Source organism: Acinetobacter sp. YH12095 (genome assembly GCF_013419245.1).
Taxonomy (GTDB): domain Bacteria; phylum Pseudomonadota; class Gammaproteobacteria; order Pseudomonadales; family Moraxellaceae; genus Acinetobacter; species Acinetobacter towneri.
Genome location: NZ_VPAL01000003.1, coordinates 57,672 through 173,014, shown reverse-complemented (window position 1 = coordinate 173,014; position 115,343 = coordinate 57,672). Strand labels below are relative to the sequence as shown.

The window sequence follows — 115,343 nt, the reverse complement described above, 5'->3', positions numbered from 1 at the left end:
TAGCTTCGCGGATGTCTGCTTTTACAATCGCTTCCACCGCTTGCGCAGCTTTTAAACTGCCCATGGTGACAATACCTTGATGAACAAAGGCACCGCCAGATTTTTTGGTGTCTTGAACTTCAAAAATACCTGTTTCGTTTTTGAATAGACCTGTATCGCCAATTTGACCACCGCTTTCTGCATAGAATGGGGTTTGGTTAAGTACGATTAAAGCTTCATCGCCTTCAACCACTTCATCGACTTGTTCGCCATCTTTATAAATAGCCACAATTTGACCCTGACCAGTTGTTGAGTCATAGCCATCAAATTGAGTTTCACCTTCAACTTTTACAATTGAGTTGTAGTCAACTGCAAATTTACCTGCATCGCGTGCACGTTGACGTTGCGCTGCCATTTCAACTTCAAAGCCTGCTTCGTCAATGGTCAAGTCGCGCTCACGTGCAATGTCTGCTGTTAAATCTGTTGGGAAGCCATAAGTGTCATATAGTTTAAATACTACTTCACCAGGAATGACTGAGCCTTTAAGCTGTGCCAATTCACCCTCAAGCAATTTCAAACCTTGCTCAAGCGTTTTGGCAAATTGTTCTTCTTCTTTTAGAAGTTGCGCTTCAATACGCGCTTGTTGTGCTGCAAGTTCAGGATAGGCCTGACCCATCACCTCAATTAAAGGCTGAAGCATTTTGTGGAAGAATGAACCTGTTGCGCCAAGCTTGTTGCCGTGACGTACTGCACGACGAATAATACGACGCAATACATAACCACGACCTTCATTCGATGGATTCACGCCATCGGCAATTAGGAAGCAGCAAGAACGAGCGTGGTCAGCAACTACTTTGAGTGAAGCAGGGTAGTCTACAGGCTTGCCAGTTTGCTGTGCAGTTACTTCAAGAGCAGTCGTGTCTAAACCAATGATTTCAGCAGCAGCTTTTAACAGGTTCTGGAACAGGTCGATTTCATAGTTTGAGTTCACGTGTTGCAGAACGGCAGAAATACGCTCAAGGCCCATACCTGTATCTACAGAAGGTGCTGGAAGAGGGTGTAATACGCCATCTGCAGTGCGGTTGAACTGCATGAATACGTTGTTCCAAATTTCAATGAAACGGTCGCCATCTTCTTCAGGCGTACCTGGTAAGCCACCCCAGATATGATCGCCATGATCATAGAAAATTTCAGAACAAGGGCCGCAAGGACCTGTATCACCCATTGCCCAGAAGTTGTCTGAAGCATATTGGCCACCTTTGTTATCGCCAATACGGATAATACGAGAAGCATCTAAACCAATTTCTTTGTTCCAGATGTCAAATGCTTCATCATCGGTGTGGTAAACCGTGGCATATAAACGGTCTTTTGGTAGAGCTAACCATTGTTCACTGGTTAAAAATTCCCAAGCAAATTTAATTGCATCACGTTTGAAATAATCACCAAACGAGAAGTTACCCAACATTTCAAAGAAAGTATGGTGACGTGCGGTATAACCCACATTGTCTAAATCGTTATGTTTACCGCCTGCACGCACACATTTTTGTGACGATACAGCACGTACATAATCACGTTTTTCTAACCCAAGGAAACAGTCTTTAAACTGGTTCATACCTGCATTGGTAAATAACAGGGTTGGGTCATTGGCGGGTACTAGAGAACTCGATGCGACACGTGTATGCCCTTGCGATTCAAAGTAACGCAAAAATGCTTCACGAATTTCAGCTGATGTCATAAAACGAGTACTCACAACCAAGTCACTCCATAATTTCCGATTGGGCTAAACGCAAGACAGTCTGACAAAAATAATTCTTTTGCTGTCATGCAGGCTTAAAATTTTAAAAACGCCAAATTATAACGGAAAAAGCCACTATCACCAATCATTTTAGTGTGAATAGATGACAATTCTGACGCAAACTTGGTTGCGATTACGCAGAATAAATCTTTGCAATAGAAGATGATGAACATTTACATTCAAAATAAGCGTTTACTGTAGGTCACGGAGTAGGCCGAACTGCCATAAAGTAGAATACAAAATTTAAGAAAACGTAAATGTAAGCTAGAAAGTCAAAGCTGATATTTTTGATTTGCCGAATTAAACAGCAAATTGCGTGAAAATTCGCAGAATTGATCTGATTTTTTTCAGTAAGGCCTCAAAATCTATTAACATAGTCTGTGCTTAAATTTTGATTTCATTATGAAAGGATCGGTCATGCAACGAGTGGCAATCAATGGCTTTGGTAGAATCGGGCGCAATGTGCTGCGGGCTTGGTTTGAAAATCCCAAAGACTTTCATTTTGAAATCGTCGCCATAAATGACATTGCCGATGTAGAAACCTTGGTTCATTTATTTAAATATGACAGTACCCATGGTCGTTTTAAAGGACAGGTGGAAATTAGCCTCGAAAATGAACAGATTTTTTTGAATATTTCTGCAGGTTTGGCGCAATTAAAAGTTCAGGTGTTGAATCAGGCTCAACCTGCACAGTTGCCGTGGCAAGCCTTAAATGTTGATGTGGTATTGGAATGTACAGGGTTGTTCCGTTCCCGCGAGGCGGCAACGCAGCATATTACTGCGGGCGCCAAACGTGTAATTATTGGTGCTGCACCATTCGATACTGTAGATGCTGCGATTGTTTATGGTGTCAATCATCACGAAGTCAAAAATACTGACCAAATTATTTCCAGTGTGTCTTGCACCACGCAGGCTTTAGTACCACTGGTTAAAATTATTGATGACGCTTTTGGAATTGATACCGCATTAATGACTGAAATTCATGCAGTCACAGCCGATCAAACTGTATTGGATCAGGCGCATCGCGATTTACGTCGTGCGCGTGCATCAGGACAAAATATTATTCCTACAACTTCTTCTGCCCTAGGTGCTTTAAAACAAGTCATGCCAAAAATGGCAGATCGGATTGATGGTTACTCGATTCGTGTGCCGACCATCAATGTTGCAGCCATTGATTTAACTTTTATTTCTCAGTCGCCAATTACGGTGCACAAATTGAATCAGGTGTTGTGTGCTTCGGCAGCGCATGATTATGCCGAAATTATGCAAGTGACCGATGAGCCTTTGGTATCGAGCGACTTTAACCATTCACCTTATTCTTTAATTGTCGATTTAAGTCAAACCATGGTCGTGGGTCATCAAGCCAAAGTTTTTGCGTGGTATGACAACGAGTGGGGTTATGCCAACCGTTTACTAGATTTGTGTGAATCTTTTAGTCAGCGGGCGGTGTAAGCGGCTACTTTTTAAGACATATACAAAGTGTGAAAAGCGTGTAATAGTGATGACAGATTTTACACTTCGTATTCACGGTTAATTCACTGATTGATATAACAAAGTTTGCATAGAAAATTTGAATAGAGTAGTGGCATGATGATTATTTTATTGTGGGGATTTATTTTTTTGCTGGCACTTGCTGTCATTTTTCTGATTTGGTTGCAATTTAAAAATCAGGCAGACAGCAGCAGCGACGTGCAGCATCAACAGCAAGTCGAGCAAAAAGTATTACATTTAGAAGAGCATCTAAAAAAGACGTTGGAGATTATGCAAGATTTGGCTAAAAAGATGCAGGTTCAGCAAGATGCGCTAGATAAAACCGTGCAAAAAACCGCACAGCTTGAAATGCAAAATGCTGAGTTGGTCAGTTTATTGGCAAAGGCGGTGAAATCAAATCAGGACTTTTAAATGATGGCTTTGAAAGATGTGGTGTATTCATATTTTTTACCGCATATTTCAGAAAAAGTCAGGTGCATGAGCAAAAGTATCATGCTAAACTAGGAGAAATCGGGTGTGCTCCCGATTTTTTTATGCGGATTCGTTCCGCGCAAACAAGAATTTAGGTTTACAACATGCCCATTTCAGAGACATGGTTATTACCTGATGGTGTAGCTGATGTATTACCAGAACAAGCGCAAGTGATTGAAAGCTTGCGTCGTAAGTCACTGGATTTCCTCGCATCTCGAGGTTATCAGTTGGTGTACACGCCATTCATAGAATACATTGAATCTCTATCTTCTCTTTCAGAATCGAATCAAGATTTAGACCTTGCCACATTTAAAGTGATCGACCAACTTTCAGGTCGTTTGCTGGGTGTTCGTGCCGATATGACACCACAAGTGGCACGTATTGATGCGCATGTACATCCTGTAGATGGCATTGCACGTTACTGCTATGCAGGTACGGTTTTACATACCAAACCACAAGGTTTTAATACCACACGTGCACCATTGCAATTGGGTGCAGAGTTATTTGGTTCAGACAGCATTGATGCCGATGTAGAAATGGTTGATCTGATGCTCAGCTTGCTAAAAGAAGCAGGTTTGGCAGAAGGTGTGCATTTAGACTTGGGTCATGTCGGCTTGTTCCGTAGCTTGGTTAAACAAGCAGAATTAAGCAAAGCCACTGAACGTCAATTGTCAGATTTATATCAGCGTAAAGCATTGCCTGAATTGGCAGAATTTACCCAAGATTTAAATTTCGGTTCAGATTTTTATGCTTTAGGTCGCTATGCCAGTGATTTAACCGCTTTGCAGGCTCATTTAAGTGCTGATGTGTTGGAAAATACCGAATTTAAGCAAGCGTTTGAAGCCGTGAAAGCAACACAAGCTGAAATTCAGGCACGTTGGCCAAACTTGCATATTGGTATTGATGTGGTTGAGCTGCGTTCTTATCACTATCACACAGGTTTAATGTATGCAGTGTATGCGCCAAATCGTGCTGCACCATTGGCACAAGGCGGTCGTTATGATGGCATTGGTCAGCATTTCGGACGTGCGCGCCCTGCAACAGGTTTCTCTTGTGACTTGTTTGTATTAAGTGCAGGTCGTTTTGAATCATCGTCTGTTGTTGTTGCGCCTAAAGGCTCACAACCTGATTTAATCGCGGCTATCCAAAACACACGTGCGCAAGGCTTTAGTGTAATTCAATTGTTGGGTAATGATGATTTAAACTCGGTTCCATACGCAACGCACCAATTGGTTCTTGCAAATGGTGAGTGGACAGTCGAAAAAATTTAATCGCCAAGGCATGTTTCATGTTACAGGTCTTGGTTTTCAATTTTAACAGCATGATGTAATGAGGCTATTATGGGCAAGAATGTTGTGGTACTTGGTACCCAATGGGGCGACGAAGGTAAAGGTAAGATCGTCGACCTGCTCACAGATCAGGCGGCGGCAGTCGTTCGTTATCAAGGCGGACACAACGCAGGCCATACTCTCGTGGTTGGTGGTAAGAAAACTGTATTACACCTCATTCCATCAGGTATTTTACGTGAAAACGTACTGTGCTTAATTGGTAATGGTGTAGTACTTTCTCCTGAAGCACTCATTAAAGAAATGGGTATTTTGGAACAAGAAGGCGTGCCAGTGAAAGAGCGTTTACGTATTTCACCAAACTGTCCGCTTATTTTGCCGAACCACATTGCACTTGACCAAGCACGTGAGAAAAAACGTGGTAATGCCAAAATTGGTACAACAGGTCGTGGTATTGGCCCAGCTTATGAAGACAAGGTTGCACGTCGTGCGATTCGTGTTGCTGACTTGGTTCGTGGCGGTGAAGCACTACGCGCTCAATTGACTGAATTATTGGACTATCACAACTTCCAATTGACACAATACTACGGTGTTGAAGCAGTTCAGTTAGATGAAGTTTTAGCGCTATGTGACCAATGGCGTGAAGTGATTGCACCATTAGTGGTTGATGTAACGACTGAAATTCATAATTACCGTAAAAACGGTGACAACATTATGTTTGAAGGTGCGCAAGGTTCATTACTTGATGTTGACCACGGTACTTATCCGTATGTGACTTCATCGAATACAACTGCGGGCGGTGTAAGCTCTGGTTCAGGCTTAGGTCCATTACATTTAGACTACGTTTTAGGGATTACCAAAGCTTATACCACACGTGTAGGTGCAGGCCCATTCCCAACTGAGTTGGTGTATGACGCAGCAAATGACGTAGGTGATGCGATTGGTAAACACTTAGGTACAGTGGGTCACGAGTTCGGTGCTTCTACAGGTCGTCAACGTCGTTGTGGTTGGTTTGATGCCGAAATTTTACGTCGTTCAGTCGATGTAAACTCACTGTCTGGTATCTGCTTGACCAAGTTAGACGTATTGGACGGTTTAGAAGAAATCAAAATCTGCGTAGGTTATGAAAATACCGATTCAGGTTGTGTAGGTTCTTCTGATGCGCTTGCATACGAAAACTTAAAGCCAATTTATGAAACAATGCCAGGTTGGTCTGAATCAACTGTGGGTGCGACCAGTGTAGAACAATTGCCTGAAAATGCAGTGAACTACATCAAACGTCTTGAGCAGTTAATTGAATGTCCAATCGACATTATTTCTACAGGTCCAGACCGCGCAGAAACTATCGTATTACGTCATCCATTTGATGCTTAAGTCGTTGTGCTTTAGCATAGCATTTAAGCTCTGATGATGTATTCAGCCCTGTCTAAATGATGGGGCTTTTTATTGCTGTTGTTTCAGTTTCAATAGCGACTCATTTTTGGAAACATTATAGATGATGCTGAGTGAGTTGTTTTTTCAAGACTAAAGTTGCAGATGACTGGCGCTGTGCAGAGCAGGGTGGCTTGTTACAATGGCTTTAGAAAATTAAATTTAATTAAGGTTATGCAGGATGCATAAAAATATTACCAGTACGATTTTTTATTCTTTATTGTTTGCGATGGGCGGCGCACCGACCATTGCCATGATGCTGATTTTATCGCAAAAGCATGATCCGAATATTATGTATCAGGCATTTATTGGTTTAAGCGTTATTTTTGCCTGTATTTTGGTGCCACTGATTCTGATTCAAAATGCTTACCTACTCTACAAACGCAAAAATCCAGAAATGGAAGAAAAAGTAGAAGTAGTGTCTAAAATTTACTTGGGTTTAAATGTTTTCTGTTTAGTATTTTGGTTGTGTTATCAATTTCTTTACTAGGGTAGTGATTGATCGCTCAGACATACAATCTGTACACAGCTTAGGCGTTGTTTACATAAATGATATGTTTATGAAGTGATTATAGATTTAAAGCCTTGAATTGATTTCATATAATTGATTGGTATGAAGATAGCTCGCAAGGCGGAGATTATTATAATGAACAAAAAACTGATGTTAAGTTTATGTGCCGCAGGCGCAATCACAGTTTCAGGGTGTACGACTGTTGCAGACATGGCGGGTGCAGATACTGCGACCTTAAATGCAACTGCAACCAAAAGCTATAATGAAATGGTGCAAGACGCACGCAATAAAAATCAGTTAGACACAAGCTCCACCACGTATAAACGTATCAATACTGTGTTTCAGCGTTTGATTCCACATGCCAATCAAATGAACCAAACAGGTCAGCCTTTCCAGTGGCAATTGGCGGTACTTAAGTCTGATCAAGTCAATGCTTTTGTCGCACCTGGTGGTAAAGTGGTGTTCTACACTGGTATTGTGAATAAACTGAATTTAACTGATGCTGAAATTGCCGCAATTATGGGGCATGAAATGGTGCATGCTTTAGAAGAACACGCGAAAAGTAAAATTGGTGCACAGGCTTTAACCAATATTGCCTTGAACGTAGGTTTAAGTGCGGCAGGCAATAACGTTGGTCAATTGGGTGCAGCAGCAGCGCAATTGGGTACCCAAATTGGGATTGGCTTGCCATATTCACGTAATTTGGAAAGTCGTGCCGATCAGGGTGGTTTAATGCTGATGGCGCGTGCAGGTTATAACCCACAAGCTGCAATTACCCTTTGGGAAAAAATGAACAAGCTTGAAGGTGGCGGCGGTGCGTCCTTCTTATCGACTCACCCATCGAACAGTCAGCGTATTGAAGCAATGCGTAAAAACTTGCCAGCAGCACAAGCGCTATATAACCAAAGTCGTCGTTAAGATGACCTCAGCCAGTTCAACTGGTTAAGATAAAACACAAAAAAGATGCGCATGGTTTTATGCGCATCTTTTTTTATGAAGACTTTTTGACTTTAAACAGCATAAAAATGATGAGTTATTGCTGAGTTCATATTTTTAATTTCATTTTAAAGCAGTGCTTAAAATAAAATTAGGGCGCTGGATTGGGTTGTTGACGATGAATGGCTTCAATGCCTTGTAAAATTTCATCTGATAAGGTGATGTCAAAGGCATCAATATTTTCTTTGAGTTGCGCCATATTCGTCGCGCCAATAATGGTACTTGTCACAAAAAATTGCTGCTTGATAAATGCCAGCGCCAGTTGCGTCAAACTCAAGCCGTGTTGTTCTGCAAGTTGGGCGTATTGCTCGGTTGCCCATTCGCTTTGTGGATTACTGTAACGGCTAAAACGTGAATATAGCGTGACACGTGCATTGGCAGGGCGTGCGCCATGACGGAATTTACCAGTTAAATAACCAAAAGCCAAAGGTGAGTAGGCGAGTAGTCCAACACCTTCATAATGGGCGATTTCAGACATGCCAATTTCATAAGTACGATTCAGCAGGTTATATGGATTTTGTACGCTGACAAATTTACTTAATCCTAATTGTTCTGCTAAGTGTAAAAACTTCATGGTGCCCCAAGGGGTTTCATTCGACAGACCTATATAGCGAATCCGTCCTTTTTGAATTTCTTGTTGCAACGCGGTTAAGGTTTCAGCAAGGTCGGTTACTTCTTGCGTATTTTGTGCTTCTTGGTTGCCATAACCAAGTTTGCCAAAAAAGTTGGTTGGGCGTTGTGGCCAGTGCAGTTGGTATAAGTCGATATAGTCGGTTTGCAGGCGTTTTAAATTGCCATCCAGTGCAGAATGAATATCCTCTGCGTTAAAGCGGGTTTTGCCGTCTCGAATATGACTGCCGCCTTGCGAAGGGCCTGCAATTTTAGAGGCTAAAAATAATTTGTCACGTCCGCCACGTTGCTGTAACCAATTGCCAATGATGGTTTCGGTTGCACCTTGAGTTTCTACTTTTGGTGGTACGGGATACATTTCTGCGGTATCCCAAAAATATAAGCCTCGTTCTAGCGCATAATCGAGTTGTTGAAAGGCTTCTTGCTGGGTATTTTGTTCACCAAATGTCATGGTGCCTAAACAGATTTCTGGAACTAGAATGCCTGTTTTTGCCAATGGTTTAAATTGCATATTGTCTCTCGCTCAAGATTATATGTATATATTGATGTTACAAGAGCTGAAACCATTTTGCGCCACTTGTGGCTGCGAAAATTGCTACTTCATTGTAGTGACAGCAATAATGGTATTTTGATAATTGAAAATGGTAAAAAGTTAACAGCTGGTAATAAAAAAGCAAATCCGAAGATTTGCTTTTTTAATGAGCATATAGATGGTTTACTCGTCATCAAAGTTGCCATCAGTGGATTCATTTTGCTCCAAAGAAGCATCAAAAATCAGAATGGCTTTACCATCAGTTTCAATCATGCCTTGTTCTTCAAGTGTTTTTAGAACACGCCCGACCATTTCACGTGAACAGCCGACAATACGACCAATTTCTTGGCGTGTAATACGAATTTGACGACCGTTTGGCAAAATCATGGCTTCTGGTTGCGCAGAAAGATCAATCAAGCAACGTGCAATACGACCAGACACATCTATAAAGGCAAGGTCAGTTACCTTACGTGTAGTATTTTTTAAACGACGTACCAGCTGTGCAAAAACGGCATAGCTTAAGTCAGGATATTGTTTGCTGAGTTCGTGGAAGTTTTCATAAGTAATTTCTGCAATTTCACAGACATCACGAGTACGAACTTCTGCAGTACGTTGTGGATTCGATTCAAACAGACCCATTTCCCCAAAAAAGTCGCCTGGATTCAAATATGCCACAACAATTTCGCGATCATCATCTTCGCGAAGAATAATTGATACTGAACCTTTTAAAATCAAATATAACGATTTAGATTCAGTCCCCGCATCAACAATAGTTGTCCGTTTTGGATAACGGTTGATGTATGCACGTTTTAATAATGCTTTGACTGAGTCAGGCAGTTGTCCAGGGGACAATGCATCAGTGCTCAGCTGTGAAAAGTTTGAAGTCATGCTAACGGTTCCGAAAATGGATAAATAATAGATCGCACAAGACCTAGTCTGAACTTGTCACACAGTAGAGATGAAATTCCTTATCAACTCAAGTTATGTTAGTGTACAAATACCCGTGTCAATTTATAGTTTTTTTTAGGTAGTTGCAATGCAAACAAGTGTTCAGTGGTTAGAGAACGTTGCTTTTGAAGCCAAATCGGAAAGTGGTCATTCTGTAGTGATGGATGGATCCGCAGAATATGGTGGTGAAAACCGTGGTCCACGTCCTATGGAGTTAATCTTAATGGGACTTGGTGGTTGTGCTTCATTCGATATTGTGACTATTTTAAAAAAATCACGCCAAGAAGTGACGCATGTTGAATGTCAGTTAACAGCAGAACGTGCCGATAGCATCCCTGCAGTGTTCACCAAAATTCATTTGCATTTTGTGGTCAAAGGCAAGGCTGTCAAGGAAAAGCAGGTTGCGAAGGCGGTTGAACTTTCAGCAGAAAAGTACTGTTCTGCCAGTAAAATGCTATCTGATGGTGGCGTCGAAATTAGCCATGATTTTGAAATTATTGAACAAGATTAAGCTTTGACTGATAGGTCATACAATGGTTGGTATATTTTGCCAATCATTGTAACTAAATATTTCAAATGGCATAAATAACAATCAAAAGCCTTTAATTGATTGATATGCAAGTGTATGTCAATGACTCAACTAAAATAAAAAATTACCAGACTAAACTTGAAATTTACTTTAATCAGTCCAATATTATTACTGAAATCTATCTGTTAATTTTAATTAAGATTTTGAAAAATATATAAAAAATTTAATTGAAATTTACGCCTGCGTTCCCATATATCCATCAAGTACACAATTTGTTGTGAGGAATAACAAGAATGCGTTTTGAAAAGTTTACCAACCGACTACAGCAAGCTTTATCCGATGCCCAATCTCTTGCGATAGGGAAAGATCATACTGCCATTGAAGGCATTCACTTATTGGCGACTTTGCTCGAAGAAGCTTCCAATGTCAGTTTATTACAACAAGCAGGCGCAAACCTACGTGATTTGCAAAGCAAATTACAGCAAGCGATTGCTGATGCACCGACTTTGGCCAATCCAACAGGCGATATCAACTTAAGTCCAGATGCGGTTAAAGCCTTGAATTTGGCTGACAGTTTTGCCCAAAAAGCAGGTGATGAGTTCTTGTCAACCGATTGGTTGATGCTGGGTTTGACCGAAGTGGGCGCGACCAAAACACTACTGAACAGTGTAGGCGTGACCTCAGATAGTTTGCGTAGCGTGATTGACAAAATTAGAGGGGATGAAAAAGTCATGAGCAATAATCACGAAGATCAACGTGACTCACTCAATAAATATACCATCGATTTAACCGAACGTGCGTTGGCGGGCAAGCTAGACCCTGTAATTGGTCGTGATGATGAAATTCGCCGTACCGTTCAGGTGTTGTCACGCCGTACCAAAAACAACCCAGTACTCATTGGTGAACCTGGTGTGGGTAAAACTGCGATTGTTGAAGGTTTGGCTCAGCGTATTGTGAATGGTGAAGTGCCTGAAAGTTTAAAAGGTAAACGTGTTTTATCTTTAGATTTGGGCTCATTGTTGGCAGGTGCGAAATATCGCGGTGAGTTTGAAGAACGCCTAAAAGCGGTCTTAAAAGACTTGGCGAAACAAGAAGGTGAAGTCATCTTATTTATTGATGAATTACACACACTTGTGGGTGCAGGTAAAGGCGATGGTGCCATGGATGCAGGCAATATGTTGAAACCTGCATTGGCGCGTGGCGAATTGCGCTGCGTCGGTGCCACTACTTTAGATGAGTATCGTCAATATATTGAAAAAGATGCGGCTTTAGAGCGTCGTTTCCAAAAAGTATTGGTCGATGAGCCAAGTGTAGAAGACACCATTGCAATTTTACGAGGTCTGAAAGAACGCTACGAAGTGCACCACGGGGTTAAAATTTTAGATTCGGCGATTATTGCCGCCGCTAAAATGTCGCACCGTTATATCACTGACCGTCAACTTCCCGACAAGGCAATTGATTTGGTGGATGAGGCAGCGTCACGGATTAAAATGGAGCTAGATTCTAAGCCTGAAGCCTTAGATAAATTAGAGCGCCGTTTAATTCAATTAAAACTGCAACTTGAAGCCGTGAAGAAAGATGAAGATGCAGGCAGCCGTGCTGAAGTTGCACATCTGGAAAAACAAATTATTGAAGTTCAAAATGAATACAATGATTTGGAAGAAGTTTGGAAAGCGGAAAAAACCTTGGTTGAAGGCACTAAGCAAATTCAGACTCAGCTTGATCAGGCACGTATGGCATTGCAAAAAGCGCAGCGTGAAAATGACTTGGCGGAAATGTCACGTTTACAATACGGTGTGATTCCTGAGTTGGAAAAACAACTGGCACAAGATGAGTTGGTTGAAGAGAAAGAAGAACCAAAATTATTGCGTAACAAAGTTACGGACAATGAAATTGCTGAAGTCGTGAGTGCTGCAACGGGCATTCCTGTATCGAAAATGCTGCAGGGTGAACGTGAAAAATTGCTACACATGGAAGATTTCTTGCATAACCGTGTGGTGGGGCAAGATGAAGCTGTGGTGGCGGTGTCGAATGCGGTACGTCGTTCACGCGCTGGTTTGTCTGATCCTAACCGTCCAAGTGGTTCGTTCCTGTTCCTTGGCCCAACAGGGGTAGGTAAAACAGAATTGACCAAAGCGTTAGCGAACTTCTTGTTTGACAGCGATGACGCCATGATTCGGATTGATATGTCTGAATTTATGGAAAAACACTCGGTCAGCCGTTTGGTCGGTGCGCCTCCAGGCTATGTCGGTTATGAAGAAGGTGGTGTATTAACCGAAGCAGTACGTCGTAAACCGTACAGTGTGGTGCTGTTTGATGAGGTGGAAAAAGCCCATCCAGACGTATTTAACATCTTGTTGCAGGTGTTGGATGACGGACGCCTAACCGACTCGCAAGGTCGCGTGGTGGACTTTAAGAACACTGTAATTGTGATGACTTCTAACTTGGGTTCACACGAAGTACGTGAATTGGGTGACAATCCAACACGTGAAGAAGTGCGTACCGTGGTCATGGCCGCAGTTTCACAACATTTCCGCCCTGAGTTTATTAACCGTATTGATGAGTTGGTGGTGTTCCATTCACTGGAAAAAGCACAAATTCGTGGCATTGCCGATATTCAATTGGATCGTTTACGTGCGCGTTTAAGCGAACGCGACTTGAGCTTGTCGATAGACGATACTGCATTTGATCAATTGATTGAAGCAGGTTTTGACCCAGTCTACGGTGCGCGTCCATTGAAACGTGCAATTCAGCAACAAGTGGAAAACACATTGGCGCAAAAAATCCTCGCAGGTGACTTTGTTGCAGGTGATACGATTTTAATTAAAGCTGAAAATGGTCATTTGCTGTTTGAAAAAATGAAACTCAGCTAATTGGCTATGTGTAAGCAACTTTTAAGAAACCCAGCTTCGGCTGGGTTTTTTATGACTGACAATTTAGGTCACATAAGTAAAATTTTTGGTAAAAAATGACAGCTATTTTTAATATTTTGTGATGAATATTATATTTAAGTGATTTATTTGCAAAACAATTATCTTTTTTAAAGAAGATTAATTATAATTTATTGTTCAATAAGAATAGATAAATTCTGAGCAGAATCTATGTCAAAAATAGTATGGGGTGGAATGGGGGTTGCAGTGTTGGCAGGAGCTGTCACTGCAGGAAATTTATATGCAGATAAGAGCCTGCGTGAGCATTATCAACAAAATTTAAATCCTGTACCCAATGTGAGCGTCCAATATACGGACTACGACATGGGGACTTTAACAGGTACTGCCAAATGGAAAATGACCATTATTGCAGACCCATGTAATGCTAAAGAAAAACTGGTGTTTCACGGACAAGATCAAATTCAGCGGACATGGAAAGGTTACCAAATTGATTCTAAAATGAATCTGGAACAAGGGCAGGGACAATTTTCCGAGTTCTTTCAGCAGCCTCTAAATGTGACAACGCAAGTGAATTGGTTGGGTGTATCGACCACGAAATTGAGCATACCTGCTATAGAGAAAAAAGAAGCAGGACTTGAAGCTAAATTTTCTCCTATGCAGATTGAGTTTCAGGCTAAACAAAGTCAGGGGCAGCAGAAAATTGTAAATATGAGTTTTGATGTGCCTCAATTGACGGTGCTGGATCAATTTGGACATCTTCAAGTAAATGGCATGCAGTTTAAAACCAATCAGGCTTTGAATGTGCAGTCTTTAGAGCCGGGCTATTTCCAATTCAGTATTGCAGAAATGCAGCGTCAAGACCCAAAAGCAGTGGGTTCAGGCAAAATGAAAGACTTCAGTTGGCGTATGGATACTCAACTGCATGAGCGCACGGTAGATATTCAATCGAAATTTAAAATTGCCGAGTTAGGTTTAAATAATGTGCCTGCCATGCAAGACCTGCAAGTGAATTGGGATGTTAAAAACTTGCAGCGCAGTAAAATGCAGACGTTTCTTGATATTGTGCAAAAACAAAACAACTCATGCCTAGAAGCGGAAAACTTTGAGAAAGAAGTTCAACAAGCCTTGTTGGCTGTGATTAATGAGGGCTTTCAGTTCGAATCCAAGAAGAATCAGTTGAAATTAGGCACAGGCAGTATTCGGGCAGATTTGGTTGGTAAAGTGATGCCAGGGCATCAAACCACTGTAGAAGGCTTAGCGAAAATGTTCCCAAGTTTATTGGAAATGCAAACCGATGTGAGTTTTAACAAGCAAGTGGTCAAAACCATTATGAATAATTATATGAATGCTGCAGGTAAAAGCATGTCTGATCAAGAGTTGGAACAGATACTCAGTGCGATGCAAAGCAATCAGCAAATTCAACGTGATGGTGATGAATTTAAACTGTCGATGCATTATCAATATGGTGAAAAGAAGTTTTTAACTGGTCAATAATCTAGATATTGATCTACGATAAAATAAAGCCTGTTCAAATGAACAGGCTTTGTTGTATTGCCATATCGTTTATTTAAACAGGCGGGTGCTGAATTTTCCAAGCACGGTGGATTTTGGTGTTGCGTTTGAAATCTTGCCCAATGGTTTCATGGCTAATTTCCTGCACATCAAACATGGCTTCAATTTCTTCATCCATTTCAAAACCACGGTAGTTGTTGGAGAAGTACAGCGTTCCGCCTGTGGTTAAGCGGTTCATGGCACGCTTAATTAAAGAAACGTGGTCGCGTTGTACGTCAAATGTTCCGTAGAACTTTTTAGAGTTTGAGAAAGTTGGTGGGTCAATAAAGATCAGATCATATTGTTCATGACCTTCTTTGAGCCATTCAAAACAATCACTGGCAAAGAATTGATGTTGTTCATCGGCATGGTCTACCGTTAAACCATTCAATACAAAGTTTTCTTTAGACCAATTCAAATAAGTATTGGATAAATCGACGCTGGTGGTACTTGCTGCACCGCCAAGCGCGGCATGTAAACTTGCAGTTGAGGTATAACTGTATAAATTCAGGAAGTGCTTGCCACGTGCTTCTTTGGCAATACGTAAACGCATTTGACGATGGTCAAGGAACAAGCCTGTATCTAGGTAGTCGGTGAGGTTAACCAAAATTTTAGCCTGACCTTCTTGCACAATAAAACGCTTCGAGGCGGTACTTTGTTTGGTGTACTGGTTTTTACCTTCCTGACGGGCACGGGTTTTAATAAATACCGCATCGCGCCCTAAACCTGTGACAGCGCGAATGGCTTGTAAGGCAAGGTTAAAACGCTTTTTGGCTTTTTCAGGATCAATTTTTTTCGGCGGCGCATATTCCTGCACGTGCAAACGGTCGCCGTATAAATCGACTGCGACATTAAAGTCAGGTAAGTCTGCATCGTATAAACGCAGGCAATGCACATTTTCTTTCACCGCCCATTTTTTCAGGCTCTGCATGTTTTTTTGCAAACGGTTGGTGAAATCTTCTGCGCCTTCAATGGGTTCAAACTGTTGCGGTTGCCAATCTGCTAAGAATGGGCGTGCGAATGTTGCAGGTTTGATCGTACCAAAACGGACATAAATTGGCAGTTTACCGTTCATCAAACGTAAAATTTGCGGGTCATTGAAAGCCAACACATCGGCTTGTTCAACTTGGGCTGCAATGACGGCTGCTTTTTGATTTGGGAAATGCTTTTGCAAGAGGGCAGACAGACCCAAATATAAGGCACGGTTCGAGGCTTTATCGCCCAAACGCTCACCATAAGGTGGGTTGGTTACAATAAAGGCCTTTTTACCTTCGGCTTGAAAGTCGGGCCAGTCAGCCAAAGTACGTTCTTCAATTTGAATCTGATCGAGCAGACTTTCAAAACCTGCTGCAATAATATTTTGCTTGGTGGCTTTGACTGCTTCCCAGTCGGCATCGAAAGCATAAAATTTTGGCAATGGTTGTTGTAATGCAGTTTGATGGCGTTCAGCCGCTTCTGCTTTAATGCTCATCCATAATTCATGGTCGTGACCTTGCCAACCGTTAAAACCGAAACGACGTACCAAACCTGGTGCACGGTCAGTCAGCATCATCAATGCTTCAATAATAAACGTACCCGAACCACACATTGGGTCTAAAATAATGTCGGGTTGAATTTGTTGTAATTGACCTTTTTGCAGAATCGCTGCGGCAAGGTTTTCTTTAATTGGGGCATCGGTCATAAAACGACGATAGCCGCGTTTATGCAGTGAATCGCCAGATAAATCTAGGCAGTATGTATGTTCTTTTTTACCTGCCAACACGTATAAGGTAATTTCAGGCTGTTTGATGTCAATGCTTGGACGTTTGCCCACTGCATCCATAAATGAATCGACCACACCATCTTTAACGCGCAAGGTCGCAAATTGGCTGTTCACTTTAATGTCACGCTCTATATGCAAACGCACTGCAAAAGTACTTTGTGGCGCAAAAATCAGTGACCAGTCAAAGCTCAGCGCACCTTCATAAAGCTCTTCGGCTACATCGCGCGCGTCGTGACTAAATTCAATTTCGTGTGTGTGAATTGGTGTAAGGACACGTGAGGCTAAACGTGACCACATGCAGACACGATAGGCATTTTCGAGTGTGCCTTTGAAAATTAAACGACCCGGTAAACGTTCGATATTTTGAATACCTAAACCTTGCATTTCTTCTTGCAATAAGGTTTCAAGTCCATCTGCACAGGTGACCCAATATGTAGAAAGACGGGGTTTCGAATTCATGAAAATTTCCAAAAGCAATTCAGCAATCGGCTATTTTACCGTATTTTGTGCTAGAAAACTTAGTGATTTAGCGTGAATCGTGCAGAATTTTAAAGGTCTAGGTTTGAAGAGCTTCAGGGCATTTTTTACTGTTTTTTTCTAAAAAGGCAATGAGGATGTAATGACATCTCTAAAAAATTTTGAGTGATTGTATTGCGGAAAAATAAAAACCTGAATATTCACATGATTGGTATGTATTTTGCTCATACATTGTTGTGATGGTGAACATTTTGCAGATGAGCATCAAACACTGCAAAACAACAATGAAGCGATAAGGGGAATATTTAAATGACCACGGCTACTTTAAACACGGCACAGGCTTTAACAGCAAATAACGAGATTTTTTCAGTTGCCACTTTAATTTATACGCGATTAAGACGGGTCAGTGGACGTGTGATTGATGTCATGTATCTGGTTGAAAATTCAGACTATGCACGTGCTGTGCTGCAATTGGCGCTCGCTACACACGATGAGGAATTGTGCCGTTATGCGCTGCGCTTAAACAGTATATTGGCTAACTTAATGGATGCTGATGCAGAAATAACGTCGCCACAGACTGAAGCGCAGCAATTAGATGCAGTAGAAAATATAGAAAATATAGATGACTTGACTGAACCTACAGCTGAAGAAATTTATCGGGCGCAGGTGTCCCATCATTATATAGGGGCATTGCGTTAAACGGTGAATTGTACAGACTATGCCTACATAGCCTGAAGGTTGCGTAGGCAGTTGTAGGCGAAGATTGACCCACCAGATGTTCATCAAGCTCATATAAAAATAATTGGCTAGCAGAGCAGTTAAATATAAATGCCATCCTTTCACATCGCTTTGTAGAGTATTAAGCATGAAAGAAAGTGTAGATGAGTCTGCATGACTTAATTTTTAAAATCATAAGTTTCTTTTGACTAAATCACGCCAAGTTACACTGCTTTGCCAAATCAATTTCTGTATAATGCGTTAACTTAACGTATAAGGAATCTCTCATGCATTTGGCGGCATTGCATACTCCGAGCCAGATTCAATTGAATAAAGATGGGCATTTAAAACACTTTTTAACCATCGAAGGTCTTTCCAAAGAAACCCTCACCCAAATTCTGGACACAGCACAGTCCTTTTTCAATGAACAAAACCAACTGATCACCAATAATTTGCTCGAAGGGCGCACGGTGATGAATTTGTTCTTCGAAAACTCTACTCGTACCCGCACCACATTTGAAGCCGCAGCCAAGCGTCTTTCTGCCAATGTACTCAATATTGATATTGCCCGTTCAAGTACCTCTAAAGGTGAAACTTTGCGTGACACTTTGTGGAACTTAGAGGCGATGGCTGCTGACATTTTTGTGGTGCGTCATTCATCTTCAGGTGCAGCACATTTTATTGCTAAAACGGTTTGCCCAAAGGTTGCCATTATTAATGCGGGTGATGGCCGTCATGCACATCCAACGCAAGCGATGTTGGATATGCTGACCATTCGCCGTGAAACCCAACGACCTTATGAAGAATTAAGTGTTGCGATTATTGGTGATATCAAACATTCACGCGTGGCGCGTTCCGATGTGGCTGCCTTGCAAACACTGGGCTGTAAAGACATTCGCGTGATTGCACCGAACACCTTGTTGCCCTACGGTTTTGATGAATATGGCGCAGGCGTGCGTTTATTTAACAAAATGGAAGAAGGCATTAAAGATTGCGACGTGATTATCACCCTGCGTATTCAAAATGAACGTATTGATTCGCCAGCACTTGCCTCACAAGCCGAATTCTACAAAATGTACGGTTTAAACAAAGAGCGTTTGGCGCTTGCAAAACCAAACTGTATTGTGATGCATCCTGGTCCAATGAACCGTGGTGTCGAAATTGATTCAAGCATTGCCGATGGGCCTCAATCGGTGATTTTAAATCAAGTAACCAACGGTATTGCGGTACGTATGGCGGTATTGGCCTTGGCGATGCAAGGTCAATTGCAAGAACAAGGTTTGATTGACGCGATTGCGGTATAAGGAAAAAGTCATGGCGATTGTAAAAATTGAAAATGTACGTGTGCTTGACCCAATCCAGCAAATTGACCGCGTACAAACGGTATATCTTGAAAATGGCAAGTTGGTTGCAGAAAGTGCAGATATTAGCGAAAGCATAGATGCCCAAGGTCAATGGCTCATGCCAACTATGGTCGATTTATGCGCACGTTTACGTGAACCTGGTCAGCAACAACATGGCACGCTCAAATCTGAAGGCAAGGCCGCACGTGAAAACGGAATTCTGCACTTATTTACGCCACCCGATTCTAAACCAATCGTGCAAGACAACGGTGCACTCATTCATGGTTTGGTCGAAAAAGCCATGTTGGATGGTGGCATTTATTTAGAAGTGATTGGTGCACAAACTCAAGGTTTAAACGGCAAGCAGCCTGCCAATATGGCGGGACTGAAAAAAGGCGGCTGTAGTGCAGTGTCCAATGCCAATGCACCTTTTGAAGATGATGATGTCGTGATTCGCACACTGGAATATGCTGCAGGTTTGGACATGACCGTGGTGTTCTATGCCGAAGAACCGCAAATTGCTAAAGATGGCTGTGTGCATGAAGGTTTTATTGCATCGCGTCAGGGCTTGCCTATGATTCCAACTTTGGCAGAAACCGTAGCGATTGCCAAATATTTGCTGATGATTGAAGCCACAGGTGTACGTGCGCATTTTGGCTTATTGTCTTGTGGTGCATCAGTTGAATTGATTCAACAAGCTAAAGCCAAAGGTTTACCTGTCACTTGTGATGTTGCGATGCATCAACTGCATTTAACCGATCAAATTATTGATGGTTTTAACTCGTTAGCGCATGTACGTCCGCCACTGCGCTCAGAGCAAGACAAAGCATTACTGCGTCAAGGTGTAAAAGATGGTGTGATTGATGCGATTTGTACTCATCATGAGCCGTTAAATAGCTCTGCAAAAATGGCACCATTTGCAGATACTTTGTCAGGTTTTACTGCATTTGATACTTATATTCCATTTGGGATTCAACTGATTCAGGAAGGTCTGTTCAGTCCATTGGAATGGGTAGAAAAAGTGACCCTTGCACCTGCACGTGTAGCAAAAATGCAAAGTCGTTGGGAACAGGAAGCGGGTTGGGTCTTGGTTGACCCAGAAGTAGAATGGACACTGAACAAAGAAACGATTGTGTCACAGGGCAAAAATACGCCTTTAATCAATCAAGTGGTCAAAGGCAAATCAGTACGCGTCTTTACTGCTTAATATGCTTTGATTGATATTTGATTTTCAACTTTAAATAAAAGTCAGCTTCGGCTGGCTTTTTTGTGACTCAATTGTTATTAATTGTTAATTTAGTTTATAATTATTTAAACAAAAGAGGGGTTATTAATGAAACTTAACAATAAAATACTTATTGCTTTTACATCCAGTTTGGCATTAACAGGTTGTGATAAACTATTTTCAAATCATGTTCAATGTGATGATGAGTCTGCTACATCATTGGTAACACAGGTGTTAAATGATAATTTGGAAAAATCTTTAGAACGCGAACTGAAATTGTTAATCAAAGATGGTTCGATTAAAGATTTAGATCCTGCAAAACTTAAATTATCTGCAAAAAATATCCAATTTAGTTTGGCAGATAGCAGAACGGATTTTATTGATCCGAATAGTCCTAAAACTTCATGCTCAATTGATTTAACAGTTACAGTTCCATCGGATTTAATAAAAAAATCTGATGAAGCAAGATCTAAAGTTGATGCTCTAAGTGTTGAAGCACAAGCAAATAATTTAGGTGTGAATTATGAAAATAATAAAATTAATTTAACTTTAGAATATGTTTTACAACCAACTGATAAAGGTGACAAGGTTTTAGCACAAATAAAAAATTCATCTGACATGCAAACTTTAGTTTCAGATACTTTGACTTATGCTTTCTTAAAACCACAAATTGAAAAGAATCAGGTCCAAAATTTGGAAACTACCAAAGCTAATATGCGAAGAAATAATACTGATTATTTAGCAAACGAAGCTGCTTTAGAAGCTGCAGAAGCCGCTAATGCAGCAGCGGATGAAGTGCTCGCAGAAAGTTATGAAGAATATTAATAATCTGTTTCTGTAATAAAGATAAATTGATAATAGGGTAATTATGAAATTTAAATTATTAGCACTAATCGGTAGTATGTTCTTTATATCTGGCTGTGATAAAGTACAATCAATTACAGGTAGCTCAGTTAAATGTGATAATGAAACTGCCAAACAGTTGGTTGTTGAAAGTTTTAGTAAAACAGTAGGTGATGTTGCAGCATTACGTGTTAAAGAGCTAGTTGATAGTGAAAATATCACAATTGATATGGGTAAATTAAGAAGCACCCTTCAGCAAATTACATTTAATGTGAATGACGTTCGTACAAATAACTCTGATCCGAATAGTAATAAGCAGTATTGTGTAACGGAATTTGTGGTTAAAATCCCAGATCAAATGATTAAAGATGCAGATGCAGCCAGAGCTATTTATGATGAAAATAATATTGCTCAGTCTGCGATTTTGTCTGATTTATCCTTTGAATCAAATCAATTGAAAAAAGAAATTGAATACTTAGTGCAACCAACAGATGACGGTAAAAAAGTTTATGTGACTTTAGAAAATCCAGATGCTCTTGCATATTTTGTCAGAGATATTGCTGTTGATTCTTTAGTCAAAACTGCACGACAAAATGCGGCTGAGGTTGCTAAACAAGAAGAAATAAAAAGGATAGCTGAAGAGTCAGCTGTCGCTGAAGAGTATCAATCAGTTTTATTGTCAGAAGCTCAATCAAATTTAGATAAAGCTAATGCGAATTTGAATTTAGTATGGAATGCTACCACCAAAGACGTACGTGATCAGCTGCTTGCTGAACAAAAAATTTGGTTAAAGAAGCGTGATTTAGAGTGCAAATTGGAAAGTTCAAATACAGAAAATCCAGAAGTTTTTCGTTTAAACTGTGAAACAAGTATGACCAACGAACGTACCAATGAATTACGCCAAAAAATTTATTATTTAGAACCTTGATTTCAAGTTTAAATAAAAGTCAGCTTCGGCTGGCTTTTTTATTGAATTCTTAAAAATCAAAAATAGAAAACCGAACAATAGAAAACTCTACATTCCGTTGATTTAAATTTCACAACAAAATCAAAACACCACAATTTATTACATTTGTTTAAATTTTAAGCATATATATTAAAAAACAACATGAAAACAAAGACAAAAAAAGAGGACATATATATGCAAACAGATTTGATAGACTTGCTCAAACAAAGCGTGTCATCCATTGTATTGGAAGGGGAAACTCAGCATTTGCTTGAAAAAAATCAGGCATTGAGTGGTTTTTATCCAATTTTATTGTCTATTTTAAATTCACGTCCTGAATTAATTGATAATTTGCATCGACAGCTTAACCCTCGTGTGGGTGATGTCTTTGGTTCAAACTTGTCTTTAAAACAGCAGTTTATGGATATGGTGAGTGGCACAGCACCACAAGCCGAAATTGAAAATACACTGAATCGTTCTATTGCACCTAGTCTAAACTTTCTTGAAAATCAGGCAGGGTCATCAGACCCAGTTGCGATTCAACATTTATTGCAAAATAATTTAGATTCAATTCAGGCAGCTTTGCCGCAGTGGGCAACAGCATTATTGGCTGCTTTGGGGGTAAATAATGCTGCGGGCCAAACCGTACATCAAGCACCTGAAGTCATTGTGACTGAGCCCGTAGAAGAACGCCGTTCGTGGTTATTGCCAATTTTAGCTTTAATTATTTTAATTGGTTTATTGGCATTTTTATTCCGTGCATGTAGTGACCGCAACCAAGCGCCTGCAACCACACAGACCCAAGTGGCAGCGAATCAGGCTGCAATGTTGCAAGTCAGTACAGGCAGTGATGGTAATTTGGTGACCTGTCAAATTTTGCTGAATAATCCAAGCTATATGGAAATTCTGCAGAATGAAGTGAAGCAAATTTTCAATCATCCAACAGGTTGTGGTGCAGAAAATTTTGCCAACTATCATTCGGAATTTATTGATCAGGACGTGATTCCAAGCGTTTTAAAAATGCTGAAAGGTGTACCGAATGTCAATTTAAACTGGGTGGGTAATCAACTGTCTATTCAAGCCGCGAACCCTGCCGATGCAGAGCGTTTAGCCAGTCAAATTCGTCCATTGGCTAAAAACATGACTGTAGTGACTCAGCAACCTGCAGAAACTACAGTAACCGATGTGAATCAGGCTGTAACCAGCAGTATTAGCAATGCCGAGCAGGCTTTGGCTGCAATTAATCCTGACAATATTCAAGCTTTGGATATTGCGACGGCACTCAATATGCAAATCATTAATTTTGATTCTGCATCGACTGAAATTCCAGCAGCCAATAAGTCTATTTTAGATCAGGCTGCGGTATTGATGCAGCGCGCGCCACAAGTGCAATTAACCGTGAAAGGGCATACCGATGCCGTAGGTGATGCCAATGCCAACAAAACTTTGTCACAACAACGTGCGCAAGCAGTGGTCGATTATTTAGTATCACGTGGTGTAAATCCGGGTCAATTGCAAGCCATTGGTTTTGGTTCAGAGCAGCCGATTGCGGCAAATGCAACGCCAGAAGGTCAATTTAAAAACCGCCGTATTGAGTTTGAAGTCTTGAATGTAGATACAGGCACGGTGCGTAGTGTGGAAGATGCTGGCGTGGTAGAGCAAAAGGCGCCTCAATCTTAAAATAGGTCTATTTTCTTGTAAGCCTTCACTTTGCAAAGTGAAGGCTTTTTTATTGTGGATCAATCCCGAAGTATTGTGCAAATATCGAAATTGAAAGTGATTTTTTAAATGATTTTTGGTTTAGTGGAATCGTTTTATAAATCAGTGATTTGTTGAGTAGATTGAATAAGTTGAGTGGGAAAGTATGAAAGTCAAAACAAACCCTCTCCCTTGTATTAGGTTTTAAAGCAGTGCATCAAAACTTGCAAAGGAGAGGGTTATTCACTCGAGATAAATTCATCAAGCTGCGACTTTTTGTAAGGCAACACCTGTGACTTTTTGAATTTCATCAAAACTGACATCGGGTGCAAGTTCAATCAACTTTACGCCTTGTGGAGTAATATCAAGCACGCCTAAGTCGGTAATGATACGATGCACCACCGCTTTACCTGTGAGTGGCAAACTGCACTGCGATACAATTTTAGGCGTACCATCTTTGGCACAATGTTCCATCAGCACTACAACTTTTTGTACGCCTGCAACCAAATCCATTGCACCGCCCATACCTTTAACTTTCTTGCCGGGAATCATCCAGTTGGCAAGATCGCCTTGTTCAGAAACTTCCATTGCCCCTAAAATAGCGATATTGACATGCCCGCCACGAATCATGGCAAAGGAATCTGCGCTAGAGAAAAAAGCCGCACCTTTACGCGCTGTCACAGTTTGTTTACCTGCATTGATCAGGTCGGCATCTACAGTTTCGGCAGTTGGGAACTCACCAATGCCAAGCAAGCCATTTTCGGACTGTAACCAGACATTGATATGTTCAGGAATATAATTGGCGACCAGTGTGGGTAAGCCAATGCCTAAATTGACATAAAAACCATCTTCTAATTCTTGTGCAGCGCGCTGCGCCATTTGATTACGCGTCCAAGCCATGTCTTAAGCCTCCGCCTTTAAAGTCATTTGTTCAATCCGTTTTTCTGGGCTTGCATTGAGGACAATGCGGTTCACATAAATACCAGCTAAGTGGATTTCGTCGGGGTCTAAATCGCCAATTTCAACGATTTGTTCAACTTCGGCAATGGTGATTTTGCCTGCCATAGCACAAACAGGATTAAAGTTTTGTGCTGTTTTACGGAAAATAAGATTACCCGCTTTATCTGCTTTGTAGGCTTTGACCAAAGCGACATCTGCAGTCAAAGATTCTTCTAAAATATAATCTTTGCCGTTAAATTCACGGACTTCTTTGCCTTCTGCAATGACAGTGCCTACACCTGTTTGGGTGAAAAATGCAGGAATACCTGCACCGCCTGCGCGTAGTTTTTCTGCCAGTGTGCCTTGCGGGGTGAGTTCAACTTCCAATTCACCGCTTAAAAACTGGCGTTCAAATTCTTTATTTTCGCCGACATAAGATGAAATCATTTTTTTGATTTGTTTGGTTTCAAGCAATAAGCCTAAACCAAAACCATCGACGCCAGCGTTATTAGAAATACAAGTCAGTTGTTTGACGCCTGTATCTTTTAACGCAGCAATCAAGGCTTCAGGAATACCGCATAAACCAAAACCGCCCACCGCCAAGGTATGCCCATCTTGAACCACGCCATTTAATGCAGCTTGTGCGCTGTCATATACTTTATTGGACATTTGTCACCTCTATTTATTCTCTGCACGGCATTCACTTGCCATGTTGTGTTGTTGTCATCCTTGTCGCTTATGTTCCAAAGTTATTGAGGATGAAATGGGTTTTAAGCACAAACCTTTTGCCAGTAGGCATTGGCATAGTGAGATGGATTATTGCGCTGTAAGACATTGCTGATGTTACGACTAGCTGTCATCAGCGGTTCTAACCGCACACCTGTTTCAAAACCCATCTTGGACAGTAAATAGTACAAGTCTTCGGTAGACACATTGCCCGATGCACCTTTGGCATACGGACAGCCACCCAAACCAGCAATGGATGAATCAAATACACGAATGCCTTGTAAGAGCGATTGATAAATATTGGCAATCGCCATGCCGTAAGTATTGTGAAAATGACCTGCTAAAACTTTGGCATCGACCTCTGCCAAACATGCATCCCAGACTTTTTGCACACGGTCAGGGGTTGCTGTACCAATGGTTTCACCCAAAGACACTTCATAGCAGCCCATGTCCAATAATTGCTGTGTGACTTTTGCGACTTGTTTCGGGTCAATTGCGCCTTCATAAGGACAGTCCACCATACAAGATACATAACCACGCACGCGAATGTTGTGCGCTTTGGCTTGACGCATGACATCGCTAAATTTTTCCAAACTTTCTTCAATTGAACAGTTGATATTTTTTCGGGTAAAGCTTTCAGAAGCGGCGGTAAACACGGCAACTTCTTTGCAACCCACCGCCAAAGCCGACTCAAAACCTTTTGAGTTTGGGGTCAGTAAACTGAATTGAATGTTTGGGTTTTGTGGCAGGCTGGCAAACAGCACATCGCTGTCTGCCATTTGCGGTACCCATTTGGCCGATACGCAAGAACCGACTTCAATGCTGCTTAAACCTGTTTGCATTAAATCCAAAATCAGGTTTTTACGATCTGCCAAAGTGAGTGGTGTTTTCTCATTTTGCAGACCATCTCGTGGGCCAACCTCTACAATTTTGACAAATTCAGTCATGCAACTTCCTCCGTCAAGGCTTCAAATTCAACCAGTTCATCGCCTGCTTTGACCTGATCGCCCGCTTGGAAGTACGAACTTGCCACAATGCCATCGAAAGGCGCACGAATTGAATATTCAATTTTCATGGCTTCCAGTGTCATCAGTACATCATCTTTTTTCACACGGGCATTGGCTGCCACCAAAACTTGGGTGATTACACCCGGCATTGGTGCAGTCAGATTGTTGGCATTGTCTTGTTGATCATCGCTGTTAAAGTTTGCTTGTACATAGCTAAACACATGACGCTGACCGTTTTGGAACAGGGTGATGCCTTGCGCATGTTGGTTAAATGCTATTTTTTGTTGCTGACCATTGATACAAACCTGTAGACGATGTGCATCCAAAAGCTCGCCTTGAACGCTCAGCGTTTGCCCATTGTAGTGAGCCTCAAAACCAGAAGTGCATGAGTTTAACTGGATTTTGAGTGTTTGGTCATTGCACTGTAATTGCACTGTGTGGGTGCTTTGCTGATTTAAGCGCCAGAAGTGGTCTTTTTGCCAAACCGCGTTGTTTGCCGCTTTGTTGTTTTGAATACGAGAAAGTACATCAATTAACGCAGCTGCAACGACAGTTTCTGTAGCGACTTCAGGTTTTGCGTTAAGTAAAAATGCTTCCTCACGTTGAATAAGCCCTGTATCCAAATTGGCATGTTTAAAGGAATCACACAGCACCAAACGATCCAAGAATGCAATGTTGTTGCCTAAACCATCGACGTGGAACTGACCTAAAGCATGGTGCATTTGCGTTAATGCTGCTTCACGGTTTTTACCCCAAACAATCAGTTTGGCAATCATTGGGTCGTAGTAGGTGCTGATTTCATCACCTTCGACAATCCCGCTATCGACACGTACGGCATCATTTTGCTCTGGATAATGCAGATAGCTGATTTGACCAATGGCAGGAATAAAGCCTTTTTCTGGTTCTTCGGCATACACACGCGCTTCAAGGGCATGACCATGAATTTGCAATTCATGTTGCTGTTTTGGCAATGGCTCACCAAAAGCAACTCGCAATTGCCACTCAACCAAGTCTTGCCCTGTAATCATTTCTGTGACGGGGTGTTCGACCTGCAAGCGGGTATTCATTTCCATGAAATAAGCAGTACCGTCTTGCTCGACAATAAACTCTACCGTACCTGCGCCCACGTAATTTACAGCACGTGCGGCATCAATTGCGGCTTGGCGCATAGTTTCGAGTTTATCTTCTGGCATTTTTGGTGCAGGTGCTTCTTCAAGCACTTTTTGGTGGCGACGTTGTACCGAGCAATCACGTTCAAACAAATGCACGTAGTTGCCGTGAGTATCGCCAAAAACCTGTACTTCAATATGACGTGGTTGAATCACATAGCGTTCAATCAGCACATCTTCATTACCAAAGCTAGAACGTGCTTCACTTTTACATGAAGCGAGTGAGCTGAGAAAGTCTTCACTGCGTTCTACTAAACGCATGCCTTTACCGCCACCGCCTGCACTGGCTTTAATGAGCACAGGATAACCAATGCTGTCGGCTTGTTGCTTTAAAAATGCCGCATCTTGATTGCTGCCGTGGTAGCCCGGAGTTAGTGGCACACCTGCTTTTTCCATCAAGGCTTTAGAGGTTGCTTTTAGACCCATCGCCAAAATGGCTTCAACTGGCGGGCCAATAAAAACAATATTGTTGTCTTTACAGGCAAGTGCGAATTGGTCATTTTCAGATAAGAAACCATAACCCGGGTGAATCGCTTGTGCACCTGTGCTTTTGGCTGCCTGAATAATACGTTCAACTTGCAAATAACTTTGTGCCGCAGGCGATTCACCAATATAAATGGCTTCGTCTGCCAGTTTAACGTGTTGTGATTGCGCATCGGCATCTGAATACACCGCGACAGTCGCAATCCCAAGTTTTTTTGCGGTACGAATTACACGGCAGGCAATTTCACCACGGTTGGCAATTAAAATCTTTTCAAACATCGTGCGATCCTTCTTTTATTCTGCCGTGGTCTTGATCCAAGCCGGGCTTTGTTTATTTAAAAAAGCATTTAAGCCATTTTTCGCCTCAGTTCCTTGGCGAACATGTGCAATATGCTGTGCAGTTTGTTGGAGTAAATCTTCGGTCAAAACTTGATGATTAACCATCTGAATCAGTTGTTTAGAAGCATGTTGCGCTTCTGGACCACCAAGCAATAAGGCTTGCACAATTTCATCAATTTTGCTGTCTAAGTCTTCGACTGAAGTGACTTCATGCGCTAAACCAATTTGCTGTGCCTGTTCTGCAGAAATACGCTCTGCCGTTAAAAAGTAACGTGATGCCTGACGTGCGCCAATCGCACGAATGACGTAAGGGCTAATGGTAGATGGTGCTAAACCTAAACGTACTTCAGAGGTCGCAAACTTGGCATCGGTGCTGGCAACGCAAATATCACAGGCAGCTGCCAAACCCATACCACCACCAAAGGCAATACCATGCACACGGGCAATAGTCGGTTGTTTTAACGTCGCTAAACTTTGCAGCATTTTTGCCAGTTTTAGGGCATCGGCTTGATTTTCTGCTGTAGAAGCTTGACCTGCCTGTTTCATCCAGTTCAAATCTGCACCTGCAGAAAAGCTTTTGCCGCGTCCTGCCAAAATCACCACTCGAATATCATCACGGCTATTCAGTGCCTGAAAGCAGGCGTGTAATTCTTCAATCACCTCTGTATTGAAAGCGTTATGCAATTCCGCACGATTAATCCAAACCGTAGCCACTTGGTTGTTCTGTTCGAGCTGTAAAAACTGATAATCCATTTTGTCACCTCTTACATGCGGAACACGCCAAATTTGGTCGGTTGGATGGGTGCATTGAGGGCAGCGGCTAAACTTAATGCCAAAACTTCACGCGACTGTGCTGGATCAATCACACCATCATCCCATAAGCGTGCAGACGCATAATATGGATGACCCTGACGTTCGTATTGTTCACGAATTGGCTGTTTGAACTGATCTTCTTCTTCTGCAGACCAGCTACCACCTTTGGCTTCAATCTGATCACGCTTTAAGGTAGACAATACGCTCGATGCTTGTTCGCCACCCATCACTGAAATACGTGAGTTTGGCCATGTCCACATAAAACGTGGTGAATAAGCACGACCACACATCCCGTAGTTACCTGCACCAAAAGAACCGCCAATCACCAAAGTCAGTTTAGGCACATTGGCTGTGGCAACCGCCATCACCAGTTTGGCACCATTTTTGGCAATGCCTTCATTTTCATATTGGCGTCCAACCATGAAGCCTGTGATATTTTGAATAAATAACAGGGGAATGTTACGTTGGGTGCATAGTTCAATAAAGTGTGCGCCTTTTTGTGCTGACTCGGAAAATAAAATACCGTTGTTGGCAATAATCCCGACAGGCATACCATATAGTTTGGCAAAACCTGTAATTAATGTGGTGCCAAAGCGCGCTTTAAATTCATCAAAACGTGAACCATCGACAATACGGGCAATCACTTCACGTACATCAAACGGTTTACGCGCGTCAGTCGGAACAATGCCATACAGTTCAGAGGCATCGAATAATGGTGCTTCTATATGCTCAGGCTGCGGGTTTGGCTTTTTATTTAAATTGGCAACGATGTTGCGGGCAATTGCCAAGGCATGTTCATCATTTTCTGCCAAATGATCGGCTACACCTGAAAGGCGAGTGTGTACATCGCCACCACCCAAGTCTTCGCTGCTAACCACTTCACCTGTTGCGGCTTTAACCAGCGGTGGGCCGCCCAAGAAAATTGTCCCCTGATTACGCACAATGATGGTTTCATCTGACATGGCAGGGACATACGCACCGCCTGCGGTACAACTTCCCATCACAACGGCAATTTGGGCAATGCCCATGCTCGACATACGCGCTTGGTTATAGAAAATGCGTCCGAAATGATCACGGTCTGGAAAGACTTCATCTTGTAGCGGCAAATATGCACCGCCAGAATCGACCAAATAAATACAAGTCAGGTGATTCTGTTCGGCAATTTCCTGTGCGCGTAAATGCTTTTTCACAGTCAGTGGATAGTACGTTCCACCTTTTACTGTGGCATCGTTGGCAATGATCATGCAGGTCACGCCATTCACTTGACCGACACCCGCCACTACACCCGCAGCAGGGACATCATCCTGATAGACCTGATAAGCGGCCAACTGACCAATTTCAATAAATGCAGTACCCGGATCGATCAGGTGGTCAATCCGTTCACGTGGCAGTAATTTGCCACGGTCTAAATGTTTTTGGCGTGCAGTTTCGCCACCACCCAAAGCAATTTTTTGGACTTTTTCTCTGAGGTCATCGACTAGGCTTTGCATCGCAGCTTGGTTGTTTTTAAACTCGTCGCTGCGAATATTAATTTTGCTCTGTAATTGATTCATGCCAACATCCTTGTCTATTCTTGTGATTTATTTTTAGGCAGTTTCGTTAAACAATTCACGGCCAATCAACATACGGCGAATTTCTGAAGTACCCGCACCAATTTCATAGAGTTTGGCATCACGCCATAAACGTCCTGCAGAGAACTCATTGATATAGCCATTACCGCCCAAGGTTTGAATGGTTTCACCTGCCATCCATGTGGCTTTTTCGGCAGCGTATAAAATGGCACTGGCTGCATCTTTACGTAAACTACGGCTGTGTTCAGCTTTGTCACATTCTGCGCCAACGGCATAGACCAGTGCTTTACATGCCAACCAAGTCGAATACATATCGGCAATTTTGCCTTGCATAAGCTGGAATTCACCCAATGCCTGACCAAACTGTTTACGCTCATGAATATAAGGAATCACGGTATCCATGCAGGCATCCATAATGCCTAGCGGCCCTGCACTTAAAACTGCACGTTCATAGTCCAGTCCACTCATTAGTACTTTTGTACCATTGCCCACACCGCCCAAGACGTTTTCTTTTGGTACTTCAACATTGTCAAAGAACAATGGATAGGTATTTGAGCCGCGCATCCCGAGTTTGTCTAAATGGCTGCCGTGGCTAAAACCTGACATGGTTTTTTCAATTAAGAAAGCAGTCATACCTTTGGCGCCTGCCTGTAAGTCAGTTTTGGCATACACCACCAAAACATCGGCATCACCGCCATTGGTAATCCACATTTTTGAGCCGTTGAGCAAGTAATGATCGCCTTTATCTTCAGCTTTCAGTTTCATGCTAACCACGTCTGAGCCTGCATTTGGTTCAGACATTGCCAAAGCGCCGACGTAATCGCCTGAAATCAGTTTTGGTAAATAGCGTTGCTTCTGTTCTTCTGTCCCATTTCGCTTAATTTGGTTCACACATAGGTTAGAATGAGCACCGTAAGACAAACCAATGGATGCTGATGCACGAGAAATTTCTTGCATGGCAATGATGTGAGCTAAATAGCCTAAGTTAGTGCCGCCGTATTCTTCACTCACGGTTAAGCCAAGTAAGCCCATATCGCCAAATTTTTTCCAAAGCTGGGCAGGGAATTCGTTATCACGATCAACCTGTTGAGCAATGGGTGCAATTTCCTTTGCACAAAAAGCAGCGATTGAATCGCGCAGGGCGATTAAGGTTTCATCTAAGCCGAAGTCTAAGCTTTGTAAAATCATGTGTTCATCCATCCTGTGGTTATATTTGTTGTTCCTAAAACAAGCATTGTTGTTGTGCTTAGGTTCTAACATACATCGAAAATTTAAAAAAGTGAACTAAAATTCACAAAATGATTTACAATTCATTTTATCTGGTTGAGAATAAGATATGAGTTATAAAAGATCATCATTGATGCAGGAACGTATGGAACAAAATCGCATGGCGATTTTAGATTCTGCTCGTGAACTTATTGCTCATGGGGGCTTTAAAGAAGCGTCTATCCAAGCCATTGCAGAACGCGCAGGCGTATCTACAGGTTTGGTGTATCGCTACTTTGAAAATAAAAGTCAGATTTTGATTGAAGTTTTATCGGATGCGATTCGTCGTGAGGTCGAAATTTTGGACCACATTGCGAAGTCAGATTTAAGTGCAAAACAAAAATTGCAAAAATCTGTCACCACTTTTGTGAAGCGTGCGATGAACAGCCCTCAATTGGCGTATTCGTTAATGTTCGAGCCTGTAGACCCAGAAATGGAACATGAGCGTTTTCGCAGTAAACAACTGATCAAACAGAGCATCAAGGAAATTTTGGCTGAAGGAAAAGTCAATGGTGAGTTTGATTTTGAAGATTTGAACACTGCTGCTTTAGGTGTGGTTGGCTCCATGACCTTTGTAGTGATTGAACCTTTAAACCCGTCTCGCAATGTGATGTTTGATCAAAATTATAAAGATTACTTTGTCAAACAAATTGCCGACTTTTGTGTAAATGCAGTGCGAAAACAGCAGGGAGGGTAGTAAAAACAACGCACAAAACAGGCAAAAAGTAATCGTCGTCATAATGGAAAACAGAATTACAAAGAATCAAGGAGATCGATTCAATGACACAAGTACGGTTAAGTTATGCCTATGGCACCAGTAATCAGCCTTTGTTAGGCATGACCATTGGTGAAAAGTTTGATCAGGCTTGCCAGCAATATGCAGATCAGGATGCTTTGGTAAGCGTGCATCAAAATGTGCGTCTGACCTATAAGCAACTACAGCAACAGGTCAATGCCTTTGCCTGTAGTTTGTTAAAACTCGGTTTTAAAAAAGGTGACCGCCTTGCCATTTGGTCTCCGAATTGTGTGGAATGGACGATCACTCAATTCGCAGCCTTTAAGGCAGGGGTGATTTTGGTGAATTTAAACCCAGCCTATAAAAGCAATGAACTGGAATTTGTGCTCAACAAAGTTTCCTGTAAAGGTTTGGTAATTGCATCGCAGTTTAAAAGTACCAACTATCAGGACATCTTAACGAAAATTGCCCCAGAGCTGTGTCAGGCAGACAATAAAGTCCTCAACGCCAAGCGTTTACCGCATTTAAAGCATGTGATTAAAATTGATGATCAAGCACATACAGGAATGCATCGTTTTCAGGATTTATTGACAGCTCCAACCACACACATGCTGAAAAAACTGCAACACATTGCTAGTGAGTTGCAGTTCGATGAAACCATTAATATTCAATTTACCTCAGGCACGACGGGCAATCCGAAAGGCACTATGCTGACCCACAACAACATTTTAAATAATGGTTACTTTGTAGGAGAAGCAATTCATTTAAGTCCACAAGACCGTGTTTGTATTTCCGTGCCGCTGTTTCACTGCTTTGGTATGGTGATGGGTAATTTAGCTTGTATCACACATGGTTCAACCATGGTCTATCCATCGGCAGTGTTTAACCCGCTCGATACCTTAAAAGCCATTCAGCAAGAAAAATGTACAGCTGCTTACGGCGTACCGACCATGTTTATTGCCATTTTAGAGCATGAACAGTTTGATGAATTTGATTTATCTAGCTTGCGTACAGGCATCATGGCAGGCAGTCCGTGTCCGCAAGAAATTATGCAACGCGTCATCGACCGTATGCACATGGCGCAAATCACCATTTGTTATGGCATGACCGAAACAGCGCCTGTGAGCGCACAAAGTTCGACTGAAGATTCGGTGGAGCGTCGAGTCAGTACGGTGGGGCGTGTACATCCACATCTGGAAGTAAAAATTGTCGATGAAGAAGGCAAAGTCGTGCCGCGCGGACAGTTAGGAGAATTGTGTGTGCGTGGTTATTCAGTCATGCTGGGTTACTGGGATGAACATGACAAAACCCAAGAAGTCATTGATGTTGCACGTTGGATGCACACAGGCGACATTGCAGAAATGGATGATGAAGGCTTTGTAAAAATCAAAGGTCGCATTAAAGATGTGGTGATTCGTGGCGGTGAAAACCTGTTCCCGAAAGAAATTGAAGATTTCTTATATACTCACGATGCGGTCTGCGATGTGCAAGTAATTGGCGTGCCAGATCATCGTTATGGTGAAGAACTATGTGCCTGTATTATTTTGCATGAACACCATGAATGTACCGAAGAGGCAATTCGCCAATACTGTGCAGAACACATTTCACACAATAAAGTCCCACGTTATGTGCGCTTCTTTAGTGAATTTCCAATGACCGCTTCAGGCAAGGCACAGAAATTTAAATTACGTGAATTTATGCGTGAAGAATTAAATTTAAAGGAAATTGCTTAAGGCATTATTTCAGCTATTTACTGCTGCAAGATCGACCTTTTAATTTTGTCAGCACACACCCTTTATTTCTCACGCAGAGATAAAGGGATACTCTATACAGGAATAATCACACTAAAAATATATCGCATGCTCGGCTTAATAAAAGATGGCACAAGTTTAAGCATGATGCGTGATAATCAAGGATGAAAATAATGACCGTACGCAATGATTGGACTCGAGAAGAAATTCAGCAGTTATATGAACAACCTTTTCTGGATTTAGTCTTTGAAGCACAGCGTGTGCATCGCCAACATTTTGCTGCCAATACCGTACAAGTCAGTACCTTATTGTCTATTAAAACAGGCAAATGCCCTGAAGACTGTAAATATTGCTCGCAATCTGCGCATTATGATTCACAGCTTGAAGCTGAAAAACGTATTGCAGTTGATAAAGTCATTCAGGAAGCCAAAGAAGCATTAGCCTCAGGCTCTTCACGTTTTTGTATGGGCGCTGCTTGGCGTAATCCGCATGAACGCGATATGCCGTATGTTCTGGAAATGGTGCGTGAAGTCAAAGCTCTGGGCTTAGAAACTTGCATGACTTTAGGGATGTTAAACCAATCGCAGGCAGAACGCTTAAAAGATGCAGGCTTAGATTATTACAACCATAACCTAGACACATCGCGTGAGTATTATCCTAATGTGATTAGTACCCGCTGTTTTGATGATCGCTTAAACACTTTGGATATTGTGCGTCAAACAGGTATGAAAGTATGTAGTGGCGGTATTGTCGGTTTAGGTGAAGATACCCAAGACCGTATTGGTTTATTACATGAATTAGCGACTTTACCGTTACATCCTGAATCTGTGCCGATCAATATGTTAGTTCCGATTGAAGGTACACCATTGGCTGAAGTAGAAAAACTGGATGTGATTGAGTGGATTCGTACCATTGCAGTTGCACGTATTATCATGCCAAACAGCTATATTCGTTTATCTGCAGGGCGTGAATCATTATCTGATTCAGATCAGGCGTTGGCATTTATGGCAGGTGCGAACTCGTTATTCTCAGGTGAAAAACTTTTGACCACACCAAACGCAGGCGAAGGCAAAGACAAACAATTGTTCCAAAAATTAGGCTTAGTGCCTGAACGTGCCAAGCCAACCGTTTCGGAATTGTCGGTAGATGTAATGGCTGTGGCTTAAGCAGATCTTGAAAAAGACTCAGATATTTAATGTCAGTAAATTAAAGAAGAATCATGTGATATGGCAAAAGATTTTCACAGTGCAACTGTGGTTGCAGGCTATGACAGTCATATTCGGAAACTCATTCCCGGATATGAATTGGTACATCAACACATCAATGCAATTTTAAGTAGTCATTTGCCCGAAACAGCACAAGTTTTAGTGGTGGGGTGTGGCACAGGCTATGAGTTGCAGTATTTACTGCAGCAACATCCACAGTGGCAATTTACGGCCATCGACCCATCTTTAAGCATGTTACAGCAGGCAGAAAAAAACATTCAGTCTGTGGCAGGGCATGAGCGAGTACGTTTTATACAGGCAGATACCCACCAATTTGCCCAACAAGCGCAGGTTGAAAATTTGCAGTTTGATGCGGCATTGGCGATTTTGGTGGCGCATTTTGTGCCAGTCGCAGAAAAAACATTATTTTTTCAAGATATTTACCAAACATTAAAACCTACAGCGATTTTATTAAGCTATGATCTGATGCAGCAGACTGAAAATATAGAACTGCGCTGGATGCAGAATTTGGCTTTGGATTGTGGTTTAACTACGACTCAAGCGGAAAAAATGCTTGCACGACTGGCCGATGATTTTCATTTAATTATGGCAGATGCGCAGGCAGCATTGCTTACTCAAGTGGGTTTTCGTCAGTGTAAAACATATTGTCAACTTATGAATTATTATGGTTTTTTTGCAGAGAAGTAGTTGATCAATAACATTATTTAGTCAGTAATCTTTGTAGTAAAAGTATCCGCACAAGAAAAGTTAGATCAGGGAAAGAGAAAAAATGTCAGCATATTACACTTTACTCAAACGTGAACAACATGCCGATGGTGGCTGTACTGCGCACTATCGTTGCAACATTCATGCACAAGGCGCGTGGAATCCGCATGAACAACACATGGCACCTGCAACGGGTATTTTGTGTGCAGAACTTGAGCAATTTATGCCGCGTGATGATATGCGAATTGGTCGGGTCGGTTTAGATATTTTTGGCTTAATTGCCTTTGGTGAATTTAGTATCACCACCCGTATGATTCGACCGGGTAAAACCATTGAGCTGATTGAAGCGGAAATGTGTGCTGAAGGAAAAACCTGTATTGTGGCGCGTGCATGGAAAATGAAAACCTCAGATACACGCGCAATTGCAGGATTGGAAGATTTACCGATAGAAAACCCTGAATATTTGCCCGATTGGGATGGCATGCGTTGTTGGCCTGGCGGCTATATTCAAAGCATTGAAACCCGTGCGCATTTAGATCGTCGTGCAGGTAAGGGCATCGTTTGGTTAAGAAACCAATTGGATATGGTTGAAAATCAAAACACATCCAGTTTTGTGCGTTTATTGGGGATGGTGGATACCGCCAATGGCGTAGTGCCACGCTTAGACCCGAATGCGGGCTGGGGTTTTCCAAATTTAGATTTGCAAATGCATTTACACCGTTTACCGCAAGGCGAATGGCTAGGCTTGGAAGTAACACAACAATATGGTGAAGATGGAATTGGCTTAACGAGTGCAGTTTTGCATGATACTCAAGGGCCATTTGGACGTAGTGAGCAGATTTTAACTTTGCGTCAATTCTAAATCTATTCAATATCAAACAAAAAACATCAGGACGAATTGCTTCGTCCTTTTTTTATTGGCATGCTGTGTGCAGATTATTTCATCTTATTTTATCTGAAAATATTATGCGAATTAGTTTGATTGGTGCAGGGCGCGTTGCACATCATTTGGCTCATGTTTTAAACGCACAGCATCAAATTGTGCAAATTTATAGCCGCAGTCTGGACAAGGCACAGCAGTTGGCTGCACAGGTTGGCGCAGAAGCAATTGCAGAAGTAGAACAATTTCATTCAGACCTGGATTTAGTAATTATCGCAGTGAGTGATCAGGCCATTGGACAGGTGATTCAGGAAGTTCATCGTGACTTAAATCATGTGTTGATTGTGCATACCTCTGGCAGTACTAAATTAGATGTATTGCAACAGCATCATGTACGTTCAGGGGTATTTTATCCCTTGCAAACCTTTAGTTTAGAGCGTGAAATTGATTGGTCAGAAACGCCTTTATTTATAGAAGCTGCATTTGCTGAAGATCAGCAGCTTTTAATGACTTTGGCAAATAGCCTAAGCAAAAGGGTTTATGCCTATACTTCAGCACAGCGTTTGAGTTTGCATTTGGCTGCGGTATTTGCCTGTAATTTTAGTAATTATTGTTATGACATGGCCAAGCAAGTGGTCGATGCTCAGAAAGTAGATTTCAGTCTGCTGTATCCTCTTATTTTGGAAACTGCGCATAAAGCGACCCAGAATGATCCGCGTCAAATGCAAACAGGGCCTGCTATGCGGGGTGATCACAATATTTTAAAAATGCATCAGGACTTATTGGTAGCAGGGCAGCAACATGCACTTGCCGAAGTTTATGCGCTAATGAGCCAACAGATTTTAACGCGGCATCAATCTTAGTCATTTGATACGATAACACGAGTTCAAATAAAAAATGCTTCCTTGTGGAAGCATTTTTTCTAGCAGAAATTAGTTAATTTTCTTGAAGATAAAATCATTAATCTTATGACCTGCTTCAATTCCGCGGCGTTCAAACTTGGTTTGTGGACGCCATTCAGGGCGAGGGTAGCTATTGCCTTTACCCGCCAAGTTTTCTAAACGTGGACGGTTGTCCAATACATCCAGCATCCATTCTGCATACGGTTCCCAGTCGGTTGCTGCATGGAACGTACCACCTAACACTAATTTTTGCTCTACCAATTCCATGCGTTCATGAGCAACAAAACGGCGTTTGAAGTGACGTTTTTTCTGCCATGGGTCTGGGAAATATAACTGCACCGTATCAATGCTATTGTCTGGCATTTCACGCAGTACTTGAATTGCATCGGCATCTAAGACACGTAAGTTGCTTAAACCTGCTGTACCTGCTTCATAAACGCACTGTGCAATCCCTGGAATATGGACTTCAATCCCGACAAAGTTACGTTCAGGATTGGCCTGCGCCATAAGTACCAAAGAACGCCCCATCCCAAAACCAATTTCTACTGTAAGCGGGTGTTCAGGGTGTTCAAAATGTTGACGTAAATCGCCAACAGGATATTCCAAAATTAAGTCGCCGTATTGTTCCAAGGCGCTACGTTGTGACGTATTCAATGGTGAAGAACGGCGCATGAACGTTACAATTTCACGATGCTCGTTGAGGTTGTCCAGCTCGACAACGTGCTGGTCTAATTGATCGTTCGACATAATTTTGGCAAATCTAATAAATTCGAATGCGGTATTTTAAGTCCTGAGCCATTGAAGTCAAATTTTTTCGCTGTTTTTCGCAGCGCCGTGCAAGATTGCGATACATCTGCATCTTTTGAGCATAAAAAATGCCGAATCATTAAGATTCAGCATTTAACATCATCAACGGTATTTTAATACAATAATTACGAATGGGTACTGTATTGATCAATTAAGGTATGACTGGCCTCATTCAATCCAATAATATGCACTTTAATTTGTTGGGCTTTAAATTTGTTCACCACGCTATTCAGCATATTTACAGAGGTAATATCCCAAATATGCGCATGCGTTAAGTCGATGGTGACATTGCTAATATCTTCTGAAAAATCAAAAAACTGATAAAACTTTTCTGAACTGCTAAAGAAAATTTGCCCTGAAATCACATATTGGCGGGTATGTTCGCCTAATAAAAATGAGCTGACTTTAACTTCACTTTCCAGTTTATTCACCAAAAATAAAGCAGAAAGCAGTACGCCAACAAAAACACCCAAAGCAAGGTTATGGGTAGCTAACACCACAATCACCACAGCTAACATGACTATATTGCTTTGTTTCGGATGCTTTTTAAAATTACGGATGGAATCCCAGTTAAAAGTCGTGAATGACACCATAATCATAATCGCAACCAAGGCTGCTATAGGAATATATGCCAACCAATCTTTGAGAAAAACCACCAAGCACAGCAAAAATACGCCTGCTGTAAGTGTAGAGAGACGTGTACGCGCCCCAGAACTGACGTTGATAATAGATTGCCCAATCATGGCACAGCCTGCCATACCGCCCATAAAGCCACTCACAATATTGGCATACCCCTGACCACGACATTCCTGATGCCGATCTGCTTCTGTGCCTGTGGCTTCATTGACAATCGTAGTGGTCATCATGGTTTCGAGTAAACCGACTGTGGCTAAGGTCATGGCATAAGGAAAAATAATAAATAAAGTTTCAAAATTCAGTGGAATGTCAGGCACTAGAAAAATAGGCAGCGTGTCGGGAAATTGTCCCAAATCGCTTACGGTACGCATATCTGCACCAAGTAATAAAGCAACCACACTCAGCACAATAATGCAGACCAAAGGCGAGGGAATGCTTTTACCAATTTTAGGAATGTATGGAAACAGATAGACTACCGCTAAACCTAATCCTACAAATAAATAGCCTAAGCCATCCATTTTCGATAATTCAGGCAGTTGCGCCACAAAAATTAAAATCGCCAAGGCATTTACAAAGCCATAAACTACCGATTGCGAAACAAAACGCATCAGTTTGGCAACTTTAAAATAGCCTGCTATAACCTGAATCAGCCCTGTGAGTACTGTTGCAGCCAATAAATATTGCAAACCATGTTCTTTGACGAGGGTAATCATCAGTAATGCCATAGCGCCTGTCGCGGCAGAAATCATGGCAGTACGCCCACCAAAAAAAGAAATCGTGACCGCAATACAGAACGATGCATATAAGCCGACTTGCGGATCGACGCCTGCTATAGCCGAAAAGGCAATTGATTCAGGAATTAATGCCAAACCCACCACTAAACCTGCCAAAACATCGGTGCGGATATTGGAAAACCATTCTTCTTTTTTCAGGCTAATCACAATCTCAATTTCATGAAACTTTAAAGGGCTGTATGTTAAAACATCTAGAGATAAAAAAGCAGGCAAAACAGACTTGAAAAAGCCTGTCTTTTGCAGGATAGTCAAAGCGTAAGGGCTTTTTAAGACATTTACGCTTTTTTGCAATTTATAGGTTCAATCACTTGCAAGTTTGTGACAAGCGATTTACAACAGAGATAGTTATATAACAAGGATCAAATATGAAGCTTTATTATTCACCTGGCGCATGCTCTTTGGCAGCACATATTATTTTAAATGAAGTGAATGTCGATTTTGATATTGAGCGTGTAGATTTAAAAACCCATAAAACAGAAAAGGGTGCCGATTATTATGAAATTAACCCTAAAGGTTATGTACCTGCTTTAGAAATTAACCCAGGTTTAATTTTGACGGAAAACGTAGCGCTATTGCCATTTTTAGCGCAGCAAGACCCTAAACAGGATTTAATTCCGCCATCTGGTTTAGGTCGTGCTAAAGTATTGGAATGGTTGGGTTATTTAAACTCTGAATTACATGACGCTTACTCAGTATTTTTTGGCGCGCCTTTAGATGCAGAAGCCAAAGAAAAAGCCTATGCAGAAATTGATCGCTTGTTGACTTATATTGATCAAGCGATTGCATCATCAGACCATGAATATTTGGTGGATGATAACTTTGGTCCAGCCGATGCGTATTTGTTTGTTATCACTAATTGGTCAAACTATATTGAGCATGATTTAACTCCGTATAGCCATGTGGTTGAAATCCGTAATAAAGTTGCTGCGCGTCAGTCGGTACAAATTGCTATGCGTGATGAAGGCTTGATTCCTTAATCGGCTTTTACTTGCCAGAATCAGATAATAAAAAAGACGTTGAGTTAACACTTAACGTCTTTTTATTTGAGTTGTCGGACTTGGAAAAGACCCTAATGATTATTTAAAGAAATAACCCGTTTCAGGTGAGCTGGCATTCGCCATACGCTTACGTGGCATACGTCCTGCCAAATAAGCTTCACGTCCTGCTTCTACTGCTTTACGCATCGCAGATGCCATTAGCACTGGGTTTTGTGCTGCTGCAATTGCAGTATTCATCAGCACACCATCGCAACCTAATTCCATTGCAATCGCAGCATCACTGGCAGTACCCACACCTGCATCTACCAATACAGGTACTTTGGCATTTTCTTTAATAATCGAAATGGTATGCGGGTTAAGAATACCTAAGCCTGAACCAATTAAACTACCTAATGGCATAATTGCCACGCAGCCCATACTTTCCAATTCTTGCGCCACAATCGGGTCATCGGAAGTGTAGACCATGATCTCAAAACCATCGTCAATTAGCGTGCGCGCAGCTTTTAAAGTTTCGGTGATATTTGGGTAGAGGGTTTTTTCATCGCCCAAAACTTCTAGTTTGACGAGGTTGTGACCATCTAGCAATTCACGCGCCAACATGCAGGTGCGCACGGCACTGTTGGCATCAAAACAGCCTGCTGTATTTGGCAAAATGGTGTATTTTTCTGGTGGAATTACGGAAAGTAAGTTTGGCTGATCTGGATGTTGCCCAATGTTTACACGACGAATGGCAACCGTAACAATTTCTGCGCCACTGGCTTGAATCGCCAAATCTGTTTCGGTTAAATCTTTGTATTTGCCCGTACCCACCAATAAACGTGAATTAAAGGTACGTGAACCGATTTTAAAGGTATCTTGCATGGGTGCTCCGAGTTTAGCCGCCACCAACGGCATGAATAATTTCAATGCGGTCTTGATCGCAAATAGGGGTTTCGGCAAGTTTGCTTTTGGCAATAATTTTTTCGTTTTGCTCCACAGCAAAACGTTTGCCTTCTAAATCTAATGCCTGAATCAGTTGTAACAGGGTCGTGTGAGTGGTCTGTTGTGCTTCGCCATTCAGATAAATTTGCATGACCGAGAATCCATCTTCAAAATTACAAAATATAATTGAGCTTTATTTGGCATATTTCATGGCTTGCCACGCTAAGCTTAGCCAGCCTGCAATCATGAGTGCTCCACCAATTGGGGTAATCATGCCCAAGCCACGGGCTAAATCCAATGCCATGATATACAGTGAACCGCAGAAAAATAAAATACCCAGTTGAATCAGAATAAAACTGGCTTTAATAGGAAGTTGTGGAATTACTTTGGCCAATATGCCCAATGCTAAAAGTCCAAGGGCATGATAGAAAAAATAATCTGTTGCAGTTTGCCACCAAAGCAATTGCGCTTCAGTTGCACGGGCCTTTAAGCCATGTGCACCAAATGCACCGAGCATGACTGCTATAGCTAAATTCAGGGCAGAAATTGCAATCCACATACGCAAATTGACCTATTTAATTTTGCGCTTAACCTTAGCACATTTTTAGGGGCGGGAAAATCTGAGATTTGCCTGCCTGTATGTAGCTGTACCAATTAAAGACAATAAAAAAGGGCAGTTTGCCCAATTTTATTTTTCGATGTGTCTGCATCAATTTGGAGAATGTCAGTTTAGTTTGATGACATCGCCACTTTAATTTTTTCCATGGCATTTTTTTCGAGCTGACGAATACGTTCTGCCGAAACATTATATTCTGCTGCCAATTCATGCAGGGTCGATTTATCATCATCTAACCAGCGACGCTGCAAAATATTACGTGAACGATCATCCAACTGCTCCATAGCTTCATGTAGGGCAGAAGTGCTTTGTTCTTCGTAGTCTTCGTTTTCGACTAAACGTGCAGGGTCGTAACGGTTATCTTCCAAATACAATGCAGGTGCAACATAAGTTGAACCTTCATCGTCATCATCGCCTTGTGCTTCAAAAGCCGCATCATAAGCGGTTAAACGACCTTCCATTTCCAAGACTTGTTCTGCAGTCACATTTAAGTCATTGGCAATAGATTGTGCTTCTTCGAGCGTCAGTTTTTTGCTAGATTTTTTGAGACTACGCAAATTAAAGAACAATTTACGCTGTGCTTTGGTGGTGGCAATTTTAACAATACGCCAGTTACGAATAACATATTCGTGAATTTCAGCTTTAATCCAATGCACGGCAAATGACACCAAACGCACGCCCATATTCGGGTCAAAGCGTTTCACGGCTTTCATTAAGCCCAAGTTGCCTTCCTGAATTAAATCGCCCTGCGGTAAACCATAGCCCGCATAACTTCGTGCAATATGCACCACAAAACGTAAATGCGACATGACCAACATTTTGGCCGCGTCTAAATCTTGATCGTAATAATAACGCTCGGCTAACTCTTTTTCTTGTTCAGCCGTTAAAATAGGAATTTGGTTAACAGTACTAATATAAGCCCCGAGGTTTACCCCTGGTGCAGATAATGACAGGGGCATCAACTGATTGCTGCTGTCACTCATGAGATCTCCTTATAGGATTGGGTAGGTAAAATAACCGATGTCTTTATCTTAATGCCAATATTCTACTTAAATAAGTAAAATTGGTGTAGATATGTAAATCTTTATAGCAATAAGCGGCGAATATTAAGTCATTAAAACAAATGAACAATCAAACAGATATGCTTATTACGATGCTTTTGGCTTGGCAACATCAATCACATAATGAAACTCTGTTGCCGAAATCTGACTTGCTTCACAGCTATATTGATGTAACTGACAATAACGCGCCACATCTTGCTGGCTATGCGGATCAGATGACTTCAATAAAAACCGTGCAGAATCTGATTGTTTAAGGGCACGTTTTAGCATCAATAAAGGCATAGGACAAGGTTGTCCCATGGCATCAATCACTATGATAGGTTGTTCAGCATCACACAGCATTGAAGTAAAAATTCGCCTTAAAAAACAGAATGATCATACTAGCAAATTCGCTCACAAATCCCAAATAAATTTCATCTGAAGCATCGGGGCTATTCATTGCGCGGCTTACTGCGCATAAGGGCAAGAGAATTGGCTTATTTTGTGAGATATTTGCAATAAAATTTATAGATCAAAATTGTGCTAAGTCACTTAACAGAAATAAAAAATTTCCATTTGTTCAAATCGTTTCAAACTGAACAAGATAAATCAAAAAAAATCTATTAATTGTCATAAACCCGTGTTAAGCTCGATGCGTATTTAGGATTTTAGATAGACAATCGTTGTTTGTCGCCCTATTACAAATGGATGTAACCGGGATTTTGTTAATAGTTATACAGAATGATTACAAGCTTAGAAATAAAAATATTTTTAAACTTTGTTTGCTCTGCTGTTTGCAACACCGGGTGGTCCTTCTTTTTAATCAATGAGGATTAACTTATGACAGCTCGTGAACAAGGCGTAGTTAAATGGTTCAACGACACTAAAGGCTTTGGCTTTATCCAACGCAATGGCGGCGACGATGTATTCGTTCACTTCCGTGCGATCCAAGGTGACGGCCACCGTTCACTTCGTGACGGCCAACGTGTTGAATTCAGCGTAGTAAAAGGCCAAAAAGGCTTCCAAGCTGAAGAAGTACAGCCATTAGACTAATCACTCGATTATTCTAAAAAAACGCTCCAATCCTGATTGGGGCGTTTTTTATTTGTATTTCTGTTTATAATAGGTCAGTTTTTTGTCTGTATAAGTTCGAGCACATATTTATGTCATCTGGTTTTGAAACCTTAAATTTACATCCGCAATTGAAACAGGCTATTGATGCTTTGGGTTTCAAGGAAATGACGCCAATTCAGCAAAAGGTTTTAAAATTTACTTTGGCTGGACATGATGCCATTGGTCGTGCGCAAACAGGTACAGGAAAAACTGCTGCCTTTTTAATTAGTGTGATCAACGATTTATTGAATAACCCAATTCAAGGACAGCGTTATCGTGGTGAACCACGTGCATTGGTTTTGGCACCTACACGCGAATTAGCTTTGCAAATCGAAAGTGATGCAAAAGACTTAACCAAATTTACCGACTTAAATGTGGTGACTTTGTTGGGTGGTGTAGATTTTGATAAGCAAAAGTCACAACTCAATAAAAACTTTGTCGATATTATTGTTGCGACACCAGGGCGCTTGATTGATTTTGTAGAACAAAAAGAAGTTTGGCTCGATCAAATTGAATTTTTAGTGATTGATGAAGCAGACCGCTTGTTGGATATGGGCTTTATTCCATCGGTAAAACGTATTGTGCGTTATTCACCGCGTAAGGAACAGCGTCAGACGTTAATGTTCTCGGCAACTTTTAGTTATGATGTGTTGAACTTGGCTCAACAGTGGTTATTTGAACCTGTTACAGTCGAAATTGAACCTGAAAAGAAAACCAATGCCGATGTTGAGCAACGGGTATATATGGTTGCCAAAACCGATAAATACAAATTGCTTGAAGAAATTTTACGTGATGAGCCGATTGAAAAAGTCATGATTTTTGCCAATCGGCGTGATCAGGTGCGTAAGCTTTATGATCATTTAAAGCGTGATGGCTATAAAGTGGTGATGTTGTCAGGTGAAATTGCCCAAGACAAACGCTTAAAAATGCTGGATCAGTTTAAAAATGGCAAACATAACATCATGATTGCAACAGACGTTGCAGGGCGTGGTATTCATGTCGATGGTGTTTCGCATGTGGTGAATTTCACTTTGCCTGAACAGTCAGATGATTATGTGCACCGTATTGGTCGTACAGGTCGTGCAGGTACACGTGGTGTGAGTATTAGCTTCTTGTCGGAAGATGATGCGTTCTATTTACCAGAAATTGAAAAAGCCATTGGTCAAAAATTGCCATTAACACGTTTAGATGGTTATTGCTAATTACTCATTTAAGCTATTTTTTAGTTTAAATCCTGCTGTTCTTAGTTTAAAAGTCGCTCTCAGTGGAGCGACTTTTTTGTATTTGCTTCTTATGTCGTGCTGTAATAATTTACTTTGCCTGACATCTAAAGGTCAGCACAGTTTGATAATCATCATCACGGGCAATATCAGTATTACGTCCCGCAATTGTACCTAAAACAGTTGCTGCCGCCTGAATCATTTGTCCCGTTTGCTCATCGACTACACCTTTGAGTGCGCCGTTATAAGATGTTTTTTCATCAACCAAGACTGGAGCGGCACGAGTACCACAGGTTTTATTGGCAGCTGTAATTGCATTATTTTTGGCAATAATATTACTTTTACCTAAACCTGTGACTTCATATAGGTTGTTTTCTTTTTGAATGGCAAGAGAATTATTTGGCGTGGTGGCACATGCGGTTAAAAGTGCAAAAACGGCAAGGCTAGAAAAGGCGACTATTTTTTTCATATCTACCTCGGGGCTAAAACGCTGTAGCGCGTATTGTTTGTTGATGATATTTCAATTCAAATGTGTAGAGATTGAAAATAACAATTTGATCTAGTTGAACATAATCTGGATGGTTTTAGATGTAGACACTGTATAGGCTGTGTTGATAATTCGTCATTCATTTATACACATCAAACCCAATCCATAATGTATTTTCATGCTCTTAAACTATAGATGAATGCGTCAAAGCATCATTGTTTAGATGTGCTGAGCAGGTTCATCTTAAAAGTGCAGACATATAGACCCTAATCAGAATCTTGCAAATAAGCATACGGAAATAGCGCAATTTTTTGAGTTTATGCTAATCTTAACCGAGCTTTTTGAAATAGTTATATAAGTCAATGACGGATACAGCGGTAGAAATCGTTCATCAAAATATTCATCAACGTCAGTCTACGGGGCAGTTAGTTGAACCTGCACCAAATACTGAGCAGCTAGAAATGGCTTTTCAGGCAGCTTTAACCGCACCAGATCATCATCGTTTAAAACCTACGCGCTTTGTGGTGATTACTGCCGAGCAACGTGCAGCATTTGGTGAGTTACTTTCTCAAGCCTTGGCAGACATGGGCGAAACCGATGCGGTTCAGTTGGAGCGAGTGAAACAGCATCCATTTCGTGCGCCACTTTTAGTGTTGGCGTTAACACAATTTCAGGATCATCCAAAAGTGCCATGTTTTGAGCAGACTTTAAGTACAGGTGCTGCGGTACAGAACTTTTTATTGTCTTTGCAGGCGCAGGGTTTTGCCAGTATGTGGCGTAGTGGGGCAGTCGTTGAGTCGAACTTGCTGAAACAAGCTTTAAACTTAAATGCAGATGATTTAATTTCAGGCATTATTTATGTGGGAACAGCGGCTAAAGCCATTCCTGCACGCGCTGAGTTGAATACGCAAGCTTATGTTCGTTATTGGAACGCATAAGTCTTTATTTTTAGGATATAACAATAATGTCAGAGTTAAATTTTGCCGATTTGGTTGAACCTGTTGCAATAGATCGAAAAACTGCGTTACGCATTACAGTGCTAGGTGGTGGCAGTTTTGGTACAGCAATGGCCAATACAGCAGTGCGTAATGGCTGCGACACGATGATTTGGATTCGTGATGAAGCGACTGCCAAAGAAATTAATGAAACGCATATTAATCGACGTTATTTGCCAGATTTTCAGTTGGAGCAGGGTTTAAGAGCCGTTTCAGATTTGGAAACTGCAGTTCGTGACCGTGACATTATTTTAGTGGCTATTCCAAGTCATTCTTTCCGTGATGTGTTGCGTCAAATTAAACCTTTTATTAGCGCACAAGCAGTGGTGTCTTTAACCAAGGGTATTGAAGCCAAAACCTTTAGTTTTATGAGCGATATTATCCGTGAAGAATTGCCAGAAGTGCCGTATGGTGTATTGTCTGGCCCGAACCTTGCCAAAGAAATTGTGGCGGGGCAGCCTGCAGGTACGGTTATTGCCAGTCATTCTGAATTGGTGCGTTATGCGGTGCAGCAAGCTTTACACAGTGCGTTATTCCGTGTTTTTGCCAGCGATGATGTGAATGGTGTGGAATTAGGCGGTGCGCTGAAAAATATTTATGCTGTGGCGATGGGCATGGCAGCCGCTTATAACGTGGGTGAAAATACCAAGAGTATGATTTTAACCCGTGCATTGGCAGAAATGAGTCGTTTTGCGGTTAAGCTTGGTGCAAATCCATTGACCTTCTTAGGGTTGTCTGGTGTCGGTGACTTATTTGCAACGTGTAGCAGTCCATTGAGTCGTAACTATCAAGTGGGTTATGCATTGGGCAAAGGCAAAACTTTGGAACAAGCCACAGAAGAATTGGGGCAAACAGCCGAAGGGATTAATACCATCGTGCAAGTGCGGGCGCGCTCGAATGAATTAGATGTGTATATGCCAATCACTTGTGCGCTTTATGAAGTGATTTTTGAAGGTGCGCCGCCTATGAATATTGCACTGTCTTTAATGAAAAATGGACATCGCAGTGATGTGGAATTTGTCTTGCCGCATCATCAAGTTTAGTTTTACATCCATAAAACTGCGCCACAGTAGGTAAAAACTTGCGTGGAATATGACAGTTTGGTGAACTGAATTGTCATATTCTCAGGTTATACTGAGCGCATAATTTGAGTTAAATTGACACAACTTAATGTGTATCATCCTATAAGGAAATTCTATGCAACTGACTCTTGTTCGTCATGGTGAAGCCGCTCCTGCGATTATGGGCAATGATCATCAGCGTCCATTGACTGAGCGTGGTCATATACAAGCACAAGAAACGGCAGATTATTTAAAAAATATCATTCAGCCCGATGTGTTTGTAGTCAGTCCTTTACTGCGTGCACAAGAAACTTTGGCACATTTGCAGCAATATTTTAAAGATGTGCCTGTGGTGGTCTGCAATACCATTAAACCTGAAGATGATGCAAAAGTTGCTGTGGAATGGTTGTCACAATTGCCGTATGAGTCAATTGCAGTGGTGTGTCACATGAATGTAGTGGCGCACATGGCAGAGATTTTGACTTCAGAATCATTCCATCCCTATCATTTGGCAGAAGCACGGATTTATGAGCAGGCAGTAATTGCTGCGGGGCTTTCAACCCAAATCAAAAGTTTTATTCCAAACGCATAAAATAAATGTATAAAGTTAAATATAATTCAACGGTAGAACGATAATAATGCTGTATTTATGGATGCCAGAAGCCAATGGGGTTTGGCAATGGTCAAATGGGGAATACTGGACACAGGCAGATAGTCTTGATGCCTTGATTCAGGCATTGCAGGCTTTTCAAGGAAAAGATGCTGTGGTGTTTTTCCCAAGCCGTGATGTGCAAATTATGCAACAAACTTTACCTAAAGCCCAATATAAACAATTGGGTACCGATGGTGTGAAGTATTTATTAGAAGAATATACCGTATTGCCAATTGATGCGATGCAGGTGGCTCATCATTTTCAGCCACCTGAGCAAATAACCGTGTTGGGAGTTGCTAAGCATAGTATTGAAACCTATTTGCATGTATTAAGTTTGTTGCCAGTTAAAATCAGTGCATTGTTACCTGACTTTTTAATCTTGCCGCAACCTGATGTAGGGCAAACGGTGATTGGAAATATTTGCGGACGCTTGTTGGTACGTGAAAGTGAATTTTTAGGTTATTCAGTTGATGATCTGGCGCTTTATCTAGATTATCAAACTGCAGAACGAAACTATAAAATCACCAACTTTAGTGCAGAACAAATGCAAAGTATTGAAGCATTTGCAACACAAGAACAATTAGAAAGCTTTCATTATGTAGTACCTGCATTAGTGAAAGCCAAACAGCATCCATTCAATATGCTGCCAAAATCCAAGCAAGACACGGGTGTTTCAGGTTATTGGAAAGCCTGTGCAGCAGTATTTCTTGGGATTTTAATTGTACAGTTTAGCTATGATGCACTGCGTTGGAGCAAACTTAAAAAAGTAGCAGATCAAACAGCGGTTCAAGCCATAGAACAATATCAATATTGGTTTGGTGCAAATAGTCGTATTACCGAACAAAATATTCAAAGCCAGTTTGAAAGTCAGGTACGCATGAGTAAAAATGCAGATACTCAAGCGCTGCAATTGCTCAGTCGTGTTGGCCCTGTGTTGATGCAAAATCAAATTGTGGCCAATCGTGTGAGTTTTGATGCCAATATGTTGAACATGGAATTGAATGCCAACTCGGCAGCGACCTTACAAGCGCTCACTCAGCAATTGAATCAGCAGGGTTTTAAGGTCGAGCTGGGTAATATTCAGCCGAGCGCGTCAGGTGCAGTAGGATTGGTGAAAATACAATAATGAAAGCCATGGAAAAAATGTCAACTTGGTTCGATCAACGTATTGAACTGATACAAGATTATCTAGATCGTTTAAATACACGTGAACGTGTTTTGGTGGTATTTACCACAATCTTTGTGATCGTTGCTGCTGTGGGTTCTGCGTTGTGGTATATGCATGCCGCAGCCGAAAAACAGCAAAAACGGGTAAATGACCTTAAAGATTTGGTGGTGGTGATGCAAAGTCATGCAGTCACCATGAAACCTGCCAATGATGCACAACTCAGTGCAGCCGATAAAATTCAGCGTGTGGCTCAGCAACAGGGTTTATCGGTTGCTTCGCAGCAAAGTGGTGACAAGATGCTACTGGTGGCGAGTCATGCCAATTATGCTGTGTTGGCAAATTTTTTAACCCAATTGGCGCAAATGGGTTTAAGTATCGAAAAAATGGAATTAATTTCTGAAGCAGGGCAGATTAAATTAACAGCGACAGTCCAGTAAAGGTTAAAAATAAAGTCCGAAACTCGGAAAATAAACCCATGTCAAGCATAGCGTTTTGACTGGGCTAAGCCTATAATATGGCGACTTAGAAAGCAGTAGACTTTTGCAGATATGTTGTATTCTCTAGCCCGCCCGTTGTTATTTTCTTTAGCACCAGAGCGTGCACATGAGCTGACACTATCACTATTGAAATCGAGCCATAAAATGGGCTTGATGCGTCAAAAGACTGTAGCGAAACCTGTGACGTGTATGGGAATTGAATTCCCTAATCCAGTAGGTTTGGCAGCAGGTCTAGACAAAAATGGTGCATATATTGATGCCTTGGCTGGTTTAGGCTTTGGGTTTATTGAAATTGGCACCATTACGCCACGTCCTCAAGCGGGCAATCCGCATCCACGTTTATTCCGTATTCCACAGGCCAAAGCCATTATTAACCGTATGGGTTTTAATAATGATGGGGTCGATCAGCTGATTGAAAACGTCAAAGCGGCAAAATTTAAAGGTATTTTAGGGATTAATATTGGTAAAAATGCCGATACGCCTGTTGAAAATGCGGTAGATGATTATCTGATTTGTCTAGAAAAAGTCTATAACTATGCCTCTTATATTACTGTAAATATTTCATCACCCAATACCAAAAATTTGCGCAGTTTGCAAAGTGGTGATGCGCTGACTGAATTATTGCAAACCCTCAAACAGCGTCAGTTGGAGTTGGCAGAAGAACATCAACATTATGTGCCGTTGGTCTTAAAAGTTGCTCCAGATTTAGACCCTGAAGATATTCAGTTTATTGCCAAGCAATTATTGCAATTCAAAATTGATGGCCTGATTGTGACCAATACCACTTTGTCGCGTGAAGGCGTAGAAAACTTGCCGCATGGCGATGAAGCTGGTGGTTTATCGGGCGCGCCTGTGTTTGAAAAAAGTACTGCATGTTTGGCAGCATTTTCAGCAGCACTGAAAGGTGAAATTCCTTTAATTGGTGTCGGTGGCATTTTGTCGGGCGAACAAGCGGTTGCCAAAAAAAATGCAGGTGCAAGCTTGGTTCAGGTGTATAGTGGTTTAATCTATGCAGGTCCTGAGTTGGTTCAAGATTGTGTGAACGCCTTATAACTTATGAATACCATTGATATCGTTATTCTGATTCTCTTGCTTATTGGAGGGTTGAACGGTTTGCGACAAGGATTTATTAAAGCCTTTGCGAACTTGGTAGGATGGATTTTTGCCCTAATTGTTGCGGCAAAATATGCAGTTGTCCTAGCACCTTCGATGACAGCACTCAGTAGCGATCCTGTGGTACAAAAAATTGCAGCCTTTGCATTTATTGTCTTGGTGATTGTGGTACTGACCTGGATTGTAACCGCTGTTTTAAATGGTGTTTTAAAGAGCTTGAAACTTGGCCCATTAAATCGTTTGGCAGGCGGTGCATTTGGTACCTTGAAAGGCTTACTCATTGTTCTTATTACCATTCAAGGCATTGGTCCTTGGGTCGAAAGCTCGCCTTATTGGAAACAGTCTAAATTTGTGCAAACTTTATTGCCGTATGCACCGTGGGCAACAGAACTCTCCAAAGACGCTGCCAATGAGGCTTTACAGCACATCAAGTCGAAAGATGCCGCGTCATCTTCCGACATCGCATCTGACGCAAAAGAAAACCGCTCTGGCGCAGATGGCTCAACGAATAATCCTTTTTATTAATCCCTAGCTGGTCTGCGAGGTTGCTATGTGTGGAGTTGTTGGTATAGCTGGTAAATCACCTGTTAACCAAATGTTGTTTGATGCATTAACGATGTTACAACATCGTGGACAGGATGCAGCTGGGATCGTAACTTGCCACAATGGACGTTTGTTCTTGCGTAAAGATAACGGTATGGTGCGTGATGTATTCCATACGCGTCACATGCGTGCGTTGCAAGGTAATTATGGTATTGGGCACGTGCGTTATCCAACTGCAGGTTCATCTAGCAGTGCCGAAGCGCAGCCATTTTATGTGAACTCGCCGTACGGGATTACTTTGGCTCACAATGGCAATTTGACAAATGCCGAAGAAATTCACGAAGATCTGTTTAAAACAGATTTACGTCACATGAACACCGATTCTGATTCAGAAGTGTTATTGAACGTATTTGCACATGAATTGCAAAAACGTGGCAAATTAAACCCAACGCCTGAAGATATTTTTCATGTAATCAGCCGTGTGCATGAGCGCTGCAAAGGTGCTTATGGCGTTGTTGCAATGATTACAGGTCAAGGATTGGTTGGCTTCCGCGACCCGAATGGTATCCGTCCATTGATTTACGGTTCACGTGAAACTGAACAGGGCATGGAATATATTATTGCATCAGAATCTGTGGCAATTACTGCACTTGGCTTTAAAGTTGAACGTGATATTGCGCCGGGTGAAGCGATCTTTATTAATGACGCAGGTGAATTATTTACCCAGCAATGTGCCGCTAAACCTGAATATCGCCCATGTATTTTTGAATATGTATATTTTGCTCGTCCAGATGCGACCATTGATGGTATTTCAGTGTATAAAGCGCGTTTGAAAATGGGTGAAAAACTGGCGCATAAAATTACCCAAGAGTGGGGCGAGCAACACGATATTGATGTCGTTATTCCAATTCCAGATACATCACGTACATCAGCTTTAGAATTGGCAAATACTTTAGGGGTTAAATTCCGTGAAGGTTTTATGAAAAACCGCTATATCGGACGTACCTTTATTATGCCAGGTCAGCAATTGCGTAAAAAATCAGTGCGCCAAAAACTGAACCCTGTAGAGCTTGAGTTTAAAGGCAAAAATGTACTGTTGGTGGATGACTCGATTGTCCGTGGTACGACCTGTAACGAAATTATTCAAATGGCACGTGATGCTGGGGCGAAAAAAGTATTCTTTGCTTCTGCAGCGCCAATGGTGAAATATCCAAACGTGTATGGTATTGATATGCCAGCCAAAGATGAATTAATCGCGTCTAACCGTAATGTCGAAGAAATTCGTGAAATTATTGGTGCAGACCGTTTAATTTTCCAAGATTTAGAAGATTTAAAACAAGCCGTTCGTACCCATAAAGTACCGCATTTAACTGAATTCGATTGTTCAGTATTTGATGGCGTGTATGTAGCTGGCGGAATTGACGAAGCTTATCTGAATGATCTTGAGCAAAAGCGCAACGACTTGGCTAAAAAAGGCAAAGATGGTTATATTGATGTCAATATTGATGCCGCGTCAGTAGACTTAACTGGTGTAAAAGAGAGTTAATTTTTTTCTGATCAGCTCAGTGAGAAAAGCGGGAAATTCCCGCTTTTTTCATTTATGATGGTGGCTCAAATACAATGTAATTCAGGATGTTTACATTGAGGTCTGTGAGTAGTTACTTGATTAAAAACAAAAATATGATTTGGTCTGCAATTTTATGTTTGGTTGCAGTCGCTTTGACCCTGTTTATCTTAAACACAGTTTTGGGTCTGTTGGTCTATTATGTCGATTCAAGCCAATCCATCTATTGGCACAGTCTAAGCCCATACTGGATTACGGTCTTGGTGCTGATTATGACAGTATCCGTCATTTTGGAATTTTACGTTTTTCGCTCAGGTGGTCATTCTTTGGCAAAACAATTGGGTGCGCGTCGTTTAACCCAGTTCGAAAGTACCCCAGAAGAAAGTACCGCACTTAAACTGACCGAACAATTGGCCGATACCTTTCAAATCCCAGCGCCTACTGTATATGTATTGCCCGATGAAATTGGGGTAAATGCCCTCACTGCAGGCTTTAGTCATAAAGATATTGTGATTATTTTGACTTGGGGTGCTTTGCAAAACTTGGATGAGCAAGAGCTTTATGGATTGCTCAGCCATGAGTTTAACCATATTTTAAGTGGTGAAACCATTGATAATACTAAACTTAAAATCCTCTACAGTAGTCTAACCACGTTTAGTAAGTGGGGCAGTAGCATCGCCAAACTTGGTTTTGGACAACATCGTGATGCGCCGCCACATAAGTTAGCGACTTTTTTTGTTGCTGTAGGTGGTGGTATCTGGTTGTTTGGTAGCTTGGGCGTGTTGATTACCCGCTTAATTAAATATATTAGTCTAAGCGGACGTACCTTTAAAAATGATTTAAAAACCAAACGTTTGATTCAAAATAATGCCAATATTCAAACTTTGCTGCGAATTTATGTGCATCATGCAGGGTCGCAAATTCATAGTGAATATTCAGAATCTATTTCCCACATGTGCTTTGCTAACTCGCTCAGTCCGCAAAGCTGGATGAATATTCATCCAAGTATTGAAGCCCGTATTTTTGAGCTTGATCCAACCTTGGTGCAAGACTTACAACTCGAAAATTTGAAGCGTTTACGCAATCAGCCTTTGTTTAGCCTATTTCGCTCGTTAGAAGAAATGAATGCTGAATATTATGCGCCGTGGAGCTCGCCGCAACCTTTGCCTTTGCTGCGCTTGTCGCCGATTAGCTTTGCAATTAATGATGCAATTAAGCCACTCAAGCCTGAAATTCGCAATAACATGCCGCGTCCAGAGCTAATTCAGCGTGCCTTACAAACGGCAACGGGTTCGCGTGAGGTGATTGTCGCTATTTTGATGATTCGCCAATATCGTGAATTTATTCCTGCTGAAGCAGAAGTGAGTCGTGCAATTGTAGATGCTTTATTACATTTGGATGGGCGAGTACATATCTCGATTTTCCATGAAGCGTGTAAAAATATTGGTGGTATGCCGCTGAGTATCGCACGGCAGTTTCTAACCAAATTGGCAAAAATCATTCAGGAAGATGGCGAGATTGGTTTGTTGGATGCCTTGCTGCTTGAACGAATCAAGTTTGAATTAAACTTACTGCCTTTACATACACCTGCAGCGTTACACGAAGTTAAACCGCAAATTGTACGTTTAATCGATGCTTTATTGCATGTGCAGCAAATTAATAGTGTTAATCAGTTAGATGTACGTGAACGTATTTTAGAACGTGTTTTAACTGCAGATGAATTGATTGATTATGAAGAAATTTCAGATGAACCGATTGATTTATCAGAAATTTTAAATGATATGGCAGGTTTGCTGCTGCGTGATCGACTGATGGTGTTAGGCATTGCTGAAATTTGTTTGTGGAATGACCGTATTATCACCCAAGATGAATTGGATGTTTTGGAGTTGCTCTATTGGCGTTTAGGTTTTAAAACCGAAGAAATTGTCGAGCAAATGCAAAAACAAAACAGTTTGATGATTGTGTGACACTGATTGACTAGGTGTGTTTAAAGCAGATTTTGAAAAAATACGAATAGGTCAGATTGGGTGAAAGAAAGCACAGCATTGTGCAGCCTTTCTAGGTAGAATAGGTGCTATCTTGCATGTTGTTCTGTGATAAATACGTGCAGCGAAAAATTAGATGGGTGATGATAAACATGATGGGGCATCAGCGTGACATTTTAGCCAGTTTGGGAATCGATATTTGGGTTTCCAGAATGGCTGTGTCTCAAACTTTGCCACAATCATCGGTTTGGCGCGAACAAGCTGCACCTGAAATACACAGCGAAATTATTGTTCCTGCTGCAGTACCTCAACAATTAAAACAACAACAGCCGATTATTCACGAAAAGCCTAAGCAAGAACCATCTCCGCAACATACGACAGTTGAAGCGGCCGCGCCAGAAGTTGTTCCTGAAGCGCGTGTCATGCTGCAAATTGAAGCATTTAGTATTGAAGCTTTGCAGTTGCCACATTGTGTCATTTTGGTAGAAAGCACTACCTTGAGTCAGGAACAGCAACAATTGTGGCGTAATATTCAACATGCGCTACAGGCCGAATATCACGTATTGCAATGGCCTTTTGCTTTAGAAGTATTACAAGACGGCATCGGGGTAGAAAATTATGTGCAAGGTTTTGTTGATGTCTTGAGCACAGATAAAAACATGCTGATTTTAGGTCAATTACCACATTTTAAATCTGAACAATGTTTGCATTTAGCCAGCTTGCAAGAGATGTTAGATCAACCGCTGTTGAAAAAAAGTCTGTGGGATGCGATACAAATCACATCGTTATAGCCTAAAGCCTAAGTCAATTCAGATATTTAAAACTCTACATATACAAGCAATTGTAGACACGAAACAGGGATAATCATGCGTAAAAAAGTGGTAGTGTTTAGTCAAATTGATGCAGAAATTTTAAGTAAGCTAGAGCAAGATTATCAGGTGGTGCAGGTCAGCCCGAAGTTGGGTGACGTGAATCAACAGTTGCTTGAGCATGTGCAAGATGCGGATGGCATGATTGGTGCAGGGCGCTTGCTTAATCAAAGCAACTTACATACTGCGACTAAACTCAAAGTGATTTCGAGTGTAAGTGTCGGTTACGACAACTATGATGTAGATTATTTAACCCAACAAAAGATTAGTCTTTGCCATACACCGCATGTCTTGACTGAAACCACAGCAGATTTAGCCTTTACTTTATTGATGAGTGCAGCACGACAAGTGCCATATTTAGATCGGTGGACTAAACAAGGGCAATGGAAACGTACCGTGGGTGCAGCACAGTTTGGACAGGATATTTATGGTAAAACCATTGGTATTGTAGGTTTGGGGCATATTGGTGCGGCTATCGCACGGCGTGCATTTCATGGTTTTAATATGAATGTGGTGTACCACAATCGTCGTGAAAAAATGGAAGTGGCGAAGGCATTTAATGCAGAATATTTAAGTCTGGATGAATTGCTGCAACAGTCTGATTTTGTGGTACTGGCAGTCGATTTAAATGCAGACTCTAAAGCCTTAATTGGTCAGCGTGAACTTGATTTAATGCAGTCACATGCAATTTTGGTCAATATTTCGCGTGGTTCAGTCATTGATGAGCAGGCACTTATTCAGACCTTACAAGCAGGCAAAATTTTTGCCGCAGCTTTGGATGTCTATGACAAAGAACCACTGCAAGAATCACCATTATTTGAGTTAGATAATGTCGTGACTTTGCCGCACATTGGTTCAGCAACTGCAGCAACTCGTCGACAAATGGCAAACTTAGCCTATAAAAATTTAGTTGATGCGCTGGAAGGACGTCGCCCGCAATATGTTGTTAATCCTGCTTGTTATACGTCTTAAAGTTAAAGATGATTTGGTAAAAATTGATAACACATCATTGCAAATGCGTTCATTTTTCAATGTTATAGTGAATCATTATGCAAAATATGTATTTGAGATCATCCATTGAAACATCTATTACTGATCTGCGGTTTGAGTTTTGCCAGTATTGCGACAACCCAAAGTGCCAATCTAACCACCACACCACAATTTAATGTGCCTGAAATAGGCAGTGGTGTGGGATTAATTGATCAGCAAAAAGAACGCAGTATTGGTGAAAAAGTCTATCGGGAAGTGCAGCGTAAAATGCCTGTCACGCAAAACCCGTGGCTGGAAGATCAATTAATCAATACGTTTTCGCATCTACTCAGCCAAACTCAATTGGGGCAACCCATTGGGCTACTCATTATCAATGATCCACAAATTAATGCTTTTGCTGTGCCGGGTGGTTTATTTGCGTTAAACACAGGTCTTATTAATTCTGCCCGTAATATGGATGAAGTTGCGGGCGTGATGGCGCATGAAATTGCGCATGTGTCGCAACGTCATTACAGTCGCTCTCAAGAGGCATTTAAAGGACAGGGTTTGTTGGCACTCGCTGGGGTTGTGGTTGGGGCATTGGTTGCCTCACAAGCCGATGGTGATGCAGGCGCAGCGGTGATGATGGGTTCTCAAGCCGCTTTAATGGATCAGCAATTGACTTATAGCCGTAATCAGGAACGTGAAGCAGACCGTATTGGCATGCAATATATGTATAGCGCAGGCTATAACCCACAAAGCATGGCAGACTTTTTTGAGGTGATGCACCGTACTACGAGTCGAGTGAGCTTCTTACCTGACTTTTGGTTTACCCATCCCTTAACCACAGAGCGGATGAGTGAGGCGCGTTTACGTGCCAATCAATTGCCACCAGTGCCAACCTCGCTGCGTGATGAAGACTTTGAGATTTTAAAGTTATATAGTTTGGTGGTTTCGCAGCAGGCGACAGAACAGCAGCTTAAAGCATTTGCAACCCGTAACCATTTTGCGGCGAATTTGGCTTTGGCTTATTTTTATAGCCAGCAAGGCGATTTTGTTTTGGCGCAACAAAGTATAGATCAGGCCAAAAGTCACAATCGTTTACATAATTTATTGATACTTATTCAAACTGACATTTATTTAGGGCAAAATAAAATTGATTTAGCGCTCAAAACAATTGGTTCACCTGCGCGAATTATGCCTGAAAATCGTGCGCTGAATTATAAATGGGCCGAGGTTTTGATTCGTCAAAATCAAACTACGCAAGCAGAAAGTATTTTGAAGGATTTCTTGCAAAAAAATCCACGTGATTTATCGGCATGGAATTTAATGCAGCAAGCGGCAAATGTAGACCGAAGCTCTGCATTACGCACGGTAAATGTGTTACGGTATCGTGCAGAAGTACAGTATTGGTCAGGTTGGGAAGAAGAGGCAATTAAATCATTACTGCACGCGCAGCGTTTAGCCAAAGACAATCAGGCGATGTCGGCAAATATAAAAAACCGTGTGACTGAAATGCAAAGAGAACGACAGTTAAAAATATAAGTCGGGCGTACATACGGTGGCATAACAATAAAGAAAGGGAGTTTAAGAATGATTGAGGGACAATGTTTATGTGGTGCGGTGTATTACCGTTACCATGCCGAAATTGAAAAAACAATATTATGTTTTTGCCAGCATTGCCGTCGTGCGCAAGGCGGTATTATGGGATGGAATAGTCCAGTGGCACGCGAACATTTTGAAGTGGTGCGTGGCTTAAAATATCTAAAAGAATATTTTCATAGTCCCAATAAAGCACGGGTATTTTGTCAGGAGTGTGGCAGCCCGATTTATTCTTATCGGCTAGATTTACCCGATATTATTCGCTTACGCTTAGGGACAGTGACTCAAGGCAAAGTTCCCGAACCATGTGAGCAAGCATTTGCGCAATACAAACCCAACTTTTTGGCAATTGAGTCGTGTGAATAGTTATTCACCGAATATACAATGCTAAAATAGAACTTGAGTTGAAACGACCCTGACTTGAAAATGAAAAAATATATTTATTTATGCCTTACTTTGGGGATGACCTTGCAAAATGTCTATGCTGCGAGTGCAGAGCAGTATGTGTTGGCTGTTGAAGAAATTAATGCGCAATATAAACAAGATACCCGACAGTTTTTACGAGGCTTAAACCCACAACAGCAGGGTTTTAATCCGCAGCAACAGCAGCAGTTTTGCGGCATTGTTAGTCGTTATGTTGATCGTTTATATCAGGCAGCAGATGAAAACCGTGCCTATTTGGATCGTCGTTATCAGAATATTAATAAACAGGACGTGATTCAGCAGGTCAGCACATCTAAAGAAATGCAATTACTGAAAAAATATCAAGTGAACTGCGATTTAAAGTAAAAAGTTAAAGCAGAAGTGTCTAAGGGTGAATAGATAATCTATCTCATCCTAGGTTTAGCATTTTACTTAATAGCATTAGATAGAAAGATTAAAGCGGGCTTAATCTGACATTTAAATCAGTGTTCGGAGAAGCACAAATTTGGGGTGAGCTAATTAGCTTAATTTGGCTTTAATTTTGGCAGATACTTGAGCAGGATCGGCGCGCCCGGCTATGAGCGGACGCAGAGAGTTCATCACCTTACCCATATCTTTCATGCTAGTAGCTTGTTGCGCTTCAATGGTTTGCGCAATCATGGAATCAAGTTCTTCCTCAGTCATAGCTTCTGGTAGAAACTGAGATAACACCTCAATTTCGGCTTGTTCCTTACTAGCTAAATCTTCTCGGCCAGCGCCTTCAAAGGCTTTAACCGATTCTTTACGTTGTTTAATTTGCTTTTCAATGACCGCAAGAACCTGAGCATCGTCAAGCTCTTTGCGCTCATCGACTTCGATTTGCTTAATTGCCGCCTGTAGACTACGAATTACCGTTAACTTATCCATTTCTTTGGCGCGCATTGTCGCTTTCAAAACGTCAGTAATTTGGTTTTTTAAAGTCGTCATCATTTAATCCAGACAGGCAATCACAAATTAATTAGTAAAGGCGAGTAGTACGTACTGATTCACGCGCCAATTTCTTTTGGTAGCGTTTAACAGCAGCAGCTTTTTTGCGCTTACGTTCTTGAGTTGGTTTTTCGTAGAATTCACGCTTACGTACGTCAGCTAAAACACCTGCTTTTTCGCAAGAACGTTTGAAACGACGGATAGCTACGTCTACTGGTTCGCCTTCTTTCAATTTAACTTGTGGCATGAAGAATCCTCATTAAGTTATGGATAAGATCTGGGCGAAATTGCCCACGATCACAAGTGAAGGTCAGTATTTTACTCATTTACATCTCATATCACAAGTCTATAATAGGTTTCGCAATAGAATTGATACAGGTTATAGGCAATTTAATGATCGTTTTAGGCTTAGAAACATCTTGTGATGAAACAGGACTTGCACTGTATGACAGCGAGTTAGGTTTGCGCGGGCAAGTACTGTATAGCCAAATTAAATTGCATGCAGAGTATGGTGGTGTGGTACCCGAACTGGCTTCACGTGACCATGTGCGCAAACTTATTCCTTTAATCAATCAATTGCTTGAGCAGAGCCAAGTCAAAAAATCTGAAATTGATGCAGTGGCTTATACCCGTGGGCCGGGGCTAATGGGCGCACTCATGACAGGCGCATTATTTGGACGAACTTTAGCTTTTGCCTTAAATAAACCTGCAATTGGGGTGCATCACATGGAAGGGCACATGCTTGCACCATTATTGTCTGCGACACCGCCAGAATTTCCGTTTGTCGCTTTATTGGTTTCGGGTGGACATACACAGCTCATGGCAGCTTATGGCATTGGCCAATATGAATTGTTAGGCGAGTCGATTGATGATGCTGCAGGCGAGGCTTTTGACAAAGTTGCCAAAATGATGGGTTTACCGTATCCGGGTGGGCCAAATATCGCCAAACTAGCTGAACAAGGCGATGCCAAAGCTTTTGAATTTCCACGTCCAATGTTGCACCAAGGCTTAGAATTTTCATTTAGCGGTTTAAAAACTGCGGTTTCAGTACAAATGAAAAAGTTAGGTGATGAAAACCGTGATGCCGATATTGCGGCAAGTTTCCAAGAAGCGATTGTTGATACTTTGGTGAAAAAATCGGTAAAAGCTTTAAAACAAACAGGTTTAAAACGCTTGGTGATCGCGGGTGGGGTGAGTGCAAATACTCGGTTACGTGAGCGTTTAGAAGCAGATTTAGCTAAAATTCGTGCAACGGTTTATTATGCAGAACCTGCATTGTGCACCGACAATGGTGCAATGATTGCTTTTGCGGGCTATCAGCGTTTAAAAGCAGGGCAGCAAGATGGTTTATCGGTTACGACTACACCACGTTGGCCAATGACGGAGCTTACCAATCCAACTGCGGGTTAAGTTGTTCGTAGCATAAAATCAATCAGAGGCAATAATCTGCCTCTGACTTTATATGCTAAATTTTTACATTAATATTAGAAACGAATACTTAAGACTTAGCGAACTGCGTCCATTAAACCTTTGGTAAGATCTTTCATCATGCCTTGCATCACAGCATTCCCTGCATTTGTACAGTTTTCTAATTTTTTACCTTCTAGTGATTTACCTTGATTGGCCATTTCTTCGCACTTCTGCAAAACTTTTTTAGCTTCATCTAAGTTCTCGGCATAATACTCTTGCGTTTTCACTTGTGTACATGCTGTAAGCGTTGTAATTAAACTTACTGTAATTAACAAATTTTTAAATTTAAACATTATTTTTTAACCGTTGTTTGTTTTAAAGAGATTGCATCTTAAGCGAATAATGGGTTCATAAAATAATACAATGGACTAAAGTTGATCTTATTAAGTAAAATTAAATAATTGCAATATAAATATTTTTAATTTTTTGAAGTTTTATAGTCATATTCTATCCCAAACTTTATTTCACGTATTGGTTTCAAATAGAACTGCTTTATTTTTTTTGTGCACTCATCCTACAATTTATAGAAATCCATAAAGTAGCTGACAGCAGTATTTAAATCTGTGAATCCTGTCCAATTGTTGTGTTTGCAACTTTAAACTATGATTTTTGGTAGATATTTAATATAAAACCAATTGAGATAAACATGCGATTTAAAAATACATTTTGCATTATTTGTGTGATGGGGATGATGGTATTGACCGCTTGCGAGGGCGCTGAGTCAATACAGCAAAATATAAATAGTACAGAAAATCAGCCGAGTTCAGTGACAGCCCAACAGGTCGAAGTACCGACTCGTTTGACTACTGCAGCAACTCATCCTTCGGCTATCACACCTGAAGCGACAGCACCGCAAGAAGTATATGTAGGAGAGCCGACTGTGGCAGAAATGCAGGCGCATGGCGAAGAATTTTATAAAGACACATTGGCACGGATTGCTGCAGAACAAGGTCAGTAGTCGCTCAGTCATTTAGCGCGTTTAAATAGAGTGGGTTGCTGACTATCTTCTATATGCAAACAACCCATTAAAATATTTAAAGTGCTTTAAGTTGCTGCGAGCCAATCCAGTGTTTAGAAAATTGATAGGCAGCACGCCCTGAACGCTGTCCACGTGCCTGACACCATCTTAATGCTTCTGCACGTACTTCGGCAGTCATTGGCATTTCGGCTTTGTGTAAATAATGCTCCACAATTTCTAAATATAGATTTTGATCCATTGGATAAAACGACAGCCATAGACCAAAGCGATCAGACAGTGAAATTTTCTCTTCAATTGCTTCTTGAGGATGCAACTCAGTATATTGCGGTACATCTACACGAGTGACAGGTGTATTTTCATGCATAAATTCAGGTAATAGATGACGTCTGTTACTGGTTGCATAAATAATAAAATTACTGGAACCTGATTGTAATGAACCATCTAAAACACTTTTTAAACTACGATAATTTTCATCTTCTGCGTTAAAAGCTAAATCATCACAGTAGACAATAAATTTTTCAGGACGATGCTGAATGATTTTTTGAATTTCTGGCAATTCAGACAAATCATCGCGTTCAATTTCAATTAAACGTAATCCTTGATTGGCATACTCGGTCAATAGGGCACGTACAATAGATGATTTTCCCGTACCGCGTGAGCCTGTAAGTAACACATCATTGGCAGGTAAGCCATTTAAAAACTGCAAGGTGTTTTGAATGACTTTTTCTTTTTGCTTTTCGATGCCTTTTAAATCATCTAAATCAATTTTTCTTGGTTGTTGAATCGCTATCAATTGTCGATCTTGCCATTTGAATGCGATGGCGGAAAAGTCGGTTTCTTGTTTTAAAGCAGGTAAACTTTGCTGTAGTTGTTGGAGTACATGAGAAAGTGATAATAAGATGTTGTCGGGTAAATCTAGGTTTGCCATGATAATTCAGCTTAAAAAATGCAGATCAGATTGCTACACTTTAAGACTAGCGCAATTGACCTAGATTTGACAATCAAAGTGTGAATCGAGTCATTGACGCGTATTACAATTTTTTAGATATTGTTGTGTATAGTAGGCATAGGCAAGCGTAGTGCTGCGAATAAACCAACGGATTGAGGAATGCTATGTTATTTAAAGATTTCACCGAAGATGTTAATCCGCATCAAGCCTATCGCATAAAAAAACTCAAGCGCCAAATTCAAAATGCCGAATCGTATGAAGAATGGAAAAGTATTGCCATTCGTATAGATGAAGAAACTGGTGCGCAAGAATGGAAATATGACAACAGTTCGCCATATTTTGATGCGGAAATTATCTCGCATCGTTTAAATTTATTACGCCGTTATCGCACCACCGAACGCAGTCACGATTTAATTTATATTTTGCGTGAAGGTTTAACTTTTGACATCGCCAATATTGCCCATCCGATGTTGTTTACTGCAACCTATGTGGGTACTAAAAAAATTATTGAAGATTATGTGGATGAAGTCAGTAAAAGTTTGGCTTTTGTCGCTTCAGATGAATGTCAGGCTTTAACCAAAGTAGAAAAAATAGAGTTTTTTCAGCAATGCCAAACTGCATACGGACAACCTGCCTTGATGTTCTCTGGTGGGGCAACGCTAGGTTTGTTTCATACTGGTGTTTGTAAGGCCTTACTTGAACAGGATTTAATGCCTAAAGTGCTGTCGGGTTCGAGCGCGGGTGCAATAATGACTGCAATGCTAGGCATCGCAAAACCTGAAGAAGTACAGCATATTTTGGGTGGTGAGTCATTTTTCCACGAAGCATTTCAGTTTAGACAAATGCGCGAAATTCTTAAAGGCAATGGTGGAATTGCCGATGTGCATTATTTAAAAAAATTCCTGATCAAAAACTTGGGCGATACCACGTTTGAAGAAGCTTTTCAAAAATCAGGTTTGCATATTAATGTGGCGGTTGCGCCTTATGATGCATCGCAAGACTCACGCATTATGAACAGCTTCACTGCGCCAGATTTGTTGGTTTGGAGTGCGGTGTTGGCCTCGTGTGCTGTGCCAATTTTATTTCCACCAGTACGTTTAACCAACAAGCGTTATGATGGCGAACACACTCCATATATGGGTAAAACCCGTTGGGTGGATGGCAGTGTGCGTAGCGATTTCCCACAGGAAAAAATGGCACGTTTGTATAATATTAACTACACCATCGCCAGTCAGGTCAATCCACATGTAGTGCCTTTTATGCAGGATGATATTAAGCGTTATCGTAAAGATATGCTGAGTTGGCCAGAACGGATTATTCGTCGTCAGGGCAAAGTCATTAGTCGTGGGGTAATGGATTTTGTACGTGAGCGCGCAGGAGCTGTACCGCCAGTGCGTCGTTTGCTAGATCATGGCTATGGCATTGTCGATCAACGCTATTATGGTGATGTGAATATTGTAGGAAGCTATAACCTGCGTCATTACAGCTATATGTTGCAAAACCCGAAACCACATTTATTTAAAATTTTACAGCGTGAAGGCGAGCGTGCGACTTGGCCGAAAATTTCATCGATTGAAACGCATGCACGTGTCGGTAAAACTTTGCAACATTGCTTAGAATTATTAAATGCACCTCAAATAGAGGTATCCACCGAAGTCGCAGCAGAAATGCGCACTGGCGCAAGTGTTGTTTAATGTTTTAAATTTGGATGTTCAACAGTTAGATACTGCGCAGTTCGAGCTGCGCAGTAAAGCGCAAAGTTTGCAATATGGTCGGCATATCTATCGTTTTGAACATCAAGGGCAGTTTTATTGGCTGAAAGCCCAACAACAAGGTGTTCATGCGACAGTAGAGCAGGGTTTTGCACAAGAATGGAACTTTTATAAACAGTACGCGCAATCATCATATTTATCTTTTTTATTGCCATGTGAATTGATGGATGCTGCACCCATTCATATTCAGTCGCAGGGTAATTCACATGACATTTCATCGCATTATTCACAGGTCTATTCACGTGCTTTAATTTTACCTGAAGCGCAAGCTGTTTTTGTGATGGGTAATTTACCTGAATATACAGAAGCGATTAAACACATATTTTTGCGTGTCTTTGAAGCAGTGGAAGCATTACATCAATTAGGTTGGATTCATGCCGACTTAAAAGCTGAACATATTGTGCAGTTAGATGGGCAAATCAAACTGTTAGATTTTGAGCAAGCACAGCAAGTTGCAGATATTCAATGTCAGGGGATGACCGCCACACCACGTTATATGGCGCCAGAATTATTTCACGGACAGCCTAAAACTGCACAAAGTGATATTTATGCGTTAGGCATTATTTTTTATGAGTGGTTAACGCAACAACGCTTACAGGCAAAGAGTTACCACGATTGGGCATATTTGCACTGTCAAAGATTGCATATTCAACTTCCCATACATCTACAAGCATTTTTACCACTGCTGAATCACATGTTGGCAAAGTCTTATTCGCAGCGTGCAACGAGTATTGCAGAGTTGAAATTATGGCTTAGTGGCTGAATATGCTTAAGAAAAAATCAAAAAATAGTTTTTTGTTTTTTATTTAAACAGTCATTGTGCTTTTTTATAAAAAAGGCTTGTCATCAGGAAGTGATCTCTATAATATACACAGCCATCGGGGACGTGGCGAAATTGGTAGACGCACTGGATTTAGGTTCCAGCGCCGCGAGGTGTGAGAGTTCGAGTCTCTCCGTCCCCACCACTTAAATATCAAGTCAGCTTGATTTTAAGTTACAGAGGATTGGTGTAATGGTAGCATGACGGTCTCCAAAACCGTTCGTCAAGGTTCGAATCCTTGATCCTCTGCCAAATTAAAATCCAACAACTCAGTTGGTACCCGATGTTGGGGACGTGGCGAAATTGGTAGACGCACTGGATTTAGGTTCCAGCGCCGCGAGGTGTGAGAGTTCGAGTCTCTCCGTCCCCACCATACATTAAAGAGCAAGGCAATGACCTTGCTTTTTTATTGCCTGTTATTTTAGCTTTAAATCATTGCATCTCTTTGACAAGGCTTAGATGTATTTTAAGATTTAAAGTTCAGTATAAAAAAAAGCCCATAAACAGGTTATGGGCAAGATCATCTTTAAGTGTTGATGAAATACGATTTGAATTTTTATTTTTGCATCCTATCAAGTTCAACCGTTATCGCATACTTATCTATATTGTATAAGTACTTATGCTTTTAAATGGTCTTCAAATTCCTCGCCTAATTTCATTGCTAAAGCATTACCAGAAAGCTCGCAAGTGACCAAACCATATTCTTTTTGAAAGCTAAATGTGAAACCGTGACCATCCGCCAAATTTTTGACTGAATAACCTAATTTTTCTAACCAAATACGAAACGCAATTAAATTTTTTGCTTTAACAACTTTTTTCACGAGAGAACTCCTATCCATTTATTTAATTATTAATAGGGATATTTCTTGAATTTTTAAAGGGCAGAAATGTATTTCTTTAACATTTTTTTCATTGATTTTTAGAAATCTAAAGTCCTTTTAAGCAATTAGAATATTTTAAAAGAATTATTTATTTGTAAATTATTGATATTTATTATTTTAACTGAGGTGGCGTAATTAATTTTAAGGTCTTAGATATATTGCCAAAAGATGACTTAGAAATATTTTGTTAATGATTTTTAGTTTTAGGCTGTATTTATTTTCAGCATGAACATATGGGGATTATCCATTTTTTATGCCAAGCTTTAATTTAATGCAATGGAGATCAGTATGGAGCATGTCGGTACCAAATAGACATTAGCTTATACTATGGTTGAGTTTGAAGGTTTGGAAAATAGACATGATTGCACAAACAATCCAACAGCAGGTTGAGCACATAGTGAAGCAGATGCAAAATCAAGGGCTAGAGCCTGTTGCCGTGATGCTTGGGCATGAAGATTGGTTGCTATTTTCTTCACAATCCAATGTGGCTTATACGCCTTTTGGCAGTGCACGCCGTTATCAGCCCGCATTGTCCAATTTGCTTTTGGTGCGGGTCGATGAAATGAATGCTGTGCGTGTGGTGACACAAACTCAATTAGATGAGTTTGCTGCTAGTAATCAAATTTTATAAGCCGAGAAAATATGAAATATCATGCACTTTCTTATCCAAATTTCAATTTAAAAGTTGTCTTTGAGTTCACGTAATTTCTGAAATTCTTCGACACTTTCGGCTCTTAAAAATGGATTGGTTTCCAGTTCTAGTTCGATGCTGCTTGGCAAAGTGGGTTGATTAAGCATGCGTAAACTTTCAATTTGTTGATAACGCTCTTGAATGGCAACATTGTCGGGTTCTACATGCAGTGCAAATTGTGCATTCGCCAATGTATATTCATGGGTGCAATATACTCGGGTACGCGGAGGCAGCGCTGCCAAGCGGTTTAAAGATTGATACATTTGCAAATATGTACCTTCAAAAACACGCCCACAGCCCATCGCAAATAAAGTGTCGCCACAGAACAATACATCCAACGCATCTATAAAATACACAATATGCCCCAAGGTATGTCCCGGAACGGCAATAACATCGACCTGTAAATCATGAAAATTGATATGGTCTTGGTTTTGTAAAGGATGCGTGATAAACGGAATTTTGCTCAATTCTTCACGTGGCCCATAAACAGGTAAATTACGTTCTGCAATGAGTTCAGGCACACCGCCAATATGGTCTTGATGCCAATGCGTCAACCAAATTTGCGCGATCTCTAAACCATGATTTTGGCAAAAACCTTCAACAGGTTTGGCATCAGTTGGGTCAACCACCACCACTTGTTTGCTGGCACAATGTTCAAGCAACCAAATATAGTTTTGTGATGGTTTCTGCGCATCAATAAGATGAACTTGGTAGTGCATGCTCAGTTCCTGAAACTTAATCGCTTGTGGCTATTACAGCATGCTTTTGCGGGCGTGTAAAAGTGTATCCCCAAGTGTCTGAGTATCGCTTTGCTATGTGACCACTTGATGATGAACAAGAGATGTAAAGATAAAATAGAAATAAAAATCAAATCCATAAAAAATGCCGTGTTTAACACGGCATTTTACAACAGAGATTCGGTGAAGTCTTAGCGGATTTTTGCCAAGAAACGACCTAAACGTGTCATTGCTTCACGTAATTCATTTTCTGCTGGCAAGAACACCACACGGAAATGATCAGGCGTTGGCCAGTTAAAACCTGTACCTTGAACCAACAAAACTTTTTCTGCTTTGAGTAAATCGAGCATTAACTTTTCGTCATCTTCAATTGGATAGACGTTTGGATCAAGTTTCGGGAAGCAATACATTGCACCCTCAGGTTTGACACAAGACACGCCAGGAATGTCGTTCAGCATTTCCCATGCAATGTTACGTTGTTCGTATAAACGACCACCCGGACGAATCAAGTCATTGATAGACTGATAACCACCCAATGCTGTTTGAATCGCGTACTGCGCCTGATGGTTGGCACACAAGCGCATAGACGCCAACATGTCTAAACCTTCAATGTAGTCTGCAGCGCGTGATTTATCGCCTGTAATCGCCATCCAGCCTGAACGGAAGCCCGCAATGCGATACGATTTAGACAAGCCATTAAATGAGATACAGAGTTGATCACCCGCTAAAGCTGCAACCGCAACATGCTCAATGCCGTCATAAATAATTTTGTCGTAAATCTCATCAGCAAATAAAATTAAGTCATATTTTTTTGCCAATGCTACAATTTGTTCCAACACATGACGTGGATAAACCGCACCCGTTGGGTTATTCGGGTTAATAATGACAATACCGCGCGTATTTGGCGTGATTTTGCTTTCCATATCGGCAATGTCTGGATACCAAAAGTTTTCTTCATCACATTTGTAGTGAATAGCAGTACCGCCCGATAAATTCACTGCCGCAGTCCAAAGCGGGTAGTCAGGCATTGGTACCAGCATTTCATCGCCATCGTCCAACAAGCCTTGCATCGCCATAACAATCAGTTCAGACACGCCGTTGCCAATATACACATCATTGACATGCATATCGAAAATGCCTTTTTGCTGATAGTACTGACAAATCGCTTTACGCGCAGGGAAAATCCCTTTGGAGTCGGTATAACCAATCGCATTAGGCAAGTTCAATGCGACATCATTAATAATTTCCTGTGGCGCTTCAAAACCGAATGGGGCAGGGTTGCCAATATTCAGTTTAATAATTTTATGACCGGCCTCTTCCATTTCATTGGCCGCTCGTAACACAGGTCCGCGAATGTCGTAGCATACATGCTCAAGTTTTGATGATTTTTTTATTTCGCGCGGAGTCGTGTTACCTAGTACGGACATAGTTCCATCCAATGATTAGAAGATAAATAAATTATAGATTACTGAAATATCACAATCTATGCTGAAATTTAGCTAGATATTTTGCAAGGTCTAGCGTAAAAATGGAAGTACTGAAGCATGACACTGAATGTCAAAGATTTAAAGGAGTTAGTGATGGGAAAACTCAATAAAACAGACCGAGAATGGCAAAGAGAGTTATCACCAGAGGAATTTCGGATTACACGTCAAAAAGGCACGGAGCCTGCTTTTACGGGGAGATATTGGAATACTAAACAAGAGGGGATTTATACCTGTCGTTGTTGCGGTACAGCGCTATTCTCATCTGAAACAAAATATGACAGCGGTAGCGGTTGGCCAAGTTTCTATCGTCCAATCCAGCCTGGGGTGATTGAAGAACATCAGGATGGTTCGCACGGCATGCAGCGTACTGAGATTGTTTGTCATCATTGTGACGCACATTTAGGGCATGTTTTTGATGATGGTCCACAGCCAACAGGATTGCGCTATTGTGTCAATTCGGCTTCTTTAGAACTCAAAACACAAGAAAAAAATGATGAGGGAAATTATCCATGACCAACATTTATCAGTTTGAAGCTGAGTTGTTAGATGGACAAAATAAAGCCTTTAGCGATTATGAAGGGAAGGTTTTGTTGATTGTAAATACAGCCAGCAAGTGTGGTTTTACGCCTCAATTTGCGGGTTTGGAAAAGTTATACCAACAATATAAAGACCAAGGTCTGGAAGTTTTGGGCTTTCCGTGCAATCAGTTTGGTGGGCAAGATCCAGGCTCCAATGAGCAAATTGGGAGCTTCTGCCAAAAAAACTATGGTGTCAGTTTTCCAATGTTTAGCAAAATTGATGTGAAAGGTCCTGAAGCACATGCGATTTTCCGTTACCTGACCAATAACAGTAAAGGTATTTTGGGCAACGGAATTAAATGGAATTTCACCAAGTTTTTAATTGGCAAAGATGGCAAGGTGTTGAACCGTTTTGCTCCGACCACAAAACCTGAAGATTTGCAGGCGGAAATTGAAAAGGCTTTACGATAAAGGCTTGCGCTTGTGCAAGTAAGATAATTAAGGCGATCAGATGATCGCCTTAAATTTAATTGAAATCATTAACTTATAAAATCGCTTTAAGACGTTGAATTACTTGTTCACATTGCGCCAAATCTGCAACCAAAGCTAAGCGAACATGGTTTTCACCCGGGTTACCTTGTACGGTTTCACGAGATAAATACCGACCTGGCAGCACTTTAATATGGGCTTTTTCCATCAATATTTTGGCAAAATTTTCATCATGGTCGACTTTGAGCCAGTAATAAAAACCTGCATCTGGTTTTTTTAATGGCAGTAAATGCCCAAGTTCCGTTTGGAATAATTCAAACTTGGCGCGATATTGTTGACGATTATCTTCAACGTGCTGTTCATCATCCCAAGCTGCAATAGATGCCAATTGATGTTGAACAGGCATTGCCGCACCATGATAGGTACGATATTGCAAATAAGGTTTTAATAAGTTGGCATCGCCCGCAACAAAGCCTGAACGCATGCCGGGTAAGTTTGAGCGTTTAGACAAAGAATGGAATACGATGCAGTTTTTGTAGTCATCGCGTCCAAGTTCGGCACAGACTTCCAGTAAACCTGTAGGAGCTTGGTCAAACCATAATTCCGAATAACATTCATCAGATGCAATGACAAAATTATATTGATCTGACAAAGCTATTAGCTTTTTAAATTGTTCTTTTGAAAGGACAGCACCCGTTGGATTTCCTGGTGTGCAGACAAATAATAAAGCGGTTTTTTCCCAGACTTCTGCAGGTACGGCATCAAAATCACCCAAGTAATTATTGTCTTCGGTGCAATTGATGAAATAAGGTTGGGCACCTGCCAATAAAGTTGCCCCTTCATAAATTTGATAAAACGGATTGGGCATCACTACATAGGGTGCATCTTCACGTCGAATCAAGGCTTGTACAAAGGAAAAAATCGCTTCACGTGTACCTGAAACGGGGAGAACTTGAGTGTCTGGGTTAACTTGTTTTAAATGAAAGCGTTGTGTCAGCCAATGGGCAATGCTGTGACGTAATTCAGGCAGACCTTTGCTGTTCGGATAAGTCGATAAATGCTGAAAATTATCAATAATGGCTTGTTTGACAAATTTAGGTGCAGGATGTTTAGGTTCACCAATAGACAGTGGAATTAACGGCAAATTTGCAGGTTGTACGTCCTGAAATAGTTTGTTTAGCTTTTCAAAAGGGTAAGGATGTAATAAGGACAAACTTGAGTTCATGGATGTTCCGTAAATTGAAGTTAATGTTGACCACAGACCTGATTAGAGGCCTCATCTAAAGCAGCTTTGAGCTGGATGGCAAAGGTATCTGCTTCAGACTTTGTCATTGGGTTGCCATCTTTTTTGGTGACGAAGAAAATATCTTCGGCACGTTCGCCCAGGGTGGCAATTTTGGCGGAGTGAATATCTAAGCCTTGCATCATAAACAAGCCGCCAATTTTGGCGAGTAACCCGGGATGATCTAGTGTGGCAATTTCGACCATGTTTTGATTCAGCGCTGCATTGAAAGTCACTTCTACTGTATTTTCAATGTCAAAATGACGTAATTGACGCGGAATGCGGCGTTGCATCAGACCCGGATATTTATCTGACTGGCTCAAGGCATTCACTAAAGCCTCAATCACCATTTCTTCACGTTCAGGGTCTGTTAAGAGTGTGCCAAAACGGTCTAAGACCACGTAAGTATCCAAACTAAAGGCTTTGGTCGCAGTAATAATTCGTGCATCCTGAACGTCAAGGTTCATGCGGTCTAAAATAGCGACAGTTGTGGCAAATAGGTTGGGTTGGTCTTGCGTGTAAATAAAGATTTGTACTGCGTCTTGTGCTGATTTTCGGTGCGCGCGCATGAGCACTAATGGTGCAGGATTATCGCCATGCTCCAAAATCGCGCGGGTATGCCATGCAATTTCATCGGCAGATTCTTTAATAAAGTATTCATCGCCCAGTTCTTGCCAGACTTTTTCAACAGCACTGAGTTCAAAATCTTTAACCAGTAACTCGCTTGCCGCAAATTTGGTGTCTTCAATCAGCATTTGATAATCGACGGGACGCCCAAGTCCTGAGCGAATGACATCACGCGCTTGCGTATAAAGTTGGCGCATTAAGGATGCACGCCATGAGTTCCAGAGTGTTGGATTAGTCGCATTAATATCAGCAACCGTTAAGGTATAGAGATAATCTAAATGCTCCATATCTCCCATTTTTTCGGCAAATTCCTTGACCACATCGGGGTCAGAAATATCTTTTTTCTGTGCTGTGACTGACATCAACAAGTGATTTTTGACTAACCATGCCACAAGGTTACATTCACGTTCAGTAAATCCGTGTTTACGGCAAAACTCAATCGCATCTACCGCACCAAGTTCACTGTGATCACCACGACGACCTTTAGCAATATCATGGAAAATCGCAGCCAAATAAATAATGTCACGACGGGCTAAACGCTGAAATACCGAACTGACCACAGGAAAATCTTTCGCGAATTCAGGTTCTTTGAAGCGGCTTAAATTGCGGAGTAATAGTAAAATGTGCGCATCGACTGTATAAATATGGAATAAGTCGTATTGCATTAAACCTGTAATTTGACCAAAAGCGGGGATGTAATTGCCCAATACACCTAAGCGTTTCATAGTCACCAAGGTATTATACAAGCGGTGCGGTGAGCGCAAAATTGCCATAAACAGCGCTTGATGCGTTGGATCATCACGGAAACTTTGGTCAATACGCTTGGCTGCAAGTGTCAGCAGGCGCAGTGTTCGTGCGCGAATTCCTTCAATTTCAGGACGATTGGCCAATAAATAGAAAATTTCTAAAATTGCGCTTGGTTTTTCTGAGAAAATTTTGTGGTGCTGCACGGCAAGTTTGCCATCGACCAGTTTAAAATTTTCATTAATTTCTTCAATGTTACGTTCATAATTAGGCAAACGCGGGGTAATGACCGACTCATTAAAATAGGCCAGCAACATTTCATTTAAAGTGGAAACTTGCTGTGCAGAGCGATAATAACGCTTCATAAATTGTTCAATCGGGTAATTTTGCGGTTTACCTTCTTCTCGAACATAGCCAAAAGTTGCTGCAATATCTCGTTGATAATCAAACAATAAACGGTTTTCATCACGTTTGGTTAAACGATGGAGATGATGACGGATTTCCCATAAAAAGCTTTCGGCTTCTTCAAGTACACCCAATTCAAATTCTGAAATAAAACCTAAATGCACCAAGTCGTAAATACGATTGACGCGAAAATGGCGTTTGGCAATCCAGCCAATTTGGTTGATGTCACGAATACCGCCCGGAGCATTTTTAATATCAGGTTCTAAATTACTTTCGGTGTCATTGTGCTGCGCGTAACGCTTGCTTTGCTCCTCCATTTTGGCATCAAAAAAGGTTTTATCTGTCCAAGTTTGCGAAACAATACGACGCGGCCATTTGGCAAGCTGCTGATTTCCTGTAATTAAACGCGCTTCAATCAAGGCAGTTGCAACAGTTAAATCACTGGTTGCCTGAATCACACAGTCTTGAATAGTCCGCACGCTGGTGGCAGGTTTGAAGTTGCCAACATCCCATAAAGACGAAATAAAGGTCGAAATAAGTTGTTCTTGTTCTGATGTGATTGCATCTTCCGACAACACCATAATATCGACATCGGAATAGGGCAGCATTTCTTTACGCCCATAGCCGCCCACTGCAAATAGGCTCAAATCGGTTTTGTCTAATTCAGCATGTTGCCATAAGAAAGTGAGCGCTTCATCAATCAGGTTAGAACGCGCCAAAATCACTTCACGAATGGATTGTCCATTTTCAAAACATTGTTGTAGCTGATTTTCGACATCGGTGCGCCATTGGTTAATGGCCTGAATGTCATGGTTGCTTTTTACATAATTCAGCAAGGGTAATGTAATGATCATGGACAATTCCGTTATGCAATGACGAGCTTAATTTTGATTTTCGTTTAAATGTACGCGAACAGTGTCCGCAGTCTGCTGAGCTAGCTCACGCGCTTGCTCTGTGGTTTCTGCTCGTGCAGTGGCAACGCCCATACGACGACGCTCAAAACCTTCAGGTTTGCCAAATAAACGTAAATCTGTATCGGGATGTGCTAATGCAAGATTCAGGCCAGAAAATGAAAGATTCGTTGCATCGACACCTGCATAAATCACCGCACTGGCTGCAACGCTATGGCGTGTGGTATTGACAGGTAAGCCTAAAATCGCGCGGGCATGTAATTCAAATTCACTTTGGAATTGTGAAGCCAATGTCACCAAACCTGTGTCGTGTGGACGTGGAGAGACTTCACTGAACCAGACTTTATCGCCTTTCACAAACAGCTCTACACCAAAAATACCGCAACCACCTAAGGCAGTAGTCACTTTGTGTGCAATTCGTTTGGCTTCAGTCAAGGCAGCATCACTCATGGCTTGAGGTTGCCAGCTTTCTACATAGTCGCCTGCATCTTGACGGTGACCAATTGGGTCGCAATATGAAGTTTCGATCGCACCAGTTTCTGGGTTTTTAGCACGTACGGTTAATAAGGTAATTTCAAAATCGAAGTCAATTTGTGATTCAACAATCACAGTGCCTTGATTGACGCGCCCGCCAGTCTGGGCATATTCCCAAGCTGCATCAACTTCATCAAAGCAGGTGACACGCGATTGTCCCTTGCCTGAAGATGACATCACAGGCTTCACAAAGTTTGGATAACCAATGTCATCACATGCAGCGCGGAAAGATTCGAGAGAATTGGCAAAGCGATAAGCGGATGTCGGCAAACCTAATTCTTCTGCAGCCAAACGACGAATGCCTTCACGGTTCATGGTCAAATTTACCGCTTTGGCAGATGGAATCACTGTTGCAATATTTTGCGCTTCAATTTCAAGTAAAACTGATGTCGCAATGGCCTCAATTTCAGGCACAATTAAATTGGGTTGAATTTTTTCAATCAGTTGTTTTAATTCTGTGGCATCTGCCATGTTTAAAGTATAAGCATAATGTGCGACTTGCATGGCTGGCGCATGGTCGTAGCGATCGGCGGCATGTACTTCTACGCCTAAGCGTTGCAGTGAAATTACCACCTCTTTACCGAGTTCCCCTGAACCCAATAGCAAAACTTTAAAAGCAGAAGATTGAAGGGGAGTACCAATGGTCACGCTCATGTGAATCGTCCTTGCTAAAGTGGGCTTTTAGCATAGCAGAACTGTTCCATGAGTTAAGCCCTGTTTGCAACAAAATCATGATTTTGTCATCTACTTATATTGCATTCAGTGCTTTAAAGCAGTTAAGGCTGAATCCTGAAATAGATCATTTGGACGATTCAACCTCTAAATTTCAGCAACATTAGAACGAAAATGGCACATAGGTATAAATTAAACCATAGGTGATGGCTGCGGTAAGCGTGGCAGGGACGATTTTCTTAAACTTAAAATACAAACCTGTGAGTACTAAAAAGCCAATTAACATCGCAAAACTTTTATTGGGTGTTTCAAGCAAAGGTGGCAAGGTTGCAACCACAAGCATAGAGCTAATTGCAGCAATACCAATACTGCCTAAAGCGATTTTAAGCCATAAAGCACCACGTTGCTGTGAGCCTTGTTGAAACTTTTGAATCACAAAAAATGGCCCAAAACGTGAGGCGAAGTTTGCGATACCGACTATAATACCGACCAAAATAATTTCTAAACTCATGATTTTGATCCTGTATGTTCAGGGTCGGGTTGTTTTAAAACATAGTGTTTAAATAATCCCGCCAAAATACCTGAAGAAATCCCAATAAAAATTGCAGCAGATAAGTCAATAAAATAACAAGCTACGGCAGATACTAGAATGGTGATTCCCACGACAAAGGTGTGTTTCTTTTCAAATGCTGCCAATAAGAAGCTAAGGAATAAAGCGGGCAGTAAAAAGTCGAGCGCCGCTTGCAAAAACTGTGGCATTTTAGTGACTTGATCGGCAAATAATCCGCCTAATAAAGAGCCTAATGCCCAAGACAACCAACTAAATAAACTCAGTCCAAGCATCCATGATTCAGACCATTCCTGACGGCGCTGTGACAGTTTAATCATGCCTGAGGCAAAAACCTCATCGGTCAGACCCCATGACCAAATTGCAGTTTTTTTTAGGTTTAAACGATCTTGAATCAGGTTTTGTAAGGCCGGGCCGTAAAGTAAATGTCGAATATCCAAGGCGATTACCGTTAATGCGGTCATCCAGATTGAAGTTCCACTGCCCAATAAGGCAACGACTAAAAATTGACTCGCCCCTGCATACATCGAGCAAGATAAAAATAAGGCTTCCCATGCACTAAAGCCGAATTGAGTTGCAGAAACACCAAAAGCAAAAGAAACAGGCAGATAGGTGAAAATAATCGCCTGACTATCTTTTGCACCTTGCCAAAAACTTGCTGCGGGCGCAGTTTGAATATTGTGTACGGACACGACACACCTTGTGGGAGAAAGTTGAACGATGGGTCAAATGAAGATTGTGTATTATACTTGAATTCATTAGCATGATGCCGAATTGTTTGTATGGGCGAACCGATATGTTGAAATTGAAAACACCTGTAATCCTGCTTGCTTCAATGTTATGCAGTAGCCTGTTATTGCAAGCGTGTAGCAATGACAACAACCCGCAAAAAACAGTAGAAATTAAGCCTGCGCCAAAACTCACCAATGATGCGACTGTGTATGCGCAAGCCGCGTGGGAATTAATGAATGAAGTTGAGCCGTACGTGTATCGTAAACAGCGTAACTTAATTGAAGATAAAGTCCGCAAACCTGCCCGTAAATTAAGTACCGACTGGCGTATTAATGTCAAAATGACCGACTCTGTAACGGAAGGGAAATATGCGCTGTGTCGTAAGGCCTTGACCAGTTTGGAAATTTGGGCACGTGCGACGATTGACAGTTCAAGCAGTCTTGCACAAAAACAAGCCGATTATGAACGTGATAAAAAACAATGTGCCGATGCTTTGGCGCATCCTGAATTGGGTAATACCGACCCGAAACAAAAGGGCAATGTGGTGCAGTCTTAGTTGAGATTATTTTGCATTGATGTGATGCAGAATCGCCTATAAAAAAACCTCGATGCTTACATCGAGGTTTTTTTATTGAATCAATGCTCGGCTGTAAGCATTGTTCTAAAACTAAACATAAAAACAATTAAACATTAAAACGGAAGTGTAAAACATCACCGTCTTGTACGATATAAGTTTTACCTTCCAAGCGCCATTTACCTGCTTCTTTTGCACCTGCTTCGCCGTTGTATTGTACGAAATCCTCATAAGCAATACATTCTGCGCGGATAAAGCCTTTTTCAAAGTCAGTGTGAATTACGCCTGCTGCTTGTGGTGCAGTTGCACCTACTTTCACTGTCCACGCGCGGACTTCTTGTACGCCTGCAGTAAAGTAAGTTTGCAGACCTAACAGCGCATAACCTGCACGAATCACTACGTTCAGCCCTGGTTCTTCCATACCAAGAGCTTCTAGGAATTCTGCACGGTCTTCATCTTCAAGTAATGAAATTTCGGCTTCAATTTGGTTGCATAAAGGCACCACAATCGCATTTTCTTCTGCAGCAAGTTTTTTGACTGCATCTAAGTGCGGGTTATTTTCAAAGCCATCTTCTGCCACGTTCGCAATATACATGGTTGGTTTTAAGGTTAATAAACCAAAACCACGAACCAATTTGCGTTCATCGTCATCTAAATTGGCTGCACGTGCAGGCTTGCCATCATCCAGTAAAGGTTGGATTTTTTCTAAAACGGCTTTGGTCGCTACGGCTTCTTTATCGCCACCTTTGGCAGATTTTGCTAAGCGTGTAATGGCTTTACTTACCGTTTCTAAATCGGCCAAAGCAAGTTCGGTATTGATGGTTGCAATGTCATCTAATGGGTCAATTTTACCATTTACGTGAATGACGTTTTCATCTTCAAAGCAACGAACTACATGCGCAATCGCATCGGTTTCACGAATGTTGGCAAGGAATTGGTTACCTAAACCTTCACCTTTAGATGCACCTGCAACCAAACCTGCAATATCCACAAATTCCATCGTGGTGGGTAATACACGTTGCGGATTTACGATTTCCGCCAATTTGTCCAAACGTGAATCTGGCACAGGTACAATGCCTGTATTTGGCTCAATGGTACAGAACGGGAAGTTTTCCGCTGCAATTGCAGCTTTGGTTAAAGCATTAAAAAGCGTAGATTTACCAACGTTTGGCAGGCCCACAATACCACAATTAAAACCCATGAATAACTCACAACGTGTTATTTAAAAATTAGGCACGATTTTACATGAAAGGGCAGATAAAGTCAGGTCATCGGACAGATGTTTCTCCAATCTAGCGTGCTTGATGCTGTACGTTGAATTTCTTTTCGGAATTGATTTTGAATTGCTGACTGTTTCGCCTGAATTTTGAATAAAAAGTACATTGTAATTATAAGAGGCTATGACTAAAGTATGACAAGCACAGTATTGATACTGCTTTGGATATCAAAATTTTAAATATGGAGATTTTATGCGCATCTTATACCAGTTTCCTTTGTCTCATTTTTGTGAGAAAGCTCGCTGGTTATTGGATCATAAAGAGTTAGATTATGATGCGCAAAACTTAATTCCAGGTGTGCATCGCGCTTTTGCCCAATTAAAAACAGGGCAAAATAAATTACCTATTTTACGTGATCAAGACCGCTGGATAGCAGATTCGACTCAAATTGCTTTATATCTAGATGATATTTACCCCGAACATGCCTTGTTACGCAGTGATGCCGAACAATATAAACATGCGTTGGCCATAAATACTTTGGCTGATGAATTGGGGCAGCATGTGCGTCGATGGGGGTTGGCGCATGCATTATCTGAAAGTGAAGAACCTTTGGAAATTTTAATTGGCGAAAAAGGCTATTTGCGTCAATTTTCTAAATATTCCAAGCCAATTATTAAAGCCTTGGTGTCTAAGGGCTATCAGCTCGATCAAGATAAAGTTGCAGAATCCAAACAGCGGATGGATGAATTAATTGTCATTTTAAATCAGCATTTGATTGATAATTACGGGCGTTATTTTGTGGGTGAGCGTTTAGGTTTAGCCGATATTTCAGTGTGTTCGATGCTTGCACCTATTTTGGAAATTTCTGGAACGCCGTGGGAAAAAGAACATGATGAAGTGATTTCTGAAGAATTTAAAGATTATAAAAAATATTTGCTGGATTTACCTTTAGGGCAATATGTTTCTCGTATTTATCAAACTGAGCGTAATGCACGTGTAGATTGGCGCGGTATTTAAATGTTATCGCCTCAGATAAAATACGCGCAATCTGCGCGTATTTTTTGGATACTGATGTATAAAAACCTAAAACCAAGGATTAGAACAAAGAATTTAAGTTATTCAAATCAAAAGTCTGTACCAAACTTGGCAGGGTAGCTAAATCAAATTGAGTGTCTGATGTGCCACCAGTTAAATTGCCAAATGCATCGCCTAATGCAGGGACTAAGCTATCAATATTGATCTCTGAACTGGTTGTAGATGACGCACCTTGCAGTAAGTCGCTGATGTTAAAATCTGAACCAGAAATTAAGTTGTCAAAACCATCACTCAAGCCATCTAAGCTGAAACCACCAGTTGTATCTCCAGTCAGATTATTTAATAAACCACCTAGATCAAAGTCACTTGCAAGCTGACCTTCAGGATTAAGCAACGCAAGAATTGGTTCTAGAGCAGCGATATCTAGACCACCTAAATCACCACCGATGTTACCGCCAATTAAGCCGCTTGCCAGTTGCGCAATTTGTGCAATATCAAGATCGCCATTGCCTTGCATTAAACCGCCTACTAATTCAGCAATGACCGCGATATCCATACCGCCTAAACCGCCACCGATATTGCTGCCAATCAAGCCGCTTGCCAGTTGAGCAATTTGCGCAATATCAAGATCGCCATTGCCTTGGATTAAACCGCCTACAAGTTCAGCAATCACTGCGATATCTAGACCGCCTAAACCTCCACCGATGTTGCCACCAATCAAGCCACTAACCAGTTGAGCAATTTGAGCAATATCAAGATTACCCGTATTACCACCGATTAACCCACTCACTAATTGGGTGAGTTTCGTAATATCTAAATCACCTGCATTGCTGTCAATCATGCCGCTGAGTAAATTGGTGATGGAAGCAATATCGAAGCTACCGCCATTGGATTGTGTCAGTTTGCTAATTAAACTGGTGATATCTAAGTTGGTATTCGAGCTTGAAAATTGGCTGATTAGATTGGTTAGGCTAGAACTATCTAAGCTGCTGCCAGAGAGTAAACTTTTTAATAAAGAATCTAGGGTAGGGGTGGTCGAGGTCGAACTAGTCAGGCTGCCAAGCAAACCAGAAAAGGTATTGCTTAAAGAGCCACCACTTAAGAGTCCATCGAATAAAGAGCTGGTCTGAGTTTCAACGGTAAATACAGAGCTAATTTTATTTTCAGCAAGCTTAGAGATTTAAAAGCCATGACGACTCCTTGTATTTTTATTGGTTTTGTTGTGCTGCATTGTGCTTATTGTCGAGCGCATCTGTTTTAATACATTTCTATACACTTGTAAAAGATAGACGGTCGGGATTGTGAAAATGTATGAGTAGATTCGTTGTTTTGTTGAGTTTTTTAAATTTAAAAATTTGAAAATCAATAAATTAGAAAGCTGTTCCGTTTGTCTGTTAAGTTGTTCAAAACGATAAGCGGTGATCTGTTGAATCATAAACATTTTGCTTTAATAATGGAAAATAATTTTCGATAAAGATGCTTAGTCTGCAAAATAATTTAAGTATAATGGCAGCATGAGTTTAAATTTTATCAGATTAGATTGAGTGCTTGAAAATGGAATTAGATCGCTACGATAAGCATATTTTAGAAATTTTAAGCAATGAAGATGTCAATTTGAATGAACTTTCCGAGCGGGTTAATCTGTCGGTAAGTTCGGTGCATCGCCGTATTAAAAGTCTGATCGATCATAAAATTATTTCAGGTTTAAAGCGTGAAATTAATTATCAAAAACTGGGCTTTAGTTTGCATGTGTTGTTGCAGGTGTCTTTGAGCAAACACGATACCGATATTTTTGCCAAATTTTTGGATGAATTGGAAAGCATTCCTGAAGTGATACGTGCATTTTTGGTGACAGGACAGACTGCAGATTTTATTGTAGAGGTTGTGGCACGAGATATGGAAAATTACAGCGAAATTTTATTAAAACGGATTGGTAAAATTGAGCATGTGGCAGGTTTGCATTCTAGCTTTGTGATTAAAGAATATGATGTTTTAAACTGTCATGGTTTATTAAATAAAGTTTAATTTATTAGAATCTTAGAATTATTTTGACTGGATCTATAAAAAAACGCACGAGAACGTGCGTTTTTAGGAATTGCAGTTAGACCGATTATGCGTCTAATTGTGCTAAAACTTCATCAGAGAATTCAACGTTGGTATATACGTTTTGAACATCATCTAAATCTTCAAGCATATCAATCATTTTCATAATTTTTTTCGCTTGATCGATGTCTGTAATTTCTGCTTTGGTCGATGGACTCATAACCACTTCAGCATTGTCAGATTTCAAACCTGCTGCTGTTAGCGCATCTTGAACTATACCAAAAGCTTCTGGCGTAGTAATAACCAAAATGCCATCTTCAGACACTTCAATATCTTCTGCGCCAGCTTCTAAAGCCACTTCCATCACTTGATCTTCTAAAGATGAATCTTCAAATGAAATTTCACCACGTTTGGTGAATAGGAATGCTACAGAACCATTGGTGCCTAAGTTACCGTCAGTTTTAGAGAAACAGTGACGTACATCTGGCACGGTGCGGTTTAAGTTGTCTGTCATGGTTTCTACAATAACCGCAACACCACCTACACCATAACCTTCATAGGTTACTTCTTTAAGATCGTCGTTATCTTCACCGCCTGCACCACGCTGGATGGCACGGTTAATGACGTCACGTGTCATGTTAACTGAAAGTGCTTTTTCCACAACAGCACGTAAACGAGGGTTACTTGCCGCATCTGGACCGCCGAGCTTTGCAGCAGTTGTTAATTCACGAATAAATTTGGTAAACAACTTACCACGACTAGCATCTTGTTTGGCTTTACGATGCTTAATGTTGGCCCACTTGGAATGACCCGCCATGCGAACTATGCTCCTTACAGATTGGCAGTATGCCTATCAAAATTGCGCCCATTCTAACATAAGCCCTTTTTTTAGATAAAGGGCAGAGTTTTAGGTTTTTTAAGTGTTGCTTTGAGTTGTTTTTGGCTCAGGAATGACAATATCTAAGCCCACTTGTTCTTTATATAATTGTTGGATAAGTGCCATATCGTGATCTAAATCTGTCGGATAGATTTTGCCAAAAATCCCACCTTGTTTGGTTTGTGAGTTGGCATACATTAAAACGATAGGCACATTGGCTGCTTTGGCAATATGCCAAAAACCTGTACGAATTGGCTTGCGGGCTTCACCTGTTTTTGCGCGAGTTGCTTCGGGTGCGATGACCAAATTGAAATGTTCATTTTGATCAAAAAGTTCGACCATTTGCGACACAATATCTTTGTTAGATTTACGGTCTACTGGAATACCGCCGACTTTTTCTAAAATAGGTTTAAGTGGCCCTTTAAAAAGCTCTTTTTTGATTAAAGTATGGATTTTAATATCATAAATTTGGAACAGAGCAAGCGAGAGGATTGCATCCATCATTGAGGTGTGTTCAAAACCGACGATCACTTGTTTGTTTTCGAGGACGTTGGGTTCTACCTGATATTGCCATCCTGCAAGTTTGAATGCGGACTCGCCTATAAATTTTTTCAACATAGATTTAACAGCTGATGAATCTGGAAATGCATAATTTCTGCTTGTTTTATATAAGAGTCAACAGAAAATTGTTTGAAATATAGCAATCTCAAGTGATGCAGTTGATATAGCGTTATATCTTTTATTGGTTTTAACTCTAAATACTTTGTTTTTAATATTAAAAATATATGAATTGAGAGAAATTAAGTCTTAAATTGAGCAAAAATGCACTATTCAAATGATTTGTAAATCATTAGACTTTGGTCGTAATTAGCTATGATTCTATTCATCATTTCACTATTCCACGCATCATGGAAGGATACTAAAGTGGCTTATTTGACGACTTTTCTTGTGGCATTGACTGTGTTGTTATTGGTCTTGGTATGGTCAATGTTTGAGTTGTTTTTAGAAGTGCGTAAAGAGAAGCGTTTAAAGTTGCATCGGGCAATGTTTCGGAAAGTGAAGGTGTAGTTTTTATATTTCAATAATAATCAAATTCGTCTGCTGACTATCTATACAGCAATTTCTGAAAATGGCTTGTGTTTTTAAAAAATCTTCGCTAGTATTCTTTGCGCTTGAACTTGTTGAAATATAACAAATTCAATTATAGGGCCTATAGCTCAGTCGGTTAGAGCAGCGGACTCATAATCCGTTGGTCGACAGTTCAAGTCTGTCTGGGCCCACCATATAAAACAACCACTTACGTGCACTAATCGTAAGTGGTTTTTTATTTTAAGCTTTATGTAAGCAATTGAAATGTAGTCTGTGAGCAGCTAAAAAAGATCATCTGTTTCAAATTTCTTTTGTGATTCTACTTTTTCCTCGCCAACAATGTCGCAAAACGCTGTTTAATTCGATTACCATCTGCATCTTTACGGTGCAATTCACCGACATTTTCATTGTATTTCACAATATCCCAATCAGCATAATAAGCACTTAACTCACCCGCTTTAAAACTAAAAGGGAAGTCCTGTTGCACAGGGTAATCTTCAGTATTCATCGCGCAAACAATTAAGTTAAAGCCTTGAGGTTTGGTCGCTTGCTGCATATGCTGAATAAGAGGAGGGATAGTTTCAGGCGCCAAAAACATCATTACTACGATACAGTTGATGAAGTCATATTCACCAGTAATAGTGGCATCCTGATTGAAATCCCGAACAGCAGTTTGAATAGATGAAATCTGTTCTGCAGCAATAATTTCATTTAATTTTTGGATACTCACTGGGTTCACATCCCAAGCATCCACCTGAAAACCGTTTTGGCTCAAATACAGCGCATTTCGGCCTGTACCACAGCCAACATCCAAAGCCTTACCCACGGTTAACTGTGGAAGTGCCATTAAAATTTCAGAATGTGTTGGGCTTAATTTATATTTTTTAACAAAATAATCTTGAGGCAAACAATAAAAACTAAGCTGGCACTCAATATCATCACTGGCAGATACAATTTTATGCCACGCTTGCGGTTCAATAAATGGTGGTTGATTTTCCACGGAAAAAATATGCTCAGATTGTACTTCACCAGATTCATGCAGCATCGAAAAATGCAATTCGCCTTTTAAAATAGTCAACTTCGCCCATGTGCCGACTTGGGTATTGTGTTGTTTTTTAAACCCTTGTGGAATTGAGTCATGATTCCAAATAGGAAGTTGTTTATAACAGATCAATTCTTGTTGCATCATAAACTCCAGTTATACCGATTCTGATGGGGTAAAGCTTCACAGTAATGTAGTGTCTTGTGTAGATTAGAAAATATCATCTTCATTTCAGCATAACATTGCAGACCTGTTTCAGCCATCTTCTGAATTTTATCCATCTCATTAAAATCAAAATTATTTAAATGATGTAGATGGTTAAAATACCAAACTGAAAAATATTCACCTCAAATTGCATGATTTTCATGTCTATTCAGTTGTGAATGTTTTACCATAAGCTGTTTAAATTCATTGAATTATCCCGTGTTTATTCAAGCCAATCAGTACGTTACTCCAACACAGCAGCATGATTATCCTGAATGGCATCGTGGGCGTGAGCGTTATGCGCTTTGGTATTTAACTGTTCAACATCCAGCTTTAGAATGCTATTTACAACAATTAAAACAGCAATTTTCAGATGTGTTATTTCGCCCAAACACACGTCAGTTTCATATCACCTTATATATTTGTGGGTTTTATGCTGCATCAAAGCATTGGGAAGATGACTTTCTCGAGTCACAATTTCAACAACAAGTTCAAGCCTTACAGCAGTTGCAACTCAAGCCTTTTCAACTGAAAGTGGGCGGCATCAATAGCTTTAACAGTGCTTTATTTGTAGAAGTGCAAGATCAATCACAGCAATTGGCGCGTATACGTCAGGCACTTGGCGCAGGTGGGGCTGAAATCGCAGCCTTGCAGTATCATCCACATATTACTTTGGGTTTATATCAAACAGCGTGTTCAACCAATTTGATTTTGCAGCGTATTCAAAATCTCCCCGTGCAATATTTCGATTTAGATATCCATCATTTAAATTTTGGTTATTATCAGGCGCACACTTTACAAGGTCAGCTATTTAGCACGCATCAATTTCCTTTGGAGCACATGTGATTCAACTTATTTTGGGCGGTGCGCGTTCGGGTAAAAGCCGTATGGCTGAGCAAACCGCGCAGCAACTTGGCAAATCCGTCATTTATGTAGCAACTGCACAAGCGGGCGATGCAGAAATGCAGGCGCGGATTCAGCATCATCAACAACAGCGTCCGCAGACTTGGCAATTGTGCGAAGAGCCTTTGTATTTGGCGGAGCAGTTAAAGATGCTGGATCATCCGAATGCTGTGATTTTAGTAGATTGTCTGACCTTGTGGATGAGTAATTTGTTGATGCAATCTGCAGAAAGCTTTGCCGAACAACAAATTTCAGCATTGCTCGAAGTTTTACCTCAGTTGCAAGCCGATATTATTTTAGTGAGCAATGAAACAGGTTTGGGCGTTGTACCGATGGGCGAAATAACCCGAAAATTTGTCGATGAAACAGGGCGATTACATCAGCAATTGGGACAAATTGCAGACAAAGTGCAGTTCTGTGTCGCAGGTTTTCCAATGCTTTTAAAAGGAGAGAAGAAATGACTTGGTGGTTTGCAGCGTGTCAAAAGCCAAATGAACAGATGAAACAACAGGCAATTGCACGACAACTTCAATTGACCAAACCAACAGGTTCATTGGCAGCATTGGAAAATATTGCGATTCAACTGGCGGCTTTGCAAGGAACAACGCAGCCGAATATTGAACGTCCGTGGATATGTATTTTCGCAGGCGATCATGGCGTGATGGAAGAAAATATTTCCGCCTATCCCCAAGCCGTGACTCGGCAAATGCTACAAAATTTTGCCACAGGTGGGGCATGTATCAGCGTCATCGCCCGACAATATCAGGCGCATTTACAAGTGGTGGATTGCGGCTCGGTCGGGGAGGCGTATGAATATGCAGGAGTAGAGCGGCATTGTATTCGTGCAGGCACAGCGAATTTTGCTAAAACCCGCGCCATGACTGAACAAGCGTGTGCAGATGCGATGGCACTTGGACGTCAAAGTGTGGAAGATGCCATCGCACAGCAGGCCTCGATTTATGTCGCAGGTGAAATGGGTATTGGAAATACCTGTTCGGCATCAGCCTTGTCTTGCTTTTTATTACAAGAACCTGCTGAAGCCTTGACTGGCATAGGCACAGGAATTGACACTGCACAATTGCAACATAAAAAACAGGTGATTGATGCTGCTTTAGCTCTACATCAGAACTATGTGCAAGATGATGCTTTTAAAGCCTTATGTGCAGTTGGTGGATTGGAGGTCGCTGCAATGGTGGGCGCGTATATTCGCTGTGCGCAGTTGGGCTTGCCGATGGTGGTGGATGGTTTTATCAGCAGTGCTGCTGCATTAGTTGCAGTGCGTTTAAATCCTCAAGTCCGAGAATGGATGTTGTTTGGGCATCAATCGGCTGAATATGGACATCGTCGCTTATTAGAAGCATTAGGTGCACAAGCCTTGCTGCATCTAAATTTACGCTTAGGTGAGGGCAGCGGTGCGGGCGCGGCATTGGGCATTATCCAACTGGCCTGTGCCTTGCATAATCAAATGGCGACTTTTGCCGAAGCTGCGGTTATTGGTGAGAAAGTATCTTTATGATCATGCTAGACCTATTAAGACATGGCGAAACAGAATTGGGTCATACTTTGCGTGGCTCAACCGATGATGCTTTGACTTTAAAAGGTTGGCAAGACATGCAGCAGACTTTAAACACGGCAATAGCTACAGGACAGCGATGGGATGTTGTGGCAAGTTCACCTTTACAGCGTTGTCTGCAGGTTGCTCAGACCTTTGCGCAAGCACAGCAATTGCCACTGTATATTGATGCACAATTTCAGGAAATGCATTTTGGTGCATGGGAAGCTATTTCCACTCAAACCTTATATGAACAATACCCTGAAGATTTAGCTAAATTTTGGATGACACCGACCCAATTTAGTCCGCCACAAGCAGAATCTTTGCTAAATTTTCAGCAGCGCGTTTTGCAAGGTCTGTCCGATCTCAACCAATATTTACAACAACTCGAGCAACAACCTAAACGTGTGTTATTGGTCACGCATGGCGGGGTAATTAAATTGCTCAAAGTATTGGCGCAGAAACAACCTTTAGACGATATTTTAAAAATGTCTGCAGCGTTGGGGCAATTGAGTTCATTCCAGTTACATCCCAATGGCAACATTTGCATGCAGGGGCAAACATGACACCTTTTTGGATTGCCTTGCAATTCCTGAGCACTTTTCCTGTTTCTTTAAAACAGATGCCAACTGCAGCGCAAAATGCACAATCACTGCTGTTTTATCCGCTCGTTGGCTTACTAATTGGAGCTGCGCTGTGGGGGATGGCGCATTTATTGCAATTCTTGCCTTTGGTTCTGAGTAGCAGCTTAATTTTAGTGCTCTGGATTTGGCTGACAGGTGGTTTACATTTAGATGGACTGGCTGATACTGCCGATGCATGGGTCGGCGGTTTTGGTGATCCTGAACGTAGCTTAAACATCATGAAAGACCCAAGCAGCGGCCCGATTGGAGTATTGAGCTTACTGATCTGCTGTTTATTAAAATGGTCTGCGTTGTATGTATTGCTCGAACAACAGTATTTGGCATTTTTGCTGTTTGTACCCGTATTGGGACGATTAAGCGCTTTGGTTTTATTTTTAAGCACGCCTTATTTACGTGCCAATGGTTTAGGCACTGCTATTCAGGCACATTTGCCTAAAACAGGCACAAAAATTGTGATCGCATTGACCTTGCTTGCAGGAGTGCTTTGGGGATGGGTGGGTTTGGTGACCGTTCTGACTTTTATCCTTAGCACCTTGTATTTGCGATATAAATTTATGCAGCGTTTAGGTGGAATTACGGGCGATACCGTTGGTGCGAGTATTGAAATAACAGAAAGCATGATGTTATTGGCTATTGCGATTCTTTGGTTTTTAATAAATTAGCTTTTGAGCAGTTTTTCTTGTTTCAAGTGCGCTGAAAATTGAAATAATATAAGCGAATGAATTTACAGCTATTTATGCACTCAATTTCAGCAAGTATGCAGATGAATTTGTCATTTGTCGGAAAGTTCCTAAATTAGATTTGCTATTTTTTTTAAATATGATAATAGTAGTTTATGTCAATCAGCCTTGATGGCATTTGTATCTCAGGATGAGATCACAAACGTGATGTATAAAAATCAAAAGGAATGTCATTTATGATCAAACTGTTAAAGCAAATTTTCTGTATCCATATTTATGAATATGACGCAATGGAAGAAATCGGGGCGCATTTAGAGTGTCGTAAGTGTGGGGATTCTAAGACACAATAATGTTAAGTATTGAATCTGTATTAAAACCAAGTGAGTCTTTATGACTCACTTTTTTATTTTAGGCTAATAGCCTGAATATTTTGCTTAGTCTTGACTGCATGTATAGATTAGACTGCACTTATCCATCTTCAAAACTACATATATCATTCCCACCTCTTTTGGTGGGGAGACTTCTCATGCTGTACGAAGTTTGATTTATACAAGTGCACAATTAAATTTTCTATCCTCCGCACACTTTATCCCACAAGGTATTCCGCTTAAAATTCTGTATCTAGAAATATTGAACTGACCGTATTTATGGCTAAAAACTTTCAAGAAAAAACGTATATTGTAGATGACAATCTAGCAGATACTTTGACGTGGTTGCTGCATCATCAGGACTGTTATGATCGGTTTTATTATGATGCGATTCAGCAACAACTGACGGTAGAACATGCCAACGGGGTAGATATTATTAAAACAGGGCAGTATTTAAATGCCAGTTACGGAATTTTAATCACCTCTTAAAAGCATTGCCGCATAAACTTATTTTGCTGCATAAAAAACAAAGTCCCTTTGCGGGACTTTGTACATTTGGATGGATGCTAAAACTTTAAGCCATTGCCATCGCATCTACCGACAATTCAGAAACCGTTGGTTTAGCACGTTCAGGCACTAAGCCTAACTTTTGGAACAATTGTTTGTCTTTGCCTTCGCCTGCGTTTGGTGTAGTTAAAAGTTTTTCACCTGAGAATAACGAGTTCGCACCTGCCATAAATGCCAATGCCTGATCTGAATCAGACAACGATTCACGCCCTGCAGACAAACGAATATAGCTGTTTGGCATGATAATACGTGCAACTGCAATAGTACGAATCCATTCAATCACATCTAGCTTTTCGACTTCAGCCAGTGGTGTACCTTCAATCGGAACTAACATATTGATTGGCACAGATTCAGGGTGTAACGGTAAAGTCGCCAATTCATGTAACAAACCAATACGGTCTTGGGTATCTTCACCTAAACCGACAATACCGCCACTACACACTTTCATACCTGTTTGACGCACAATATCCAAAGTATTTAAGCGGTCATCAAAGCTACGAGTACTAATGACATTCGGATAATATTCACGCGATGTGTCTAGGTTGTGGTTGTAATAATCCAAACCTGCATCTTTTAAGCGTTCTGCCTGCGATTGGTTTAACATCCCTAAAGTCATGCAAGTTTCTAAGCCTAGAGCTTTGACTTCACGCACCATTTCTAAAACATACGGCATATCACGTTCATGCGGATTACGCCAAGCAGCGCCCATACAAAAACGTGAAGAGCCTGAGGCTAATGCTTCTTTGGCTTCCTGAATGACTTTATCAACTGCAATACGTTTTTCAGCTTCAAGCTGTGAATCATAATGCGCAGATTGCGAGCAATATTTGCAGTCCTCAGGGCATTTGCCTGTTTTAATAGACAATAAGGTACTGACTTGTACGGTATTGGCAGCAAAATGTTGGCGATGCACACGCTGTGCTTCAAAGACTAAATCCAGAAAAGGTTGTTCATATAACTGCTGAATTTCTTCTCGAGTCCAATCATTGCGTACTGACATAAGTAAAAGTCCATCATCCCTATTATTCATAGTCTGTATCATACACAAATAGTTTGAATCAGAAAGGCATAATCTCCCAATTTCGTGGCAAATATTCGACAGAATAGAATTAAAATCATGCAGTCTATTTAGTTGCAAACTTGAGCAATTTTTCTGATATTTCGCTGCAAAATTAAATTTTATGGATTATTATTTTTGCAATGAATTGGTCACTAAAATTCAGTTAACTGCATAAATTGGCAAGTAACCTGCAGCCAAAATATCGTACCATTTGGGTGGTAGTTTTTGTTTAAATTTTAGGCTGTTTAAGCAATTGTTCCTGAATGGCCCAATCAATATGGATTTGCACAATCTCATCATGCTGTGTTCGCGTTTGCTGCAAAATTTGTAAAATCTGTGCTGAAAATGGGGCATTTCCAAGCCCGATTGCAATATTACGCATAAAACTTTTATAGCCTGTACGACGTAATGGACTACCTTCGGTTTTGGCTAAAAATGTGCTTTCATCCCATTGCCATAAATCTAGCAAGCTGACCTGATCTAAGGCATGTCGGGGATGAAAATCCTCCACCGTGGTGACTTGAGCAAAGCTATTCCACGGGCAAATCAGTTGGCAATCATCACAACCAAACACCCGATTACCAATGCCACGACGTAATTCTTCAGGAATGATACCCTGATATTCAATGGTCAAATAAGCAATACATTTACGCGCATCTAACATATAAGGTTCAACAATGGCTTGCGTTGGGCAAATGTCGATGCAGGCTGTGCAAGAGCCGCAATGCGATGTTGCAGGTGGATCAAAAGGCAAATCTAGTGAAGTAAACAGCTCACCCAATACAAAAAAAGACCCAGATTTTTTATGAATTAGTAATGTGTGTTTGCCTGTCCAACCCATGCCTGCACTTTCTGCAAGCGACTTTTCAAAAATTGGGGCTGAGTCGGCAAAGGGGCGTGATTCAAACTCGCCCACTTTTTCACGAATACGTGTCGCAAGGGTTTTTAGGCGTCCGCGCATGACTTTGTGATAATCGCGTCCACGTGCATAACGGGCTATAATTGCAGAGTTAGGTGCATCGGGAATATGTCGTGGACGTGGTGTTTCCACCAAATAATTCATGCGCACACAAATAATGCTTTTGGTATTCGGGACTAATAGTGTGGGATTGGCGCGCTTGTCTAAATTTTCTTCCAGAAACTTCATATCCCCATGATAGCCACGTTTTAAATATTCCTGAAAACGTGCTAATTCTGCTTGAGCATCTGGTTTGGCAATGACACAATCAGCAAAACCAAGCGCCAAAGCTTGAGCTTTAATCCACGCTTTCAAGGCGGCTGGATCGTCTTGATGCAGAGAAATATGTGCTGAAGTGGTGGATGTTGCCATAACAAAATAGAAGGGAAGAAAATGCCGCAGCAAGTGTACCATAGCCCTGTTTATCATAGTCAAAGTATTCAAGCGTGGGAGCAGCGCTGGTTTGCCCGTCAAAATAGTTCTTACGGTTTAATGCAGCAAGTGGCGTGGACACTGCATTTACAAATTCGCAAAATTTTTGCAAAACAGCCATCTACAATACAAAAAATTGCTGTGTGTTGTGGACAAGGCAATAACGCAGGCGATGGCTATTTAACTGCAAAATATTTAAAACAAGCAGGTTTTCAAGTCGATATTTATGCCGCAACACGCGGTTCATCGGCAGATTTACATCAGGCTTTTTTAGAAGCTCAGACAGAACAAGTCAATATAATTCAAGGTTTTGCATTTCAACAAAGTTATGACTGCTATATTGATGCATTATTTGGTATTGGTTTAGATCGTCCTTTAAATGATGAGTGGCAGTCGCTTATTCACGCAATGAATCAACAAGCGGGTTTAAAAATTGCGGTTGATATTCCAAGCGGTTTAAATGCCAACACGGGGCAGCCATTGCCATGTGCAATTAAAGCCGATTACACCTTTACAGCTTTGGGTTTGAAAGCAGGGTTATTTACAGGGCAGGCACAGGAATATACTGGACTGGTCGATGTGCTGGATTTGATTCCAGCCGATGCAGAACTCAAAGCGTTGGCCCAACTCACACCACATTTGATTCAATTACCCGCACGGCAGGCTTTTGGACACAAAGGCAGTTATGGGCATGTGTTGATTGTGGGCGGACATGCGCAAATGGGTGGTGCGGTGATGATGGCTGCAGAAGCCGCATCAAGCGCAGGTGCAGGGAAAGTGACTGTGGTCTGTCATGCCAAACATCATGTGGCGATATTAAGCCGTGCGCCGAATTTAATGTTGCGGGATATAGACGCACTGACAGGCGCAGAAATTCAGCACTTAATTTCACAGGTCGATGCCGTAAGTTTAGGGATGGGTTTAGGACGTGATGCTTGGGCAGAACAGCATTATGCAGACTGGTTTGCTGCACTAAATCAGTCCGAGGTAGAAGTGGTTTACGATGCCGATGCCTTATGGTTTTTGGCGAAGCAAGCGCATTCATCGCATCATCCAGCCCAACTAAAACCGAACAGTTATGCCACACCACATTCAGGTGAGGCTGCGACCTTGCTCAATACTACGGTTGCAGCCATTGAAGCAGACCGTATTGCCGCGATTCAGCAATTGCAGCAACGCTATGCAGGCGATTGGGTGTTAAAAGGTTCAGGTAGTTTGACTTTGCAAGCTGCATCTACAGAACCGCAAGCAAGTTCATTGTGGATTTGTACCGCAGGCAATCCTGGTATGGGTACAGGTGGTATGGGCGATGTGTTGGCAGGCATGATTGCCAGTTTAAAAGCCCAGTTTCATCATAAAATTCAATTGCATGAAATTGTCATGTTACATGCCTTGGCGGGGGATGTATTGGCACAGCAGGGCATGCGCGGTTTACAGGCACAGCACATGAGCCAAGCGATTTATCAGGTTGTGAATCGGTAAAATATAAGCGATGGCGATGCTGATTTAGCGACGTCTGGAGCTTGAACGACTACGTCCGCGTGCCATACCACCCAAGGCATTGAGCACAGCCAATTTGGTCATACTGCCCGATGCATGAGCATGGCAAATTGCAGCAGCCAAAGCATCGGCAGCATCTTGTTGTGGTTTGATGGATAGATTTAATAATTTCATGACCATCATTTGTACTTGTTCTTTATCGGCAGCGCCATAACCCACGACAGATTGTTTAATTTGACGAGCGGTATATTCCGCCACTTGTAAATCTAAATTTACCAAAGCGGCAATCGCTGCCCCGCGAGCCTGTCCCAATTTTAAGGCAGAGTCTGGGTTTTGCGCCATAAACACTTGTTCAACTGCTGCTTCAGTCGGGCCGTGAAATTTCACAATCCGTTCAATCCCTGCAAAAATCCGTTTTAAGCGTTCGGGCATTTCACTGGTTTCGGTGCGAATGGTTCCTGCATCTACAAAACGTAATTTAGCGCCATCACGTTCAATAATGCCGTAGCCCGTTAGACGAGAACCAGGGTCGATTCCAATAATAAGTGACATGCCAAGCCTTAAAAAATTACATCAAGTTGAATTATAGGAGTTTAAATCTCTTTTGTGTGGAGTAATTTCAAAACATTCGGTCAGTAAGCTGCCGTTTAAACAATTAGCATGTATCCTTTGCCATATTTTCAATTTTGGACTTCATTTTATTTTAAGTTTTGAGGCGTATATTTTATATACGGTAGCAAATGAGAGCGGCAATGAAGTGGATTAATAGGCTAAAACAGTGGGCGAAGCAAATTAAACGAGATGTTTATGCGGTGTGGTTTGCAGCACGTGATCCTGAAACACCGTTTATGGCAAAGCTTTTGGCATTGTTGGTCGCTGCTTATGCTATTTCTCCCATTGATTTAATTCCAGACTTTATACCTGTTTTGGGTTATTTGGATGATTTGATTTTAGTGCCATTGGGCATCATGTTGGTATTGCGTTTAGTACCTGCAGAGGTAATGCAGCGCTGTCGTTTACAAGCCGATGCGATCAGTCAAAAACCGAGCAGTTATATTGCAGCATCAGTTTTTATTGCGTTGTGGTTATTATTGGCTTATGCCGCATATTTTTATCTTTATCGTTTAAATATATAGACGTATTAAGTCTGTTATTGGGTGATGATGAAAATATTAATGACAGACTTAACCTTTAAAAATACAATAATGCCCATATTGAAACAACAGCGAATCAAAAAAGCTTGATCCCGATGAAGCACTTGGTTACTGCATTTTATTTATTTTGTTGAGATTAGATTAATTTTCATGAAATTATTTCTTATTGTTCTAATTGGCTTAGTTCTTGAAGTCTTCGTCTGGATTGGTGTGGGCGACCTAGTGGGGAGCATGTGGTACGTGTTCTTTTGGTTTGTCGCTGCTTTCTTCATTGGTTTGAACCTGATTCGTAAATATTCTGCAGGCGTGATGCCACAAATGCAGCAAATGCAAATGGGGCAGATGAGTGCCGATCCTGCGCTGAGTAATAATTTACCTAAAATTTTTGCGGGTTTTTTATTGATGATTCCAGGATTAATCAGCGATGTTTTGGCATTGCTGGTGATGATTCCTGCCGTACAAAATGCCTTTAAAGCGGCAATGATGAAAGCCATGATGAAACGTCAGCAAGCCATGATGGATCAAATGATGGGTGGCATGATGGGCGATATGAATGGCATGGGCGGAGCAGGTCAAAACCCGTTTGCAGATTTAATGCGCCAAATGCAAGACATGCAAAATCAGCAGGGCGGTGGTCGTGATTCCAGTATTATTGATGGTGAAGCACGTGAAATTACCCCCGATGCGAAAAAAATTGAAATGAAAGATGTCAATCCACCTAAATAATATGGGTGATGCTTGAGATCAAACCGAATCGTGCTGATTCGGTTTTTTTATGGGTATTTTTTGGTGAATATGCACGTGAGTGTTTAAACATTGAGGTGTGCATTTAAAGCCTTATTTATTCTCCTACCGCACAAGGTATAATCGGATTTTCAATTCTCCTGATGTATTTATGTCTTTGTTATTCACCATTTGTGCGCTGCATTTTGTGGCACAGCTTAGTCCAGGACCAGATGTTTTATTAATTGCCAAAAGTGCAGCCAGCAATACCCGCCGTAATACCTTGCAGATTATTGCGGGTATTTCATCAGGGATTGTGGTGTGGGTGGTGCTGACCTTATTAGGTTTTACGGTTTTGGTGCAGCAATTTCCCTGGATTCAGCAAGTCTTAATGCTGATTGGCGGTTTATTTCTTGCCAAAATGGGATGGGGCATGTTGTCGGGCGGTTGGCATAGTTGGCAGCAGCGCAAACAGTTTGATGATACTCAAGTGCAAATTCCAGCCGCAAAAAACTACTTTTTATTGGGTCTATTCACCAATTTATCTAATCCGAAAACCTTAATTTATTTTAGTAGTGTATTTGCTTTGGCGTTGAGTTCATCGGCAAGTGCATCTTTGAAAGCCCAATTGGCAGTGATTATTCCAATCCAAACTTTTGTGACATTTACACTATTTATGTTGCTACTTTCTACACCAAAAATGAAAAAGTTATATCAGCGTTCAGGCAGTTATATTGATATGGTCTCGGGCGGATTATTTTTATTATTTGCTGTGTGGTTGTGGTTAGATGCACTGCGTATGTTTTAAAACATAGGTTTTGATGCCAATTAGTTAGATGATTTGATGTTGTCCAAAGCCAAGTTTGACGATTTTTCATTCAGTATTTCGGTTGCAGTCGTGTTTTCAGTTTTATCTAAATGATTGGGCTGATAAGTACGGTTTGATTGCAAAGTTGCTTCGGTATTTTCCGAACCTTGGTATTTACGACTACGGTTGGCACGTTCTCGCAAGCCACCTTTTTTAATGAGTTGCACCACTTTAACTTTACTCCGTGTAATAAAAAAATATGTGCTGAAAGCCAAGCTTGAGTCTAAACTTCAAGTAATCGAGCATGCAGAATTTTAGCATGGCATACCTATTTTAGATGGATAAAGTGACTGTTTATTCAAAAATACGATTTGCGCGAATAGCAGAACTTTGACATTCTAATTCACAAGCGATTGTGTCAGTTAAATCATCCAAAGGATGCAGGCTACAAAGTGTCACAGTTGCTTAAACAAAATTACACTGCATCAGGGTAGATGGTGTAACAATAAAAACAAGAATTACAGTGAAGTAGGAGAATACCTATGCTGTATCATCAATATCGTTGCGCATGTTGCAATCGGGTGGTGGAATCATCAGAAAAAGAATGTGGTACTTGTGGTTCACACAATATTCGTAGTCCTTATGGTTTCTGGTTATTCTGTATTTTGGCATGCTTGGCAGCAGCCGTTGTGTTTAAAGTCGTGCATGTTTATTTGCAAGATCATCAAGAAGTGCCCGTGCAACAATCGGTGCTTGAGGTGATTCGTACGCAATAAGTGCTGCATCCAAGCTTAACGCTTATTTCGTCTATACAAGATTTCAAAAAATCCTGAATCATTAAATGGCTCAGGATTTTATTCAACTGTTTTTTCAATATTGAAGAGACTCACCATTTTATTCTTCAATATGGATGAGCAATTTAAAAAGATTAGCGACTTAAGAAGTCAGCTTGGTTGATTGCAGACAGTGCAGCATTCACCTCAAAAATCTTGCCACGAATATTCTTCACGCCAAAACTTTCTAAACGTGCAGTGTGCATTTTTAAATAGCGTTCAGCATTGGCCGCATGATCAAACAGATAGATTCCACCGGCTTCCTGTGTTTGACTGTTCTCAGTCCAAATTTTCCAAAGCATGCCAGTTTCTAGGTTAATGCTTTCTGCAAGTTCACGGTACGCTTGGCTCATGCTTTCGCCAAATGGGCCTTCAGAAGGGAAATCGACTTGAAGAATAACCGCCATAATAAACTCCTACATCATTATCTTAGATGAGTATTTAAAAAATCTCAGGAATGATTCACTATAACATATTCGTATTTTGTATATTGTGGTTTGACAGCTAAATTTTAGGCATAAAAAAGCCCACCGAAGTGAGCTTGATAAAACTGAAAAGTTTTACATTACAGACCTGCAGAGGCTTTTAATGCTTCAACTTTGTCGGTTTTTTCCCATGTAAATGCAGTGTCAGAACCTTGACGACCAAAGTGGCCATAAGCTGCAGTCTGTTTATACATTGGTTGTAACAGGTTCAACATGTTGGTAATGCCGTATGGACGTAAATCGAAGTGTTCACGTACTAAAGCAATAATCAACTCATCTGCCACTTTTGCAGTGTTGAAGGTGTTGATTGAAATTGACGTTGGCTCTGCAACACCAATAGCATAAGACACCTGAATTTCACATTTGTCTGCCAAGCCAGCTGCCACAATATTCTTTGCAACATAACGACCTGCGTAAGCAGCAGAACGGTCAACTTTAGATGGGTCTTTACCAGAGAATGCACCGCCACCATGACGTGCCATGCCGCCGTAAGTATCGACAATGATTTTACGACCAGTTAAACCGCAGTCACCGACAGGGCCGCCAATCACAAACATACCTGTTGGGTTGATGTGGAATTTGGTGTCTGCATGGAACATTTCTGCAGGAATCACTTTTTTCACAATTTCTTCAATTACCGCTTCTTTAAGCTGAATTTGCGAAATTTCAGGATCGTGCTGAGTAGATAACACCACCGCGTCCAAACGTACAGGCACACCATTTTCATAAGCAAAAGTCACCTGACTTTTTGCATCTGGGCGTAACCACGGCAAAGCACCACTGCGACGTAATTCAGCTTGCTTTTCCATTAAGCGGTGTGCGTAAGAAATTGGGGCAGGCATTAATACATCAGTTTCACGGCTGGCGTAACCAAACATCAAACCTTGGTCACCTGCGCCTTGATCTTCAGGCTTTTGACGGTCTACACCTTGTGCAATTTCAGGTGATTGTTTACCAATCATGTTAATGACCGCACAGGTTGAACCATCAAAACCTAAGTCAGAATGATGGTAACCAATGCCATTTACGGTTTGACGAACAACGGCTTCAAAATCGACATTTGCAGTTGTTGTGATTTCACCTGCCAGTACAACCGCACCCGTTTTTACAAGCGTTTCACAAGCAACCCGCGCATAAGGGTCTTCTTTTAAGATTGCATCCAAAATGGCATCACTGATTTGGTCAGCCATTTTATCTGGATGGCCTTCGCTTACAGATTCCGAGGTAAATACAGCGTACTCGCGCATAAGTCCTATCACAGTTAAATTCAAAAGACGCAATATGTTACATCGAGTTAGACTTTAGGACTAGCGCATTACGACTAAATTGGCTGAATTTATTTCAATTCAATGACTTTTTATCGCATATCTTTAGCTAAAAAATAGATAAAGTATCGGTATGACTATATTGTGACTCAAAAATATTCATGTTGGCTAAAGTATGCTGTCATAATTTTAAACTAAGGAGCACCTTGTTTTTAAGTGGTGAATCATTTTTAAAAACAATATTGTAGATGGGTAATTTAAAGACTTTGAATTGACTTTATCTGCATCAAGCTGCATTTTCAAAAGCTGTTTTAAAATTTTGGACGATGGCTGTGATTCAATTTATTGTGTGAAAAGTGAATAAAATTCAAGATGTGTTAAAATCTGTCTATTATTTCTACAGAATACTGTTGTGTTTTAACTTGTTGCTAGGCATTTGATTGGAGTTGCTGCAAGAGCGACATCACAATTCCATCCTGCGTCTATAAGTTGAAATATCTATACTTTAGAATTTTGCCAAGAATAGAGCTTAACACGGCAATTAGCTATTTTCTTGTTGTTATAAACGTGAAAACGTCTTTGAATTTGCACGAAAAATACCCTGAATGGGAATTAATGCGGAAATATTGTTGCATAGGCTTTACCCCTCAGGCGTTTTTTTGAGAGAATAGCGGCTGTTTTGAATTCTATTCATCTTCTTCTATTTAACGATTTTTTGTGGACTCTGACCTATGACGACCCCGCTTAACGAACGTCGTATTGCAAACGCAATTCGTGTATTGGCAATGGATGCTGTGCAAAAAGCAAATTCAGGACATCCAGGTGCACCGATGGGGATGGCAGATATTGCCGATGTGGTGTGGCGTGAATTTTTGAATCACAACCCAACCAATCCACAATGGGCAAACCGCGACCGTTTTGTATTGTCTAATGGTCATGGTTCAATGTTGCAATATGCGTTGTTGCATTTAACAGGTTATGATCTTTCAATCGAAGATTTAAAAGCGTTCCGTCAGTTACACTCTAAAACACCTGGCCACCCAGAATTGGGTTATGCACCAGGGATTGAAACCACCACTGGTCCACTCGGTCAGGGGATTGCAAATGCTGTTGGTTTTGCTTTAGCAGAAAAAACACTGGCTGCACAATTTAATAAAGAAGATATTCAGGTTGTAGACCATTTCACTTACTGTTTCTTGGGTGATGGTTGCTTAATGGAAGGTGTTTCACACGAAGCATGTTCATTGGCAGGTACTTTAGGTTTAGGCAAGCTGGTTGTTTATTATGATGACAACGGCATTTCTATTGATGGTGAAGTAGAAGGCTGGTTCTCTGACGATACCGAACAACGTTTCTTATCTTACGGCTGGCAAGTCTTAAAAGTTGATGGTCACGATGCCGATGCAATTCGTGCTGCAACGGTTGAAGCAAAAGCTGAAACGCAAAAACCGACTATTATTATTTGTAAAACTGTTATTGGTTTAGGTTCGCCAAACAAACAAGGTAAAGAAGACTGTCACGGTGCGCCATTAGGCCATGATGAAATCGCTTTGACGCGTCAAGCATTAGGCTGGACAGATGAAGCATTTGTTATTCCTGAAGATGTATATGCCGCTTGGGATGCTAAAGCGAAAGGTGCAGAAGCAGAAGCAGCATGGAATACAACTTTTGATGCCTATGCAGCAAAATATCCAACGGAAGCTGCAGAACTTAAACGCCGTTTAAGCGGTGAACTACCTGCAGAATTCATCGCGCAGGCAGATGCGTTTATTGCTGAAACCAATGCTAAAGCTGAAACTATTGCAACGCGTAAAGCCAGCCAAAATACTTTGCAAGCATTTGGCCCATTATTGCCTGAATTATTGGGTGGTTCTGCAGACTTGGCAGGTTCAAACTTAACCCTTTGGAAGGGTTGCCAAGGCGTTCAGGACAATGCAGCAGGGAACTACGTGCATTATGGCGTACGTGAGTTTGGTATGACTGCTATTGCAAATGGTGTAGCACTTCACGGTGGTTTCATTCCTTACGTTGCAACATTCTTAATGTTTATGGAATATGCGCGTAATGCCGTGCGTATGTCTGCATTAATGAAGCAACGTGTGATTCATGTGTATACCCACGACTCGATTGGTTTGGGTGAAGATGGTCCAACACACCAACCGATTGAACAAATTGCATCTTTACGTGGTACGCCAAACTTAAATACATGGCGTCCTGCAGATACCGTTGAAGCGGCTATTTCTTGGAAATCTGCATTAGTACGCAGCGAAGGTCCAACTGCTTTAATTTTCTCACGTCAAAACTTGCCATTCCAAACTCGTACTCAAGCGCAAATTGAGAACGTGGCAAAAGGTGGTTATGTCTTGGCTGAAGAAAAAGGTGAATTGAAAGCCATTATTATTGCAACAGGTTCAGAAGTGGGCTTGGCAATGGAAGCATACGCGCAGCTTGAAGGTGTACGTGTTGTGTCTATGCCGTGTGCAGAAGAATTTGTGAAGCAAGATGCAGCATATCGTGAAGCGGTATTGCCATCACATATTCGTGCACGTGTTGCGGTTGAAGCAGCGCATGTAGACTACTGGTGGAAGTTTGTCGGCTTAGACGGTAAAGTTATTGGTATGACAACTTATGGTGAATCTGCACCTGCAAAAGACTTGTATCAGTACTTTGGCATTACCACTGAAGCGGTTGTTGCTGCAGTAAAAGAATTAACAGCTTAATTTTTTAATCCAGTGTTTTTAAAGGCGTTCCTGCAAAGGGACGTCTTTTATTTTTGCATATTTGTTTGGTATTCGATGTGATGATCCAACAAATTTTTTCAGTGTAAGTCAGGTTTGTGAATAAACCTCTGTGTAATTGAGTGAGATGAGAAATGAGTTTGTACGAGCAAATTAATGATGAAGTCACTTTAATGGATGCGGGTGAGCAAAAGTGGATTGGACAAGATTTACCACTTGAAGCTATGGTGGCGGTAGAGTTGTTGTTACAGGATTTGGCTGAAGATCAGCAAATCAAAATTCGCCGTAAGAACCATGAAAAGCAATCAGGCTTAAAGCAAGTTGATCGTATTTTGATTGAGAAGCTTTAATCTATTGCGATGAATACAGTGCATTAAATGGTGTATCGTCAAAAATAGCTTTATTCTATGCGTAGGGTAAAGCTTTTTTTATTGCTGAAAAATAGTTTATAAAATAGCCTAAGCATAATATGAATGATGCATAATCAATAAAATGATTCGATGCAAAAATAATCAGGCAATATCAAAGCATGCAGACAACTATATTAGATCATCAATTTAAGCACATCGACATTGTCGCGTTAAGTGAAATCCAATTTGAGCAATGGCAACCACTTTGGCAGGGTTATCAGCAATTTTATCAGGTGCAACTCAGTGATGAGGTTACGCAAAATACGTGGTCAAAACTAATTAATCCACACAGTACGCATATTTATGGTTTTGCTGCCGTATATCAAACTCAAGTTGTGGCAATTGTGCATGTAATTGAACATGACAGTTGTTGGACGCTTAAACCTTATGCCTATTTGCAAGATTTATATACCTTGCCTGAGTACAGAGGGATGGGAATTGCTCAGCAGCTTATTCAGCAGGTGAATCAAACAGCGCAACAGCGTGAATGTGATCGGGTATATTGGCTGACTCATGAAGATAATTTACAGGCACGGCAGTTGTATGATCGTGTCGCAAAAAGAACAGGTTTTATTCAATATCGCAGCCCTGCAACAGCGATGTAAAACGCGCATGCATATTTTTACAAATTTATCGTTTCAGTCATGCAACATACTGTTTTATCTTTAATCCTGTATTTGCAGCAAAAATCTATAAACTAAACCTCATTGAAACGTATCAACACTTTTAGAGATGAACAATATGAACATGAAATCAATTGCTTTAGGTTTGGCTATCGCGTCTGCAGCAACAATGACAATGGCTAAACCAGTGGCTTATCAAATTGACCCAACGCATACTGCTACTGTATTTACTTGGGATCACTTCGGTTTTTCTACGCCATCAGGTAACTTCTCAGACATTCAAGGTACTATCAACATTGATGAGAAAAAACCTGCTAACTCATCTGTGAATGTGACGATTCCATTAAGTAGCATCAACACCAACGTAAAAGCTTTAGATGAGCACTTAATGGCAGCAGATTGGTTTGATGCAGCAAAATATCCAACCATTACTTTTAAAAGTACAAAAGTTGAAACTCAAGACAAGAAAAACTTTAAAATCACAGGTGATTTAACAGTTAAAGGTGTAACTAAGCCAGTGGTACTTGACGCAGTATTGAACAAACAAGGTCCACACCCAATGACTCAGGCAGCGACTGTTGGTTTTAATGCAACAACATCATTCAACCGTTCTGCATTTGGTATCGCAAGCTATGTACCAAACGTGGGTGATAAAATTACTGTTAACATCACTACTGAAGCATCTGTAGCTGCTAAAAAATAAGTAGTAATGATTTGATCAAAAAGCATCATTTTAAAAATGGTGCTTTTTTATGTCTGTGATTTTTATCCATGATTTTAATGTCAGCAACTTGAGGTCTATGGCTTTAAAATCTGTTTGGATGAATGGCTTTTTTATTTTACTTTTTGTCCATTCGTATATCCAAAACATAAAAAATGCGAACCGAAGTTCGCATTTTCATTCATCATGTTAAGGTTGAATTAACCAACTTAGAAGAAGCCAGCAGGTTTAGTTGAGTAGCTCACCAACAAGTTCTTGGTTTGTTGATAATGTTCTAACATCATCTTGTGGTTTTCACGGCCAATACCTGATTTTTTATAACCACCGAAAGCGGCATGCGCAGGGTAGATGTGGTAACAGTTCGTCCAAACGCGACCCGCCTGAATAGCACGGCCTGCACGGTAAGAAGTGTGCGCAGAACGTGACCAAACACCTGCACCTAAACCGTAAATGGTGTCATTGGCAATTTTAATGGCTTCATCAAAGTCTTTAAATGTAGTCACAGAAAGCACTGGGCCGAAAATTTCTTCTTGGAAAATTTTCATGTCATTGGTGCCTTTGAAAATTGTCGGCTCAATATAGAAACCACTGCCAACTTCATGACGTTCACCGCCACCTGTTAAAACTTGCGCACCTTCGGCACGACCTGTCGCAATACAACCCAAGATTTTGTTTTGTTGTTCTTGCGATGCCTGCGCACCAATCATAGTTTCAGTATCAAGCGGGTGACCTGTTTTAATACGTTTAACACGTTCAATGGCTTTTTCAAGGAAACGGTCAGCAATACTTTCCTGTACGAGCGCACGTGATGGACAAGTACAAATTTCACCCTGATTCAGCGCGAACATGGCAAAGCCCTCAAGCGCTTTATCTAGGTAGTCGTCATCTTGCGCCATAATATCTTCAAAGAAAATATTTGGAGATTTACCACCAAGCTCCAAAGTCACTGGAATGATGTTTTCAGTGGCATATTGCATGATCAATTGACCGACTTGAGTCGAACCTGTGAATGCAATTTTGGCAATACGTGGATTAGTTGCCAATGGGCGACCGACTTCTACGCCGTAACCATTGACTACGTTTAGTACGCCTGCAGGCAATAAATCTTGAATCAGCTCGACCAAAACTAAAATACTAGCAGGGGTTTGCTCCGCAGGTTTAAGTACAATACAGTTACCCGCAGCCAAAGCAGGTGCAAGTTTCCATGTTGCCATTAAAATTGGGAAGTTCCATGGAATAATTTGCCCCACAACGCCCAATGGCTCATGGAAATGATAGGCGATGGTATCTTCATCAATTTCAGAAATTCCGCCTTCTTGGGCACGAATACAGCCTGCGAAATAACGGAAATGGTCAATTGCCAATGGAATGTCGGCAGCCAATGTTTCACGGACAGGCTTACCATTATCCCATGTTTCTGCCACTGCCAATAATTCTAGATTTTGTTCTAAACGATCTGCAATTTTAAGCAGAATGTTGGAGCGTGTGGTTGGAGATGAGCTGTTCCATTGTGCTTTGGCTTTATGGGCTGCATCTAAAGCCAGTTCAATGTCTTCTGCCGATGAGCGTGGGACTTTGGTAAATACTTTGCCATCTACAGGAGAGATATTTTCAAAGTATTCGCCTTTTACAGGGGCGACCCACTCGCCACCAATAAAGTTTTCGTATTGTGCTTTAAATTGAACTTTTGAACCGGGTTGATTGGGATCTACGTAACGCATAATTCTCTTCCTTTGATGGTTTTTTATAATCTGCCGTCACTTTACCGTTTAGAACAATCCTGTGTCTAAAATCAGGTTAAATTTACGGCTATGGTATAAGGTACTTTGGTACGTTATTTGTTTAGCATACCAATATAAGGTTGGAAAAAGGTTGGAAAGTTGCAGGTTTACAAGCAACGAACAAATCCTTACAAAAACAAGCACTACAATGGATGTAATGCCCACAGGATTGTGAGAATCAGTCATGATGAAAAAACAAGATCTATTGGAAAAACAATTGCATATTGAACGGTTTAGACAAAGCAGTAGTTTATCGCCGCTGCATGCGCAGCAAATTCAGCAGAGTATTTTAAATTCTTGGCAACGCTCTGAAATTGCAGAAATTCCTGTAGATCGGCAGGCTGCTCCGTTAAATTCCAGTTTATCGCATCCGCAAGGCGGTTCGGCTTTACAGAGAGCTGTGCAAAATTGCGCAGAAGATTTAAAACATATCGCGCAGCAGTCCGACATGGTGGCAGCCGTGGGCGATGTGGGCAGTACGATTATTTGGACGGCAGCGAGCGCTCAAATGCGTAATGTGGCGGAACGAGTACATTTTGTAGAGGGTGGACAGTGGCGTGAAGAGTTGGTGGGTACCAATGCTTTGGCTTTGTCACTCAAAACTCAGCAAGCCAGTTGTGTGTTTTCCAGTGAACATTATATGTCATCGTTACATGACTGGGTTTGTTATGCTGCACCAATTTTAGACCCACATTCCAAACAAGTGTTGGGCGTGATTGATTTATCGACCACTTGGAAAAATCATAACAGTTTGGGTTTGTTGGCAGCAGAGCGCTGTGCTTCTTTAATTCAAAATGCGTTGCTGGAACAGCAAAAACAGCAGCTTTATATTCGCGCGTTTCGTGTGCCACAGGTGTTATTTAATGGCAAAGTGGTGGTGATGACACCGCGTCAAATTGAAATATTGGTGATTTTGGCACTTTGCCCACAAGGCATGAGTTTAGACACTTTACACCAAGCACTATATGGTGAGCGTAAAGTCAGCATGGGAACGCTAAAAGCTGAAATGTCGCAATTACGCGATATTTTAGGGGGGATGCTCGGCTCGCGTCCTTACCGAGTTTTGGCGCATATTGAAGCCGATTTTTTACAAGCTGAGCAGGCTTTAGATGCAGGTTATGTGCAGTCTGCCTTGCAAACGTGTGCAGGGGTATTTTTGGCGAAAACTGAAAGTCCATTTTTATGCGCATGGCGAGATTGTTTAGAATCACGCCTGAGTGATGCCATTTTTAATGCACAAGATACCGATGTATTGCTGAAACATTTGGCGCATAGCCCTGAAGCGATTGATGCGGTAGAGCGTTTAATTGAACTGATGCCAAAGCATCATCCTGCACATCAAATTTTATTAAAATACAAAGCCTAAATGACGAATCAAGTCTTTAGGCTTTCATTTCACTGTCCTTTAGTCTTACTGTTTTTTTTAGTTTTTACAGCCCTTTGCGGTTTAACCAGTCAAACAAGGACTGATACACTTCCGCGCGGACTTCTGGCGCAGAAAGCACCAAATCATGCACGCCATCTTCAATTTGGCAAAGCTGAATATCGCCATGCATGTGATGCCCATATTTTTGCATATCTGCAACATTTAAAATTACGTCAGTGCGTTGCGCAATCTCATTCCATTGGCGTGGATAACTACTTTGACTCGCATGCATAATTAAGGTGGGTACACCCAAATGCACACTGGCATGAATTTCTTTTTGCGCTTCATGAATTGCACGAACAAAACTTAATCGCACTTTTGGATAACGCGGTTTCTTCCATTCCAAATTAAATAACCATTCACCATGATATTGTTTGTGTAGACTTGGTACATAAAATGGATTAAGGCGGCTTGGAAATTTCATTTCTGGCAGCAATTTGCCCAATTGGCTTAAACGAGGAATGCCGAATTTTTTCTCAATCTCGCTCATATTGAAATCATAAAAAGGGCTGTTGCACCATAAACCACGAATCAGTGGATGATTGGGATGATGTGCCACATATAACGTGGTGATTAATCCACCTGTTGAATGTCCTGCCAAAATTACTGAGTCATGTTCTTCTGTGGCAATTTGCTCAAGTGCAGCGGAAATTTCTGCATCATATTCAGACAAGCTGCGCACATTGTACCAATTTTGATGTGACAAATGCGAACGCCCATATTTACGTAAATCTAGGGCATAAAAGTCATAACCATGCTGATTAAACTGGTCTGCCATTTCAGTTTGAAAGAAATAGTCAATAAAACCATGAATATAAAGTACGGCTTTACGGGTTTCCTGTTCAGCTTTTTTGCGTACCAAGGTAGCAATCACTTTGCCTTCATAATCAGATGGAAAATCCAGCGTCATTTGTTGGTAATCGGCACCCAAAATATCGGGTTGATAGCTTGGTGTTGTTTTTTGTTTTTTACTTAACAGCATAAGGTGTTCGTCATCCATTTTATTTTGACTATATCCTTGATGAGCTGTGCGCATTTGTCAAATTGAATTATGCAAACCCTCTGCATCTAAATCGCTTTAGTTTTATGCTGCGAGTTCATTTTGTTCTGAACAGCAAAAAAAGCAGAACGCATCTGAGATGGTTCTGCCAAAGGGAAGGATAAAAATAAAACAGCAAAAGAGGAAAATTGAAAAAAAGGATGGGAGATGCTGAGCAAATCTTGATTCACTCAGCAGGAGATTCAAATTACATCGCGGCTTTAAAAATTTCGACCACTTGTGCATGATTGGCTTTACGTGGGTTGGTGAGCATGCAGGCATCTTTTTGTGCATTTTCAGCCATAATCGCCAAGTCATCTTCTTTCACGCCTAACTCTGCTAAACCTGTTGGAATACCAATTGAGCTAGATAATTCACGAATTGCATCAATTGCGGCATAGGCGGCTTCTGTGGTGGTTAATCCGTCAGTATTGACTCCCATCAATTCTGCAATATCTGCATAACGCTCAGGGCAGGCAATCAGGTTAAATTCGCAAACATGCGGCAGTAAAATTGCATTACAGACGCCGTGCGGCAAGTTGTAGAAACCACCGAGTTGATGCGCCATGGCATGCACATAACCCAATGAGGCATTATTAAATGCCATACCAGCCAAATATTGCGCATAGCTCATGGCATCACGTGCTTCAATATTTTCACCATTTGCCACGGCAGGGCTAAGCCACTGGCTAATCATACGAATAGCTTTTTCAGCGCAGGCATCGGTAATAGGATTGGCTGCAGTTGAAACGTAGGCTTCTACAGCATGGGTTAAGGCATCCATGCCTGTTGCTGCGGTTAAACCTGCAGGTTTGGCAATCATGAGTTTTGGATCATCAATGGCGATGAGTGGTGTGCAGCGCCAATCGACAATTGCCATTTTAACGTGCGTGTCGGTATTGGTAATGATACAGAAACGGGTCATTTCCGATGCTGTACCTGCTGTGGTGTTAATGGCAATTAGTGGAGTCATTGGCACGGTACTTTTATCAATGCCTTCATAATCACGAATATGCCCACCACCTGCGGTAACTAAGCCAATGCCTTTGGCACAGTCGTGTGAAGAACCGCCACCTAAAGACACAATAAAGTCGCATTGATTGGCATTGTAGGCATCGACACCTTTATGTACGTTAATGTCGGTTGGGTTTGGCTCAGCACCTGCAAAGATATGGCTAGCAACGCCTGCTTCGGTGAGATAGCCTGCAATGGTATCGGCTACGCCAAATTTAAACAGTCCTTCATCTGTCACAATCAGGGCTTTTTTAGCACCTAAATTTTGCGCTCTTACGCCAATTTCTTTGGCACAACCAGGGCCGAAGAGAGACACACAAGGAATATAAAAACCGTTGGTTTGATCTGCAATATTTTTAAAAGCCATGCTCAGATTCCTTCTTGCATTGGGTATTGGAATAATGTGTTGTTATCGCGGTGTTGAACCGTGATTTGAGTATTCAATGCTTTGTGGTGAAATCCTACCTACCAAACACCAACCCTATTTTCTGAGTAAATAATGCAAACTAATCAATTGAAATTTATTTGTTTTTTAATGGGTTTTTATTTTTTCTGAAGTTGTGCGCAGGCTATAGGCAAGGGCTTAAATCTTGTTTATAGTGTTTTTGTATCTCTAATTTTAAGGTGTAGATACCGTTCACATAAATTTCAGGTGTAATTCAATTAATAAGTGGCTTAAGCTCGATTGAAGAATTGTCCACTTTTTGCAGATGGAAATAAAAAACAAAAAATAGGGATGTATCACGTGATGGGTCTAGTCGGTGCAATCAAATAAAAATAAGATGACACTTAGATAGACCGCACTTAAGCATGAGGAGCGTATATGCAGCCAATTTGCCAGCATAGCCAGTTGCATGCCGTTGCACAGCAATTGGTTCGTATTTCCAGTGTGGCCGCAGAAATCTATCAAGATCAAATGGATTTGGTTGGACATTTTACAGCACAAAATTTGTTTCGGATCGATCCTTTGCAGCATCGGGTCGAATTGCTGAATGGTCTGTTTAGTCTTGAATTTTATCCGCCAAAATCGCATACAAATTTAATAGAAACTCACTTTGAATTTGCGGGGAAACAGCAAGAAGCATTTGAAGATTTTTTCTTACATGATCTGCATTTTTTGACTGGGGATTTAAAACCGCAGCATTCTTTATTTTTGCGTAATCAGGCGCAGCAATTGCGACAATTGATTCTGCAGCAAGTTTACCTGTGGGTAGATGGTGCAGCACGGGTTAAGCAATTGTTATTGCATTTAGATGCAATGCAGGCACAAATTTTAGATCAGGCATTAATGCAGGCAGACGATCAGTATCAACCAGTATTGACCAAATTTGTGCAGCAAGGGCAGCACATTCCTGAAGATGTTTTAACTAACTTAACGATGCTGTGTGCTTTGGAATTTATAGAGGGTGAAACCTTTTTGCCAGTGCAAGCACTGATGCAAAGTTATGATGATTTTTGTTTTAGTGCGGCAGAATTTTTACCTAAAGCCATGCATCGTATTTTAAGTATTTCATTTCCTGAACGATTTAATTTGCAGGATTTAATCGATCATCAGGATGATATTCGGTTGTTGTATCGACATGCCGAAGAACATGGGCATTTATTGGGTTTTGCGCGTTTAATGCACCGTGAGGTGTGGCAGCGTTCCGATGCTTTGGCGAAACCGCATTTTTTAAAATCTTGCCCTTTAATTTGGCAAAAGAAAGTCGCCAAACTGCCGTTATTTGATTATCCACGTGCGGTGAATTGGCTGTTTAAACAGTCTGCACAAGTGTTGGATTGGCTTAGTTTAAATATTCATCATACCAGTGTGCGGGTGGCAGTGACTGCGCTCAGTTTTGTCGATTGTAGTCAGGCACATCCACGGATTATTTTGGCAACTTTGCAATATTTTCAATATTCAGCCGCACGTATGTTCATTCAAAGCTGTAATGTATATGCGACACAGCAAGCGTGGTTCGCACATGCGCATAATGTCAGTTTAATGCCGCATGGCGAAAAACAATCGTTGGATGATCCACGTGTTGCGATTAGTCCTTCCATTTTGTATTTGGATGAATGGATGAGTTTGCTAAAAACCGTGGCGCAGCAAGATGAGTATTTGGTTAAGCATGTATTTAGACGTTTGAGTCGTGTCATGCAAAGTTATATGACTTATTTGCAGCAAATCACACAGGATTTACAGCCTACTTTGTTGGATTATATTCAGCCCGAGAGTCAGCAGCAGCGTGATTTTTATACGGTATTGCAGCGTTATCAGCTTCAACCCGATGATTTTCGGCAGCGTTTTTATTTACGGGCGCAGCATAAGCGAGTTTCAGTGTTTGACAGTTATGTGCGTGATTATTTACTAGAATATTTTGCAGCGCATACGCATATTCCTAAAAGTCTGAGTTGGTTAGGGCTGTTTCATCAGGCGGTGCGTTGGCATCAACAGGTCTACAAAGCAGAGCTGATGGCCAAATTAAAAAAGGAAATTCAGTGCTGTGCATGGCAGGCCAAAAGCCCTATGCCGATGCTAAAGTTTTCAGGTTGGTGCTTTGAGGAGCTGACTCATCTAGACCGTATTATTGAAGAATCACAAAACTTTAAACACTGTTTGGCACTTAGCTATGCCAAGCTAATGAGTGAAGGGCAATATGTGGCTTTTCACATGGCATCGCCACATTATGCGCAGCAATTGACTCTGGGCTGTCATTTTCGGCAGAGGCAACTTGAATTTGATCAGTTGGAATATCCGAATAATCAAAAAGCGGAACAGTTACTGGTGACCATTGCAGAGCAGTTTATTGCATGGCTGAATCCACAATTGCCAGCTAAAGCATAAGACAACAGTTGTCGTATTCGCAGACTTGAGCCTTAACTTTTAGGCAAAAACTCGTTAGGCTATAGCCGTTCAGCAATGGTATAGGTCTTATGAAACAGGAAACTGCACTTAAACTTTTAAAAGCAGGCGAAAATGTCTTTTTAACAGGCTCTGCTGGTGCGGGTAAAACCTATACCCTGAATCAATACATCAATTATTTAAAAGCACGAAAAGTACCTGTAGCCATTACAGCATCTACAGGTATTGCTGCAACGCATATGAATGGCATGACCATTCACACGTGGGCAGGTATTGGTATTAAAGACTTTTTGTCCGATGCCGACCTAAAAAATATGAAAGAGCGCAAATATCTCAAAGAACATTTAGAAAATGCGCAAGTGTTGATTATTGATGAAATTTCGATGTTGCATGCCAAGCAACTGAATTTAGTCAATCAGGTTTTAAAATATTTTAAAGACAGTGATGAAGCCTTTGGCGGCATTCAGGTGATTGTTGCAGGAGATTTTTTCCAGTTACCGCCTGTAGGAAAAAACGATGAGCGCAATCGTGACAAGTTCTGTTTTATGTCAGAGGCGTGGGTCGAAGCTAAATTTCGAGTCTGTTATTTAACTGAGCAGCACCGTCAGGGCGACGATTATTTAAATGACATTCTCAATGCAATTCGTGCACAAAGTATTGATCATCAACATATTCAGGCTTTGGAGCACACCCGCCATCAAGATATTGGCGACACTTTCACACGTTTATATACGCACAATATGGACGTGGACAATATCAACTTTAAGCATCTGAATGAAATTGAAACTGAGAGCAAGCAGTTTGATGCCGTGTGTGATGGCAATGAAAAGTTGATTGAAACGCTGAAATCATCCGTACGTGCGCCTGAAATTTTAAATCTAAAAAAACATGCCAAAGTGATGTTTGTTAAAAACAACTTCGATATGGGCTATATCAACGGCAGTTTGGGCGAAGTGATTGGCTTTGAAGAAGATGACGATCACGGTATTTTGCCTAAAGTAAAATTGACCGATGGCACAGTATTACTGGTCGAGCCTGAAACTTGGTCGGTGGATAATGATGCAGGCAAAACCATTGCCAGTTTCCAGCAAATTCCGCTGCGTTTGGCATGGGCAATTACCATCCACAAATCACAAGGTATGACCTTAGAAGCGGCAGAAATCAATCTTAGCCATACTTTTGAAAAAGGGCAGGGTTATGTGGCGTTGTCACGATTAAAATCGTTAAGCGGTTTGCGTTTATTGGGATTTAATAGCCAAGCTTTGGAACTCGACAGTTTAGCGATTAAGGCTGACCGCCGTTTTCAGGAATTGTCTGAAGAAGCTGAAACGCACTATGAGCTGATGGATTTAACACCACAACATAATGCATTTATTCGTCACTGTGGTGGCACGTTGAACGAAACCGAAATTTTGCGCAATGAAAAGAAAATTGCCAAAGGTGGAAAAACCAATTATGCGACTGCCACGTTAGATGAAACCCGCGCTTTATTTGAAGAAGGTTATGATATTCAGGATATTGCAGTAGAGCGAGGTTTAACTCCTGCAACTATTATCAACCATTTGGCACGTTTGCAAAAAGAACAAAATCTGGATATTTCAGTGGCACATCCAGGTGAAGAAGTGGTGGAAGAGGTCCGTAAAATTTATAAGCGATTAATGAAGCGTCAAAATGCAGAGCACTTCAGCGATGATGGCGCAATTAAACTGCGCCCGATTGTTGAAGCGACTAGTCCACGCATGGGCTATGATCAGGTGCGTTTAGCATTGCTGTTTATTCAGTAGTTTAGTCATTTGGATAATGATGACTTATACTGCAATTCTGCATTAAAAATGCCCGCTTAACGTCACATAAAATACTA

112 protein-coding genes and 4 tRNA genes (1 of these 116 only partly in view) are annotated in these 115,343 nt (G+C 41.1%); 71 read left to right on the top strand and 45 right to left on the bottom strand.

Features of this window, described 5'->3' with window-relative positions; translation table 11 throughout:
- On the bottom strand, positions 1-1,729 hold the 5' portion of the coding sequence (gene alaS, locus FTU35_RS03900; RefSeq protein ID WP_179996937.1) for an alanine--tRNA ligase. 965 nt of this gene lie to the left of the window's left edge; 1,729 of the gene's 2,694 nt are visible here — the first part of the coding sequence; it begins with the start codon at positions 1,727-1,729; its stop codon lies off the left edge, out of view.
- Between the two features lie 462 nt (positions 1,730-2,191).
- Between alaS and FTU35_RS03895 the strand changes: the two genes are divergently transcribed.
- The 6 genes from FTU35_RS03895 (at position 2,192) to FTU35_RS03870 (ending at position 7,882) form a co-directional block, all read left to right on the top strand.
- On the top strand, positions 2,192-3,226 hold the full coding sequence (locus FTU35_RS03895) for a type I glyceraldehyde-3-phosphate dehydrogenase (RefSeq protein WP_004971581.1): 1,035 nt from the start codon (positions 2,192-2,194) through the stop codon (positions 3,224-3,226).
- Positions 3,227-3,361: 135 nt separating this feature from the next.
- A complete protein-coding gene (locus tag FTU35_RS03890; protein ID WP_004971580.1) occupies positions 3,362-3,676 on the top strand; it encodes a hypothetical protein in 315 nt (104 codons plus the stop codon).
- Between the two features lie 164 nt (positions 3,677-3,840).
- Positions 3,841-5,007: an ATP phosphoribosyltransferase regulatory subunit gene (locus tag FTU35_RS03885; RefSeq protein ID WP_096901061.1), complete on the top strand. Its 1,167-nt coding sequence runs from the start codon at positions 3,841-3,843 to the stop codon at positions 5,005-5,007.
- A gap of 69 nt (positions 5,008-5,076) precedes the next feature.
- Positions 5,077-6,396: an adenylosuccinate synthase gene (locus FTU35_RS03880; protein WP_004971574.1), complete on the top strand. Its 1,320-nt coding sequence runs from the start codon at positions 5,077-5,079 to the stop codon at positions 6,394-6,396.
- A gap of 238 nt (positions 6,397-6,634) precedes the next feature.
- Positions 6,635-6,943 (top strand): hypothetical protein, encoded by a 309-nt coding sequence (locus FTU35_RS03875; protein WP_004971573.1) that lies wholly within the window; start codon positions 6,635-6,637, stop codon positions 6,941-6,943.
- 156 nt (positions 6,944-7,099) lie between these two features.
- Complete coding sequence (locus FTU35_RS03870; RefSeq protein ID WP_004971571.1) at positions 7,100-7,882, top strand: M48 family metallopeptidase; 783 nt, start codon at positions 7,100-7,102, stop codon at positions 7,880-7,882.
- 169 nt (positions 7,883-8,051) lie between these two features.
- Here the strand turns inward: FTU35_RS03870 and FTU35_RS03865 are convergent, their stop codons facing one another.
- Both FTU35_RS03865 and crp read right to left on the bottom strand, forming a co-directional pair.
- Positions 8,052-9,101, bottom strand: a complete 1,050-nt coding sequence (locus FTU35_RS03865; protein ID WP_131261355.1) for an NADP(H)-dependent aldo-keto reductase — start codon at positions 9,099-9,101, stop codon at positions 8,052-8,054.
- A gap of 204 nt (positions 9,102-9,305) precedes the next feature.
- Positions 9,306-10,010: a cAMP-activated global transcriptional regulator CRP gene (crp, locus tag FTU35_RS03860; protein ID WP_004971566.1), complete on the bottom strand. Its 705-nt coding sequence runs from the start codon at positions 10,008-10,010 to the stop codon at positions 9,306-9,308.
- A 148-nt stretch (positions 10,011-10,158) separates the two neighbouring features.
- On the opposite strand from crp, the gene FTU35_RS03855 reads away from it, so the two are divergent.
- From FTU35_RS03855 to FTU35_RS03845, 3 genes are all read left to right on the top strand, one after another.
- On the top strand, positions 10,159-10,581 hold the full coding sequence (locus tag FTU35_RS03855) for an OsmC family protein (protein WP_070156041.1): 423 nt from the start codon (positions 10,159-10,161) through the stop codon (positions 10,579-10,581).
- Between the two features lie 311 nt (positions 10,582-10,892).
- Positions 10,893-13,472, top strand: coding sequence for an ATP-dependent chaperone ClpB (gene clpB, locus FTU35_RS03850; protein WP_004971561.1), 2,580 nt, complete (start codon positions 10,893-10,895; stop codon positions 13,470-13,472).
- A 228-nt stretch (positions 13,473-13,700) separates the two neighbouring features.
- Positions 13,701-14,984 (top strand): DUF945 family protein, encoded by a 1,284-nt coding sequence (locus tag FTU35_RS03845; RefSeq protein ID WP_180064511.1) that lies wholly within the window; start codon positions 13,701-13,703, stop codon positions 14,982-14,984.
- 73 nt (positions 14,985-15,057) lie between these two features.
- Here the strand turns inward: FTU35_RS03845 and rlmKL are convergent, their stop codons facing one another.
- On the bottom strand, positions 15,058-17,262 hold the full coding sequence (rlmKL, locus tag FTU35_RS03840) for a bifunctional 23S rRNA (guanine(2069)-N(7))-methyltransferase RlmK/23S rRNA (guanine(2445)-N(2))-methyltransferase RlmL (RefSeq protein WP_004971555.1): 2,205 nt from the start codon (positions 17,260-17,262) through the stop codon (positions 15,058-15,060).
- Between the two features lie 327 nt (positions 17,263-17,589).
- Here rlmKL and FTU35_RS03835 point away from each other — a divergent pair, with 327 nt between their 5' ends.
- From FTU35_RS03835 to FTU35_RS03810, 6 genes are all read left to right on the top strand, one after another.
- Positions 17,590-17,979: a hypothetical protein gene (locus FTU35_RS03835; protein WP_104851793.1), complete on the top strand. Its 390-nt coding sequence runs from the start codon at positions 17,590-17,592 to the stop codon at positions 17,977-17,979.
- A gap of 305 nt (positions 17,980-18,284) precedes the next feature.
- On the top strand, positions 18,285-19,301 hold the full coding sequence (locus FTU35_RS03830) for an aspartate carbamoyltransferase catalytic subunit (protein ID WP_004971550.1): 1,017 nt from the start codon (positions 18,285-18,287) through the stop codon (positions 19,299-19,301).
- A 10-nt stretch (positions 19,302-19,311) separates the two neighbouring features.
- Positions 19,312-20,547 carry a dihydroorotase gene (locus tag FTU35_RS03825; RefSeq protein WP_180064510.1) on the top strand — a complete coding sequence of 412 codons (1,236 nt, stop codon included), beginning with the start codon at positions 19,312-19,314 and terminating at the stop codon, positions 20,545-20,547.
- 126 nt (positions 20,548-20,673) lie between these two features.
- On the top strand, positions 20,674-21,390 hold the full coding sequence (locus FTU35_RS03820; protein ID WP_104851795.1) for a hypothetical protein: 717 nt from the start codon (positions 20,674-20,676) through the stop codon (positions 21,388-21,390).
- Between the two features lie 43 nt (positions 21,391-21,433).
- Positions 21,434-22,336, top strand: a complete 903-nt coding sequence (locus tag FTU35_RS03815; RefSeq protein WP_228153771.1) for a lysozyme inhibitor LprI family protein — start codon at positions 21,434-21,436, stop codon at positions 22,334-22,336.
- Between the two features lie 213 nt (positions 22,337-22,549).
- Positions 22,550-24,034: an OmpA family protein gene (locus tag FTU35_RS03810; protein WP_180064509.1), complete on the top strand. Its 1,485-nt coding sequence runs from the start codon at positions 22,550-22,552 to the stop codon at positions 24,032-24,034.
- Between the two features lie 279 nt (positions 24,035-24,313).
- Here the strand turns inward: FTU35_RS03810 and FTU35_RS03805 are convergent, their stop codons facing one another.
- The 7 genes from FTU35_RS03805 to FTU35_RS03775 all read right to left on the bottom strand — a co-directional run bounded on the left by FTU35_RS03805 (position 24,314) and on the right by FTU35_RS03775 (position 32,287).
- Complete coding sequence (locus tag FTU35_RS03805; protein WP_004971544.1) at positions 24,314-24,952, bottom strand: CoA transferase subunit B; 639 nt, start codon at positions 24,950-24,952, stop codon at positions 24,314-24,316.
- A 3-nt stretch (positions 24,953-24,955) separates the two neighbouring features.
- The gene (locus FTU35_RS03800) at positions 24,956-25,660 is read right to left on the bottom strand and encodes a CoA transferase subunit A (protein ID WP_179991195.1); all 705 of its coding nucleotides are present in this window, start codon (positions 25,658-25,660) and stop codon (positions 24,956-24,958) included.
- 101 nt (positions 25,661-25,761) lie between these two features.
- Positions 25,762-26,664 (bottom strand): hydroxymethylglutaryl-CoA lyase, encoded by a 903-nt coding sequence (locus FTU35_RS03795; protein WP_178318497.1) that lies wholly within the window; start codon positions 26,662-26,664, stop codon positions 25,762-25,764.
- Entirely contained in the window at positions 26,661-28,655 is a 1,995-nt protein-coding gene (locus tag FTU35_RS03790) for an acetyl/propionyl/methylcrotonyl-CoA carboxylase subunit alpha (protein WP_180064508.1), read from the bottom strand. The genes FTU35_RS03795 and FTU35_RS03790 overlap by 4 nt, the downstream gene beginning before the upstream one ends.
- 15 nt (positions 28,656-28,670) lie before the next feature.
- Positions 28,671-29,468, bottom strand: a complete 798-nt coding sequence (locus FTU35_RS03785; RefSeq protein ID WP_180064507.1) for an enoyl-CoA hydratase/isomerase family protein — start codon at positions 29,466-29,468, stop codon at positions 28,671-28,673.
- Between the two features lie 11 nt (positions 29,469-29,479).
- On the bottom strand, positions 29,480-31,081 hold the full coding sequence (locus tag FTU35_RS03780) for a carboxyl transferase domain-containing protein (RefSeq protein WP_131261348.1): 1,602 nt from the start codon (positions 31,079-31,081) through the stop codon (positions 29,480-29,482).
- Positions 31,082-31,114: 33 nt separating this feature from the next.
- A complete protein-coding gene (locus FTU35_RS03775) occupies positions 31,115-32,287 on the bottom strand; it encodes an isovaleryl-CoA dehydrogenase (protein WP_004971528.1) in 1,173 nt (390 codons plus the stop codon).
- A gap of 148 nt (positions 32,288-32,435) precedes the next feature.
- Between FTU35_RS03775 and FTU35_RS03770 the strand changes: the two genes are divergently transcribed.
- The 6 genes from FTU35_RS03770 to FTU35_RS03745 all read left to right on the top strand — a co-directional run bounded on the left by FTU35_RS03770 (position 32,436) and on the right by FTU35_RS03745 (position 38,526).
- Entirely contained in the window at positions 32,436-33,062 is a 627-nt protein-coding gene (locus tag FTU35_RS03770; RefSeq protein WP_004971526.1) for a TetR/AcrR family transcriptional regulator, read from the top strand.
- Positions 33,063-33,145: 83 nt separating this feature from the next.
- On the top strand, positions 33,146-34,834 hold the full coding sequence (locus tag FTU35_RS03765; RefSeq protein ID WP_096901051.1) for an AMP-binding protein: 1,689 nt from the start codon (positions 33,146-33,148) through the stop codon (positions 34,832-34,834).
- Positions 34,835-35,025: 191 nt separating this feature from the next.
- Positions 35,026-36,018, top strand: a complete 993-nt coding sequence (gene bioB / locus FTU35_RS03760; RefSeq protein ID WP_180064506.1) for a biotin synthase BioB — start codon at positions 35,026-35,028, stop codon at positions 36,016-36,018.
- 60 nt (positions 36,019-36,078) lie between these two features.
- Positions 36,079-36,765 (top strand): class I SAM-dependent methyltransferase, encoded by a 687-nt coding sequence (locus FTU35_RS03755; protein ID WP_004971520.1) that lies wholly within the window; start codon positions 36,079-36,081, stop codon positions 36,763-36,765.
- 82 nt (positions 36,766-36,847) lie between these two features.
- The gene (locus tag FTU35_RS03750; protein WP_004971519.1) at positions 36,848-37,645 is read left to right on the top strand and encodes a thioesterase family protein; all 798 of its coding nucleotides are present in this window, start codon (positions 36,848-36,850) and stop codon (positions 37,643-37,645) included.
- Positions 37,646-37,749: 104 nt separating this feature from the next.
- Positions 37,750-38,526, top strand: a complete 777-nt coding sequence (locus tag FTU35_RS03745; RefSeq protein ID WP_180064505.1) for a Rossmann-like and DUF2520 domain-containing protein — start codon at positions 37,750-37,752, stop codon at positions 38,524-38,526.
- Positions 38,527-38,595: 69 nt separating this feature from the next.
- Here the strand turns inward: FTU35_RS03745 and trmB are convergent, their stop codons facing one another.
- A complete protein-coding gene (trmB, locus tag FTU35_RS03740; protein WP_179989759.1) occupies positions 38,596-39,312 on the bottom strand; it encodes a tRNA (guanosine(46)-N7)-methyltransferase TrmB in 717 nt (238 codons plus the stop codon).
- 185 nt (positions 39,313-39,497) lie between these two features.
- Positions 39,498-40,949 (bottom strand): SulP family inorganic anion transporter, encoded by a 1,452-nt coding sequence (locus FTU35_RS03735; RefSeq protein ID WP_180064504.1) that lies wholly within the window; start codon positions 40,947-40,949, stop codon positions 39,498-39,500.
- Between the two features lie 218 nt (positions 40,950-41,167).
- On the opposite strand from FTU35_RS03735, the gene FTU35_RS03730 reads away from it, so the two are divergent.
- Positions 41,168-41,779, top strand: coding sequence for a glutathione binding-like protein (locus FTU35_RS03730; protein ID WP_131261343.1), 612 nt, complete (start codon positions 41,168-41,170; stop codon positions 41,777-41,779).
- 99 nt (positions 41,780-41,878) lie between these two features.
- On the opposite strand, the gene FTU35_RS03725 is transcribed toward FTU35_RS03730, so the two are convergent.
- The 5 genes from FTU35_RS03725 to FTU35_RS03705 form a co-directional block, all read right to left on the bottom strand.
- Complete coding sequence (locus FTU35_RS03725; RefSeq protein ID WP_004971502.1) at positions 41,879-42,661, bottom strand: thiazole synthase; 783 nt, start codon at positions 42,659-42,661, stop codon at positions 41,879-41,881.
- A 13-nt stretch (positions 42,662-42,674) separates the two neighbouring features.
- Positions 42,675-42,872: a sulfur carrier protein ThiS gene (thiS, locus tag FTU35_RS03720; RefSeq protein WP_004971499.1), complete on the bottom strand. Its 198-nt coding sequence runs from the start codon at positions 42,870-42,872 to the stop codon at positions 42,675-42,677.
- Positions 42,873-42,914: 42 nt separating this feature from the next.
- The gene (locus FTU35_RS03715) at positions 42,915-43,280 is read right to left on the bottom strand and encodes a DUF423 domain-containing protein (protein ID WP_131261341.1); all 366 of its coding nucleotides are present in this window, start codon (positions 43,278-43,280) and stop codon (positions 42,915-42,917) included.
- A gap of 170 nt (positions 43,281-43,450) precedes the next feature.
- A complete protein-coding gene (gene rpoH, locus FTU35_RS03710) occupies positions 43,451-44,320 on the bottom strand; it encodes an RNA polymerase sigma factor RpoH (RefSeq protein ID WP_004971496.1) in 870 nt (289 codons plus the stop codon).
- A 165-nt stretch (positions 44,321-44,485) separates the two neighbouring features.
- The gene (locus tag FTU35_RS03705; protein WP_096902533.1) at positions 44,486-44,740 is read right to left on the bottom strand and encodes a sulfurtransferase TusA family protein; all 255 of its coding nucleotides are present in this window, start codon (positions 44,738-44,740) and stop codon (positions 44,486-44,488) included.
- Between the two features lie 477 nt (positions 44,741-45,217).
- On the opposite strand from FTU35_RS03705, the gene FTU35_RS03700 reads away from it, so the two are divergent.
- Positions 45,218-45,430 carry a cold-shock protein gene (locus FTU35_RS03700; RefSeq protein ID WP_004648643.1) on the top strand — a complete coding sequence of 71 codons (213 nt, stop codon included), beginning with the start codon at positions 45,218-45,220 and terminating at the stop codon, positions 45,428-45,430.
- A 110-nt stretch (positions 45,431-45,540) separates the two neighbouring features.
- A complete protein-coding gene (gene rhlB, locus FTU35_RS03695; RefSeq protein WP_004971493.1) occupies positions 45,541-46,692 on the top strand; it encodes an ATP-dependent RNA helicase RhlB in 1,152 nt (383 codons plus the stop codon).
- Positions 46,693-46,801: 109 nt separating this feature from the next.
- Here the strand turns inward: rhlB and FTU35_RS03690 are convergent, their stop codons facing one another.
- Positions 46,802-47,179, bottom strand: coding sequence for a hypothetical protein (locus FTU35_RS03690; protein WP_004971490.1), 378 nt, complete (start codon positions 47,177-47,179; stop codon positions 46,802-46,804).
- Between the two features lie 380 nt (positions 47,180-47,559).
- On the opposite strand from FTU35_RS03690, the gene FTU35_RS03685 reads away from it, so the two are divergent.
- From FTU35_RS03685 to FTU35_RS03620, 14 genes are all read left to right on the top strand, one after another.
- Complete coding sequence (locus tag FTU35_RS03685) at positions 47,560-48,135, top strand: nitroreductase (RefSeq protein WP_004971488.1); 576 nt, start codon at positions 47,560-47,562, stop codon at positions 48,133-48,135.
- 26 nt (positions 48,136-48,161) lie between these two features.
- Entirely contained in the window at positions 48,162-49,235 is a 1,074-nt protein-coding gene (locus FTU35_RS03680) for an NAD(P)H-dependent glycerol-3-phosphate dehydrogenase (protein WP_004971486.1), read from the top strand.
- A gap of 154 nt (positions 49,236-49,389) precedes the next feature.
- On the top strand, positions 49,390-49,845 hold the full coding sequence (locus FTU35_RS03675) for a histidine phosphatase family protein (RefSeq protein WP_004971483.1): 456 nt from the start codon (positions 49,390-49,392) through the stop codon (positions 49,843-49,845).
- A 46-nt stretch (positions 49,846-49,891) separates the two neighbouring features.
- Complete coding sequence (gspL, locus tag FTU35_RS03670; protein ID WP_179991190.1) at positions 49,892-51,031, top strand: type II secretion system protein GspL; 1,140 nt, start codon at positions 49,892-49,894, stop codon at positions 51,029-51,031.
- Positions 51,031-51,510, top strand: coding sequence for a type II secretion system protein GspM (gspM, locus tag FTU35_RS03665; protein ID WP_096902527.1), 480 nt, complete (start codon positions 51,031-51,033; stop codon positions 51,508-51,510). Before gspL ends, gspM begins: the two co-directional genes overlap by 1 nt.
- A 111-nt stretch (positions 51,511-51,621) precedes the next feature.
- Entirely contained in the window at positions 51,622-52,623 is a 1,002-nt protein-coding gene (locus FTU35_RS03660) for a quinone-dependent dihydroorotate dehydrogenase (protein ID WP_004971477.1), read from the top strand.
- A gap of 3 nt (positions 52,624-52,626) precedes the next feature.
- Positions 52,627-53,208 carry a CvpA family protein gene (locus FTU35_RS03655; RefSeq protein WP_178865528.1) on the top strand — a complete coding sequence of 194 codons (582 nt, stop codon included), beginning with the start codon at positions 52,627-52,629 and terminating at the stop codon, positions 53,206-53,208.
- 25 nt (positions 53,209-53,233) lie between these two features.
- Complete coding sequence (gene purF, locus FTU35_RS03650; RefSeq protein WP_004971473.1) at positions 53,234-54,772, top strand: amidophosphoribosyltransferase; 1,539 nt, start codon at positions 53,234-53,236, stop codon at positions 54,770-54,772.
- Between the two features lie 95 nt (positions 54,773-54,867).
- Positions 54,868-56,757 carry a M48 family metalloprotease gene (locus FTU35_RS03645; protein WP_004971472.1) on the top strand — a complete coding sequence of 630 codons (1,890 nt, stop codon included), beginning with the start codon at positions 54,868-54,870 and terminating at the stop codon, positions 56,755-56,757.
- A gap of 170 nt (positions 56,758-56,927) precedes the next feature.
- The gene (locus FTU35_RS03640) at positions 56,928-57,566 is read left to right on the top strand and encodes a hypothetical protein (protein WP_179991189.1); all 639 of its coding nucleotides are present in this window, start codon (positions 56,928-56,930) and stop codon (positions 57,564-57,566) included.
- Between the two features lie 75 nt (positions 57,567-57,641).
- Entirely contained in the window at positions 57,642-58,616 is a 975-nt protein-coding gene (locus tag FTU35_RS03635) for a D-glycerate dehydrogenase (RefSeq protein ID WP_154320850.1), read from the top strand.
- Positions 58,617-58,721: 105 nt separating this feature from the next.
- Positions 58,722-60,158 (top strand): M48 family metalloprotease, encoded by a 1,437-nt coding sequence (locus FTU35_RS03630; RefSeq protein WP_179991188.1) that lies wholly within the window; start codon positions 58,722-58,724, stop codon positions 60,156-60,158.
- Positions 60,159-60,206: 48 nt separating this feature from the next.
- Positions 60,207-60,581: a GFA family protein gene (locus tag FTU35_RS03625; RefSeq protein WP_096902524.1), complete on the top strand. Its 375-nt coding sequence runs from the start codon at positions 60,207-60,209 to the stop codon at positions 60,579-60,581.
- 60 nt (positions 60,582-60,641) lie between these two features.
- Positions 60,642-61,004 carry a hypothetical protein gene (locus FTU35_RS03620; RefSeq protein WP_004971462.1) on the top strand — a complete coding sequence of 121 codons (363 nt, stop codon included), beginning with the start codon at positions 60,642-60,644 and terminating at the stop codon, positions 61,002-61,004.
- Positions 61,005-61,157: 153 nt separating this feature from the next.
- On the opposite strand, the gene FTU35_RS03615 is transcribed toward FTU35_RS03620, so the two are convergent.
- Together FTU35_RS03615 and rpsU are read right to left on the bottom strand one after the other, a co-directional pair.
- Positions 61,158-61,604 (bottom strand): GatB/YqeY domain-containing protein, encoded by a 447-nt coding sequence (locus FTU35_RS03615; RefSeq protein ID WP_096902523.1) that lies wholly within the window; start codon positions 61,602-61,604, stop codon positions 61,158-61,160.
- A gap of 31 nt (positions 61,605-61,635) precedes the next feature.
- Positions 61,636-61,851, bottom strand: coding sequence for a 30S ribosomal protein S21 (gene rpsU / locus FTU35_RS03610; protein ID WP_001136722.1), 216 nt, complete (start codon positions 61,849-61,851; stop codon positions 61,636-61,638).
- A 146-nt stretch (positions 61,852-61,997) separates the two neighbouring features.
- Between rpsU and tsaD the strand changes: the two genes are divergently transcribed.
- Positions 61,998-63,014, top strand: coding sequence for a tRNA (adenosine(37)-N6)-threonylcarbamoyltransferase complex transferase subunit TsaD (gene tsaD, locus FTU35_RS03605; RefSeq protein WP_004971458.1), 1,017 nt, complete (start codon positions 61,998-62,000; stop codon positions 63,012-63,014).
- Positions 63,015-63,109: 95 nt separating this feature from the next.
- Here tsaD and FTU35_RS03600 read toward each other — a convergent pair whose 3' ends face one another.
- Positions 63,110-63,367, bottom strand: a complete 258-nt coding sequence (locus FTU35_RS03600) for an EexN family lipoprotein (RefSeq protein ID WP_004971457.1) — start codon at positions 63,365-63,367, stop codon at positions 63,110-63,112.
- A gap of 353 nt (positions 63,368-63,720) precedes the next feature.
- Here FTU35_RS03600 and FTU35_RS03595 point away from each other — a divergent pair, with 353 nt between their 5' ends.
- Positions 63,721-64,032, top strand: a complete 312-nt coding sequence (locus tag FTU35_RS03595) for a hypothetical protein (RefSeq protein ID WP_004971456.1) — start codon at positions 63,721-63,723, stop codon at positions 64,030-64,032.
- A gap of 76 nt (positions 64,033-64,108) precedes the next feature.
- On the opposite strand, the gene FTU35_RS03590 is transcribed toward FTU35_RS03595, so the two are convergent.
- Entirely contained in the window at positions 64,109-64,981 is an 873-nt protein-coding gene (locus FTU35_RS03590) for an ATP-binding protein (protein WP_096902520.1), read from the bottom strand.
- A gap of 185 nt (positions 64,982-65,166) precedes the next feature.
- Here FTU35_RS03590 and FTU35_RS03585 point away from each other — a divergent pair, with 185 nt between their 5' ends.
- The 5 genes from FTU35_RS03585 to FTU35_RS03565 all read left to right on the top strand — a co-directional run bounded on the left by FTU35_RS03585 (position 65,167) and on the right by FTU35_RS03565 (position 67,967).
- Positions 65,167-66,696 carry a DUF3336 domain-containing protein gene (locus tag FTU35_RS03585; protein WP_096902519.1) on the top strand — a complete coding sequence of 510 codons (1,530 nt, stop codon included), beginning with the start codon at positions 65,167-65,169 and terminating at the stop codon, positions 66,694-66,696.
- Positions 66,686-67,537, top strand: a complete 852-nt coding sequence (locus FTU35_RS03580) for a protein kinase (protein ID WP_179991187.1) — start codon at positions 66,686-66,688, stop codon at positions 67,535-67,537. Before FTU35_RS03585 ends, FTU35_RS03580 begins: the two co-directional genes overlap by 11 nt.
- Before the next feature lie 117 nt (positions 67,538-67,654).
- A tRNA-Leu gene (locus FTU35_RS03575) sits at positions 67,655-67,739 on the top strand.
- Positions 67,740-67,772: 33 nt separating this feature from the next.
- Positions 67,773-67,846: transfer RNA gene (locus FTU35_RS03570), tRNA-Trp, on the top strand.
- Between the two features lie 36 nt (positions 67,847-67,882).
- Positions 67,883-67,967: transfer RNA gene (locus tag FTU35_RS03565), tRNA-Leu, on the top strand.
- A 244-nt stretch (positions 67,968-68,211) separates the two neighbouring features.
- On the opposite strand, the gene FTU35_RS03560 is transcribed toward FTU35_RS03565, so the two are convergent.
- Positions 68,212-68,415, bottom strand: coding sequence for a hypothetical protein (locus FTU35_RS03560; RefSeq protein WP_004971452.1), 204 nt, complete (start codon positions 68,413-68,415; stop codon positions 68,212-68,214).
- Positions 68,416-68,881: 466 nt separating this feature from the next.
- Between FTU35_RS03560 and FTU35_RS03555 the strand changes: the two genes are divergently transcribed.
- Positions 68,882-69,106: a hypothetical protein gene (locus FTU35_RS03555; protein WP_373686810.1), complete on the top strand. Its 225-nt coding sequence runs from the start codon at positions 68,882-68,884 to the stop codon at positions 69,104-69,106.
- A 47-nt stretch (positions 69,107-69,153) separates the two neighbouring features.
- Here FTU35_RS03555 and gloB read toward each other — a convergent pair whose 3' ends face one another.
- Together gloB and FTU35_RS03545 are read right to left on the bottom strand one after the other, a co-directional pair.
- Positions 69,154-69,885 carry a hydroxyacylglutathione hydrolase gene (gene gloB / locus FTU35_RS03550; RefSeq protein ID WP_179990106.1) on the bottom strand — a complete coding sequence of 244 codons (732 nt, stop codon included), beginning with the start codon at positions 69,883-69,885 and terminating at the stop codon, positions 69,154-69,156.
- Positions 69,886-70,094: 209 nt separating this feature from the next.
- Entirely contained in the window at positions 70,095-71,330 is a 1,236-nt protein-coding gene (locus FTU35_RS03545; protein WP_004971448.1) for a pyridoxal phosphate-dependent aminotransferase, read from the bottom strand.
- 153 nt (positions 71,331-71,483) lie between these two features.
- Here FTU35_RS03545 and msrB point away from each other — a divergent pair, with 153 nt between their 5' ends.
- Positions 71,484-71,903, top strand: coding sequence for a peptide-methionine (R)-S-oxide reductase MsrB (gene msrB, locus FTU35_RS03540; protein WP_096902313.1), 420 nt, complete (start codon positions 71,484-71,486; stop codon positions 71,901-71,903).
- The gene (locus tag FTU35_RS03535; protein ID WP_096902294.1) at positions 71,900-72,379 is read left to right on the top strand and encodes a glutathione peroxidase; all 480 of its coding nucleotides are present in this window, start codon (positions 71,900-71,902) and stop codon (positions 72,377-72,379) included. Before msrB ends, FTU35_RS03535 begins: the two co-directional genes overlap by 4 nt.
- Positions 72,380-72,452: 73 nt before the next feature.
- On the opposite strand, the gene dapC is transcribed toward FTU35_RS03535, so the two are convergent.
- From dapC to FTU35_RS03510, 5 genes are all read right to left on the bottom strand, one after another.
- On the bottom strand, positions 72,453-73,622 hold the full coding sequence (gene dapC / locus FTU35_RS03530; RefSeq protein ID WP_180064502.1) for a succinyldiaminopimelate transaminase: 1,170 nt from the start codon (positions 73,620-73,622) through the stop codon (positions 72,453-72,455).
- A 20-nt stretch (positions 73,623-73,642) separates the two neighbouring features.
- Positions 73,643-76,309, bottom strand: a complete 2,667-nt coding sequence (glnD, locus tag FTU35_RS03525) for a [protein-PII] uridylyltransferase (RefSeq protein ID WP_004971443.1) — start codon at positions 76,307-76,309, stop codon at positions 73,643-73,645.
- 27 nt (positions 76,310-76,336) lie between these two features.
- Positions 76,337-77,554, bottom strand: coding sequence for a formate-dependent phosphoribosylglycinamide formyltransferase (gene purT / locus FTU35_RS03520; RefSeq protein ID WP_179988445.1), 1,218 nt, complete (start codon positions 77,552-77,554; stop codon positions 76,337-76,339).
- Positions 77,555-77,735: 181 nt separating this feature from the next.
- A complete protein-coding gene (gene ygaH / locus FTU35_RS03515) occupies positions 77,736-78,083 on the bottom strand; it encodes an L-valine transporter subunit YgaH (RefSeq protein WP_179989735.1) in 348 nt (115 codons plus the stop codon).
- A complete protein-coding gene (locus FTU35_RS03510; RefSeq protein ID WP_179989883.1) occupies positions 78,080-78,817 on the bottom strand; it encodes an AzlC family ABC transporter permease in 738 nt (245 codons plus the stop codon). Before FTU35_RS03510 ends, ygaH begins: the two co-directional genes overlap by 4 nt.
- A gap of 119 nt (positions 78,818-78,936) precedes the next feature.
- Between FTU35_RS03510 and FTU35_RS03505 the strand changes: the two genes are divergently transcribed.
- Positions 78,937-79,428, top strand: coding sequence for a hypothetical protein (locus tag FTU35_RS03505; RefSeq protein WP_026438320.1), 492 nt, complete (start codon positions 78,937-78,939; stop codon positions 79,426-79,428).
- A 127-nt stretch (positions 79,429-79,555) separates the two neighbouring features.
- Here FTU35_RS03505 and ychF read toward each other — a convergent pair whose 3' ends face one another.
- Positions 79,556-80,647, bottom strand: coding sequence for a redox-regulated ATPase YchF (gene ychF, locus FTU35_RS03500; RefSeq protein WP_004971435.1), 1,092 nt, complete (start codon positions 80,645-80,647; stop codon positions 79,556-79,558).
- A gap of 268 nt (positions 80,648-80,915) precedes the next feature.
- Here ychF and FTU35_RS03495 point away from each other — a divergent pair, with 268 nt between their 5' ends.
- Entirely contained in the window at positions 80,916-81,680 is a 765-nt protein-coding gene (locus FTU35_RS03495; RefSeq protein WP_096902290.1) for a glutathione S-transferase family protein, read from the top strand.
- Positions 81,681-81,759: 79 nt separating this feature from the next.
- Here the strand turns inward: FTU35_RS03495 and FTU35_RS03490 are convergent, their stop codons facing one another.
- Positions 81,760-82,764, bottom strand: a complete 1,005-nt coding sequence (locus FTU35_RS03490; protein WP_218951269.1) for a hypothetical protein — start codon at positions 82,762-82,764, stop codon at positions 81,760-81,762.
- 488 nt (positions 82,765-83,252) lie between these two features.
- On the opposite strand from FTU35_RS03490, the gene FTU35_RS03485 reads away from it, so the two are divergent.
- Positions 83,253-83,723 (top strand): Lrp/AsnC family transcriptional regulator, encoded by a 471-nt coding sequence (locus FTU35_RS03485; RefSeq protein WP_004971430.1) that lies wholly within the window; start codon positions 83,253-83,255, stop codon positions 83,721-83,723.
- A gap of 85 nt (positions 83,724-83,808) precedes the next feature.
- Here the strand turns inward: FTU35_RS03485 and FTU35_RS03480 are convergent, their stop codons facing one another.
- Entirely contained in the window at positions 83,809-84,558 is a 750-nt protein-coding gene (locus FTU35_RS03480) for a YebC/PmpR family DNA-binding transcriptional regulator (protein WP_070155957.1), read from the bottom strand.
- Between the two features lie 99 nt (positions 84,559-84,657).
- A complete protein-coding gene (locus tag FTU35_RS03475) occupies positions 84,658-85,236 on the bottom strand; it encodes a 1-acyl-sn-glycerol-3-phosphate acyltransferase (protein WP_104851825.1) in 579 nt (192 codons plus the stop codon).
- Positions 85,237-85,542: 306 nt separating this feature from the next.
- Between FTU35_RS03475 and FTU35_RS03470 the strand changes: the two genes are divergently transcribed.
- Positions 85,543-85,686: a hypothetical protein gene (locus tag FTU35_RS03470; RefSeq protein WP_154320842.1), complete on the top strand. Its 144-nt coding sequence runs from the start codon at positions 85,543-85,545 to the stop codon at positions 85,684-85,686.
- Positions 85,687-85,824: 138 nt separating this feature from the next.
- Positions 85,825-85,901: transfer RNA gene (locus tag FTU35_RS03465), tRNA-Ile, on the top strand.
- A gap of 125 nt (positions 85,902-86,026) precedes the next feature.
- Here the strand turns inward: FTU35_RS03465 and tehB are convergent.
- Positions 86,027-86,893, bottom strand: coding sequence for an SAM-dependent methyltransferase TehB (gene tehB / locus FTU35_RS03460; protein WP_004976920.1), 867 nt, complete (start codon positions 86,891-86,893; stop codon positions 86,027-86,029).
- Between the two features lie 279 nt (positions 86,894-87,172).
- On the opposite strand from tehB, the gene FTU35_RS03455 reads away from it, so the two are divergent.
- From FTU35_RS03455 to FTU35_RS03430, 6 genes are all read left to right on the top strand, one after another.
- Positions 87,173-87,799: a 2'-5' RNA ligase family protein gene (locus FTU35_RS03455; RefSeq protein WP_179991327.1), complete on the top strand. Its 627-nt coding sequence runs from the start codon at positions 87,173-87,175 to the stop codon at positions 87,797-87,799.
- The gene (gene cobU / locus FTU35_RS03450) at positions 87,796-88,317 is read left to right on the top strand and encodes a bifunctional adenosylcobinamide kinase/adenosylcobinamide-phosphate guanylyltransferase (RefSeq protein ID WP_096901203.1); all 522 of its coding nucleotides are present in this window, start codon (positions 87,796-87,798) and stop codon (positions 88,315-88,317) included. The genes FTU35_RS03455 and cobU overlap by 4 nt, the downstream gene beginning before the upstream one ends.
- Entirely contained in the window at positions 88,314-89,372 is a 1,059-nt protein-coding gene (gene cobT / locus FTU35_RS03445) for a nicotinate-nucleotide--dimethylbenzimidazole phosphoribosyltransferase (RefSeq protein ID WP_004976913.1), read from the top strand. Before cobU ends, cobT begins: the two co-directional genes overlap by 4 nt.
- Positions 89,369-89,974, top strand: a complete 606-nt coding sequence (locus tag FTU35_RS03440; RefSeq protein WP_179988711.1) for a histidine phosphatase family protein — start codon at positions 89,369-89,371, stop codon at positions 89,972-89,974. The genes cobT and FTU35_RS03440 overlap by 4 nt, the downstream gene beginning before the upstream one ends.
- The gene (locus FTU35_RS03435; RefSeq protein ID WP_004976907.1) at positions 89,971-90,714 is read left to right on the top strand and encodes an adenosylcobinamide-GDP ribazoletransferase; all 744 of its coding nucleotides are present in this window, start codon (positions 89,971-89,973) and stop codon (positions 90,712-90,714) included. The genes FTU35_RS03440 and FTU35_RS03435 overlap by 4 nt, the downstream gene beginning before the upstream one ends.
- Before the next feature lie 665 nt (positions 90,715-91,379).
- Complete coding sequence (locus FTU35_RS03430) at positions 91,380-91,589, top strand: hypothetical protein (RefSeq protein ID WP_004976903.1); 210 nt, start codon at positions 91,380-91,382, stop codon at positions 91,587-91,589.
- A gap of 85 nt (positions 91,590-91,674) precedes the next feature.
- Here the strand turns inward: FTU35_RS03430 and bioB (FTU35_RS03425) are convergent, their stop codons facing one another.
- Together bioB (FTU35_RS03425) and queG are read right to left on the bottom strand one after the other, a co-directional pair.
- Positions 91,675-92,667, bottom strand: a complete 993-nt coding sequence (gene bioB, locus FTU35_RS03425; RefSeq protein ID WP_104851863.1) for a biotin synthase BioB — start codon at positions 92,665-92,667, stop codon at positions 91,675-91,677.
- Positions 92,668-92,956: 289 nt separating this feature from the next.
- Entirely contained in the window at positions 92,957-94,057 is a 1,101-nt protein-coding gene (gene queG, locus FTU35_RS03420) for a tRNA epoxyqueuosine(34) reductase QueG (RefSeq protein WP_218948259.1), read from the bottom strand.
- Positions 94,058-94,078: 21 nt separating this feature from the next.
- On the opposite strand from queG, the gene FTU35_RS03415 reads away from it, so the two are divergent.
- Complete coding sequence (locus tag FTU35_RS03415) at positions 94,079-95,599, top strand: NAD(P)H-hydrate dehydratase (RefSeq protein WP_104851865.1); 1,521 nt, start codon at positions 94,079-94,081, stop codon at positions 95,597-95,599.
- A 24-nt stretch (positions 95,600-95,623) separates the two neighbouring features.
- Here the strand turns inward: FTU35_RS03415 and ruvC are convergent, their stop codons facing one another.
- Positions 95,624-96,169, bottom strand: a complete 546-nt coding sequence (gene ruvC / locus FTU35_RS03410; protein WP_004976895.1) for a crossover junction endodeoxyribonuclease RuvC — start codon at positions 96,167-96,169, stop codon at positions 95,624-95,626.
- A gap of 200 nt (positions 96,170-96,369) precedes the next feature.
- Here ruvC and FTU35_RS03405 point away from each other — a divergent pair, with 200 nt between their 5' ends.
- The 3 genes from FTU35_RS03405 to FTU35_RS03395 all read left to right on the top strand — a co-directional run bounded on the left by FTU35_RS03405 (position 96,370) and on the right by FTU35_RS03395 (position 98,302).
- The gene (locus FTU35_RS03405; protein ID WP_096901198.1) at positions 96,370-96,753 is read left to right on the top strand and encodes a YkvA family protein; all 384 of its coding nucleotides are present in this window, start codon (positions 96,370-96,372) and stop codon (positions 96,751-96,753) included.
- A 168-nt stretch (positions 96,754-96,921) separates the two neighbouring features.
- The gene (locus FTU35_RS03400; protein WP_004976892.1) at positions 96,922-97,497 is read left to right on the top strand and encodes an FxsA family protein; all 576 of its coding nucleotides are present in this window, start codon (positions 96,922-96,924) and stop codon (positions 97,495-97,497) included.
- Positions 97,498-97,666: 169 nt separating this feature from the next.
- Positions 97,667-98,302, top strand: coding sequence for a LysE family transporter (locus tag FTU35_RS03395; protein WP_096901197.1), 636 nt, complete (start codon positions 97,667-97,669; stop codon positions 98,300-98,302).
- A 20-nt stretch (positions 98,303-98,322) separates the two neighbouring features.
- Here the strand turns inward: FTU35_RS03395 and FTU35_RS03390 are convergent, their stop codons facing one another.
- Entirely contained in the window at positions 98,323-98,532 is a 210-nt protein-coding gene (locus tag FTU35_RS03390) for a hypothetical protein (RefSeq protein ID WP_154320816.1), read from the bottom strand.
- A 315-nt stretch (positions 98,533-98,847) separates the two neighbouring features.
- On the opposite strand from FTU35_RS03390, the gene FTU35_RS03385 reads away from it, so the two are divergent.
- On the top strand, positions 98,848-99,078 hold the full coding sequence (locus tag FTU35_RS03385; RefSeq protein WP_372238839.1) for a hypothetical protein: 231 nt from the start codon (positions 98,848-98,850) through the stop codon (positions 99,076-99,078).
- 152 nt (positions 99,079-99,230) lie between these two features.
- On the opposite strand, the gene FTU35_RS03380 is transcribed toward FTU35_RS03385, so the two are convergent.
- Both FTU35_RS03380 and metK read right to left on the bottom strand, forming a co-directional pair.
- Complete coding sequence (locus tag FTU35_RS03380; protein WP_004976884.1) at positions 99,231-99,542, bottom strand: monooxygenase; 312 nt, start codon at positions 99,540-99,542, stop codon at positions 99,231-99,233.
- A 158-nt stretch (positions 99,543-99,700) separates the two neighbouring features.
- On the bottom strand, positions 99,701-100,867 hold the full coding sequence (metK, locus tag FTU35_RS03375; RefSeq protein ID WP_004976883.1) for a methionine adenosyltransferase: 1,167 nt from the start codon (positions 100,865-100,867) through the stop codon (positions 99,701-99,703).
- Between the two features lie 749 nt (positions 100,868-101,616).
- On the opposite strand from metK, the gene tkt reads away from it, so the two are divergent.
- The 4 genes from tkt to FTU35_RS03355 all read left to right on the top strand — a co-directional run bounded on the left by tkt (position 101,617) and on the right by FTU35_RS03355 (position 105,359).
- Positions 101,617-103,605: a transketolase gene (gene tkt, locus FTU35_RS03370; protein ID WP_004976881.1), complete on the top strand. Its 1,989-nt coding sequence runs from the start codon at positions 101,617-101,619 to the stop codon at positions 103,603-103,605.
- Positions 103,606-103,757: 152 nt separating this feature from the next.
- A complete protein-coding gene (locus tag FTU35_RS03365; protein ID WP_004976879.1) occupies positions 103,758-103,973 on the top strand; it encodes a hypothetical protein in 216 nt (71 codons plus the stop codon).
- Between the two features lie 179 nt (positions 103,974-104,152).
- Positions 104,153-104,638 (top strand): GNAT family N-acetyltransferase, encoded by a 486-nt coding sequence (locus FTU35_RS03360; RefSeq protein ID WP_096901195.1) that lies wholly within the window; start codon positions 104,153-104,155, stop codon positions 104,636-104,638.
- A gap of 136 nt (positions 104,639-104,774) precedes the next feature.
- Positions 104,775-105,359, top strand: coding sequence for a YceI family protein (locus FTU35_RS03355; protein WP_004976875.1), 585 nt, complete (start codon positions 104,775-104,777; stop codon positions 105,357-105,359).
- Between the two features lie 227 nt (positions 105,360-105,586).
- Here the strand turns inward: FTU35_RS03355 and FTU35_RS03350 are convergent, their stop codons facing one another.
- Positions 105,587-107,098 carry an aldehyde dehydrogenase family protein gene (locus FTU35_RS03350; protein ID WP_004976873.1) on the bottom strand — a complete coding sequence of 504 codons (1,512 nt, stop codon included), beginning with the start codon at positions 107,096-107,098 and terminating at the stop codon, positions 105,587-105,589.
- A gap of 244 nt (positions 107,099-107,342) precedes the next feature.
- Between FTU35_RS03350 and FTU35_RS03345 the strand changes: the two genes are divergently transcribed.
- Positions 107,343-108,524: a transcriptional regulator gene (locus tag FTU35_RS03345; RefSeq protein WP_179991318.1), complete on the top strand. Its 1,182-nt coding sequence runs from the start codon at positions 107,343-107,345 to the stop codon at positions 108,522-108,524.
- A gap of 64 nt (positions 108,525-108,588) precedes the next feature.
- Here the strand turns inward: FTU35_RS03345 and FTU35_RS03340 are convergent, their stop codons facing one another.
- Together FTU35_RS03340 and FTU35_RS03335 are read right to left on the bottom strand one after the other, a co-directional pair.
- Positions 108,589-109,584, bottom strand: a complete 996-nt coding sequence (locus FTU35_RS03340; RefSeq protein WP_179990127.1) for an alpha/beta hydrolase — start codon at positions 109,582-109,584, stop codon at positions 108,589-108,591.
- 247 nt (positions 109,585-109,831) lie between these two features.
- Entirely contained in the window at positions 109,832-111,004 is a 1,173-nt protein-coding gene (locus tag FTU35_RS03335) for an iron-containing alcohol dehydrogenase (protein ID WP_004976867.1), read from the bottom strand.
- 456 nt (positions 111,005-111,460) lie between these two features.
- Here FTU35_RS03335 and FTU35_RS03330 point away from each other — a divergent pair, with 456 nt between their 5' ends.
- Positions 111,461-113,464: a hypothetical protein gene (locus tag FTU35_RS03330; RefSeq protein ID WP_180050211.1), complete on the top strand. Its 2,004-nt coding sequence runs from the start codon at positions 111,461-111,463 to the stop codon at positions 113,462-113,464.
- An 89-nt stretch (positions 113,465-113,553) separates the two neighbouring features.
- Entirely contained in the window at positions 113,554-115,266 is a 1,713-nt protein-coding gene (locus FTU35_RS03325) for an AAA family ATPase (RefSeq protein ID WP_180050215.1), read from the top strand.
- Positions 115,267-115,343: the final 77 nt, after the last annotated feature.

Coding starts and splice junctions, on each gene's coding strand:
- FTU35_RS03895 (WP_004971581.1), top strand. CDS start 2,192: ATGCAACGAGTGGCAATCAATGGCTTTGGTAGAATCGGGCGCAATGTG.
- FTU35_RS03890 (WP_004971580.1), top strand. CDS start 3,362: ATGATGATTATTTTATTGTGGGGATTTATTTTTTTGCTGGCACTTGCT.
- FTU35_RS03885 (WP_096901061.1), top strand. CDS start 3,841: ATGCCCATTTCAGAGACATGGTTATTACCTGATGGTGTAGCTGATGTA.
- FTU35_RS03880 (WP_004971574.1), top strand. CDS start 5,077: ATGGGCAAGAATGTTGTGGTACTTGGTACCCAATGGGGCGACGAAGGT.
- FTU35_RS03875 (WP_004971573.1), top strand. CDS start 6,635: ATGCATAAAAATATTACCAGTACGATTTTTTATTCTTTATTGTTTGCG.
- FTU35_RS03870 (WP_004971571.1), top strand. CDS start 7,100: ATGAACAAAAAACTGATGTTAAGTTTATGTGCCGCAGGCGCAATCACA.
- FTU35_RS03865 (WP_131261355.1), bottom strand. CDS start 9,101: ATGCAATTTAAACCATTGGCAAAAACAGGCATTCTAGTTCCAGAAATC.
- crp (WP_004971566.1), bottom strand. CDS start 10,010: ATGACTTCAAACTTTTCACAGCTGAGCACTGATGCATTGTCCCCTGGA.
- FTU35_RS03855 (WP_070156041.1), top strand. CDS start 10,159: ATGCAAACAAGTGTTCAGTGGTTAGAGAACGTTGCTTTTGAAGCCAAA.
- clpB (WP_004971561.1), top strand. CDS start 10,893: ATGCGTTTTGAAAAGTTTACCAACCGACTACAGCAAGCTTTATCCGAT.
- FTU35_RS03845 (WP_180064511.1), top strand. CDS start 13,701: ATGTCAAAAATAGTATGGGGTGGAATGGGGGTTGCAGTGTTGGCAGGA.
- rlmKL (WP_004971555.1), bottom strand. CDS start 17,262: ATGAATTCGAAACCCCGTCTTTCTACATATTGGGTCACCTGTGCAGAT.
- FTU35_RS03835 (WP_104851793.1), top strand. CDS start 17,590: ATGACCACGGCTACTTTAAACACGGCACAGGCTTTAACAGCAAATAAC.
- FTU35_RS03830 (WP_004971550.1), top strand. CDS start 18,285: ATGCATTTGGCGGCATTGCATACTCCGAGCCAGATTCAATTGAATAAA.
- FTU35_RS03825 (WP_180064510.1), top strand. CDS start 19,312: ATGGCGATTGTAAAAATTGAAAATGTACGTGTGCTTGACCCAATCCAG.
- FTU35_RS03820 (WP_104851795.1), top strand. CDS start 20,674: ATGAAACTTAACAATAAAATACTTATTGCTTTTACATCCAGTTTGGCA.
- FTU35_RS03815 (WP_228153771.1), top strand. CDS start 21,434: ATGAAATTTAAATTATTAGCACTAATCGGTAGTATGTTCTTTATATCT.
- FTU35_RS03810 (WP_180064509.1), top strand. CDS start 22,550: ATGCAAACAGATTTGATAGACTTGCTCAAACAAAGCGTGTCATCCATT.
- FTU35_RS03805 (WP_004971544.1), bottom strand. CDS start 24,952: ATGGCTTGGACGCGTAATCAAATGGCGCAGCGCGCTGCACAAGAATTA.
- FTU35_RS03800 (WP_179991195.1), bottom strand. CDS start 25,660: ATGTCCAATAAAGTATATGACAGCGCACAAGCTGCATTAAATGGCGTG.
- FTU35_RS03795 (WP_178318497.1), bottom strand. CDS start 26,664: ATGACTGAATTTGTCAAAATTGTAGAGGTTGGCCCACGAGATGGTCTG.
- FTU35_RS03790 (WP_180064508.1), bottom strand. CDS start 28,655: ATGTTTGAAAAGATTTTAATTGCCAACCGTGGTGAAATTGCCTGCCGT.
- FTU35_RS03785 (WP_180064507.1), bottom strand. CDS start 29,468: ATGGATTATCAGTTTTTACAGCTCGAACAGAACAACCAAGTGGCTACG.
- FTU35_RS03780 (WP_131261348.1), bottom strand. CDS start 31,081: ATGAATCAATTACAGAGCAAAATTAATATTCGCAGCGACGAGTTTAAA.
- FTU35_RS03775 (WP_004971528.1), bottom strand. CDS start 32,287: ATGATTTTACAAAGCTTAGACTTCGGCTTAGATGAAACCTTAATCGCC.
- FTU35_RS03770 (WP_004971526.1), top strand. CDS start 32,436: ATGAGTTATAAAAGATCATCATTGATGCAGGAACGTATGGAACAAAAT.
- FTU35_RS03765 (WP_096901051.1), top strand. CDS start 33,146: ATGACACAAGTACGGTTAAGTTATGCCTATGGCACCAGTAATCAGCCT.
- bioB (WP_180064506.1), top strand. CDS start 35,026: ATGACCGTACGCAATGATTGGACTCGAGAAGAAATTCAGCAGTTATAT.
- FTU35_RS03755 (WP_004971520.1), top strand. CDS start 36,079: ATGGCAAAAGATTTTCACAGTGCAACTGTGGTTGCAGGCTATGACAGT.
- FTU35_RS03750 (WP_004971519.1), top strand. CDS start 36,848: ATGTCAGCATATTACACTTTACTCAAACGTGAACAACATGCCGATGGT.
- FTU35_RS03745 (WP_180064505.1), top strand. CDS start 37,750: ATGCGAATTAGTTTGATTGGTGCAGGGCGCGTTGCACATCATTTGGCT.
- trmB (WP_179989759.1), bottom strand. CDS start 39,312: ATGTCGAACGATCAATTAGACCAGCACGTTGTCGAGCTGGACAACCTC.
- FTU35_RS03730 (WP_131261343.1), top strand. CDS start 41,168: ATGAAGCTTTATTATTCACCTGGCGCATGCTCTTTGGCAGCACATATT.
- FTU35_RS03725 (WP_004971502.1), bottom strand. CDS start 42,661: ATGCAAGATACCTTTAAAATCGGTTCACGTACCTTTAATTCACGTTTA.
- thiS (WP_004971499.1), bottom strand. CDS start 42,872: ATGCAAATTTATCTGAATGGCGAAGCACAACAGACCACTCACACGACC.
- FTU35_RS03715 (WP_131261341.1), bottom strand. CDS start 43,280: ATGTGGATTGCAATTTCTGCCCTGAATTTAGCTATAGCAGTCATGCTC.
- rpoH (WP_004971496.1), bottom strand. CDS start 44,320: ATGAGTGACAGCAGCAATCAGTTGATGCCCCTGTCATTATCTGCACCA.
- FTU35_RS03705 (WP_096902533.1), bottom strand. CDS start 44,740: ATGCTGTGTGATGCTGAACAACCTATCATAGTGATTGATGCCATGGGA.
- FTU35_RS03700 (WP_004648643.1), top strand. CDS start 45,218: ATGACAGCTCGTGAACAAGGCGTAGTTAAATGGTTCAACGACACTAAA.
- rhlB (WP_004971493.1), top strand. CDS start 45,541: ATGTCATCTGGTTTTGAAACCTTAAATTTACATCCGCAATTGAAACAG.
- FTU35_RS03690 (WP_004971490.1), bottom strand. CDS start 47,179: ATGAAAAAAATAGTCGCCTTTTCTAGCCTTGCCGTTTTTGCACTTTTA.
- FTU35_RS03685 (WP_004971488.1), top strand. CDS start 47,560: ATGACGGATACAGCGGTAGAAATCGTTCATCAAAATATTCATCAACGT.
- FTU35_RS03680 (WP_004971486.1), top strand. CDS start 48,162: ATGTCAGAGTTAAATTTTGCCGATTTGGTTGAACCTGTTGCAATAGAT.
- FTU35_RS03675 (WP_004971483.1), top strand. CDS start 49,390: ATGCAACTGACTCTTGTTCGTCATGGTGAAGCCGCTCCTGCGATTATG.
- gspL (WP_179991190.1), top strand. CDS start 49,892: ATGCTGTATTTATGGATGCCAGAAGCCAATGGGGTTTGGCAATGGTCA.
- gspM (WP_096902527.1), top strand. CDS start 51,031: ATGAAAGCCATGGAAAAAATGTCAACTTGGTTCGATCAACGTATTGAA.
- FTU35_RS03660 (WP_004971477.1), top strand. CDS start 51,622: ATGTTGTATTCTCTAGCCCGCCCGTTGTTATTTTCTTTAGCACCAGAG.
- FTU35_RS03655 (WP_178865528.1), top strand. CDS start 52,627: ATGAATACCATTGATATCGTTATTCTGATTCTCTTGCTTATTGGAGGG.
- purF (WP_004971473.1), top strand. CDS start 53,234: ATGTGTGGAGTTGTTGGTATAGCTGGTAAATCACCTGTTAACCAAATG.
- FTU35_RS03640 (WP_179991189.1), top strand. CDS start 56,928: ATGATGGGGCATCAGCGTGACATTTTAGCCAGTTTGGGAATCGATATT.
- FTU35_RS03635 (WP_154320850.1), top strand. CDS start 57,642: ATGCGTAAAAAAGTGGTAGTGTTTAGTCAAATTGATGCAGAAATTTTA.
- FTU35_RS03625 (WP_096902524.1), top strand. CDS start 60,207: ATGATTGAGGGACAATGTTTATGTGGTGCGGTGTATTACCGTTACCAT.
- FTU35_RS03620 (WP_004971462.1), top strand. CDS start 60,642: ATGAAAAAATATATTTATTTATGCCTTACTTTGGGGATGACCTTGCAA.
- FTU35_RS03615 (WP_096902523.1), bottom strand. CDS start 61,604: ATGACGACTTTAAAAAACCAAATTACTGACGTTTTGAAAGCGACAATG.
- rpsU (WP_001136722.1), bottom strand. CDS start 61,851: ATGCCACAAGTTAAATTGAAAGAAGGCGAACCAGTAGACGTAGCTATC.
- tsaD (WP_004971458.1), top strand. CDS start 61,998: ATGATCGTTTTAGGCTTAGAAACATCTTGTGATGAAACAGGACTTGCA.
- FTU35_RS03600 (WP_004971457.1), bottom strand. CDS start 63,367: ATGTTTAAATTTAAAAATTTGTTAATTACAGTAAGTTTAATTACAACG.
- FTU35_RS03595 (WP_004971456.1), top strand. CDS start 63,721: ATGCGATTTAAAAATACATTTTGCATTATTTGTGTGATGGGGATGATG.
- FTU35_RS03590 (WP_096902520.1), bottom strand. CDS start 64,981: ATGGCAAACCTAGATTTACCCGACAACATCTTATTATCACTTTCTCAT.
- FTU35_RS03585 (WP_096902519.1), top strand. CDS start 65,167: ATGTTATTTAAAGATTTCACCGAAGATGTTAATCCGCATCAAGCCTAT.
- FTU35_RS03555 (WP_373686810.1), top strand. CDS start 68,882: ATGCAAAATCAAGGGCTAGAGCCTGTTGCCGTGATGCTTGGGCATGAA.
- gloB (WP_179990106.1), bottom strand. CDS start 69,885: ATGCACTACCAAGTTCATCTTATTGATGCGCAGAAACCATCACAAAAC.
- FTU35_RS03545 (WP_004971448.1), bottom strand. CDS start 71,330: ATGTCCGTACTAGGTAACACGACTCCGCGCGAAATAAAAAAATCATCA.
- msrB (WP_096902313.1), top strand. CDS start 71,484: ATGGGAAAACTCAATAAAACAGACCGAGAATGGCAAAGAGAGTTATCA.
- FTU35_RS03535 (WP_096902294.1), top strand. CDS start 71,900: ATGACCAACATTTATCAGTTTGAAGCTGAGTTGTTAGATGGACAAAAT.
- dapC (WP_180064502.1), bottom strand. CDS start 73,622: ATGAACTCAAGTTTGTCCTTATTACATCCTTACCCTTTTGAAAAGCTA.
- glnD (WP_004971443.1), bottom strand. CDS start 76,309: ATGATCATTACATTACCCTTGCTGAATTATGTAAAAAGCAACCATGAC.
- purT (WP_179988445.1), bottom strand. CDS start 77,554: ATGAGCGTGACCATTGGTACTCCCCTTCAATCTTCTGCTTTTAAAGTT.
- ygaH (WP_179989735.1), bottom strand. CDS start 78,083: ATGAGTTTAGAAATTATTTTGGTCGGTATTATAGTCGGTATCGCAAAC.
- FTU35_RS03505 (WP_026438320.1), top strand. CDS start 78,937: ATGTTGAAATTGAAAACACCTGTAATCCTGCTTGCTTCAATGTTATGC.
- ychF (WP_004971435.1), bottom strand. CDS start 80,647: ATGGGTTTTAATTGTGGTATTGTGGGCCTGCCAAACGTTGGTAAATCT.
- FTU35_RS03495 (WP_096902290.1), top strand. CDS start 80,916: ATGCGCATCTTATACCAGTTTCCTTTGTCTCATTTTTGTGAGAAAGCT.
- FTU35_RS03485 (WP_004971430.1), top strand. CDS start 83,253: ATGGAATTAGATCGCTACGATAAGCATATTTTAGAAATTTTAAGCAAT.
- FTU35_RS03480 (WP_070155957.1), bottom strand. CDS start 84,558: ATGGCGGGTCATTCCAAGTGGGCCAACATTAAGCATCGTAAAGCCAAA.
- FTU35_RS03475 (WP_104851825.1), bottom strand. CDS start 85,236: ATGTTGAAAAAATTTATAGGCGAGTCCGCATTCAAACTTGCAGGATGG.
- tehB (WP_004976920.1), bottom strand. CDS start 86,893: ATGCAACAAGAATTGATCTGTTATAAACAACTTCCTATTTGGAATCAT.
- cobT (WP_004976913.1), top strand. CDS start 88,314: ATGACTTGGTGGTTTGCAGCGTGTCAAAAGCCAAATGAACAGATGAAA.
- FTU35_RS03440 (WP_179988711.1), top strand. CDS start 89,369: ATGATCATGCTAGACCTATTAAGACATGGCGAAACAGAATTGGGTCAT.
- FTU35_RS03435 (WP_004976907.1), top strand. CDS start 89,971: ATGACACCTTTTTGGATTGCCTTGCAATTCCTGAGCACTTTTCCTGTT.
- FTU35_RS03430 (WP_004976903.1), top strand. CDS start 91,380: ATGGCTAAAAACTTTCAAGAAAAAACGTATATTGTAGATGACAATCTA.
- bioB (WP_104851863.1), bottom strand. CDS start 92,667: ATGTCAGTACGCAATGATTGGACTCGAGAAGAAATTCAGCAGTTATAT.
- queG (WP_218948259.1), bottom strand. CDS start 94,057: ATGGCAACATCCACCACTTCAGCACATATTTCTCTGCATCAAGACGAT.
- FTU35_RS03415 (WP_104851865.1), top strand. CDS start 94,079: ATGCCGCAGCAAGTGTACCATAGCCCTGTTTATCATAGTCAAAGTATT.
- ruvC (WP_004976895.1), bottom strand. CDS start 96,169: ATGTCACTTATTATTGGAATCGACCCTGGTTCTCGTCTAACGGGCTAC.
- FTU35_RS03405 (WP_096901198.1), top strand. CDS start 96,370: ATGAAGTGGATTAATAGGCTAAAACAGTGGGCGAAGCAAATTAAACGA.
- FTU35_RS03400 (WP_004976892.1), top strand. CDS start 96,922: ATGAAATTATTTCTTATTGTTCTAATTGGCTTAGTTCTTGAAGTCTTC.
- FTU35_RS03395 (WP_096901197.1), top strand. CDS start 97,667: ATGTCTTTGTTATTCACCATTTGTGCGCTGCATTTTGTGGCACAGCTT.
- FTU35_RS03380 (WP_004976884.1), bottom strand. CDS start 99,542: ATGGCGGTTATTCTTCAAGTCGATTTCCCTTCTGAAGGCCCATTTGGC.
- metK (WP_004976883.1), bottom strand. CDS start 100,867: ATGCGCGAGTACGCTGTATTTACCTCGGAATCTGTAAGCGAAGGCCAT.
- tkt (WP_004976881.1), top strand. CDS start 101,617: ATGACGACCCCGCTTAACGAACGTCGTATTGCAAACGCAATTCGTGTA.
- FTU35_RS03365 (WP_004976879.1), top strand. CDS start 103,758: ATGAGTTTGTACGAGCAAATTAATGATGAAGTCACTTTAATGGATGCG.
- FTU35_RS03360 (WP_096901195.1), top strand. CDS start 104,153: ATGCAGACAACTATATTAGATCATCAATTTAAGCACATCGACATTGTC.
- FTU35_RS03355 (WP_004976875.1), top strand. CDS start 104,775: ATGAACATGAAATCAATTGCTTTAGGTTTGGCTATCGCGTCTGCAGCA.
- FTU35_RS03350 (WP_004976873.1), bottom strand. CDS start 107,098: ATGCGTTACGTAGATCCCAATCAACCCGGTTCAAAAGTTCAATTTAAA.
- FTU35_RS03345 (WP_179991318.1), top strand. CDS start 107,343: ATGATGAAAAAACAAGATCTATTGGAAAAACAATTGCATATTGAACGG.
- FTU35_RS03340 (WP_179990127.1), bottom strand. CDS start 109,584: ATGGATGACGAACACCTTATGCTGTTAAGTAAAAAACAAAAAACAACA.
- FTU35_RS03335 (WP_004976867.1), bottom strand. CDS start 111,004: ATGGCTTTTAAAAATATTGCAGATCAAACCAACGGTTTTTATATTCCT.
- FTU35_RS03330 (WP_180050211.1), top strand. CDS start 111,461: ATGCAGCCAATTTGCCAGCATAGCCAGTTGCATGCCGTTGCACAGCAA.
- FTU35_RS03325 (WP_180050215.1), top strand. CDS start 113,554: ATGAAACAGGAAACTGCACTTAAACTTTTAAAAGCAGGCGAAAATGTC.